The sequence below is a fragment of the Streptomyces sp. BV286 genome (assembly GCF_019090165.1).
GTDB lineage: Bacteria > Actinomycetota > Actinomycetes > Streptomycetales > Streptomycetaceae > Streptomyces.
In genome coordinates, this window is the sequence record NZ_JAHRIB010000204.1 from 1 (window position 1) to 115,343 (window position 115,343).

The following is a 115,343-nucleotide window of genomic DNA, read 5'->3' on the forward strand; positions in this document are numbered from 1 at the left end:
AATTCGGCAAGGGTGCGGTGATGCGCCTCGGCGAGCGGCCGAACGAGCCCATCGAGGTCATCCCCACCGGGTCGACCGCACTCGACGTCGCACTCGGCGTCGGCGGCCTGCCGCGCGGCCGAGTGGTGGAGGTGTACGGCCCGGAGTCGTCCGGCAAGACGACCCTGACCCTGCACGCGGTGGCGAACGCGCAGAAGGCCGGCGGCCAGGTGGCCTTCGTGGACGCGGAGCACGCCCTCGACCCCGAGTACGCGAAGAAGCTCGGCGTCGACATCGAGAACCTCATCCTGTCGCAGCCGGACAACGGCGAGCAGGCTCTGGAAATCGTGGACATGCTGATCCGCTCCGGCGCTCTCGACCTCATCGTCATCGACTCCGTCGCCGCCCTGGTGCCGCGCGCGGAGATCGAGGGCGAGATGGGCGACTCGCACGTGGGTCTGCAGGCCCGTCTGATGAGCCAGGCCCTGCGGAAGATCACCAGCGCGCTCAACCAGTCGAAGACCACCGCGATCTTCATCAACCAGCTCCGCGAGAAGATCGGCGTGATGTTCGGCTCGCCGGAGACCACGACCGGTGGCCGGGCCCTGAAGTTCTACGCCTCGGTGCGGCTCGACATCCGTCGTATCGAGACCCTGAAGGACGGCACCGACGCGGTCGGCAACCGCACCCGTGTCAAGGTCGTCAAGAACAAGGTCGCACCGCCCTTCAAGCAGGCCGAGTTCGACATCCTCTACGGGCAGGGCATCAGCCGCGAGGGCGGCCTGATCGACATGGGCGTGGAGAACGGCTTCGTCCGCAAGGCCGGCGCCTGGTACACGTACGAGGGCGACCAGCTCGGCCAGGGCAAGGAGAACGCGCGCAACTTCCTCAAGGACAACCCCGACCTCGCCAACGAGATCGAGAAGAAGATCCTGGAGAAGCTGGGCGTCGGTGTGAAGCCGGAGCAGCCCACTGCCGAGCCGGGCGCGGACGCGGCGGTGCCGGCCGCTGCGGGTGAGACCGCGAAGACGGTTCCCGCTCCCGCGGCCAAGGCCGTCAAGCCCAAGGCCGCGGCGGCCAAGAGCTAGTCCGTGACACGACGAACGGACTGGGCCGAGCACGTCTACCCCGTCGCCCCCGAGGGGCAGGGCTACGGGGAAGACATCGGTGTGGCCGGAGACAGGAACAGCGCGTACGAAGGCGGCGAACCGTACGGCGGTGACGAGCCGTACGGCCCCGCTGCCTCGGACATCGGTGGGGGATACGGCGATCACGGGGGCGACGGCCGACCGGTCGGCGCCGCACGCCGTGGCGTCGGCCCGTCCCGCGGTGACGATCCGCGAGACGGTGACGATCCGTGGGACGACAGCGGTTCACCGGGCGGTGGATCACGGGGTGGTGCCGACCGGGGCGGCGGCGGTGACTGGCCGTACGGGGGCGACGAAGCGCGGGACGGCGGCTCACGGGACGAGAGCGGCCGGAGCCGCGGAGGCCGCACCGGCCGGGCACGCGGTCGCCGGCGCGGCTTCGGAGAGGCTTCCGGCGGCCCACAGGACGGAGGCCCCCCTTCCTCGTCGAGGGCCGAGAAGGGGGAGCCCCCAGGGGACCCGGCTGAGCGGGCGCGGGCGATCTGCCTGCGCCTGCTCACCGGGACCCCGCGCACGCGAAAACAACTCGCGGACGCACTGCGCAAGCGTGAGATCCCGGACGACGTGGCGGACGAGGTGCTGTCCCGCTTCGAAGAGGTCGGACTGATCAACGACGGTGCCTTCGCGGACGCCTGGGTGGAGTCCCGCCACCACGGCCGGGGCCTCGCCCGGCGGGCCCTCGCCCAGGAGCTGCGGAACAAGGGTGTGGACGCCACACTGATCGACGAGGCGGTCGGGCAGCTCGACTCCGACCAGGAGGAGGCGACCGCACGCGACCTCGTGGCGCGCAAGCTGCGTTCCACCCGCGGCCTCGACCGCGACAAGCGCATACGACGTCTCGCGGGCATGCTCGCCCGCAAGGGCTACTCCCAGGGCACAGCCCTCCGCGTGGTCAGGCAGGCACTCGAAGAAGAGGGCGAGGACACGGAGTTCCTCGGCGACGAGGCGTTCTAGAGGGATCCCGGACCGGCCGTCGAGTGAGACGGGCACTGCCCGTCTCAGGGCCAGGCGGCCGACGCCCGCCGGCTCTGGGCCGCCCCTCTGCGGCCCGCCGACTCCGGGCCTGCGTACGGCGCTGGAGCTTGGGCACGGTGGACGCGCGGGGGCGCCCACCGCGTTCGGGTCCGGTGCCGTGGGGCGGGCCCGGAGTTGACGAGGCGGGTCCGGTGCCGTGGAGGGCCCGGAGCCGCCGGGACGCTTCGGGATGGTCCGATTGCGGGCAGGTGACAACGCCCGTACGCCGAGACGCTGTTGCCGTGGCAGGTGGTGGGGGTAGCCCCCCTTACAGGACGCCGGGCGACCGCAGTGCACAGACACCTGTGCACAGACGACTGTGTACGCATGGCACAGGAACCCGACGCCGCAGACCCCACGAACCCAGGTCATGCAACTCCCACTCCCGGTGGGACTGGCCACGCCCCGGGTGAGATCTCCGACCTGGGCGCACTCCGAGCGCTTGCCCACCCTCGCCGACAGAGCGTGCTGCAGCACCTCACCGTGCACGGCCCCGCCACCTCCGCGACGCTGGCCCGTGCACTCCAGCTCAACACCGGTGCCACCAGCTACCACCTGCGTGAACTCGCGCGCTACGGCTTCGTCGAGGAGACGGGTGCCAACGGACGGGGTCGGGAGCGTTGGTGGCGGGCCGTCCCCGGAGACCGCCGCTTCCCGCCGCGCAGCCGCCAGAGCCCCGAGATGCGGCTCGTCATGGACGAGTTGAACCACCACGCGTACGCCGCCGACCTCGAACTCTTCGAGCAACTCCAGCGGGCCGCGGGCGACGAGCCATGGGCCGACGCCTTCCCGTACTCCCGCGGCACGGTGCGGCTGACGCTCCCCGAACTCCGCGCGTTCTTCGAGGAGTACATCGCCCTCCTCAACCGGTACAAGCGCCCAGGGGCGGACACCCCGCCCGGCGCCCGCACGGTACTCACCCGCTTTCTCGCCTTCCCCGCTCAGGCGGACACCGCGGGCGACCTCACGCCCGGCGACCCACCCGACGACGAGGACAACGGCGTCGAAGGCCCCGGGAACCGAAACAGCGGGGACGGGGACAACGGGGACCAGGCCCACAGGGGCCACGGCGACAGGGCCGAAGCCAACAGGGCCGAAGCCAACAGGGCCGAAGCCAACAGGGCAGAAGCCAACAACGGAGAGGCCGGGACACCATGATGCTGCGCTACGCCCTGCAGACCGTCCGGCACCGCAAAGGCGGCTTCATCGGCGCCTTCCTCGCCCTGATGTGCGCGGCCGCCCTCATCGCCGCCTGCGGCACCCTCCTCGAAACCGGACTGCACGGCACCATCCGCACGGAGCGCTACGCCGCCACCCCCGTCCTGGTCTCCGCCGACCAGAACGTCCACCAGACCACCGTCAAGCACAAGAAGGGCAAGACCAAGACCAAGCACAAGGCCAAACCCATCGCCGAGCGGGCCTGGCTGCCGGAAACCCTCACCGCGAGACTCGCCGCGGTCCCCGGCGTCCAACGCGTCATCCCCGAGGTGACCTTCCTCGCCGAACCGTTGACCCCCGCCGGCACAGGCGGTCGCACGGCCTACGGCCACGCCTGGGACTCCGCGCCCCTCACCCCCTACACCCTTGCCGCCGGCGTGCCTCCCCGGGCGCCGGGCGATCTGGTCATCGACCGTCACCTCGCCGACCGGGCCCGGCTCGAGCCCGGTGACCGTCTCACCGTCCAGTCCACGCGCAGCCCGCGTACGTACCGCGTCACCGGCATCGCGGTGCCCGCCGGAGACGCCATACGCCACCAGACCTCCCTCTTCTTCTCGGCCGCCGAAGCCCGGCGCCTCGCCGCACACCCCGGCAAGGTCACGGCCTTCGGCGTCATCCCGGCCAAGGGGACCGACACCGCCACCCTCGAAACGGCCGTGACCAAGGCGCTGCACGGGACGACCGCACAGGTCGCCGCGGGTGAGGCGCGAGGCCCCGTCGAGTTCCTGGACGCGGCCGCCGCCCGGATCAAGCTCGTCAGCATGGGCGGCGCGATGGGCGGCACCTCCCTCCTCGTCGCAGTCCTCGTGGTCGTCGGAACCTTCGTGCTCTCCGTCCAGCAACGACACCGCGAACTCGCCCTGCTGCGCGCCATCGCCGCCACACCACAACAGATCCGCAAGCTCCTCGGCCGAGAGGCCCTGCTGGTCGGCGCGGCCGCAGGCGTCACCGGAGCCCTCGCCGGACTGCCACTCGGCGGCTGGCTGCACGGAAGGTTCGTCGCCCTGGGCGCCGTGCCCGCCACGCTTCAGCACACGGTCAGCGTGTTCCCGCTGTTCGCCGCCGTCGCCGCCACCCTCATCGGCGCCTGGGCCGCAGCGCGCGTCTCCTCACGCCGCATCTCCCGTATTCGCCCGGCAGAGGCGCTCGCCGAGGCCAGGACAGAGCGAGACCGCCCCGCCTGGGGCCGCATCCTCGCGGGGCTCGTGCTGCTCGCCGCAGGCGCCGTCCTCGTCGCCGTACTCAGCGTGCTGCGCACCGAACCGGCCTCGACTCCCGTGACCTTCCTGGCCGTCGTGGTGCTTGCCTCCGCCGTCGCCCTGCTCGGCCCGCTCCTGGTCAGAGCAGCCGTGGCGATCCTGGGCACTCCGCTGCGGCTCACCGGCCCGGGAAGCAGGCTCGCCACCGCCAATCTGCGCGGCAACGCCGCCCGGATGGCCTCCGTGGTCACCCCGCTCACCCTCCTCATCGGCATGACCTGCACCGTCCTCTTCGTCCAGCCGACTCTGGGGCACGCCGCCCGCACCCAGGCCCGCGAAGGCGTTCGCGCGGACTGGGTCCTCGCCGCCGAAGGTCCCGGCATCCCGGCACAGGCCGCACAGCAGCTGCGGACGAACCGCGACGTCGCCACCGAGGTCGTCCGCACGACCGTCCGTGTCGGACTCGACAAGTACGCGGCGCAGGGCATCACGCCCACCGGCCTGGCCCGCACCTGGGACCCCGACGTCACCGCCGGATCCCTCACCGAACTCACGAACGACACCGTCGCCGTCAGTGAACTCGCCGCGGACCAACTCGGCTTGAAGCCCGGCAGTCCCTTGAAACTCACCCTCGGTGACGGAACACCTGCCACCCTCACCGTCGCCGCCATCTACGCGAAAGGGCTCGGCTTCGGCGACCTCACCATGGCCCACGACCTGGTCACCCGGCACGTCGACAACCCGCTCGCGACCACGGTCCTCGTCTCCACCTCCCGTCCACAGAAAGAACTCGCCGCCGCCGTCCGGGAGTTCCCGGGAGTCCGGGTTCTCTCACCGGCCACCGCGGACTCGTTGCAGGCCCAGCGGCAGCAGGCGAACGCCGAGGTCAACCTCTTCGCCATGGGACTCGTCCTGGCCTTCACCGCCATCGCGGTCGTCAACACACTGGCCATGTCGGTCGCCGAACGGGTCCGTGAGTTCGCGCTCCTCCGACTTGCCGGGGCCACCCGGCGACAGGTGCTGCGCATGCTGCGGACCGAGGCGCTGTCGGTCCTGTTCCTCGCCACGGCCCTCGGCAGTGGCATCGCGCTCGCCGTTCTCACGGCCTTCAGCATCGGCATGACCGGCAGCGCGGCCCCGGCGATAACACCCCTGGTGTACGCAACGGTGGTGGCGTCCGCCGGACTGCTCGCCCTCGTCGCCACGGCGTTGCCCGGCCGAGTCGCCCTCAGGGTCCGTCCTGTTACGGCGGCGACGGCCAGGGAGTAAGGGGCGGTACGCAATGGTGGGGGCCCCTTACATGAAGGGGCCCCCACCGCTAGCTATGCCCAACGGGCGGGTGAAGTAAGCCCGGGAGAGGGACTTCGCTGCCGAGGGCCGAGGCTCTCAAGTAGCCGGAGCCGGAGCCGGAGCCGGAGCCGTGGGCGTAGCCGTGGGTGTGGGCGCACCCGCGCCGCCCGTCGGAGCGGCAGTCACCGGCAGTCCTGCCGTCCGCCAGGACTGGAAGCCTCCCACCAGGTCCGTGGCCCGGTGGAGTCCCAACTGCCGTAGGGACGCGGCCGCGAGGCTCGACGCGTAGCCCTCGTTGCAGACGACCACGACGCGCAGGTCGTGGCCCGTGGCTTCGGGAACGCGGTGGCTGCCCACCGGATCGAGCCGCCACTCCAGCTCGTTGCGCTCGACGACGAGTGCCCCGGGAATCAGACCGTCGCGCTCACGCAACGCCGCGTACCGGATGTCGACGAGGAGCGCCCCGTCGGCACGAGCGGCCTCGTACGCGGCCATGGCCTCCACACGATCCAGGCCCGCACGCACCCGCTCCAGCAACTCGTCGATCCCCACGGGGCCTTCGGCCGCCACGGGGCTTTCGGCCGCCACGGGTCGTTCGACCGTCACTGCCAGTCCTCGGGGCGCTCGACCTGCTCGAGGCGCAGGACCTGTCCGCTGCGGCTGTAGCGGCTGATCCGCGGCAGCGGAGGGTAGTAGGCGTGCACGGAGACGGCGTGCTCCTGCGTCGACTCGTTGAGCACCTCGTGCACGTGGTGGCGGCCGAAGGAACGCCCCTTGCCGGCCGACAGCCGCCGCTCACGGTCGATCCCCTCGGTGAGTTCGAGGGTTTTCCAGCCGTCGGTGGGAAGCCGGGCGACCAGCGAGTTCTCCTTGAGCTCACCCGACGCGGTGAGGAAGGCGCCCACCGACTCGGCGTGGTCGTGCCAGCCGGTGCCCGTGCCGGGCGGCCAGCCGATGAGCCAGGCCTCGCTGCCGCCGGGCCCCTCGAGCCGCACCCACGTACGGCCCTCGGGGTCGAGAGGCAGAGAGGCGATCAGCTCGGCGTCGGCGGCCGTGCGCCGCACGAAGTCCAGCAGCTCGGCCTGGGTGGGAGTACCGACCTGAGCGGAGGCCGCGGAGGAGGCGGATGCGGGAACAGAGGGTGACACAGACACAGGTACCGTCCTGAGAGGCGTTCGCGTGGGAGCGCCGCAGCACGGAGGCCGCAGGCGCAGGAGGAGAGATGCGAATTCAGCAGGACGGGCGACACACGCAGCCCGCATAGCGGACGAGGTCCATATGGACCCTCCGCCACAGGCGCACACAGGTGTCGGTCACGATCCGGAGTACACCATGACGGTGCGGACCGGTCAATTCAGTGTCACCGACTGGACAAACAGCCGGCAGAGGGTCGACAACAGGCTCTCAGGAGGTGCCCGCGGTGGCCTCCGCCGCGGCCCGCGGGCCACCCAGGGTCGCCTCCGCCGCCTCGTACAGATCCGCCGGGCGCACCCCGCTCAACGCCGTGACCAGGTGCCCGTCCGGGCGGATCAGCAGCACCGTGTGCGGGGCAGCGCCCGGGTAGCTCTCCGCCACCAGCAGCTCGGCCCGGTGCGGCAGTGCGGTCACCGCGGCGGCGAGACGCGGCATGATCCCGGCCGTCACCCAGTGCTTGCGCTCCCACACCACGGTCCCCGGCGCGATCAGCAGGACAAGAAGCGCCCCCCGGCCCAGCCGGTCCCGCAGCGACACGGACGAACCGTCCTCCGCCGTCACCTGCACGTCGGCGACCGGAGCCCCGAGGGCCGTGTCGACCTCGACCGAGGACTCGGCGTGCGGAGGCGCGAGCGGCGAATCGGCGTACGCCCCCGGCTCACCCAATGGACCGCGCCCCAGGTGGCCGTCGGTGAGCAGGGCGTCATGGCCGCGTGCCGACCCCGGCACCGCGGACCGCAGGCCCCCGGCACGCAGCACCGGCAACGCCTGGTCGGCGGCGCGCAGCCGGGCCGCGACGACCGAGCGACGCTCCACCTGGTAGCTGTCGAGCAGCGGCTCGTGCGGACCGTGGTGCCAGGCGAGAGCCAGTTTCCATGCGAGGTTGTCGGCGTCCCGCAGGCCCTCGTCGAGACCCTGAGTGCCGAGGGCGCCCAGCAGATGCGCCGCGTCCCCGGCGAGGAAGACACGGCCGGACCGCCACCGGCGCGCCAGCCGGTGATGGACCGTGTGGACTCCGGTGTCGAGCAGCTCGTACGGCGGCGTGGTGCCCCCGCTCCAGCCCGCCAGGGTCTCGCGGACCCGCGCCACCAGCAGGTCCGGTGTGACCAGGTCCTTCCCCGGCGGCAGCAGCCAGTCCAGACGCCAGACGTCCTCGGCGAGCGGTCGTGCGGTCACCTCTCCGGCCGAGGGGCCCGACATGCGCCACGGCGGCACACGGTGCAACAACGCCTCACCGGGCCACGGGAGTTCCACCCGCAGCGCCGCGACGGCGTGTCGTTCCACCGCGGTGCGGCCGGGGAAGCGGATGTCCTGGAGCTTGCGCACCGTCGATCGCGGTCCGTCGCAGCCGACCAGATAGCTGCCGCGCCACCACGTGCCCTGGGGGCCCCGCGTGTGCGCCGTCACGCCCGCGGTCTCCTGCTCGACCGAGTCGAGACGGCTCTCCACGGCGATCTTCACCAGGCGCTCGGCCTTGATCGCCTCCCGCAGGGCAGCGGTCAGTACGTGCTGGGGGATGTGCAGGAGGGCGGGCTCGTCCTCGCCGAACGTGATCCGACGCATCACCTGCTTGCGTCGCAGCGACCGCCATCCGGCCCAACGGAAACCGGCCTCGGTGACGGGGAAGCCCGTCAGCCGCTCGACCAGAGCAGCCGTGTCCTCGCGCAGAACGACCGTGCGCGCGAGCCGCTGTTCGTCCTTTCCGGGGCCCTCGTCCAGAACGACCGACGGAACCTCCTGACGCGCCAGCGCCAGGGCGAGCGTGAGTCCCACGGGCCCCGCTCCGACAATGATCACCGGGTCCACGGCGCGGTGCCCCCTGCCCGGAGCGGCGTCCTGAGTGTCCTACCGGGACTTGCAGGTGGAGCGGGGTACACGATCACAGAACGTATGCAACCCATTGCCGCTGCTTGCGTCAAGTGACGGAGGCAGTGGCGAACACGCCACTGCCTCCGGTTGCTCACATCTCGTCAGTTCTTCGGTGAGTGCGGGCTGTTCACGGGCCCTTCTTACCGCCGTCATGGGTGACGTCCACGTGGTCACCAGGTGCGCTGAGCTCGTCGACCGCGTCAGCTCCGAGAACCGCTCCGGTGGACCGCTTGCCGCGGCGCAGCCGGCCCTCCAGCCAGCTCGCGAAGCTGGTGAGAGCGAAGTTGAGCACGATGAAGATCACGGCGACGACGGTGAAGCTGGCGATGGGGTTGCCGTAGTAGCCGATCATCGAGCTGGCCGACGCGAGCAGCTCGGGGAAGGTGAGGACCGCGCCACCGAGCGCCGTGTCCTTCACGATCACCACGAGCTGGCTGACGATCGCCGGCAGCATCGCCGTGACCGCCTGCGGCAGCAGGATGAACCGCATCACCTGGTTCTTGCGCAGACCGACCGCCAGCGCGGCCTCGGCCTGTCCTCTGGGCAGCGACAGGATGCCTGCCCGGACGATCTCCGCGAGGACCGAGGAGTTGTAGAGCACCAGGCCGGTGACGACCGCGTACAGCGGACGGTCGTCCGTGTTGACGCTCGTGTACTCGGAGAACAGCGCCAGGCCGAAGATCATGAGCACCAGCACCGGGATGGCGCGGAAGAACTCCACCACGACACCGGCCGGCACACGCACCCAGGCATGCTCGGACAGCCGTGCGATACCCAGGACCGCGCCGAGAGGCAGTGCGATGACCATGGCGAGTGCCGCGGCCTTCAGCGTGTTCTGCAGGCCCGGCCAGAGGTACGTGTTCCAGGCCTCGGTGCCGGTGAAGAAGGGCTCCCACAGCACCCACTGGAGCTGGCCCTTCTCGTCGAGCATGGTGTACATCCACCACAGCACCCCGGCGAGAGCGGCGAGGAACAACACCGAGATCAGGATGTTCCGCCGCTTGGCCCGCGGGCCCTGCGAGTCGTAGAGGACCGAGCTCATCGCTTCACCGCCACCTTCTTGCTCAGCCAGCCGAAGAACAGACCGGTCGGCAGCGTCAGACACACGAATCCGAACGCGAAGACCGCGGAGATCGCGATGAGCTGCGCCTCGTTCTCGATCATCTCCTTCATCAGCAGCGACGCCTCGGCCACACCGATCGCGGCGGCCACCGTGGTGTTCTTCGTCAACGCGATCAGGACGTTCGCCAGCGGGCCGACGACCGAACGGAACGCCTGCGGCAGCACGATCAGCGTGAGGACCTGCCTGAAGTTCAGGCCGATGGCGCGCGCCGCCTCGGCCTGGCCGACGGGGACCGTGTTGATGCCGGACCGCAGCGCCTCACACACGAAGGCCGAGGTGTACATGATCAGACCGAGGACCGCGAGCCGGAAATTGGTGGTGTCGGTCTGATCCGAGCCGAGGGTGACCCCGAACGTCTGGTTGAGCCCGAGCGACGTGAACAGAATGATCACGGTGAGCGGGATGTTCCGCACGATGTTGACGTAAGCGGTACCGAAACCGCGCATCAGAGGCACCGGGCCGACGCGCATGGCGGCCAGCAGCGTTCCCCAGATCAGGGAGCCGACGGCGGAGAGGACGGTCAGCTGCACCGTCGTCCAGAAGGCTTCCCACAGGTCGTAACCTTCAAGAAAGTCGAACACGATCTCCCGCGCTTCCGCGTGTGGGGAGGGGCCCTCCTGACTGGTGCGCCGCCCCGGAGGACGGCGCACCAGTCAGGTCAGGTCCCGCTTCACTTGACGATGTTGCCGATCTTCGGGGCGGGCTCGTTCTTGTAGCCGGCCGGGCCGAAGTTGTCCTCCACGGCCTTGTCCCACGACTTGTCGGAGACCATCTCCTCCAGGGCCGTGTTGATCTTGGCCTTGAGGTCGCTGCCCTTCTTGACGCCGATGCCGTAGTTCTCGTTGGTCATCTTGAAGCCACCGAGCTTGAACTTGCCCTTGAAGTTCGCCTGCGAGGCGTAACCGGCAAGAATCGAGTCGTCCGTGGTCAGCGCGTCGATGGCGCCACTCTGCACACCGGTCAGGCACGCCGAGTACGTCGGGTACTGCTGCAGCTGGGCCTTGGGGGCGAGCTTGTCCTTGACGTTCTGCGCCGAGGTCGAGCCCGTCACCGAGCACAGCTTCTTGCTGTTGAGGTCCTTCGGCGACTTGATCGAGTCGTCGTCGGAGCGGATCAGGACGTCCTGGTGGGCCAGGAGGTACGGACCGGCGAAGTCGACCTTCGCGGCGCGCTCGTCGTTGATCGAGTAGGAGGCGGCGATGAAGTCGACGTCACCACGCTGGAGCATGGTCTCGCGGTCGGCGCTCTTCGCTTCCTTCCACTGGATCTGGTCCTCGTTGTAGCCGAGCTTCTTGGCGACGTACGTGGCGACGTCGACGTCGAAGCCCTCGTAGCCCTGCGGCGTCTTCTGGCCGATGCCGGGCTGGTCGAACTTGATGCCGATGGTGATCTTCTTGTTGCCACCGGAGGAGCCGGTGTCGGCGCTGTCGCTGTCCTTGTCGTCCGAGCCGCACGCGGTGGCCGTGAGGGCGAGTGCGAGGACGGCGGCCGAGGCGGCGGTGACCTTGCGGAGCTTCATGGTGAACATCCTTTGAGTGGTGAAGATGTGCGATCCGTCGGTGGCGGCTGACTCGGTCGTCAGTGGTGCAGGATCTTCGACAGGAAGTCCTTCGCCCGGTCGCTGCGCGGGTTGCTGAAGAACTGGTCCGGCACAGCCTCTTCGACGATGCGCCCGTCCGCCATGAAGACGACGCGGTTCGCGGCCGAACGGGCGAAACCCATCTCATGTGTGACTACGACCATCGTCATACCGTCACGCGCGAGCTGCTGCATGACTTCCAGGACCTCGTTGATCATCTCCGGGTCGAGAGCCGACGTCGGCTCGTCGAAGAGCATGACCTTGGGGTCCATCGCCAGCGCCCGTGCGATCGCGACACGCTGCTGCTGTCCGCCGGAGAGCTGCGCGGGGTACTTGTCCGCCTGGGCGGTGACGCCCACACGGTCGAGCAGCCCGCGCGCCTTCTCCTCGGCGGCCTTCTTGTCGGTCTTGCGGACCTTGAGCTGGCCCAGCACCACGTTCTCGAGCACCGTCTTGTGCGCGAACAGGTTGAAGGACTGGAAGACCATGCCGACGTCGGCACGCAGGCGGGCGAGTTCCTTGCCCTCCTCCGGCAGCGGCTTTCCGTCGATCGAGATGCTTCCCGACTCGATCGACTCCAGGCGGTTGATGGCGCGACACAGGGTGGACTTTCCGGACCCGGAGGGTCCGATGACCACGACGACTTCACCACGAGCGATGGTCAGGTCGATGTCCTGGAGCACGTGCAACGCGCCGAAGTGCTTGTTGACGTTCTTCAGCACGACCAGATCGTCGGCCGCGGGTACGGCGTCCTTGGTCACCGATACTTCGGTCATCGGCCTCTTGCTCCGTCCTCCTCGGTTGCGAGGACAGTAGTAACGCGGCACGACCAGCGTCATTACATCTGAGGGGAAATTGAGCATAACGATCCGGCAGCAAACGGACACTCTTCGTGAAGGCCGCTCCGGGCGCGTACCGGCTGCGTAACGGAACGGGGCCGCGCCCCGAACATGCTTGACGCCGTCCGCGTCCATCGGCCTGACTTCCAGGGTGCACGCGCGCGTGCCCACGCCTACCCGCCGAGAACGTACGACCGATGAACCGAAGGGGGCCAACATGAGACTGCTCCTCGTCGAGGACGACAACCACGTGGCCGCCGCTCTGTCCGCGGTCCTCGCACGTCACGGCTTCGACGTCACACACGCCCGCAGCGGCGAGGAGGCCCTCCAGGCGCTCGTCCCGGAAGGCGCCGGCTTCGGAGTGGTGCTCCTCGACCTCGGCCTGCCCGACCAGGACGGGTACGAGGTCTGCGGCAAGATCCGCAAGCGGACCAGCACGCCCGTGATCATGGTCACCGCGCGCGCGGACGTACGCTCCCGCATCCACGGCCTCAACCTCGGCGCCGACGACTACGTGGTGAAGCCGTACGACACCGGCGAACTCCTCGCCCGTATCCACGCCGTCGCCCGGCGCACCGTCGCCGACGACGCCGCGGCGTCGGGCGACACCGCGCTGCACCTCGGGCCCGTGCGCATCGAACTGCCCACACGGCAGGTCAGCGTCGACGGTGCCGTCGTCCAGCTGACCCGCAAGGAGTTCGACCTGCTGGCGCTCCTCGCGCAGCGCCCCGGAGTGGTGTTCCGGCGGGAGCAGATCATCAGCGAGGTCTGGCGCACCAGCTGGGAGGGGACCGGCCGCACCCTGGAGGTGCACGTCGCGTCGCTGCGCTCCAAACTGCGCATGCCGGCCCTCATCGAGACCGTGCGCGGCGTCGGCTACCGGCTCGTCGCGCCCGCCGCGTAGCGGGCCCAGGTGCGCACACGCCTTCTCCCGCTGCTCATCATCCTGATGGCGGCCATCCTGCTCGCCCTCGGCGTCCCCCTCGCCGTGAGCCTCGCGGCGGCCCAGCAACAGGAGGTTGTCGTCGACCGGATCGACGACACGGCGCGCTTCGCGTCCCTCGCCCAGTTCGTGGCCGACCGCCCCGAGGGGTCACGGGTCAGCCCCACGGAACCGCGCGGCAAGACGCTGCTGCAGGAACTCCACACCTACCAGGATCTGTACGACATCAACGCCGGCGTCTTCTACCGCGACAAGAAGGTCATGGCGAACGCGCCGCAGAACTGGTACCTCCCCGGGGCCGGTGAACTCCACGACTCCTTCGAGGAAGCCCTGCAGGGCCGCCGCAGCCACGACCCGGCGCAGGTCTGGCCGTGGCAGCGGGACCGTCTCGTCGTCGCGTCGCCCGTCGTCCGGGACGGTGACGTCGTCGCGGTGGTGGTCACCGACTCGCCCACCGGGCCCATGCGCTCGAGGATCCTGCACGGCTGGCTCGTCATCGGTGCCGGCGAGGCCGCCGCGATGCTTCTCGCGCTCGGCGCCGCGCTGCGCCTGACCGGCTGGGTGCTGAAGCCCGTACGCGTCCTCGACGCCACCACCCACGACATCGCGACCGGCCGCCTGAAGTCCCGGGTCGCCGCCGCCGGCGGACCACCGGAACTCAGGCGCCTGGCCCGGTCGTTCAACGAGATGGCCGACAACGTCGAGGACGTCCTGGAGCAGCAGCGCGCCTTCGTCGCCGACGCCTCGCACCAACTGCGCAACCCCCTGTCCGCCCTGCTGCTGCGCATCGAACTGCTCGCCCTGGAACTGCCCGAGGGCAACGAGGAGATCGCCTCCGTCCGTACGGAGGGCAAGCGCCTCGCCCACGTCCTGGACGACCTCCTGGACCTCGCCCTCGCCGAGCACGCCGAGGCGGACCTGCGGCTCACCGACATCGGCGAGCTCACCGCCGAACGCGTCGCCTCCTGGTCGCCGGTCGCCGACGACAAGGGCGTACGACTCGTCGGGACCTGCCCCGCCACGACCGCCTGGGCCGACCCCGTCGCCCTCTCCAGCGCCCTGGACGCGGTCATCGACAACGCGCTGAAGTTCACGCCCGAGGGCGAGTGCGTCGAGGTCGAGGTGACGTCGAACGGCGAGGTGTCCAGGATCGTCGTCACCGACCGCGGACCCGGTCTGAGCGACGAGGAGCTGACCCGTGTCGGCGACCGCTTCTGGCGCAGCGCCGGCCACCAGAACATCAAGGGCTCGGGCCTCGGCCTGTCGATCTCCCGGGCGCTGCTCTCCGCGGGCGGCGGCTCCATCACGTACGCCTCCCACGACCCGCACGGGCTGAAGGTGACGGTCACCGTGCCACGGACGGTCCCCGGGGCCTGACCAGGCGTACACGGGCCCTCAGTGGGCCCTCAGCGGGCGTACACGGGCCTGTCGGGGCCCTTTCGCCGTCCAGGTCGGGCCGGGCCCCGCGCCGCGGCCGGACCGCCTCACAGCTCGATCGCCGCTACGGCTTGACCGAGCGGTAGTAGCGGCGTGCGCCCTCGTGAAGTTGCAGAGGGTCGGTGTAGATGGCGGTCCGCAGGTCCACGCGCTGGGCGGCGTGCACCTTCTCACCGATGCGGTCGCGGCTGTCGATCACCGTGCGGGTGATCCCCTCGGCGAGCGTCGCGTCCGTACCGGCCCGCGTCACCAGAAGGTTCGCCACCGCCAGTGTCGGTACGCCGGCATCGTTCTCGGCCCCGTCGTTGTAGGTGTCGGCCGGCATGAGGGCGGCCCGGTAGAAACTGGACCTCCCGTCCGGCTTGTGCAGCTTCTGGACCAGGTCGGCCCCGATCGGGACCAGTTTGATGTCGAAGCGGTCCGAGAGTTTGCTGACGGCGCTGGTCGGGAGCCCGCCGGACCAGAAGAACGCGTCGATCTTCCCCGATTCGAGCAGCTTCGGCACTTCCTGGATGCCCTTGGACACCGGCTGGATGTCCTTACGCGGATCGAGGTCGGCCGCCGCCAGCACGTGGTCCGCGATCAGGCGCACACCGGAAGCCTCCTGCCCCACCCCCACCCGCTTGCCCTTCAGCTGCGCGATGGAGTGCACGGGGGACTTGCGGGGGACGACCACATGCACGTAGTCGTCGTACAGGCGCACGCAGCCACGCAACTGGTCCGCGCCGCGTCCGCCCTCGTCCTTGTACTTCTCCACCGCGTCGGACGCCGCAATGGTGAAGTCGGCCTTTCCTGTGGCCACCTTCTGCACGTTCTCCTGCGAACCGTCGCTCTGCTCCAGGTCCACGTCCAGACGCGGCATGCCCTTGGCGAGCGCCTCCTGCAGCAGCTCTCCGTACAGCTGGTACACGCCGCTCGGAGTCCCCGTGCTGAAGACCACCTTCCCGCCCGGAGAGCTCTCCTCCAGGGGCAGCAGCCACCACAGCAGCAGCCCGAAGGCCACGAAGGCGGCGGCCGAGCCCTGCAGGGCCCGGCGTCTGCCGATGGAGGGAATCGCCTGGAACATGCGCGCGATCCTGCCAGCTCACCGGCCCCGATGACCAGGCCTGGCTCTTCGGCCGCGTACACGGCCCCACAGCGGCGGCCGCGGGAAGCGCGGCAGCCTTCCACGAGCGGGCCCGCCGCTCCGGGGCGGGACGTACTCCGGGCACCACCTACCCTTGTCGCATGAGCAGCAGCGACCGGAGCCGGGCAGTGGACCTGACGAGAACGTATGAAGTGCGCACTTACGGATGTCAGATGAACGTCCACGACTCCGAGCGGCTCTCGGGCCTCCTGGAGGACGCCGGCTACGTACGCGCCGCCGAGGGCTCCGACGGTGACGCCGACGTCGTCGTCTTCAACACCTGCGCGGTGCGCGAGAACGCCGACAACCGTCTCTACGGGAACCTCGGCAGGCTCGCCCCGATGAAGACGAAGCGGCCCGGCATGCAGATCGCCGTCGGCGGCTGTCTCGCCCAGAAGGACCGCGACACCATCGTGAAGAAGGCGCCCTGGGTGGACGTCGTCTTCGGTACGCACAACATCGGCAAACTCCCCGTCCTCCTGGAGCGCGCCCGCGTCCAGGAAGAGGCGCAGGTCGAGATCGCCGAGTCGCTCGAAGCGTTCCCGTCGACGCTGCCGACCCGCCGCGAGAGCGCGTATGCCGCCTGGGTCTCCATCTCCGTCGGCTGCAACAACACGTGCACCTTCTGCATCGTCCCGGCGCTGCGCGGCAAGGAGAAGGACCGCAGGACCGGCGACATCCTCGCCGAGATCGAGGCCCTGGTCGGCGAGGGCGTCTCCGAGATCACCCTGCTCGGGCAGAACGTGAACGCCTACGGCTCCGACATCGGCGACCGCGAGGCCTTCAGCAAGCTGCTGCGGGCCTGCGGGAGGATCGAGGGCCTGGAGCGCGTCCGCTTCACCTCGCCGCACCCGCGCGACTTCACGGACGACGTCATCGCCGCGATGGCCGAGACACCGAACGTCATGCCGCAGCTGCACATGCCGATGCAGTCCGGCTCGGACACGGTCCTGAAGGCGATGCGCCGCTCGTATCGCCAGGAACGGTTCCTCGGAATCATCGACAAGGTGCGCGCCTCGATCCCGCACGCGGCGATCACCACCGACATCATCGTGGGCTTCCCCGGCGAGACCGAGGAGGATTTCGAGCAGACCCTGCACGCGGTCCGCGAGGCCCGCTTCGCCCAGGCCTTCACGTTCCAGTACTCCAAGCGCCCCGGCACCCCCGCGGCCACCATGGAGGGGCAGATCCCCAAGGAGGTCGTGCAGGAGCGCTACATGCGCCTGTCGGCCCTTCAGGAGGAGATCTCCTGGGACGAGAACAAGAAGCAGGTCGGCCGCACGCTGGAACTGATGGTCGCCGAGGGCGAGGGCCGCAAGGACGGCGCCACGCACCGCCTCTCCGGCCGCGCCCCCGACAACCGCCTGGTGCACTTCACCAAGCCCGACGCCGAGGTCCGTCCCGGCGACGTCGTCACCGTCGAGATCACGTACGCCGCCCCGCACCACCTCCTCGCCGAGGGGGCCACGCTGGACGTGCGCCGCACGCGCGCGGGGGACGCCTGGGAGAAGCGCAACACCGCCGAGGCCGCCAAGCCCGTCGGCGTCATGCTGGGGCTCCCGCAGGTCGGCGCACCCGAACCGCTGCCCGTCGCCGCGGGCGGCGGCTGCAGCCGCGACTGACCACGTCACGGGCCGGGAAGGGGTCCCTCATGCCGTACAGCGTGGAGTTCACCGAGCGCGCCGCCCGCGTGAGGGACAGCCTCCCCGTCGAACGCCGGGAGATCCTGGACCGCGGGCTGGCCATACTGGTGACCGACCCGAGGCACAAGCTGTCGCACTCCGTGGGCGGCGACGAGGCGACCCGCGAGATAGCCCTGTCCCGGAACCTGTTCGTCGAGTACGTGATCAGCGACGGCAAGCTCGTGGTGCTCCTCCTGACCGTCATCGACCTCACGGACGTCCTCATCGAGGAGTGACGCGCGGCCGTTGTACGGGGTTACGCTGCCGATCATGCTTGTCGCCGCCGCCGTGTGCCCCTGTCCGCCCCTGCTCGTGCCCGACGTCGCCGCGGGGGCCGCGCCTGAACTGGACGCCGCTCGTGCCGCGTGCACGGACGCCCTGGGGGTGCTGGCCGCCGCACGCCCGGACCGGCTGGTGGTCGTGGGGCCCGCCGAGCAGGACGGGCGCGGACCGCACCCCGAGGGCTCCCGCGGTTCGTTCCGCGGCTTCGGCGTGGATCTCGACGTGCGGCTCGGCGGGAACAGCGCGCGGCTCGGCGGGGACCGGGCCGGCGCGCCGGAGGACGCGGCCATGGCCACGCCCTCGCTCACGCCCGAGCGCGCCGGACGCGTACTGCCCCCCTCGCTGGCGGTCGCCGCGTGGCTGCTCGCTCGTACCGACTGGTCCGATGCCCCAGTGGAAGGCCTCGGCGTGGGGGAACCACTCGCCGCCGAGCGGTGTATCCAAGTCGGGAGGGACATCGCCGCGCAGGCCGGGCGGGTGGCCCTGCTGGTCATGGGCGACGCCAGCGCGTGCCGCACGCTGAAGGCGCCGGGCTACCTGGACGAGCGGGCGGCGGGTTTCGACGCGGAGGTCGCGCGTGCCCTGGGCGCGGCGGACGTGGCCGCTCTCAAGGCGCTGGACGCCGAGCTGGCCCACGAACTGCAGGCCTGCGGCCGGGCCCCCTGGCAGGTCCTCGCGGGCGCGGCGGAGGAGGCGGGGCTCGGGGGCGCCCTGTTGTACGAGGAGGCGCCCTACGGCGTGGGGTACATGGTGGCGGCCTGGTCGTAGCGTCCCCCGGGAGCCGGGAGCCGGGAGCCGGGAGCCGGGAGCCGGGAGCCGGGAGCCGGGAGCCGGGAGCCGGGAGGGTCGGTGCGGCTTTCAGCGCAGGGCCCTCTCGTCGCGTCCCTGAGCGGGCACGAAGGCCCTCGGGCAGTGACGTACCGCATGAACACGGCGGACGGCCCGGAGCTCGTACGTGCTCCGGGGCCGTCCGCCGATGTGGTGTCGCTCAGGATGCCGAGGGCGGTGCCGGCGGGGGCGACGGAGGCGTCGCGCCACCGTCCGGGCCGCCGTTCTCCCTGTGCGCCAGCCGGTCCAGGGCACCCCTGGCCTTGCCCGTGCCGGTCTGGATCTTGGCGCTGTACTTGCCCTTGGTCTTCTCGTCGGCCCTCTTCGCGGCCTTGTCGAGACCCTGTTCGATCTTGACGATCCTGCCCTCGTGCTGCTGCGCGAAGTCAGAGACCTTCTCCCTGGCCGGCGCGAGCCTGGCCTTCAAGCTGTCCAGGAGACTCATGGTTCACCTTCCCTCGCGGGAACAGTCACTTGCGGGCGCCCTCGCCGGCCTCGCTGTCGACCGCCTCCTCGGCGGACTGCTGCTTGGGAATGTCGACGGCCTCCGCCGCGGATTCCTCGGCCTCCGCAGTCACAGTCGCAGCTTCCGCTTCGGCTTCCGTCGCGGCCTCGGCGGGGGTCTCAGCACCCTCCGACCCCTTGGCCGCTTCCTCGGCCTCCGCCTCGGATCCGGCTGTCAGGGTGTCGCTCTGCGCCTCGGCGGTTGACGTTTCCTTCGATTCCTTGGACTTGGACCCATCCCTGCCAAGAAGCCGTGCAAAAACACCCATATCGTCTCCATACCCTACTCGTGTGGGCGAAATTCCGCGTCGCCCGGTGCGTCCCATTGCGTCGCCCGGGGTCACCGGCCCTCAAAACCGGCGGCTGGAACCTCGAACAGGCAACGACCCCGGACCCGTGCCGTCACGTAGCTCGTTCGAGAAGTGGTCCCGAGGTTTGCGAGACTGTTGCGGTGAGTAGTGCAGCCCCCGCTCCGCGGGTCATCGCCGTCGTGGGTCCCACCGCGGCAGGAAAGTCCGATCTCGGCGTCCACCTCGCCCAGCGCCTCGGCGGTGAGGTCGTCAACGCCGACTCGATGCAGCTCTACCGGGGGATGGACATCGGCACCGCCAAACTGACGCCCGAGGAACGCGGTGGCATCCCCCACCACCTCCTGGACATCTGGGACGTGACGGTGACGGCGAGCGTCGCCGAGTACCAGCGGCTCGCGCGCGCCCGCATCGACGCCCTGCTCGCGCAGGGCCGCTGGCCGGTCCTCGTCGGCGGCTCCGGTCTGTACGTCCGGGGGGCCGTCGACAACCTGGAGTTCCCCGGGACGGATCCCGACGTGCGGGCCCGCCTGGAGGAGGAGCTCATCCTGAGAGGTTCCGGCGCCCTGCACGCCCGGCTGGCCGTCGCCGACCCCGAGGCGGCCCACGCGATCCTGCCGAGCAACGGCCGCCGGATCGTCCGGGCCCTCGAGGTCATCGAGATCACCGGCAGGCCCTTCACCGCCAACCTCCCAGGACACGACTCCGTCTACGACACCCTGCAGATCGGCGTCGACGTGGCGCGCCCCGAGCTCGATGAGCGCATCGCCCGCCGCGTGGACCGCATGTGGGAGGGCGGTCTCGGCGAGGAAGTGCGCGCACTGGAGGCGCAGGGGCTGCGCGAGGGGCGTACGGCATCGCGCGCCCTCGGCTACCAGCAGATGCTCGCGGCGCTCGCCGGGGAGTGCACCGACGACGAGGCGCGCGCCGAGACGGTCCGTGCCACCAAGCGCTTCGCGCGCCGTCAGGATTCCTGGTTCAGACGCGACCCACGGGTGCATTGGCTCAGTGGGGCTGCGGCGGATCTCACAGAACTTCCGGAGCTCGCACTGGCGTTGGTCGAACGACCGGTCACAGCCTGATCACGTCATGGCATCGGGACGCTCTGGCCGTCATCCGGGCCTCCGGGGCCGTGCCATCATCGAGCTTCGATCGACCAAGTGGAGTCCGAGTTGGGAGGGCGCGTGGCGATGGAGGCCGGCCCCCGTGACACCACACAAGGCGCGGAACCGAGCACCGCTGGCGGCGGAGCGCACGACACCGCAATGGATCAGCAGGACCCCGACGGGGACCGGCTGAGCCCGGACGGGCCAGACGAGAGCACCGATGGTGTGACCGCCGACGGTCCCGAGCCCGACGAGATGTTCGCGGGTCCCGAGGTCGAGGTCGAACTGCGCCCGCAGCGCCGTATGCGGATCTGGCAGCTCGCGCCCATCGTGAGCCTCGCCGCGCTCGGCTCCCTGATGTTCGCCTTCCCGCTGGCCTTCGACTTCGGCGACAGCGGGGCCATGATCGCCATGCTCGGCCTGCTGATCTCGTCGTGCGCCGCCGGCTGGGGCATGATGGCCGCCCGCCGCGTGGGTTACACGTGGCCCGGCCTGCCGCAGCGCGGGTCCGGCCGCCGCCCGGACTGGCGCGTCGTGATCGCGTACGCCGTGGTCGTCGCCGCGGTCGTGGTCCTCGCCGTGTGGCGCGTGGCCCGCCTGCGCTGAGCGTCGCCGCCCGCCGGTCCGCCCGGGCGCGGTCCGCCTGCCGGACCGCCGGGCCCGGCTGTCGTACCGAGCCCTTACGATCGAGGAATGAGCACGCGGATCGCCTTCCTCAAGGGCCACGGGACCGAGAACGACTTCGTGATCATCCCGGACCCCGAGAACACCGTCGCCCTGCCTCAGGCCGCCGTCGCGGCTCTGTGCGACCGCCGCGCGGGCATCGGCGGTGACGGTCTCCTGCACGTCGTACGGTCCGCCGCGCACCCCGAGGCCCGGTCGATGGCGGCCGAAGCGGAATGGTTCATGGACTACCGCAACGGCGACGGCTCGATCGCGGAGATGTGCGGCAACGGAGTGCGTGTGTTCGCGCACTACCTCCAGCGTGCCGGCCATGTGACCGAAGGCGATATCGCGGTCGCCACGCGCGCGGGCGTGAAGAGCGTGCACATCGCCAAGGAAGGCGACATCACCGTCGCCATGGGCAAGGCGCGCCTGCCCGAGGGGGACGTCACCGTGTCCGTCGGCGAGCGCAGCTGGCCCGCACGCAACGTGAACATGGGCAACCCCCACGCGGTCGCCTTCGTGGAGGACCTCGACCACGCCGGGAATCTGTACGCCGCACCGCCCTTCACCCCGGCCTCCGCGTACCCGGACGGGGTGAACGTCGAGTTCGTCGTCGACCGTGGCCTTCATCACGTTGCTCTGCGTGTCCACGAGCGGGGTTCCGGCGAGACCCGGTCGTGCGGGACGGGCGCGTGTGCCGTGGCCGTGGCGGCGGCACGCAGGGACGGCGCCGACCCCGCCGTGACCGGTGTCCCGGCGACATACACCGTCGACGTGCCCGGTGGCCGGCTCGTGATCACCGAGCGGACCGACGGCGAGATCGAGATGACCGGGCCCGCGGTGATCGTCGCAGAGGGTGAGATCGACACCGGGTGGCTCGAAAACGCGACCCCCTGAACCTTCGCTCGAATGGGTGATCCGTTTCACGCTCGGCGAGAGGCGGTCGGTCGGGCGTGGTGGGCTCGGTAGCATCAAGGACCGGCCCGGACGGGGGAACGACGACATCCCCAGAGCCGCAAACGCCATGGGGCACCCCGTCCGCCGGTCGACGCAGCCGGAGGTGCCCATGAGTGCGGAGGCCACGAACCCCGCGACGCCCGGCCCCATCACGCCCGGGGCACAGCGCAGGCGGGGCCGCCCCCGGATCGATCTGCGACGCCTCGGCCGGGCCGCTCTCCTGGGGCCCGCGGCCCGCGACCGGCTGCCCGACGCGATCGGCCACGTGGTCGAGGCCCATCGGGCCCACCACCCCGACGCCGACCTGGACCCGCTGCGCCGCGCGTACGTGCTCGCCGAGTCCTCGCACCGCGGCCAGATGCGCAAGAGCGGTGAGCCGTACATCACGCACCCGCTCGCCGTGACCCTGATTCTGGCCGAACTCGGCGCGGAGACCACGACGTTGACCGCGTCCCTCCTCCACGACACCGTCGAGGACACGGACGTGACGCTCGATCAGGTGCGCGAGGAGTTCGGCGAGGAGGTCCGCTACCTCGTCGACGGCGTGACGAAGCTGGAGAAGGTCGACTACGGCGCGGCCGCCGAGCCCGAGACGTTCCGCAAGATGCTCGTCGCCACCGGCAGCGACGTGCGCGTGATGTCGATCAAGCTCGCCGACCGGCTGCACAACATGCGCACCCTCGGAGTCATGCGCCCCGAGAAGCAGGAGCGCATCGCCAAGGTGACGAAGGACGTCCTGATCCCGCTCGCCGAACGTCTCGGCGTCCAGGCGCTGAAGACCGAACTCGAGGACCTGGTCTTCGCGATCCTGCGGCCCGACGAGTACGCGTACACCCGCGAACTCATCGTCAAGAACGCCTCACGCACCGACGACCCCCTCGCCGAGATCGCCGAAGAGGTCCGCGGCGTCCTGCGCGAAGCCGGTCTGCAGGCCGAAGTCCTCATCAGGCCCCGGCACTTCGTCTCCGTGCACCGCGTCTCCCGCAAACGGGGCGAGCTGCGGGGCTCCGACTTCGGACGCCTGCTGGTGCTCGTGAACGAGGACGCCGACTGCTACGGGGTCCTCGGGGAGCTGCACACCTGTCTCACGCCGGTGGTCTCGGAGTTCAAGGACTTCATCGCGGTCCCCAAGTTCAACCTGTACCAGTCGCTCCACACCGCCGTCGCCCGCCCCGACGGGCAGGTCGCCGAAGTCCTCATCCGTACGCACCAGATGCACAAGGTCGCCGAGGCCGGGGTCATCGCGCTCGGCAACCCCTACGCGTCTCCCGCGGAGGAGCAGACCGACGGCGCCCGCCCCGCCGACGGTGAGCGCGCCGACCCCACCCGTCCCGGCTGGCTGTCCCGCCTCCTCGACTGGCAGGAGGCCGCGCCGGACCCCGACACGTTCTGGTCCACCCTGCGCGAGGACCTCGCCCAGGACCGGGAGATCACCGTGTTCCGCCCCGACGGGGGCACGCTCGGGCTGCCCGCGGGCGCCAGCTGCGTGGACGCCGCGTACGCCCAGTACGGCGAGGACGCGCACGCCTGTATCGGCGCCCGCGTCAACGGCCGCCTGGCGAGACTGAGCACGGTCCTGAGCGACGGCGACACCGTTCAGCTGCTCATGGGGCAGGACCCGTCCTCGGAGCCCTCCAGGGAGTGGCTGGAGCACGCGCACACTCCCGTCGCGCGGATCGCCATCACCCGCTGGCTGGCCGCGCACCCGTCACCGGCCACGCCGTCCGAAGCTCCTGCCGCGACGCGGCGCCCCGCCGCGGACGGGCCCGCCGCGCGTCCGGCCGCCGCGGACGTCGTCGTCGACCAGCCCGGCGCGACGGTACGCCTCGCGGGCTGCTGTACTCCGGTACCGCCCGACGCGATCACCGGGTTCTCCGTACGCGGGGGAGTGGTGACCGTGCACCGCGTCGAGTGCGCCGGGGTGGAGCGTATGAAGAGCGTGGGGCGTGCGGAGGTCGACGTGCGCTGGGGCGACACCACCGAGTGCCGTGTCACGCTCTTCGCCGAGTCCTTCGGCCGGCCCCACCTCCTCGCCGACCTCACCGAAGCCATCGCCCTGGAGGGCGTCGCCATCGTCTCGGCGACCGTCGAACCGCCCAGCCAGCAGCGCGTACGCCACACCTACACGCTGCAGCTCCCGGACGCGGCACACCTCCCCGCGCTCATGCGGGCGATGCGCGATGTGCCGGGCGTGTTCGACGTGAGCCGCGCCCAGCACCCGTCGACGACTCCGTAGAGGCTCCCAACGACGCCGACGGGGACGGCAAGAAGAACGACTGGGCCACGGCGGCCGTCGGCACCGCAGCCGTCGGACATCCGACGGCCCGCGCGTCGGCCCCGCGACTGCTCGCCCGCACATCCGTCCGACCCGCGGCCCTTCGGCCCGTTCGACCACCCCCTTGGCACTTCCGCCCGCGCGGTGTCGCCACCGGCATCCCGCCCCGTCCCCGGCCAAGACCTCCGAGGTCACGCCGAAGAGCCCGTTCGGGTGGGCCCGACGCGAGTCGTCACCGTGAGGCGGGCGGGCGCTGATAGCCGTGGTCCATGCTGCGCACCCTCACGACCCCCCGCACCGCGACGCCACACCAGCCGACTTCCCGACGGCTGAGGACGGCGTTCCTCGCCTCCGCCGTCTCCGTCTGCCTCGTCGCCGCGAGCGCCCCGGCCCCGGCACCGCTCGGTATCGGCGACCGCCTGTTCCCGCACCTGGGCAACCCCGGATACGACGTCATGGCGTACGACCTGGCCTTCACCTATCCCGGCAGCAACAGCAAGCCGCTGCCGGCCGTCACCACCATCGACGCGCGAACGACAGACCGGCTGGAGCACGTCAATCTTGACTACTCGCACGGGACAGTGCGATCCGTCGAGGTCGACGGCGAGCCCGCGGAGTTCCGCAGCGCGGGCGAGGACCTGGTCGTCACCCCCGCGGAACCCCTGCCGTCCGGCGTCCGGACGCGGATCACCGTGAGCCACGACAGCGACCCGGTGTCCACGAAGGACCAGCAGAGCGGCTGGGTGCGGACCGCGGACGGGCTGGCGATGGCCAACCAGGCCGACGCCGGACACCGCGTCTTCCCCGGCAACGACCACCCCTCGGACAAGGCGATGTTCACCATCCGGGTCACCACGCCCGAGGACTACACGGCCGTCGCCAACGGGCTGCCCGCCGGTGCGACCCGCCGCGGCACGGACACCACCTGGGTGTACCGTACCGAGCACCCCATGGCCACCGAACTGGCCCAGGTGTCCATCGGCCGGTCCTCCGTGCTGCGCCGAAGCGGCCCCGACGGTCTCCCCCTGCGGGACGTGGTACCCACCAAGGACCGCGAGCGGCTCGAGCCGTGGCTCAAGAAGACGCCTGCCCAGATCGCCTGGATGCAGGAGAAGGTCGGCGCCTACCCCTTCGAGACGTACGGGCTGCTGATCGCCGAGGCACGGACCGGATTCGAACTCGAGACGCAGACGCTCTCCCTCTTCGAGAGGGAACTCTTCACCCGGCCCGAGTACCCGAAGTGGTACGTCGAGTCGATCATGGTGCACGAGCTGGCCCACCAGTGGTTCGGCGACAGCGTCTCCCCGCGCACCTGGTCCGACCTCTGGCTCAACGAAGGGCACGCCACCTGGTACGAGGCCCTCTACGCCGAGGAGAAGGCGGACCGGCCCATGGAGGCGCGGATGCGGGCCGCGTACCGGTCGTCCGACACCTGGCGCGCGGCCGGTGGTCCGCCCGCCGCTCCCAAGGAGGCCGAGCCCGGCGCGAAACTGAGCATCTTCCGCCCGAACGTGTACGACGGCAGCGCCCTCGTCCTCTACGCGCTGCGCCAGGAGATCGGCCGCCCCGCCTTCGAGCGGTTGCAGCGCACCTGGGTGAGCACCCACCACGACGGCGTCGCCGACACCGCGGACTTCGAACACCTCGCCTCGGGCATCGCCGGCCGTGATCTGAGCGGCTTCTTCAAGGCGTGGCTCTACGGACAGAAGACCCCGCCCATGCCGGGACACCCCGACTGGCGCAGCACGGCGCCGGTGGAGAAGACCGGGAAGGGTGCCCGGTAACCCCGGGAAATACGAGTGACGAGACGGGGCGTGCCGTGCGAACATCTTCACGTCGACGACACCTCAGGTCGGCGGCACGGCGCTCCGGCCCCGGGCGGGAATCTCCCGGCGGCCCCGGACGTTCTGGACAGTGACGGACCACAAGTTCGTCGCCCCAGGTATCCCCATCGACGTAAGGACCCAATGACCTCCTCTTCTTCCCCTTCCCAGGACACACAGAGCTTCGCGCAGAACAACCCCGACGGTCTTCGGGCCGATGCCCTGATGGAAGAGGACGTCGCCTGGAGCCACGAGATCGACGGAGAGCGGGACGGCGACCAGCTCGACCGCTCCGAGCGTGCGGCCCTGCGCCGCGTCGCCGGACTCTCCACCGAGCTCGAGGACGTCACCGAGGTCGAGTACCGGCAGCTCCGCCTGGAGCGTGTGGTGCTCGTCGGCGTGTGGACCTCGGGGACCGCGACCGACGCGGACAACTCACTGGCCGAGCTGGCCGCCCTCGCGGAGACCGCGGGAGCGCTCGTGCTCGACGGAGTCATCCAGCGCAGGGACAAGCCCGACGCGGCCACGTACATCGGTTCCGGCAAGGCCAACGAGCTGCGGGACATCGTGCTGGAGACCGGCGCCGACACCGTCATCTGCGACGGTGAGCTCTCGCCGGGCCAGCTGATCCACCTCGAAGACGTCGTCAAGGTCAAGGTCATCGACCGTACGGCCCTGATTCTCGACATCTTCGCCCAGCACGCCAAGTCCCGGGAGGGCAAGGCGCAGGTAGCCCTCGCGCAGATGCAGTACATGCTGCCGAGGCTCCGGGGCTGGGGTCAGTCGCTGTCGCGTCAGATGGGCGGCGGCAAGGGCGGCGGCCTCGCCACCCGTGGTCCCGGTGAGACCAAGATCGAGACCGACCGGCGCCGTATTCGCGAGAAGATGGCGAAGATGCGCCGGGAGATCGGCGACATGAAGACCGGCCGCGAGATCAAGCGCCAGGAGCGCCGCCGCAACAAGGTGCCCTCGGTGGCGATCGCCGGCTACACGAACGCCGGCAAGTCCTCACTGCTCAACCGCCTCACGGGCGCGGGCGTCCTCGTACAGAACGAGCTGTTCGCCACCCTCGACCCGACCGTCCGTCGTGCCGAGACGCCCAGCGGGCGGATCTACACACTCGCGGACACCGTCGGCTTCGTACGGCACCTGCCGCACCACCTCGTCGAGGCGTTCCGCTCCACGATGGAGGAGGTCGGTGACTCCGACCTGATCCTGCACGTGGTCGACGGTTCGCACCCGGCGCCGGAGGAGCAGCTGGCCGCCGTGCGCGAGGTCATCCGTGACGTGGGCGCCACCAAGGTGCCCGAGATCGTGGTGATCAACAAGGCGGACGCGGCCGACCCGCTGGTGCTCCAGCGGCTCATGCGGAACGAGAAGCGCTCCATCGCGGTCTCGGCCCGTACCGGCCAGGGCATCGACGAGCTGCTCGCGCTCATCGACGTCGAACTGCCGCACCCCTCGGTCGAGATCGAGGCACTCGTGCCGTACACACTCGGCCGGCTGGTCGCGCGCGCCCACACCGACGGCGAGGTGATCTCCGAGGAGCACACCCCGGAGGGCACGCTGATGAAGGTACGGGTACACGAGGAACTGGCGGCGGAGCTCGCTCCGTACGTTCCCGTGCCCGCGGCCTGATCCACGGAGCGAAGGCCCGCCCCCTCTCGCAGGGGGCGGGCCTTCGTCGTACGCGCGACTCGGTCGTGTCGTACGGCGTCTACTTGGCGCCGTACTCCTCGCTCATGGTGTCGTAGATCGCCTCGGCGCCCTTGCCCAGCTGCGGTCCCGCCAGCCAGGTGTTGTCGGACGGGCCGATCGACGTGTTCGAGACGAGCACGGTCTTGCCGTCGACGACACGGAACCAGCCGCCGCCGGACGAACCACCGGTCATGGTGCACCCGATGCGGTACATCGTCGGCAGCCCCGGGCTGAGCGAGAGGCGGCCCGGCCGGTCGACACACTTGTGCATGATCAGACCGTCGTACGGCGCCGCGGCCGGGTAACCCCAGGCGCCCATCGAACCCGCGTCCGCGGCGGCGGGCGTCGAGAAGTCCACGTCCAGCGCGTTGCCGACCGTCTCCTCCAGGGACTTGGAACCGGACTCGGGCTTCACGTGCAGCACCGCGTAGTCGTACGCGGCACCCGCGCCGCCCGACTCCGAGCCGCCCTCGATCCACTCGTCCGAGGTCGAGGCCCAGTCCGCCCAGTACTGGCCGTACGGGGCGATCTCCTGCTGTGTGGCCCTGCCGAGCTGGGCCTCGGACTTGCCGAGGTCGTTGTAGGCGGGCACGAAGGCGATGTTGCGGTACCAGCCGCCGCCACCGCCCGCGTGCACGCAGTGGCCGGCGGTCCACACGAGGTTGGACCTGCCCGGGTTGCGCGGGTCCTTGACGACCGTGCCGGAGCAGACCATCGAACCCTCGGGGGAGTCGAAGAAGACCTTCCCGACCGGGGCGGCGTTCTCGTGGTACGGGGTCTTCTCGCGCGTCGCCGTGACGGGGGCGGGCGCCGGGTCGCTCACGCCCTGCTGTGCCGCGGCGTCCTTCGCGGAGATCGTCTTCTCCGGGTCCTCGGCGGACTTCATCCGCTCGGGCTTCCAGAGACCCGCGATCACCGGGTTGACGAAGTCCTCGGCCTCACTGAGCCACTTGTCCCGGTCCCAGTTCTTCCATTCGCCGTCCTTCCACTGGTCGACATCGATCCCGTGCTCCTTGAGCCGGTCGGCGATGTCGGCGGGAATCTCGATCTTGTCCGCGCCCGGGGCTCCGGAACCTGTGGCGGCCGACTTCTCGGCGGCGGCCTTGTCGTCACCCGAGTCACAGGCGGTGGCGGTGAGCGTCAGAGCCGCCGCGAGTCCGGCGGCTGCAAGGAAGCGGCGCCGCCCGCGGCTTCCCGCGAAGGACGGACGTGTGGAACGCATGGTGTTGTTACCCCCGATAGAACGTGCATCTCTCACCTGCGGGTCAGGCGCGGCGAGCTCGAACAGGGCTCTCCGCGGGGCCTGTGTCACCGCGACACCCCACTATGCCCGGGGAGTCGGGGACGAACGGCGGTCGGGTGGTGAAGGTTTCCGTGAGGCCCACCCTGCCGCCGTCCGTCCTCATGCCGCTACCGCTGCGCGGCGAACTTCTTGCTCACCGAGTCGTAGATGCCCTTGGCCTCCGTGCCCAGGTGCGGCCCCGCCAGCCAGCCGGCGGTCACCGGGCCGATGGAGGTGTTGGACACCAGGGCGGGACTGCCGTCCGAACCCGTCGCGACCCAGCCGCCCCCCGACGAACCGCCGGTCATGGTGCACCCGATGCGGTACATCGTCGGCTCGGACTTGGCGATCGAGAGCCGGCCAGGCTTGTCCGCGCACTGGTACATGGTCTCCCCGTCGAACGGCTTCGCCGCCGGGTAACCGGTCGCGGTGATGTCCCCGACCTGCGACACGGCCGGAGCGTCGAAGTCCACCGGGAGCGCCGAACCGACCGTCTCCTCCAGGGACTTGCCGCCGCTGCCCTTCTCCGGCGTCACATGAATGACGGCGAAGTCGTACGAGGCGCCGTCACCGCCCGTCTCGCCACCCCGCTCGATCCACTGGTCCGAGGTCTGCGCCCAGTCACCCCACCAGACGCCGTACGGAGCGACCTCCTCCTTCGTGGCACCCGTGATCTCCGTCGCCGACATGGCGTCGTTGTTGTACGAGGGCACGAAGGCGATGTTGCGGTACCAGCCGCCCTTCTTGCCGGCGTGCACGCAGTGGCCCGCGGTCCACACGAGGTTGGACTTGCCCGGGTGGGCCGGGTCCTCGACCACGGTCGCCGAACAGACCATCGTGCCCTCGGGGGAGTCGAAGAACACCTTGCCCGCCTCGGGCGCGTTCTCGTGGTACGCCGCCGGGACGGACTTCGCCTCCACGGGCGCCGGCTCCGGGTCGGTCACGCCCTGGTCACCCGAGAGGTCACTCTCGTCGACGCCCTTGCCCTGGTCCGGGTCCTCGGCCTCGCGCATGCGGTCCGGGTCCCACAGGTCCTTGATGATCGGGTTGATGTAGTCACCGGCCTCGCGCAGCCAGTCCTCCCGGTCCCAGTTCTTCCAGGCGCCGCCCTTCCACTGGTCGACATCGATCCCGTGCTCCTTGAGCCTGTCCTTGATGTCGTCCGGGATCTGGATCTTGCCGTCGCCGACCGCGGCGGCCGACGTCTCGGCGCTCGCGTCGGCGTTCTCACCCGAGCCGCAGGCGGTGGCGGTCAGCGCCAGTGCGGTGGCCAGGCCGACCGCGGCAAGCACGGGGGAGGTTCTGCGGCGCGGGCTCCTCCCTCGACGGGCGGTGAAGAGCGGGCGTATCGGTCGCATGGTGTGACTCCCCCTGGAGGTGAACGAACAACTCTGTGCTGTCGCACGGGACTTCGTACGGATCCGGGGACCCGGCCGTGCCCGACGTGGACCGTGGTGCTGATCAGCGAGGATCGCTGAGCGGCACACAGACTATGCCGTCGCTGTGGGGGACTTCCGACGGGCCCGCAACGGTTCCGTCACGGCAAGGATCTACGTTCCGCCGTTGCCCCGCGCGGTCCTCGTCGTTGGTACGTACGGGGGACGTTCCGGCTGCGTTCATCCCCCTGCCGCCTCCCACCGGGCGGACCGGCAACTCGCCTCTGGACAGCGGGAGGACCGACAGACGTGGCGGTGACGGAGTCTGCGCCCGAGGTGGCGCCCGCGACGCAGGAAGCGGTGGGCGCGCGCACGCTGCAGGAGGGCGCCGGGGCGCGCGCGGCGCACGAGGGGATCCTGCGGAGGCAGTCGGCGCGCGAGTCAGCGGCGCGCACCTATGCCCGCGCCCTGCCGATCGTCCCCGTACGAGCCCGTGGACTGACGATCGAGGGCGCCGACGGGAGCCGCTATCTCGACTGTCTCTCGGGGGCGGGCACCCTGGCGCTCGGCCACAACCACCCCGTCGTTCTGGAGGCCATCCGCAAGGTCCTCGACTCTGGGGCCCCGCTGCACGTCCTCGACCTGGCCACACCCGTCAAGGACGCCTTCACCACGGAACTGTTCCGTACGCTGCCGTCGGGTCTCGCCGACCGCGCGCGCGTGCAGTTCTGCGGCCCCGCCGGGACGGACGCCGTGGAGGCCGCGCTGAAACTGGTGCGCACCGCGACGGGGCGCAGCGGGATCCTCGCCTTCGCCGGCGCCTATCACGGGATGACCGCGGGGGCGCTCGAGGCATCCGGGGGCGCGCCCGACGTGCGGGTGGCGCGCCTGCCCTACCCGCACACCTACCGCTGCCCCTTCGGTGTCGGAGGCGAGCGTGGGGCGGAACTCGCCGCGCGCTGGACCGAATCCATCCTCGACGACCCCAAGTCCGGGGTGCCGGGCCCGGCGGCCATGATCCTCGAACCGGTGCAGGGCGAGGGCGGTGTGATTCCGGCCCGTGACGACTGGATGCGGCGGATGCGGGAGATCACGGCGGCGCGCTCCATCGCCCTGATCGCCGACGAGGTGCAGACGGGGGTGGGCCGGACCGGCACTTTCTGGGCGGTCGAGCACAGTGGCGTCACTCCCGACGTGATGGTCCTCTCCAAGGCCATCGGCGGCAGCCTGCCCCTGGCCGTGGTCGTCTACCGCGACGACCTCGACGTGTGGGAACCCGGCTCCCACGCCGGCACGTTCCGAGGCAACCAACTCGCCATGGCGGCCGGCGCCGCGACCCTCGCGTACGTCCGTGAGAACCGACTCGCCGAGCGGGCCGCCGCACTCGGCGCACACATGATCACCCAACTCCGCGGCCTGGAGACCGACTTCGCCTGCGTCGGCGACGTACGCGGCCGGGGACTCATGATCGGCGTCGAGTTCGTGGACCCCGACAGACCGCCCGCCGCTCCCGGCGGACCGCCTCCTGCCGCGCCCGAACTGGCGGCCGCCGTCCAGCGGGAGTGCCTGCGACGCGGACTGATCGTGGAACTCGGCGGCCGGCACTCCAGCGTGGTGCGGCTGCTGCCACCGCTCACGATCACCGACGAGCAGGCGACCGCCGTCCTCGACCGGCTCGCGGACGCGGTGGCTGAGGTCGCGAAGGAACCCACCGGCCCCCGTGTCGCGGAGGCCCGACGGCCGGTGTCCGGGCTCCCCGAACAGCCGGAACCCTCCGGATAAGGCGGCGATCCGGTGCACGACCGAGCCCCGGGCCCGGGAACGGGCGCCGCACGGTGATACCCGCCAGGTATCCCCAAGGCAGGTGGCTCCCCGCGCCCCGCGCCCCTCCGCCCTCTTCGGAACGGGTCGGCCCCGCGCCGACCAGGAAACGCACAGGTACCACCACGCCGGAACAGCCCCGGTTCGTCGCCGTACGAGCCTGAACCATCCCGAGGAACACTCTTGAACGCCACCCCCGCATCCGACGGCCGCCCCCACACCCATGAGCGAGGAGCCCACGGCACGCAACTCCCGCTGGGGATGGGGGCCGAATCGGTCCCCCGGCAGAAGGGAGGGTCAGAGAAGTCCGAAGGGTTGCACGGCGCCACCACCGACCTGCTGGAACACCCCGATCCGCACACCGCCGCCCAGGCCGCGGCCATCGAGAACCTGCTGCGCTGCTGGGTACGCGAGCACGACCTCGCCGCTCCCGCCGACGGCACCCTCCGCATCCCCCTCCCCGCCAGTGGCTCAGCCCTCCTCGTCCCGGTCCACTACTGGTCCCCCACGGGATGGCACCGCCTGGGCCCTCCCCATCTCTCCGACGCCTCGGACCAGGATCCGCCCACCGACGCCGTCACACTGGCGGCGCTGCTGGGACGTGAAACCCCGACGCACGGGGCGCCCACCCAGTCCGTCGCCTCCGCCACGCCGGGTGCGACGGCCGAGGTCCCTGCCTTCGCCGAAGGCGGTGACCTGATCGGCCGGGTCGCGGACTCCCTGCGCCGGACCGTCGTGTTCATCACGGACCGCAGGGAGAACCCCGCTGACGGCCCCGACCTCTTCCTCTCCGCCGAGCAGTCGCTGCTGCTCGGGCACCCGCTCCACCCCACTCCCAAGAGCCGCGAAGGACTCTCCGGGGCCGAAACCCGGCTCTACTCGCCGGAGCTGCGCGGCTCCTTCGCACTGCACTGGCTGGCCGTCGCCCCCTCCGCTCTCGCCACCGACTCGGCATGGACCGAGCGCGGCCGTCCCGTAGCCGCGGAACAGCTCACCTCCCGGCTCGCCGGCGCCGGACTGCACCTGCCTGACGGGTACGCCGCGCTGCCGATGCACCCATGGCAGCTCCAAGAAGTCCGCCACCGCCCCGAGACGGCGGAACTGCTCGACGCCGGACTGCTCCTCGAGCTCGGCCCCCACGGCTCCCCGTGGCACCCCACATCCTCCGTCCGCACCCTGTACCGCTCCGGCGCCCCCGCGATGCTGAAGCTGTCGCTGGGCCTGCGCATTACCAACTCCCGCCGGGAGAACCTCCGCAAGGAGTTCCACCGCGGGGTCGAGGTCCACCGCCTGCTGCGCGCCGGTCTCGCCGAACAGTGGCAGGCGGCCCACCCGGGCTTCGACATCGTCCGCGACCCGGCGTGGCTCGCAGTGAACGACCCGGACGGCGCCCCCGTGCCCGGTCTCGACGTGATGATCCGGCACAATCCGTTCACCCCGACGGACGACGTCTCCTGTATCGCCGGACTCGTCTCACCCAGGCCCCGGGCCGCGTCCACCGGACATCGGCATGGCGAGCAGAACAGGCCCACGACGCGATCCCGGCTCACCGATATCGTCACCCGTCTCGCCGGACGCACAGGCCGGCCGCGCGGCGCCGTCGCCACCGAGTGGTTCCTGCGCTACCTCGAACACGTCGTCCGCCCCGTGCTCTGGCTGGACAGCGAGGCCGGCATCGCACTGGAGGCACACCAGCAGAACACCCTGCTCCTGCTGGATCCGGAAGGCTGGCCAGGGGGCGGCCGCTACCGCGACAACCAGGGCTACTACTTCCGCGAGTCACGGCGCGCCGAACTGGACAAACGACTGCCGGGCATCGGCGAACACAGCGACACCTTCGTCTCCGACGAGGTCACCGACGAGCGGTTCGCCTACTACCTCGCCATCAACAACGTGCTCGGCCTCATCGGCGCCTTCGGCTCCCAGCGCCTGGCCGACGAACGGCTGCTGCTGGCCGCCTTCCGCCGCTTCCTCGTCAACGTCGCCTCCGGGCCCGCCCGGCTGCGCACCACCCTGCCCGCCCACCTGCTCGACTCGCCGGTGCTGCGCTGCAAGGCCAACCTGCTGACCCGGCTGCACGGACTCGACGAACTCGTCGGCCCCGTCGACACCCAGTCCGTCTACGTCACCATCGCCAACCCCCTTCATTCCTGAGGAACATGACCCACCCCGTCTCCTGAGAGGAGCGTCGCCGTGCCTCCCACCGATGCGAGCACCGACGCCGGAACCGCCCCCCGCACCGACGCCCGTAGCCGTACGAGTCCTGGTGCGGACAGCGAGGACACCCTCGACCTGCGCCTGCCCGACGAATTCCTCGCCCTCTTCGCCGAGAGGACCGGAGCAGCCGGAACGCTCGAAGGAGCGGGGGACGCCGGAGCGACCACGGAGCGGAGTGAGCAGAGCGGTGGGGAGCCGGGCCTCTGGGCCGGGGGCCCGGGGCGGTGCGAGACGAGGTACACCGCTGCCGCCCCGGCCCGTGACGACCTGCTCGACCGCGTCGGTGACTGGGGGCCGACGGCCACCGCCGCGGGCGTCTTCCAACTGGTCCCCGTACACATCGACCGTGATCTTCCGCTCATCGGCCGCTGGATGGACGACCCCGCCGTCGCTGCCTTCTGGGAGCTCTCCGGTCCCGGGACGGCGACCGAGGATCACCTGCGCGCCCAGCTCGGCGGCGACGGGCGCAGCGTCCCGTGCCTCGGCATGCTGGATGGCACACCCATGAGCTACTGGGAGATCTACCGCGCGGACCTCGACCCCTTGGCCCGCCACTACCCGGCGCGCCTCCACGACACCGGAATCCACCTCCTCATCGGCGGCGTCACCAACCGGGGGCGAGGGCTCGGCACGATCCTGCTCAGAGCTGTCTCCGACCTCGTCCTCGACCGGCGCCCCTCCTGCGCTCGCGTCGTCGCGGAGCCCGACCTTCGCAACACCCCTTCCGTGTCCGCCTTCCTCAGTGCCGGCTTCCGGTTCTCCGCCGAGGTCGATCTGCCCGACAAGAAGGCAGCCCTCATGGTCCGAGACCGGGCCCTGCGCGATCTGTTGTAGCGCCGTCACTTTTAGTACACCGCTCGCCCCGATCAGGTTCCCAGTCGAGGAGTCCCCGTGCCGAACCCGTCCGCCGCCCCGGCTCCCGGAGAGCCGTCGTGCCTCTACGACCCACCCGAACTGAACCCTCAACGGTGGGAGCGGGCGGGACGCCGCCTGCTCGCGAAGATGATCGGTGAATTCGCCCACGAGGAGATCCTGGTACCGGAGCCGGAGCCGGAGCCGGGACTGGGACCGGAACGCACTCTCGGGGTGGTGGACCGCTTTGGCGGAACGGCGGCAGCCACTCTTCCTTCCGACCCGCCCGGCGCCACGGCTCCGGTCGGATCCCGGAGATCCGGAAGAGACGATTCACCGCAGCCGCCCGGCGCGGACGTACTGAGACGACCGATCGCGCCGCCGACCCCCGGGCCCCCTTCCCCACAGCCTGACGAGACGGCCGAGGCCGCGCCCGACAGCGAACGCTCCTACACCCTCCGCCTCGACGCCGGGGGCATCCTCGCCTTCCGCGCCCGCCGCGGCGCGTACGACAGCTGGCAGGTGGACCCGTCGTCGCTCACCTTGACCGACCCGGCTGAAGCGGCCGGATTAGCCGGAGCCGCGACCGCGGCCGTCCCGGGCAGGAACGCAGGCGAATCCGAACACAGGACAGCAGCCGACCGGGGCGTCGAAGCCTCCGCCACCGGCGCGGCCGGACCCGGTGAAGCCGAAACCGTGCCGCACCCGCGCCCACGCCCCTACGCCGACCCCCTCGACTTCCTCTCCCGCGCCCGTGCCACCCTCGACCTCGACGGCGCCACCCTCGGGCACGTCATCCGCGAGCTGACCACGACCCTGGCCGCGGACGCCCGTCTCGACCACACCGCGCTCCCGGCCGCCCGCCTCGCCGACCTCGGATACGCGGAACTGGAAGGCCACCAGACCGGTCACCCCTGGATCGTCCTCAACAAGGGCCGCCTCGGCTTCTCCGCCGCGGACGCCGCCCAGTGGGCACCCGAGGGGCGCAGGGCGACAGCCCTGCCGTGGATCGCGGTACACACCTCGCTCGCCACCTACCGAGGCGTGCAGGGGCTGGACACCGCCGACCAGCTCTACGCGCGCGAGCTCGACCCCGCCGTCAGGGAGTCCTACGACACCGCACTGCGCGCGCGAGGGCTCACTCCGGGGGCGTACCTCTACCTGCCCGTGCATCCCTGGCAGTGGAACGACGTCGTGCTGCCGCTCTTCGCGCCCTCCGTCGCCAAGGGCGCGATCGTCCCGCTGCCCCCGGACGGCGACCTCCGCCTGCCCCAGCAGTCGATCCGTACGTTCCTCAACACCTCCCGCCCGGACCGGCACACCGTGAAACTGCCGCTGTCCGTCCTCAACACCCTCGTGTGGCGCGGTCTGCCCACGGAACGCACCCTCGCGGCCCCCGCAGTCACCGCCTGGATGCACGGCCTGCGCGACACCGACCCCTTCCTCCACGACACCTGCGGGGTGATTTTGCTGGGGGAGGTCGCGTCCGTGACGGTCGGGCACCCCGTGTACGACGCGCTGCCGGAAGTCCCGTACCAGTACAAGGAACTGCTGGGCGCGATCTGGCGCGAGCCGCTCTCCCGCCATCTCGCGTCCGGTGAACGCGCCCGCACTCTCGCCGCCCTCCTGCACACCGACCCGGAGGGCCGTGCCTTCGCCGCGGAGCTGGTCGAGCGCTCGGGCCTGGACCCGCGAAGCTGGCTGTGCCGCCTCTTCGCCGCGCTGCTGCCGCCCCTCCTGCACTTCCTCTACCGCTACGGCACTGTGTTCAGCCCCCATGGCGAGAACGCGATCGTTGTCTTCGACGACCATGACGTACCGGTCAGGCTCGCGGTCAAGGACTTCGTCGACGACGTGAACGTGAGCGCCGAGCGGCTTCCCGAGCACGCTTCCATGCCCGACGAGGTACGGGCTGTCCTGCTCACGGAGCCGGCCGCCTTCCTCACCCAGTTCATCCACTCCGGGCTCTTCGTCGGAGTGTTCCGCTACCTGGCCCCGCTGTGCCAGGAACAACTGGGCGTTCGAGAGGCCGAGTTCTGGTCACTCGTACGGGCCGAGATCCTCCGGCACCACAGGCTCTTCCCCGAGCTCAAGGAGCGCTACGAAACGTTCGACCTACTCACTCCACGTATCGAGAGGCTCTGTCTCAACCGCAACCGGCTGCATCTCGACGGCTACCGGGACCGGCCGCAGCGCCCGCACGCCGCCGTGCACGGCACCGTCCCCAACCCGCTGCACCAGCCGTGATCACCCACCACGTCACCGACGGCGCACTCGTCTTGATCACGTCCCTCCCCTCAGCCGTGATCGTCCGGTTGTCGGTGCCGACCCGTAGGGTGGGCGGGCTATGACAGAGCCCTCACTCCCCGAACTCCTGCATGCCGCCGTCGCAGCCGTCGGCGGTACGGAGCGCCCTGGCCAGGTGACCATGGCCGAATCCGTCGCGCAGGCCATCGACGACGGTTCCCATCTGCTCGTCCAGGCGGGCACCGGCACCGGTAAGTCGCTCGGCTACCTGGTTCCCGCGCTGGCGCACGGGGAGCGTGTCGTCGTGGCGACGGCCACCCTTGCCCTCCAGCGGCAGCTCGTGGAGCGGGACCTGCCGCGCACGGTGGACGCACTGCATCCGCTGCTGCGCCGCCGCCCCGAGTTCGCGATGCTCAAGGGCCGGTCGAACTATTTGTGTCTGCACCGTCTCCACGAGGGAGCGCCGCAGGACGAGGAGGAGGGCCTCTTCGACCAGTTCGAGGCGGCCGCGCCCACGAGCAAGCTGGGCCAGGACCTGCTGCGGCTGCGGGAGTGGTCGGACGAGACCGAGACGGGAGACCGCGACAATCTGACCCCGGGCGTCTCGGACCGCGCCTGGTCGCAGATCTCCGTCTCCTCCAGGGAGTGCCTCGGCGCCTCGAAGTGCGCCTACGGTGCGGAGTGCTTCGCCGAGGCGGCCCGTGAGCGCGCCAAGCTCGCCGATGTCGTCGTGACCAATCACGCGCTGCTGGCGATCGACGCCATCGAAGGTGCTCCGGTCCTCCCGCAGCACGAGGTGCTGATCGTCGACGAGGCCCACGAACTGGTTTCCCGGGTCACCGGCGTCGCGACCGGCGAGCTCACCCCCGGCCAGGTCAACCGCGCCGTGCGCAGAGCCTCGAAACTCGTCAACGAGAAGGCGGCCGACCAGCTCCAGACCGCCGCCGAGGGCTTCGAACGCCTGATGGAGCTGGCGCTGCCCGGCCGCCTGGAGGAGATCCCGGAGGACCTGGGCTACGCGCTGATGGCCCTGCGTGACGCCGCCCGCACGGTGATCTCGGGGATCGGAGCGACCCGCGACAAGTCCGTCACCGACGAGGACGCGGTCCGCAAGCAGGCCCTCGCCTCCGTGGAGAGCGTCCACGACGTGGCGGAGCGCATCACGAACGGCTCGGAGTGGGACGTCGTCTGGTACGAACGGCACGACCGCTTCGGGGCGTCCCTGCGGGTCGCGCCGATGTCCGTGTCGGGCCTGCTGCGCGAGAAGCTCTTCACGGACCGTTCCGTCGTCCTGGCCTCGGCCACCCTGAAGCTCGGCGGCGATTTCAACGGCGTGGGCGCCTCGCTGGGCCTGGCACCGGAAGGCACCCAGGGGGAGGACATCCCGCCCTGGAAGGGCATCGACGTCGGTTCGCCCTTCGACTACGGCAAGCAGGGCATCCTCTACGTCGCGAAGCACCTGGCCCGGCCCGCCCGGGACAGCGACCGCGGGGACATGCTCGACGAGCTCACGGAGCTGATCCAGGCGGCCGGTGGCCGCACGCTCGGCCTGTTCTCCTCGATGCGGGCCGCCCAGCTCGCCGCGGAGGAACTGCGCTCCCGCATCCCGGAGTTCCCCATCCTGCTCCAGGGCGAGGAGACACTCGGCGAGCTGATCAAGAACTTCGCGGCGGACCCGAAGACCTGCCTGTTCGGCACGCTCTCACTGTGGCAGGGCGTGGACGTGCCGGGCGCCAGCTGTCAGCTCGTCGTCATGGACAAGATCCCCTTCCCGCGTCCCGACGACCCGCTGATGAGTGCCCGGCAGAAGGCGGTCGAGGACGCCGGGGGGAACGGTTTCATGGCCGTGGCCGCCACCCACGCCGCCCTCCTCATGGCCCAGGGCGCCGGCCGCCTCGTACGGGCGACGGGGGACCGGGGTGTGGTAGCCGTGCTCGACCAGCGGCTTGCCACCGCGCGCTACGGAAACTACCTCAAGGCCTCACTGCCCGACTTCTGGTACACGACGGACCGTAACCAGGTGCGACGGTCTCTGGCCGCCATCGACGAGAAGGCGCGGAAGGCCGAAGAGACCCACGAGGAGGCCTAGACACCTGTGGGCTGCCCCGGCGGAATGTCGGGGGCAGCCCACAGGGGTGCGCGCGGCGGACAGCGCAGGGCCCCGGAACCGGCGCAGGGGTTCCGGGGCCCGGTCTGGGGCAGATGCTCAGATCCGCCGGAGGACCGCCACGACCTTGCCGAGGATGGTCGCCTCGTCGCCGGGGATCGGCTGGTACGCGCTGTTGTGCGGCAGCAGCCACACGTGGCCGTCCTCGCGCTTGAAGCGCTTCACCGTGGCCTCGCCGTCCAGCATGGCGGCCACGATGTCGCCGTTCTCCGCGACCGGCTGGCGGCGGACGGTCACCCAGTCGCCGTCGCAGATCGCGGCCTCGATCATCGAGTCGCCGACGACCTTGAGGACGAACAGCTCGCCGTCGCCGACCAGCTGCCGGGGCAGCGGGAAGACGTCCTCGACCGATTCCTCGGCGAGGATCGGACCACCGGCGGCGATCCGGCCGACCAGCGGGACGTACGACGCGGCCGGCTTGCCCGCCGTGTCGGTGGGCTGCGCGGTGGACTGGTCGGAACCGCGGACCTCGTAGGCCCTGGGGCGGTGAGGATCGCGACGCAGGAAGCCCTTGCGCTCCAGTGCCATCAGCTGATGCGCCACCGAGGACGTACTGGAAAGGCCGACGGCCTGCCCGATCTCCCGCATGGAAGGCGGGTATCCCCGGCGCTGCACCGAGTCCCTGATGACCTCGATGACCCGGCGCTGCCGGTCGGTGAGTCCCGAGCTGTCCGCCCGGATGCCCGGAGGTCGACCCGGCAGGGAGCGTGCAGGCTTGGGCCCCTCCTGGTTCGCGGTTTCATTCATGGCATGCACCGGCTCAAATCGGCCCTGGGAGCGGTCCTGGGCAGTGATGGTGGCACTGTCTGCGGTGGTGGTCACGTCGGCCCCTCTCGTTCGTCTCCCTGCTGGACAACGGTAGTTGCTTTCGAAAGGTTGCGCCAAACACACGTTCGAGTGAAAAAACGCGGATGGCCTGACGTGATCAAGCATTTGGGTGTATGGCTCATGCTGCGCGAGGCGGACGAACGTACTCGTCGCCGCGCTCTTCGCCGCCGATGCCGTCGCCTTGTGGGCCGGAGCGAGGCGTGGGTCAGTCTGCCACCAGGTGCCCGTCGGGTCGGGAACCGGCCCCCGTCGCCGTGGCGCCCACCGTATCCCCGTACGCTCCTGGCCGGAATGGCCGCGCGGCACATGCCAATGCGGAGGCGACACGCGCGCCGGGTGTGAATTTCCGGGCCAAGCCCCACATGTAGTGGTTGGATTGCTGCAGCAGCCCAGAAGTTGTGGTCCCCCGGTCCTCCAGGTCCTTGGTCATCGCCTATGCTTGGGGCTGCTTCGAGGGGTCCAAAGGGCCTGTCGAGGCTATCGAGTCGTGCTGTGAAGGAGGGATGGAGCCGATGCACTGCCCCTTCTGCAGGCACCCCGACAGCCGTGTCGTCGACAGCCGCACGACGGATGACGGTACGTCGATCCGCAGGCGCCGCCAGTGTCCTGACTGTTCCCGTCGGTTCACCACCGTGGAGACGTGCTCCCTCATGGTGGTCAAGCGGTCCGGGGTCACCGAACCGTTCAGCCGTACGAAGGTCATCAACGGCGTTCGGAAGGCATGCCAGGGGCGGCCCGTCACGGAGGACGCGCTCGCCCAGCTCGGTCAGCGGGTCGAGGAGGCGGTCCGGGCCACCGGAAGTGCCGAACTGACCACCCATGACGTGGGGCTGGCCATACTCGGCCCCTTGCAGGAACTCGACCTCGTCGCCTACCTGCGGTTCGCGTCCGTGTACCGGGCGTTCGGCTCGCTGGAGGACTTCGAGGCCGCCATCACGGAACTGAGGCAGGCGCAGCACCCCGCCGCGGACGACGAAGACGCGGGCGAGGGGTGCGAGGGAAGCGACCGCGGGTCCACAGGGGCTGTCGAAGTCCCCGTGCCCGCCAGCGCCGCCGACTGACGAGAGGGGCCGGCACCGGCCCCGCCGACCGGCGGCGACCACAGACCTGCTGCGAGCAGACGCTCATGCGCTGCGCGCAGTACAAGACACACACCGTGCCACGGGAAGAACGAGGCACTTCTGGGCGTTTTAGCCCGATACAGGGAGGCGGCATGACAGAGACGGCGAGCGGTCCGGCACGAGGTTCCCGCGCCAAGGGCACCAAGGCCAGCAAGGGGCTGCGCATCGAGCGCATCCACACCACCCCCGGCGTGCACCCGTACGACGAGGTGGAATGGGCGCGCCGTGACGTCGTCATGACCAACTGGCGCGACGGCTCGGTCAACTTCGAGCAGCGTGGCGTCGAGTTCCCCGACTCATGGTCGGTGAACGCGGTCAACATCGTCACCAGTAAGTACTTCCGCGGTGCCGTCGGCACCCCGCAGCGCGAGGTGAGCCTCAGGCAGCTCATCGACCGGATCGTGAAGACGTACCGGAAGGCCGGAGAGGACCACAAGTACTTCGCCTCGCCCGCCGACGCCGAGATCTTCGAGCACGAGCTGGCGTACGCCCTCCTGCACCAGATCTTCAGCTTCAACTCCCCGGTGTGGTTCAACGTCGGCACGCCCCAGCCGCAGCAGGTCTCCGCCTGCTTCATCCTCGCCGTCGACGACTCCATGGAGTCGATCCTCGACTGGTACAAGGAAGAGGGCATGATCTTCAAGGGCGGCTCGGGCGCCGGCCTGAACCTCTCCCGGATCCGCTCCTCCAAGGAACTGCTCTCCTCGGGCGGCAACGCCTCGGGCCCCGTCTCCTTCATGCGCGGTGCGGACGCCTCCGCAGGAACGATCAAGTCGGGCGGCGCCACCCGCCGCGCGGCCAAGATGGTCATCCTCGACGTGGACCACCCCGACATCGAGGACTTCATCCAGACGAAGGTCAAGGAAGAGGAGAAGATCCGCGCCCTGCGCGACGCGGGCTTCGACATGGACCTGGGCGGCGACGACATCACGTCCGTCCAGTACCAGAACGCCAACAACTCGGTCCGCGTGAACGACGAGTTCATGAAGGCCGTGGAGAACGGCGACAAGTTCGGCCTGCGCGCCCGTATGACCGGTGAGGTCATCGAGGAGGTCGACGCCAAGGAGCTCTTCCGCAAGATGGCGGAGGCGGCCTGGGCCTGCGCCGACCCGGGCATCCAGTACGACGACACGATCAACCGCTGGCACACGTGCCCGGAGTCCGGCCGCATCAACGGCTCGAACCCGTGCAGCGAGTACATGCACCTGGACAACACGTCCTGCAACCTCGCCTCGCTGAACCTGATGAAGTTCCTGAAGGACGACAACAAGGGCCGCCAGTCCTTCGACGTCGAGCGCTTCTCCCAGGTCGTCGAGCTCGTCATCACCGCGATGGACATCTCCATCTGCTTCGCGGACTTCCCGACCCAGAAGATCGGCGAGAACACCCGCGCCTTCCGTCAGCTGGGCATCGGCTACGCCAACCTCGGCGCCCTGCTGATGGCGACCGGGCACGCGTACGACTCCGACGGCGGCCGCGCCCTCGCGGGAGCCATCACCTCGCTGATGACCGGCACCTCGTACAAGCGCTCCGCGGAGCTCGCCGCGGTCGTCGGCGCGTACGACGGCTACGCCCGCAACGCGCAGCCGCACCAGCGGGTCATGAAGCAGCACTCCGACGCCAACGCCGTGGCCGTCCGTGTGGACGACCTGGACACGCCGATCTGGGCCGCCGCCACGGAGGCATGGCAGGACGTACTGCACCTCGGTGAGAAGAACGGCTTCCGCAACGCGCAGGCCTCGGTCATCGCCCCGACCGGCACCATCGGTCTCGCGATGTCCTGCGACACCACCGGCCTCGAGCCCGACCTCGCCCTGGTCAAGTTCAAGAAGCTCGTCGGCGGCGGCTCGATGCAGATCGTCAACGGCACCGTCCCGCAGGCCCTGCGCCGCCTGGGTTACCAGGAGGAGCAGATCGAGGCGATCGTCGCCCACATCGCCGACCACGGCAATGTGATCGACGCCCCCGGCCTCAAGAACGAGCACTACGAGGTCTTCGACTGCGCCATGGGCGAGCGTTCCATCTCCGCGATGGGCCACGTCCGCATGATGGCCGCGATCCAGCCGTGGATCTCCGGTGCGCTCTCCAAGACGGTCAACCTGCCGGAGACGGCGACCGTCGAGGACGTCGAAGAGGTCTACTTCGAGGCGTGGAAGATGGGCGTCAAGGCGCTCGCGATCTACCGCGACAACTGCAAGGTCGGCCAGCCCCTCTCCGCGAAGACCAAGGAGAAGGAGAAGGTCGAGGTAACCGCCAAGGCCGAGGAGACCATCCGTACCGCGGTCGAGAAGGTCGTCGAGTACCGCCCGGTGCGCAAGCGCCTTCCCAAGGGCCGTCCCGGCATCACGACGTCCTTCACGGTCGGTGGCGCCGAGGGGTACATGACCGCCAACTCCTACCCGGACGACGGTCTCGGCGAGGTCTTCCTGAAAATGTCGAAGCAGGGCTCGACCCTCGCCGGCATGATGGACGCCTTCTCGATCGCCGTCTCCGTGGGCCTGCAGTACGGCGTGCCGCTGGAGACGTACGTCTCGAAGTTCACCAACATGCGTTTCGAGCCGGCCGGTATGACGGACGACCCGGACGTGCGGATGGCGCAGTCGATCGTCGACTACATCTTCCGCCGCCTGGCGCTCGACTTCCTGCCCTTCGAGACGCGCTCCGCGCTCGGCATCCACTCCGCCGACGAGCGTCAGCGTCACCTGGAGACCGGTTCGTACGAGCCGACCGACGAGGAGTTGGACGTCGAGGGCCTCGCCCAGTCCGCTCCCCGTACGCAGGAGCTGAAGGCCGTCGTCACGCCCAAGGCCGAGGTCGAAGCGGTCAAGCCCGCTCCGCAGCAGGCCCACACCAGTGCCGAACTGGTGGAGATGCAGCTGGGCATCCAGGCGGACGCCCCTCTGTGCTTCTCCTGCGGTACAAAGATGCAGCGGGCCGGTTCCTGCTACATCTGCGAGGGCTGCGGCTCGACCAGCGGCTGCAGCTGATCCCGGGCACCGCTCGGGTGTGAACTGCCTGGTCAGGGCGGCGGCGTCGATCACTCGACGCCGCCGCCCCGGCGTTTTCCCCCACCCGGCTCCGGGGTGTGACGCGGCAGGGCCGGGTCCGCGAGGTCAGGGCACGCACGAGCAGGGGGCGTACGGCACAGGCCGCACCGCCCCCTGCCGCATGCGCCGGTCAGGACTCCTGGGCCTTGCCCATGGCCCTCGCGAAGGTCGCCGGGTCCGCGTCGAAGCCGCGGATGCCCGGATGGAAAGTCCACTCTCCGGAGTCGTCGCGTACGAACTCCGCGACCGTCGTGGCCGTCGCCCCGAGGACGCCGCCGAAGTCGTCCTCGGCCAGGACGGTGTAGCCCTCACGGATCCGCAGAGCCGGGTTGTGCACACCGACGAACGTGCGCCGTCCGGTGCGCTGCTGGATGGCGACACCGACCATCACGCGCGCGTAGCGCTTGTCGAGACGGGTCAGTTCCAGGGTCATCACCTCGTCCCAGCCGAAGCCCTTGCCGTCCTTGCTGTCCCGGTTGAGGTAGATGGTGCCGTCCGGGGAACGGCTGTCGAAGTGCACTACGTAGTCGGGGTTCTCCTGGGTGTCGGTCGCGAGATAGGTGGCGGCGACGATGTCCAGATCGATGGCCGGCTCACCGGCGGGACTGGGATCCCACTTCACCGAGACCTCGACCTTGCTGATGCCCTTGTTGAGGCCGTTCACCGCATCTCCCTCCTGGTCCCCTGCGTCGGCGCCCCAACTGACGGACAGTTGAGGCGTGTTGCCCATCGTGTCACGCGCGCGGGGCGCTCGTGCGGATGCAGTCCCCCCGAGCGTGACCGACGCCACGTTCCTGGGCCTTACGATGGCGCCGTGCTGGTCAAGTGGATTCGCTGCACCGTGGTGGACCGCCGCGGTTTCGAACGGGGGCAGCGGAAATGGGCGGGGCTTCTGGGGGAGCCGGGATTCCGGGGGCAGGGCGGGGGATGGAGCCGGGGAAGGTCCGGAGTCGCCCACATCTTCGCCTTCTGGGAGAGCCGTGCCTTCTACGACTCCTTCATGGCCCGTTCCCATGACCGGCTGGCCACCTCCCAGGCAGGCACCTTCAAGGATCCGCACGTCAAACTCTTCGATCACCGTTTCGACGTGAAGACGGGCTTCGAACCCCGCTTCACGGAGGCCGACCTCGTACGGGTGGCGCACTGTCGCGTCCACGAGGAGCGCGCCGAGCATTTCGCGCTGATGCAGGAGAAGGTCTGGAACCCCGCGATGGCCGGTTCGCCCGGCATGGTGCGAGGACTGTTCGGGGAGGCGCCCGGCCACGAGTTCCTGGTCCTGTCCATGTGGAAATCCGCCGCCGAGCACGGCAAATACCGGGTCGAGCGGGTGGAGCGGCTCGCCCTGCGGGCCCAGATCGAGGCGGACGTCGCGGCGCTCACGGGGGACATCGTCCAGTTGGAACCGGCCTGGACCGTCTGAAACGGTCGCGATTTGTGTGACCTGCGACGTATGCAGCCCGTACGAGTGCTCGATCGGCCGCGACCCGATCTAGGGTTTCGGTATGGCACGTCCACGGCGCATCGTCCTTGTCCGGCACGGCGAGTCGGTGGGCAATGCCGATGACTCCGTCTACGAGCGTGAACCCGACCACGCCCTGGCGCTCACCGAGAAGGGGTGGCGGCAGGCGGAGGAGACGGGCAAGCGGATCCGAGAGGTCTTCGGCAGCGAGCAGGTAAGCGTTTACGTCTCCCCGTACCGCCGCACCCACGAGACCTTCCGCGCCTTCCACCTGGATCCCGGCCAGGTACGCGTCCGGGAGGAGCCACGGCTGCGAGAGCAGGACTGGGGAAACTGGCAGGACCGGGACGACGTACGCCTCCAGAAGGCCTACCGGGACGCGTACGGGCACTTCTTCTACCGTTTCGCGCAGGGCGAGTCCGGTGCCGATGTGTACGACCGGGTCGGCAACTTCCTGGAGAGCCTGTTCCGGAGCTTCGAGGCGCCCGATCACCCGCCCAACGTGCTCCTGGTGACCCACGGTCTGGCCATGCGGCTGTTCTGCATGCGCTGGTTCCACTGGACGGTCGCCGAGTTCGAGTCGCTGTCGAACCCGGGGAACGCGGAGATGCGGATGCTCGTTCTGGGGGAGGACGGCAAGTACACGATCGACCGTCCCTTCGAGCGTTGGCGTGATCCGGAGCCGTACGGGGTCACCGGATAGAGTGGCAGGGCGATGACCGCTGACTCCTCTTCCGACGGGCGCCTCGATCGCGCCCTGGCCAGCCTGCGTGGACTCGCGGTGGGGGACGCGCTGGGCTCCCAGTTCTTCGTGCCCGCGAACTACCCGCTGCTCAAGGACCGCGTACTGCCGCCCGGGCCCTGGCAGTGGACCGACGACACGGAAATGGCCACCTCCGTAGTGGCCACTCTGGCCACCCACCACCGCATCGACCAGGACGCACTGGCCCGCTCCTTCGCCGAGCACCACGACTTCGACCGTGGGTACGGACCCGCGGTCAACCGACTGCTGCGGCTGGTCCGGGAGGGCGGTGACTGGCGCGAGCTGTCCTCGGCCCTCTTCAACGGCCAGGGCTCCTGGGGCAACGGAGCGGCGATGCGCATCGCCCCTCTGGGCGCCTGGTACGCGGACGATCCGGAGCAGGCCACGCACCAGGCCGAGATCTCGGCGTACCCCACGCATCAGCACCGCGAAGCGGTGGTCGGCGCCATGGCCGTGGCGGCCGCCGCCGCGCTGGCGGCGGCGCCGGGAGGCCCGCCCAGGCCCGACGCGCTGCTCGACGGAGTCATCGCCCTGGTGCCGCGCAGCGCCGTCGGCGCGGGCCTGCGGCGCGCCAGGGACATGCTCGACTACGCGGACACGGCCACCGTCGCCGCCGTCCTCGGCTGCGGGCGGCGTACGACCGCGCACGACACGGTGCCGTTCGCCCTCTGGTCGGCGGCACGGACGCTCGGGGACTACGAAGAGGGTTTCTGGGCGACCGCCCAGGTGGGTGGCGACATGGACACCACCTGCGCCATCGTCGGGGGCGTCGTGGCCGCCGGGAAGGCCGGGGCGCCGCCCGCCGAATGGGCGCGGCACACGGAGGCGCTGCCGGGCTGGCTGACGCCGGGGGACGGCGGATAGGGCCGGCGCGGGGTCGTCCGGCGCCCGTTCGGCAGGGCCATGCCCTCCGCCCCGCGCAGGGCTCGGTGTGACGCGGTCGGCCGTGCGCGCTGACGGCTTTCGTCGAGCGACCGAGATGAGAGCCGAGCGACCGAGGTGAGAAGCGACGGCATCGCTGCCCTCGGCGCCGCCGCTCGGCTCGCGTGACTGCCGCACGCGCGCGTGCCCCTGTTTCTCCTGGCCCAAGCGGCGACCACTGTCACAGCCCTGCCACAGAGAGCTCGTGACCCGCTGGGCCGACCGTCCCGCGGTTACCCTTTCCGCCACGCCGCCCGTTGATCATCACGGGCGTGCGCCGACGAGAAGCCGGTTTTCTGAGCTCCCCCGCAGCCGTTCCGGGCTGCGAGCTGCCCGGACCGGTCGGGAGGGGGTCCCGTGTCCGACACGCCGTCCGAGGCAGAGCCGAGCGGCTCGAAAGCGGAGGATCGAGCACTGAAGTCCGGCATCGAGGCCGAGGAGCCGGAGGGCACCCTTTCAGCGGCCCGTTCCGGGGACGACGCCGCAAGTGCGTCCCCGGGCAGGAGCAGGGCCGGAAGCCGATCCGGCGACTCCGACGACCGCGACGACTCCGACGACCGCGGCAGCTCGCAGAAGGACTCGCAGAAGGACTCGGAGGACGACCCGGAGGAGGATGAAGGCTGGGACGGCCCCGCCGTCGAGTCCTGGTTCGCGGACATCCAGGCGGGCACCCCGGCGCCGGTCCGCACCGAGACGCTCTGGGCCGCACTCGCCGCAGGCCTGCTCAGCATGCTCCTGCTCGGAGAAGGGCTGGCGCTCAACCTCCTGCTGGTGGCGATTCCGGTCACGCTCGGCGCGTACTTCGCCGCTGGGACGGCGGGCCGGCGCCCGCGCCCCTGGACGTTGGTGTGGGGCGTCGGAGGGCTTGCCCTGCTCATCGTTCCGGCTCTGAGGGACGCCGACTGGCCGTCGTTCCTCGCCGTCGTCGCCGCGGTGGCGGTGGGCTCGCTCGCCCTGCACGGCGGCCGTACCTGGCCAGGGATGCTGTTCGGCCCGATAGGCCTCTACACCTCGCTGATCACCGGCCCGGGCTGGGGCTGGCGCGGGCTGCGCGAGCGAACCGGCGGCGCCCGCGGCAACGTGGGCCCGGTGCTGCGGGCGCTCGTGGTGACCGCGGTTCTGCTGGTGGTCTTCGGCACGCTGTTCGCCGGGGCGGACGCGGCCTTCGCGGACCTCCTCGCGGGTCTCGTGCCGGACGCTTCGGTCTCCGGTGGTCCCTGGCACGTCGTTCTGTTCGTGCTCGGTGCCGTCGGCGCCCTCGCGGCGGCACACACGGCCGCGGCACCTGTCCAGTGGGACCGCGTCGAGGTGCCCCCGGGCCGTGCCCGTGGCCGCGTCGAGTGGGCGCTGCCCCTGATCGTGCTCGCCGTGCTCTTCGCGGTCTTCAACGCCGTCCAGCTGGCCGTCCTGTTCGGCGGATACGACGCCGTACTGGAGAAGACCGGCCAGACCTACGCCGAGTACGCGCGCCAGGGCTTCTGGCAGCTGCTCCTGGTCACACTCCTCACCCTTCTGGTCATCGTCTTCGCCCTGCGCTGGGCCCCGCGGGACGGTTCACGCGACTGGACCCTGGTGCGAGCCGTCCTCGGAACCCTCTGCGCCCTCGCCCTCGTCGTGGTGGCCGCGGCGGTGCGGCGTATGGACATGTACGTGGAGGCGTACGGACTGACCCGGCTGCGGATCTCGGTGGTGGGCGTCGAGCTCTGGCTCGGTCTGGTGATCGCGCTCATCATGGTGGCCGGTGTCCTGGGCGCCCGCTGGCTGCCGCGCGCCGTGATGGCCAGCGCCGCCGCGGGAGTGCTCGTCTTCGGAATCGTGTCACCGGACGGCCTGATCGCCGAGCGCAACGTCCAGCGGTACGAGGAGACGGGCACGTTCGACCTCGACTACGCGCGCGGGCTGTCCGCCGACGCCGTCCCGGCCCTCGACAGGCTGGAGGAGCCATTGCGGTCCTGCGCTCTGAAGTCCATGGCGGAGGACCTGCAGGCGGAGACCGAGCCGTGGTACGCGACGAGCTGGGGCGAGGCACGGGCCCGGGACATCCTCGACGGGCGGGGCCTGTCCTCCGAGGCCGACTGGCAGGAGTGCGGTCGGCTGAGCACCGAGCTGACGTTCCGCGGAGGCAGCTGAAGCGGCTGAAGCGGCTGAGGCAGGCGCGCGCCGACCACGTACGCGCCTGCCGGTGTTGAGGACGCGTTGCTACGGCCGCGCGTCCGAGGCGGGTACGGCCTCGGTCGGGCGACGGCAGGCACGGCTCGGACGTGGGGCAACTCGGGCGTGGGACTGGTCGGGCGTGGGGCAGGGAGCCGCGGCTTCGATCGCGTACGAACCGGGCAGGCCGGGCCACCGTCTCCCGTACGGTGGCCCGGCCCGCTGGTCAGCCCGCGGCGGGGCCGGCCGTGCCCGACAGCGCGTCGAGGTCGCTCTTGCGGACCTTGATCACCACCGTGGCGGTGACCAGGGCGAGCAGGGCCATCGCGACAGCCGGGATGAAGGCCGTGGAGATGCCCTGGGCGAGTACCTCGTGACTCCAGGGAGCGGGCAGCTGGTGCGTCTTCGCGAACTCGGCCTTCTGCTCGGCCGAGGCACTGGCCATGAAGTCCGTGACCTGCTTCTCCGCCTCTTCGCGGCTCGCCGTGCCGAAGACGGTGGTCAGGATGGAGAGGCCGAGCGAACCGCCCACCTGTTGCGTGACGTTGAGCAGGCCCGACGCGGCACCCGCCTCGTGTGCGGCGACCCCGGAGACCGCGGTCAGGGTCAGCGTCACGAAGTTCAGACCCATGCCGAAGGCGAACAGCAGCATCGGGCCGAGCACCCCGCCGAGATACGTACTCCCGGGGTCCATGAAGGTCAGCCAGCCGAGCCCGACCGCGACGAAGGCCGACCCGACCACCATGAACGGCTTCGGGCCGAGAACCGGCAGGAAACGCTGCGACAGGCCCGCGCCGACGATGATCGCGAACGTCACGGGGAGGAAGGCCAGGCCCGCCTCGATCGGGGTGTACCGCAGCACGTTCTGCACGAAGAGAACGATGAAGAAGAACATGCCGAACATCGCCGCGGCGAGGCTCAGCATGATCACGTACGTACCGGAGCGGTTGCGGTCGGCGAACATCCGCAGGGGCGTGATCGGTTCCTTGGCCCGGGACTCGATCAGGGCGAACGCCACCAGGAGGACGACCGCGGCGCAGAAGGACGCGATGGTGAGGCCGTCCCGCCATCCCTCCTCCGCGGCCCGGATGAAGCCGTAGACGAGCGAGGCCATACCGGCCGTCGACGTCAGCGCGCCCGCGATGTCGAAGCGCCCGGCATGCCGCTCGGACTCGCTGATGTAGAGCGGTGTGACCACGGCGATCAGCACGCCGATGGGTACGTTGACGAAGAGGACCCAGCGCCAGTCGAGCCACTCCGTGAGCATTCCGCCGGCCAGCAGGCCGATGGCGCCGCCACCGGCCGAGACGGCGGCGAAGACACCGAACGCGCGATTGCGCTCGGGCCCTTCGGGGAACGTCGTGGTGATGAGCGCCAGCGAGGTGGGCGAGGCGATCGCGCCACCGACGCCCTGCAGGGCGCGTGCGGCCAGCAGCTGCCAGGGTTCCTGGGCGAAGCCGCCGAGGAGCGAGGCGGCCGTGAAGAGCAGGATGCCGGTCATGAAGACCCGGCGGCGGCCGAGGATGTCCCCGGCCCGGCCGCCGAGCAGCAGCAGCCCGCCGAAGGTGAGTGTGTACGCGCTGACCACCCAGGTGAGATCGGTGGTCGAGAACTCGAGCGCGTTCTGGATGTGCGGGAGGGCGATGTTCACAATCGTCGCGTCGAGTACCACCATGAGTTGGCAGGCCGCGATGACGGTGAGCGCGATGCCGGGATGTCCCTCCCGGCGGGCCGCCCCTGGCTTTTGATCCTGGGTCAACGGAGAGGTTGTCACTATTGGGTCCCCCACAAGTACGTTAGTGAACGCTCGCGTTCACTGCCGCGTCAAACGGTAGTGAGTCCCCGACAGTGAACGCAAGCGTTCACTGAAGTCGCTGCCGCGTTGCGCTACTTGACCGTCAACGGACCCCCGGGTCCGGGGTGGCACGCGCGCGTGCCGCTCGCCCGCTCACACGGAGACACGCTCATGGTTACTTCGGGTTGGACGACCGCCCCCGCTCGGGCGGCCTCCCCGCGCCGCCGCGGCGCCGTACTCGAACGTGCGATCCTCGAAGCCGCGCTGGAACAGCTCAGCACGGTCGGCTGGAACGGCCTCACGATGGAGGGCGTCGCGGCCGGCGCCCAGACCGGCAAGGCCGCGGTCTACCGTCGCTGGCCGTCCAAGGAGGACCTCGTCGCCGACGCGCTCCAGGCGGGGCTGCCGCCCCTCGCGGACGTGCCCGATCTGGGAAGCGTGCGGGACGACCTGCTGGAGCTGTGCCGACGGGCGCGCGAGGCGATGTTCTCGCGCCCCGGTTTCGCGCTGCGCTCGGTGATTCACGAATGCGACTCGTCCCAGGCTCAGCGCTTCCAGGAGGTGATCATGGAGGGGGTCGTGGAGCCGACCGTCCGTCTGCTCGGAGAGGTCGTCGACCGGGGGATCCGTCGGGGGGAGGTGCGGCCCGACGCGGCGAACTCCTACGTTTTCGACGCCATTCCGGCCATGATGATGTACCGATCGAAGATGTGCGCGAGCGAATGGAGCGAGCGCGATCTCGAGGAGATGATCGACCAGTTCATGGTTCCGCTGCTGCGTCCGGCGCGTGTCTGACCGGCCTGTGGGCCGAAGGGCCGGAGATGCTCGGCGTGCTCCTGGGAACCGGGGTGTCGGGTGAGGTCGAGGGCGGCGTAGGCTGAGCACGCCATGCCGTACGAACCACCTACCCACACCGTCGAGCGCTCCCTGCGCGCCACGACCGGAGCGAAGGTCATCGCCGGCGTCGACGAGGTGGGGCGCGGCGCCTGGGCCGGCCCGGTCACCGTCTGCGCGGCGGTCACGGGCCTGCGTCGCCCGCCCGAAGGCCTCACCGACTCCAAACTGCTCACCGTCAAGAGGCGTACCGCGCTCGCCGAGATACTGGCGACGTGGGTGACCTCGTACGCCCTGGGGCACGCCTCTCCGGAGGAGATCGACCACATGGGCATGACGGCCGCACTGCGACTGGCGGCCGGCCGGGCCCTCGAAACCCTGCCGGTGCGTCCCGACGCGGTCATCCTCGACGGCAAGCACGACTACCTCGGGAACCCGTGGCGGGTCCGCACGGTGATCAAGGGCGACCAGTCCTGTATCGCCGTCGCGGCCGCATCGGTGATCGCGAAGGTCCAGCGCGACAAAATGATGGCCGAACTGGGTATGGACCATGCAGACTTCGGTTTTGCGGCCAACGCCGGGTATCCGTCACCGGTTCACAAGGCCGCGCTGGAGATGCGGGGCCCCACCCCGTACCACCGGTTGTCGTGGGCGTATCTTGATGCGCTGCCCCAGTGGCGGCACCTCAAGAAGGTCCGCAGTTGGGCGGACGGAAGCGTTCCGGAGATCGAAGGGCAACTCGGCTTCGATTTCTGACGATCCCGTTCGCACTCATGTGCCACCCGCCTTCGCGAGTCGCACCGGCGTTTGATAAAAATCAGCTCATGCCTCTCATTCCCGAGGAGCCTCAGATTCACGAGAGTGCCCAGGGTCCCCGCGTCAGTCCGGCCACAAACCGGACCGCGCCGACCCCCCGTCCCGTACCCGGCCCCCGTCCCGCGGCTCCGCCGCGTCCCGGCCGTCCGGGTCCTGTCCGGCCGACGCCGCCTGTGCAACGCACTGCGCGCGACACGGCCGTGGCCAAGCCGGGGCCGTCCGCCCCGGCGGCCCCCACCGCAGCCTCGACTCCGCAGATCCAGCTGATCCCGGCCTCGGCCGAGGGCGCGCTGGACGCCGCCGAGGAAGCGGTCGACCTGCTCCTTGACTCGGGCAGGGTCCCCGGTGAGGTGCTGGTGATCACCACCGGCGAACCGCACCCGTGGGCCGCGCACGAGCTCTCCTTCGGTGAGGCCGCGTACTGGGCCCAGCACGACGCGGGAGACGACGTGTTCTACGCCGACGCCTCCGCAGTCGGTCGTGCCGCGTCCCGGCCCGTGGTCGTCGTCGCCGTCAACGGTGGGCCCGACACCACTGCCGCCACCGCCCTGCCGCTGGCCCTCGGCCGAGCCGGCGCCCTGCTGATCGTCTGCGGGGACCCGCAGCAGATCAACTCGGTGCTGGGCGCGCGGGTCTGAGGTCCCCCGCTCTTCCAGGGGATCTCGCGACACAGAGGCCACTGCGGTGGCCTCTGCTCGGAGCGATGCACAGAGGACGGTCCGGCGTGTGCCGGAACGGGTCGCGTACCGCCCCCATCGTGATGAGGGCGGTACGCGACCCGTTCCGGCGACCCGGGCCAGGCCGTCGGCCGGGCGGGCTCGCTCTCGCCGGTGCGTGATCGTGTTCGCGGTCGTGCCGGCGGGGCGTCGATGCGCGTAGCGATGCGCTGAGTTGTGCCTGCCCGAACTGCGTGAGGTGCTGCCACTGTGCGGGCCCCGCCATACCTGTTCGTGGCGTGGCGGTGATGCCTGCCGGACCTGTGTGAGGCGTGGCACGTGAGGCGTGACAGTCGGGCCTGCCGAAGGGACGGGAGGTGCTGCGCCTGTGCCCGTCGGACCTGTTTGTGGCGTGGCGGTGATGCTTACCGGGCCTGCGTGAGGCGTGACAGTCGACGTGTTGCGCCCGTGCCCGCCGGACCCGTTGTGGCGTGGCGGTGCTGTCTGCCGGACCTGCGTGAGCCGTGACAGGTGAGGCGTGACAGTCGTGCTCGCCGGATGTGCGTGCGGCGGTGGCGCAGTGATCGCCGGACCTGTCCGAGGCCGCGCTGCTCACACCCGCGTGTTTCACGTCGCCGGGTGCGACCGGCCCCCGTGGTGCTCGCGAGAGGCGCTCCCCGCCCGTTTCCGTGCCTGCCGCAGCCGCAGCCGCAGCCGTCGACTCAGCGGGCGGCAGCGCGGCGCAGCATCTCCGAGGCGGCGCCACCCGTGCGTGGCTGCACGGTCTCGGCCGCCGCGAACGACTCCAGCGACTCCGGTGGTGAGTCCGCGCTGGGGCGGCGCCCTCCCCGTCCCTCACCGAGCACCTGCCAGCCGTCACGTGTCAGCGTGATGTACGCGCCACAGCGCAGTCCGTGCAGTGTGCAGGCGTCCCGCAGCCCCCACATCCACGCCCCGTCCTCCTCGGTCCAACGCGCGTCGCCCTCACGGCAGTAGAGCAACACCGCCGTACGCACCGGGGTGCGGCGCCGCAGGTCGTGCGGAATGACCCGGCGCAGCTGTGCGAGCAGCGCGTTCCGGAACACCCATCCGTCCGCCGGAGCCGGCCGCCGAGTGAAGGAGGCGCTCGCGTTCAGCCGTTCGTCGGGGTCGAGCACCGCCACGATCGCGGTCGTGGGCCCGGGCCGATGCCGCGCGTGCAGCCCACTGACGACCTCACGAGGATTGCGCAGCAGCGGAATCCCGGCGGCGGCCCATTCGGCGGGCTCGAGCATCCGAGCCAGTGGGTTGGCGGAGTTGGCGGACGTCGACATCGATGCCGCCGAGGACGGAGCGAATCCGAAGGTCACGGTCCTCCCTTCGGCTACGCGCCCACACTGCGGGCGGGGGTCGGACTGGGGGAGCGCGCCGCAGCACAGCCCGAACGGGCGGCCTCGGGAGGCCACGCGGGGCGCGTAGCCAATTCTTCCTGTCGAACTTGGTTGCGGCAACGAGCAATTGGGGCCACCGACCGTTATCTGACGATCCGCCGCATATATCCCTGCCCGGTGTCCACACGGCTACGCGTTGATCACCCTTGCACGGCGAGGACCAGCGGCAACACCCCCTGTGCGCCGGCTCGCCGGAGCAGGCGCGCGGCCACCGCGAGCGTCCAGCCGGTGTCGGTCGAGTCGTCCACGAGGAGGACGGGCCCTTCGGACTGGGCGAGGGCCGCGGTCAGGGCCGGCGGCACCACGAGAGCGCCGTCGAGGGCCTTCAGCCGCTGCGCGCTGTTGCTTCTGGAGACCTGCGCGCGATCGGCGCCCGGGGCGTATTCGATGGAGCCCAGCAGGGGCAGGCGGCCGACCTCCGCGATCCGTGCGCCCAGCGACTGGACCAGACGTGGCCGCCGGTGCGACGCCATGGTGACGACACCGACCGGGCGCGGCTGTGCGTCGGAACTGCCCGAGGCCCAGCCGCCCGGGCCCTTCGCCCAGTCCGCCAGCACGCCGACGACGGCCTGCGCCACATCGTCGGGAACGGGTTCGTCCGAGGCCTGTGGTCCGAGCATGGGCCGCAGCCGGTTGCCCCAGCCGATGTCCGACAGGCGTCCCAGCGCCCGACCGGTCGAGGCCTGTTCGCCGGCCGGGATGCGTCCCTTCAGGTCGACTCCCACGGCGGGCAGACCCGTCGGCCACATCTTCCGGGGCTCCACCTCGACACCCGCGCGGCCGAGCTCTCCACGGGCCGAGTCCAGGGCGGTCGAGGACACGGCGTCGGAGAACCGCGGCTTCGTGCAGGTGTCACAGCGACCGCACGGGGCCGCTCCCTCGTCGTCCAGCTGTCGGCGCAGGAACTCCATCCGGCAGCCCGTCGTCGTCACGTAGTCGCGCATGGCCTGCTGCTCGGCCGCGCGCTGCTTCGCGACCCACGCGTAGCGCTCGGTGTCGTACGCCCATGGTGTGCCCGTGGAGATCCAGCCGCCCTTGACGCGCTGAACGGCGCCGTCCACGTCAAGGACCTTGAGCATCGTCTCGAGCCGTGACCGGCGCAGCTCCACCAGTGGTTCGAGCGCGGGGAGCGAGAGGGGACGGCCCGCCTGGCCGAGAGCGTCCAGGGTGCGCCTGACCTGCTCCTCCGGAGGAAAGGCGATCGAGGCGAAGTACTGCCAGATCGCCTGATCCTCCTTGCCCGGCAGGAGCAGCACCTCGGCATGCTCCACGCCGCGGCCCGCACGCCCCACCTGCTGGTAGTACGCGATGGGGGAGGACGGCGACCCCAGGTGCACCACGAAGCCGAGGTCGGGCTTGTCGAAGCCCATGCCCAGCGCCGACGTGGCCACGAGGGCCTTGACCCGGTTGGCCAGCAGATCCTCCTCCGCCTGCTGGCGGTCCGCGTTCTCCGTCTTCCCCGTGTATGAGGTCACCGTGTGCCCGCTCTGCCGGAGGAAGGCGGTGACCTCCTCGGCGGCGGCCACGGTGAGCGTGTAGATGATTCCGGAGCCCGGCAGCTCGGCCAGGTGCTCGGCGAGCCAGGCCATCCGGTGGGCGGCGTCCGGCAACTGCAGTACACCGAGGCTCAGACTCTCCCGGTCCAGTGGGCCGCGCAGGACGAGGGCGTCCGTGCTGCCGCCGGTGCCCAGCTGCTCGGCCACGTCGGCCGTCACGCGCGCGTTCGCCGTGGCGGTGGTGGCGAGGACGGGGACGCCCGGGGGCAGATCGGCGAGCATCGTCCGCAGGCGGCGGTAGTCCGGCCGGAAGTCGTGGCCCCAGTCGGAGATGCAGTGCGCCTCGTCCACCACGAGCAGGCCGGTCGCCGCGGCGAGTTTGGGCAGTACCTGGTCACGGAAGTCCGGATTGTTGAGGCGCTCCGGGCTCACCAGAAGGACATCGACCTCACCCGCGGCCACCTCGTCCTGGATCGTGTCCCACTCCTCCGTGTTGGACGAGTTGATGGTCCGCGCCCGGATGCCGGCACGGGCGGCAGCCTCGACCTGGTTACGCATGAGAGCGAGGAGCGGGGAGACGATGACAGTGGGACCTGCCCCCTGCTCACGCAGCAGCGCGGTCGCGACGAAGTACACGGCGGACTTGCCCCAGCCGGTGCGCTGCACCACCAGGGCCCTGCGCTTGTCGGCCACCAGGGCCTCGATGGCGCGCCACTGGTCCTCGCGCAGCCGGGCGTCGCCCGCCGGCGCGCCGACGAGGCGGGCGAGGACGATGTCGGCCGCGGCGTGCAGCTCTTCGTTGCTCATGGCTCCATGCAACCCGATGGGTCGGACATCGCGCGAATGGGTCCGCCTGCTGTGGACAACTTCTGACGTGATCATGGCCGTGGTTATCCACAGGGCAAAGCGGAATTCCGGGATCCGCGGGATGGTCACGACATGACGAACCACAGCGAACCGGCCGGGAACCTCGGCGACGGTGACATCGACGGATGCGATGAGAACGGCGGGCTGGACGAGCAGGACGGATCGGGCGGGGAGACCGGACGTGGCATGCGAGGTGCGCAGAGCGGACCCGGCGTGCTGGGCAGGGAGAGCGAGGGCGGCCCGCACGGGGGAGCGGGCGGAAACCGTCGTGGAGACGGGCCGGCGCGCCGTGAAACCGGCTTCGGGCACGACGCCTCAGGGCACAGTGGCCAGGGCCAGGAGCGTGGTGGGCACGGGGAGGACCGGGACGGACACGGGGAGAGCCAGGACGGACACGGGGAGAGCCAGGACGAACACGGGGAGAGCCGGGACGGTACGGGTTCCGCCGATCTGGTCCATGGCCCGCCAGCCACCCCGTACCCCGAGCACCAGGTCACCCTCCGCACCCCCGCTGAACTGGCCGATGCCCTTCCCTACTTGCTCGGATACCGCCCTGAGGACAGCATCGTGCTCGTCGCTCTCCACGACAGGGACGGGCGCGGCCGTTTCGGTGGGCGGGCCCGGCTCGGTATCCCCGGCAACGCGGACGACTGGCCGTCCGTCGCGGAGCAACTGACCCACGGCCTGGTGAAGGGCAGCGAACGAAGGGGCGCGCTGCCCGAGAGCATGGTCGCCTTCCTCTGCCAGGATCCCAGGGAAGGCGAATCGGGCCGAGCGGTCATGGAACGCCTGCGTCCGCTCGCACAGTTGCTGCGTACGGCATGCGGAGTGCTCGACGTCCCGGTCATCGAAGCTCTCTGCATCTCGGACGGCCGCTTCTGGTCGTACTGCTGCCCCAGCGAGCACTGCTGCCCCACTGACGGCACGTCCATGGGATTGCCCGGTACCTCTGTGCTGGCCGCGGCCGCCACCTATGCCGGACTCCAGGTCCGGGGCACCCTGCGTGAGCTCAGGGCCAGGCTCACCCCGTGGGAGACCAGGGTGGCCGGGGAGCAGGAGTCCGCCCTCGACGCGGTGAGCATGGCGCTGATCCCCCGAATTCTGGACGACGAGAGCCGTGCCGTCGTGGCGGTCCAGACCCTGGAGCTGGCTCACCGGGTGATGCGCCGATTCGCCGACGCCACCCCTGCGGCCGGCAAGCCCGGCAGTCCGGCGGCGGATCTCCGGGACGACGAACTGCTGCGTCACGACGAGGCGGCCACGTTGATCCTCGGCCTTCAGGACCGCACGACTCGGGACCGGGCAGCCGAGTGGATGGAGGGCGACGAGGCCGGACCTGCCCTGCGGCTCTGGCGGGCACTGGCCCGCCGCTGCGTCGGACCGTACGGCGAACACGCCGCGGCGCCGCTCACGCTCGCCGGATGGGTGGCCTGGTCCTCCGGTGACGAGCTGGAAGCCCGCGAAGCCCTGGCCATGGCGCTGGGAGCGGATTCCGAGTACCTCTTCGCCCGTCTCCTCCACCAGGCGTGCAACGAGGGCCTGGACCCGGAGTCGATTCGCCGCTGCCTCCGCGGGGAGCGTACGGACCGGGTGGAGGGCAAGACGGTTGCCCCTTCACTCTCGCCGGGCGCTTCCGACGGAACGTCCGGGCATTCCCCGGCGCGGCCGTCACGGGTGCCTGCCCGTCGCCGACGCAGGTCGCGGACCACGGAGAGCGCCACCGACCGGCCCGGCTCCCGACCGTCCGGTACCGGGCACACGCGCCCGTCCCGATCCGCCGCTGCTGGTGCTCCCGGGACGGATGGACCGGCCAGGGACAGCGACAGTACGAGTGGCGCGGTCCGCCCCCGACGGGTCGCCGGGCGGCCTGGGACGAAGAAGGGAGACGTATGAGCGCAACTGCCACGGCCGATCGGTGGGGTTCGGCGAAACGGGGCGTGACCCGCGACAGGCCCGCCCCGTTCACCTGAGTGGCGCAGCTCTCGACCGGGCCGTGCCCTCGCAGGCCTCGCCCCGTCAAAGCCTCACACATCGTCGAGCCCTCACACATCGCCGAGCACCCACTCAGCGCACGGAGCACAGAAGAAGCCGCCCCATGCCCCTGCCCACCCAGTCCTCCATGGCCCCTGTTCCGAACAGTGGCTCCTCTGCCTTTCGCAGGTCCGCGCAGCCCTCCATAGGACGCGGCGGCGCCCCGGCCTCGCAGCCGGCACCGACCGCGCAACGCGGCCCGGCACACCTTCCGCCCGCACACACCGCCCTGATCTGCGTCGCCCTGCCAGGGCTCGCGATCTCCACGAAGGAGGGGCAGCTGACCGGCCACGGACTGGAGGGCTTCTACCGATCGGGCCGGCGCATGCTGTCCCGGTGCCGGTTGCGGGTGGCGGGGCGTGAGCCGCTCGCTGTCCAGGCCCGGATGATCGCCGCCGACCAGGCACGCTTCGTGGCCACGCTGAGCCTGTCGGCCGACGGCGGACCCGATCCGGATGTCATGGTCGAACGGACGCGGTACGCCGACGGCACGGAGCGGATCACCCTGCGCAGCGCCGCCCACCGCCCTCTGCGCCTTCCCGTCGAGCTGGCGCTCGGCACGGACCTGGCCGAACTGGGCGCGATCGCCGCGGGGAGAGCGGGCCCCGACCTGCCGGCCAGCGTCCACGACTCCGGCATGCGGTGGTCGTGTGCCACCGGGCACTCCGTCGTCACCGCGGACCCGCCGCCCATGGACGCGCTGGCCTCCGCCGGACTACTGCGATGGGAAATCGAACTGCCGCCCGGCGGCACCCGAAGTGTGGAGCTGAGAGTGGGCCCGGCCGGAGCGGGCCCCATCCGGGCCGTCGCCCGCGGTGCCCTGAGTCCGCTCGCCCCGGCACGGGCCGTGGGCGACGACCCCAGGGTCCCGGCGCTCCTGCGTACGAGCATCGAGGACCTCGAGGCACTCCTCCTGCGCGATCCCGTACAGCCGACCGACACGCACCTCGCGGCCGGGGCGCCCTGGCGTTGCGGCATGGCACCGGCCGAGTCGCTGGCGGCAGCACGCATGACCCTGCCCCTGGGCACGCGCCTGGCCGCTGGCACCCTGCGCACCCTCGCCCGTACCCAACTCGTGGGTGCGGGGCCACGGTCCGGTCTGATTCCCGGCCCGCGACGGCAGGCCGGTGCCCTGCTGCCCCCGAGCTGTACGGGCCAGGAGGCGACCCTGTTGTTTCCCGTGGTACTGGCGGAAGCCCGGCGATGGGGGCTTTCCGAGCCGGAGACGGAAGAGCTGTTGCCCACGGCCGAGCGTTGTCTGCACTGGCTGCGTACGGCTCTCGGTGACGGCACGTATCTGGCCGACCCGCACCCGGGCGGGCCGTGGCGCTGCGAGACCCAGGCACACGCTCACCGGGCCGCATTGCTTGGCGCCGACCTCCTCGACGCGTACGGCAGGGGAGGGGGCGCCGAGTTGCGGCAGCGGGCGGGGAAGATGCGGACCGCGTTCCAGGAGGACTTCTGGATCGAGGACAGAGGCGGCGGCAGACCGGCCGCGGCCCGCTTGCCGGGAGGACGGCTCGTGCCCCACTTCGGTGCCGGCAGTGTCCATCTGCTCGACACCGGCCTGCTCGGCGCCGGCACACCGGCCTCGGGGCTGCTCGACAAGGTGCAGACGGAACAGCTCGCGCGCCTGCTCGGCGGGCCCGCCATGGACTCGGGATGGGGTTTGCGCAGTCTCGGCGCGAAGGAGGCGGCGTACAACCCGTTCGGGCATCGGAGCGGGGCCGTGCGGGTCCATGAGACGGCCCTGGCCGTGGCAGGGCTGGCCGCCGCGGGCTACGAGAAGGAGGCCGGTTCACTGCTGCGGGGCCTGCTGGCGGCGGCCGAGGCCTTCGGCCACCGGCTGCCCGAGATGTATGCGGGGGAGCAGCGTGCCGAAGGCGGCGCCCCGGTACCGCATCCGACGGCCTGCAGACCATCGGCCACATCCGCGGCCGCCGGCGTCCTCCTGCTCACCTCCCTTGCCGGGATCCGCCCCGACGCCCCGGCGCGCACGGTCACACTGCGCCCGGTCCGCGGCGCTCCCCTGGGGGAGATCGGACTGACCGGCCTACGGGTCGCGGGTGCAGCCTTCTCCGTACGCGTCAGCAGGCTCGGCCTGGCCATGGTGGAGGAGGCGGCCGAAGGGCTGCAGCTGGGGGCCTGACGGCTGCTTGCCGTCGAGTCCGATCCTGCGGAGGGCGGCCGGTGTCCCGTCCGGGAAGCAGCGGATCAGCCACTGAAGCGACCGGCGAAGGGAGTGTTTATCGTCAGGCAGACGACTATGATCTCGGCATGCCCTACGACCCGTCAGCCTTCGCACCGTTCGCCGTCACCGTCGACCTGGTCGTGCTGACCGTGCGTCGTCACGCCCTGTGCGCGCTGGCGGTACGGAGGGGTGAGCCGCCCTTTCAGGGACGGTGGGCGCTGCCCGGCGGCTTCGTGAGGCCGGACGAGGACCTCTCGCAGGCCGCGGCTCGGGAATTGCTGGAGGAGACGGGTCTGCGCGCCCACGACCCCGATGCCCCGGTACAGGCGAACGGCGCGCACTTGGAACAGCTCGCGACCTACGGCGATCCCAAGCGCGACCCGCGGATGAGGGTCGTCAGCGTCGCCCACCTCGCTCTCGCACCCGATCTGCCCGCGCCGCGCCCGGGCGGAGACGCACACAGCGCACGCTGGGCTCCCGTCGAGGAGCTGCTCCAGCGGGGCGGTTACGGCCGTGACGGTGAACAGGCGGCACCGCTCGCCTTCGACCATGCCCAGATCCTCGCGGACGGGGTGGAGCGCGCCCGCTCCAAGATCGAGTACTCGTCGCTCGCCACCGCGTTCTGCCCGCCCGAGTTCACGGTCGGTGAGCTGCGCCGGGTGTACGAGGCGGTGTGGGGAGTGGCCCTCGACCCCCGCAACTTCCACCGCAAGGTGACCGGCACACCGGGCTTTCTCGTCCCCACGGGCGGAACGACGACCCGGCAGGGCGGCCGCCCCGCCCAGCTCTTCCGCGCGGGCGGTGCCACGCTGCTCAATCCGCCGATGCTCCGCCCCGAAGTCTGACACCGTCCGGGGCCGGCCGGTCTCGAGGCCCGCGGTCCGGCCAAGTGACCGGACCGGTAAGGAGTCTGCTCCGGAGCGCACGCACAGTTCCCGAAAAACGGTACATATCGCGCTATCTTGCTTTGGGTGATCCAGGCCATCGGACTGACCAGCAGCGCCCGCAAGGAACTTCCCCCCGCTGTCGACGACGTCTCCTTCGAGGCGCCCGCGGGCCGTGTCACGGCGCTCCTGGGAGCCCCGGACGCAGGCAAGACGACCGTACTCAAGCTCATGCTCGAACTCCAACAAGGTCGTGGAATCACCTACTTCAGAGGTCGCCCGCTGCACCGCATCGCCCATCCCTCGCGGGAGGTGGGCGTGCTCCTCGGCGAGGTCCCGGGTCATCCGGCGCGCACGGTCCGCGGTCAACTCCGCATGCTGTGCGCCGCGGCGGGCGTACCGGCTCGGAGAGCCGACGACGTCCTGGAGGTCGTGGGTCTGGTCAGCCTGCGCGACGAGCGTCTGGGCACCCTCTCGCGCGGCATGGACCGCCGCCTGGGCCTGGCCTGTGCCCTCCTGTCCGACCCGCACACACTGGTACTCGACGGCGCCACAGACGGGCTGTCCGCCCGCGAGGCGCGCTGGCTGCACGGGGTTCTGCGTGCCCACGCCGGCGCGGGCGGCACGGTGCTGTTCGCCACGGACGACCCCAAGGAGGCCGCGCGGGCCGCCGACCGGGTCGTCACGCTGGACAAGGGCAGGCTCGTCGCCGATCAGGACGTGGCCGACTTCTCGCGAACCCGGCTCCGGCCCCGTGTCGCCGTCCGCAGCCCGCACGCCGCGCGGCTCGGTGCCCTGCTCGCCACGGAGGCCCGCTCCGCCCAGCGCTCCGTGGAAGTCGTCCGGGAGGACGGCAATCGGCTTTCCGTGTACGGCAGCACCTGCGCCGACGTCGGCGAGGCCGCCTACCGCCACGGCATCCTCGTGCACCAACTCGCGGACGAGGTCGGTGACATGGGAGCGGTCCCCGGACGGGAGCCCGAGGAGGGCACTCGCGGGGCGGCGGCACCCGCACCGGCCGCGGAGGGGGAGAGAGCGCGCGAGCTGTCTCCCCTCCCGCCGCCCATCGCCGTCCGCCATGGCGCCGGCCCCTTGCGTCCGCTGCGCTACGAACTGCGCCGCGCTGCGGGGATCGGTACGGGATACCTGACCGCGGCCGCCGTACTCGTGGCCTCCGCCCTCATCTCCGTACTCCTGGCCAGAGCGGGACACACGCCGCAGTCACGGCTGCTCGCCGCATGGCCGCGGGACTTTCCCCTGCCGCCCGCGGCGCTCGGTGCGGGGCTGCTCGGCGCCTTCGCCTTCGGCGACGAGTTCCGTCACCCCGCCCTGGCCGTGGACCGCGGCACCGTCCCCCGCCGCCTGGGGCTGCTGGCCGCGAAACTCGTCGTCGCCGCAGCCACCGGGCTGACGCTGGCCCTCGTCACGGTGGGTGTGAACGCCGAACTGCTCCACATCGTCTACGGACGGGAACTGACAGGAGTTCCTCCGGACTGGGTCGTTCTGGGCGCGAGTTGGATCGGTCTCGTGGTCGGCTGTGCCTGGGCGGGTGTTCTGGCAGCGGGCATCTTCCGGTCGACGACCGCCGGGCTCGCGGCGGTCCTCGCCGTGCCGATCCTCGTCGTGCCGGTCGTACAAAAGGTCCTGGAGGGGCCATCGGTTCGAACGGCGGCAGGGTTCTCGACCCGGCTGCGTGAGCTCGTGCTGGTGCAGTGGCCGTTCGGGGGTGAGCACTATCTGGCGGCCGTTGCGGGTGTGATCGCCCAACCCGTCGGAGGTGCGCTGATGTTGTCGCTCACGGCTCTGCTCTGCGCGTATCTGCTCACGACTCTGCGGAGCAGGGTCCGATGACGACCGTCCGTGCACGCGTGTTCCCCTCATGTGCACAACTCCACGCAGAACGCGCATTTCTTTCCGATAAGGCGTCAATTGCGACGCGGTGAGCGATCACCCTTTCGTGTGCTTTTCACCAAAGACCTCAAGGGAGTTGGAGGCAACGCCGACAAAGGATCCGTGACTACCCTTGCGCACACCATGATGACCGCCGCCCGTTCCGCAGACTCCGGCCTCGCCGGCCCGGGCGAACTCGATCGCTACCCCTACGGGGAGGTTCCTGGCGCGGACCGCGTCAGCCCCTCCGTGTGGGACGCCACGGATCCGGAGCTGGGCCGCGTGGGCCGACGAGCCGCCGGCAGTCGCGGCCGCGGCCTGCATGGCCAACTGGTTCAGCAGCTGGGTCAGATGATCGTCTCGGGCGACCTGGGTGCCGACCGCCCGCTCGTGCCCGAGGAGATCGGGCAGCGGTTCGAGGTCTCCCGCACCGTCGTCCGTGAGTCGCTCCGCGTCCTTGAGGCGAAGGGGCTGGTCAGTGCCCGCCCCAACGTCGGCACGCGCGTACGGCCCGTCAGCGACTGGAACCTCCTGGACCCGGACATCATCGAGTGGCGGGCCTTCGGGCCGCAGCGTGACAACCAGCGGCGTGAGCTGAGCGAGCTGCGCTGGACGATCGAGCCGCTCGCCGCCCGCCTCGCCGCCGGACACGGGCGGCCCGAGGTCCAGCAGCGCCTCACCGACATGGTCGAGATCATGGGACACGCGATGAGCCAGGGCGACGCGCTCACCTTCTCGCGGGCCGACGCGGAGTTCCATTCCCTGCTGATCCAGGTCGCCGGCAACCGCATGCTGGAGCACCTCTCCGGGATCGTGTCGGCCGCGCTCCAGGTCTCCGGCAGTCCGGTCACGGGCTGCGACCGTCCGACCGAGGCGTCCCTCACGCACCACGCGCGCATCGCCGACGCCCTTGCGGCGGGGGACGGCTCGGGCGCCGAGACGGCCATGCGGCAACTGCTCACCGTCCACCCCGAGGTGGAGCGCGTCGTTCCCGCGCCGCGCGAGCACTGATCGCGTACCGCGGATGGCGCGGTCGGGGGCCGTTTCCCCGGCGTGGCATCGCTCGGCCGGCGGATCATCGGCCGCCGGGTCCCGCCCGACTCCAGGAGGATTCGGCGGGGCCCGGCGGTGTGATGAGACCCTGGAATGGTCGGCTGACCACCTCTGACCGTGTCTGGTTGCTTTTGATCGCTCACAAGATGTGACTCGGGCCACGCAGATTGGGCGTAACGCTCCTCGGGACAGCGCGATGACCTAAGAGGTGAACAGCCGAGTAGGGAATACGGGCGCCGCTCCAGGCGCTGTGACTCTTCCCGGCCCCCCGCCCGCGCCGTCGGCCCATACCCAAGCCGGCGGTCGTCGGTTCCTGTCCGTACCGGACGGGGCCGGAAGCCGTTTTCCAACGTTCCGAGAGGTTGTTCGTGTCGGCCAGCACATCCCGTACGCTCCCGCCGGAGATCGCCGAGTCCGTCTCTGTCATGGCGCTCATCGAGCGGGGAAAGGCTGAGGGGCAGATCGCCGGCGATGACGTGCGTCGGGCCTTCGAAGCTGACCAGATTCCGGCCACTCAGTGGAAGAACGTACTGCGCAGCCTCAACCAGATCCTCGAGGAAGAGGGTGTGACGCTGATGGTCAGTGCCGCGGAGCCCAAGCGCACCCGGAAGAGCGTCGCAGCGAAGAGTCCCGCCAAGCGCACCGCCACCAAGACCGTCGCGGCGAAGACGGCGACAGCCAAGAAGGCCACCGCCACCGCCACGCCGGTGATGCCTGACGCCGACGCTCCCGCCGAGGACGCGTCCGCCAAGAAGGCCGCTGCCAAGAAGACGACGGCCAAGAAGGCCGTCGCCAAGAAGACCGTCGCCAAGAAGACGACGGCCAAGAAGACCACCGGCAAGAAGGACGACGCCGAGGTGGGCGACGACGAGGCGGCCGAAGAGACCGTCGGCGCCGCCAAGCCCGGCGAAGAGGAAGAAGAGGGCGGGGAGAACAAGGGCTTCGTCCTGTCCGACGAGGACGAGGACGACGCCCCCGCGCAGCAGGTCGCCGTCGCCGGTGCCACTGCCGACCCCGTCAAGGACTACCTCAAGCAGATCGGCAAGGTCCCGCTGCTCAACGCCGAGCAGGAGGTCGAGCTCGCCAAGCGCATCGAGGCCGGCCTGTTCGCCGAGGACAAGCTCGCCAACGCCGACAAGCTGGCGCCGAAGCTCAAGCGCGAGCTGGAGATCATCGCCGAGGACGGGCGCCGCGCCAAGAACCACCTCCTGGAGGCCAACCTCCGCCTGGTGGTCTCGCTGGCCAAGCGTTACACCGGCCGCGGCATGCTCTTCCTGGACCTGATCCAGGAGGGCAACCTCGGTCTGATCCGCGCGGTCGAGAAGTTCGACTACACCAAGGGCTACAAGTTCTCCACGTACGCCACCTGGTGGATCCGTCAGGCGATCACCCGCGCCATGGCCGACCAGGCCCGCACCATCCGTATCCCGGTGCACATGGTCGAGGTCATCAACAAGCTCGCGCGCGTCCAGCGCCAGATGCTCCAGGACCTGGGCCGCGAGCCCACCCCGGAGGAGCTGGCCAAGGAACTCGACATGACCCCCGAGAAGGTCATCGAGGTCCAGAAGTACGGCCGTGAGCCGATCTCCCTCCACACCCCCCTCGGTGAGGACGGCGACAGCGAGTTCGGTGACCTCATCGAGGACTCCGAGGCCGTCGTCCCGGCCGACGCGGTGAGCTTCACGCTCCTCCAGGAGCAGCTGCACTCCGTCCTGGACACCCTGTCCGAGCGCGAGGCGGGTGTCGTCTCGATGCGCTTCGGGCTCACCGACGGTCAGCCGAAGACCCTCGACGAGATCGGCAAGGTGTACGGCGTGACGCGCGAGCGCATCCGCCAGATCGAGTCCAAGACGATGTCGAAGCTGCGTCACCCCTCGCGCTCGCAGGTCCTGCGCGACTACCTCGACTAGGTCTCGACCGCAGTAGTCACCGAGGGCCCGGCTTCCGACAGGAAGCCGGGCCCTCGGTACGTGCGGAGTGCGAGGTGCCTCACCCTGGATCACTCTGGGTTTCTCGTGACAACCGCAGAGTGAGGAGTGCGCATGAGTCGTCCCTTCGCCCGAGCGCTGGCCCTTGTGGCCGCGGCGGCCGTGATACCACTGGCGGCCCCTGCCCCAGCGACGGCCGATGTCGTCATCGGTGGCTACCCGGTCGAGATCTCCGCGGCCCCTTGGACGGTGGCCCTGTCCAGTCGTGACCGGTTCGGGGGTACACGCGCGGGGCAGTTCTGCGGGGGCGTGGTGATCGGGCCGTCCACGGTGCTGACCGCCGCCCACTGCCTCAGTGAGGACGTACTGGGTGCGCCTGCGCGTCAGGTCCGGGATCTGCGGATCGTCGCGGGCCGCGGGGACCTGCGGGCGGACGGGGGCAGCGAGATCGCCGTACGTGACATCTGGATCAACCCGCGCCACGACAGCTACACGAACGCCGGGGACTTCGCCGTGCTCACCCTCGCGGCGCCGCTCGCCGCCGAGGCGGTTCTTCGTATGGCGGGCGCCGGGGACGCGGCGTACCGGCCCGGTACGGGCGCCGTGGTCTACGGCTGGGGCGACACGACGGGAAGCGGCGACTACGCGAGCGCTCTGCGGGCCGGCCGTGTCCAGGTGCTGTCCGACGCCGTCTGCGAGAAGGCGTACCCGGGCAGCGCGGACGGAACGTACTTGGCCCGCTCCATGCTGTGTGCGGGGGAGGAGAGCGGAGGCCGCGACGCCTGCCAGGGGGACAGCGGTGGGCCCCTGGTCGCCGAGGGGCGGCTGATCGGCCTCGTGTCGTGGGGGAGCGGCTGCGGGCGGGCCGGCAGCCCAGGGGTGTACACGCGGGTCTCGGAGGTCGTCAGGACGCTCGGAGACGGCCGCTGAGGGCCGTCTGACGGCTTGGGCAGACACGAGCAGGGCGGCCGCCCCTGAAATCCAGGGGCGGCCGCCCTGTCACCGGCCTGTGCCGGAGATGGCTCGTCGTCTGCGCGAAGTGTCAGTGCTCTTCGTCGTTGGCGCTTGCCGGGGCGGCCGTGAGCCGCTCCGTCTCGTCCTGTATCTCAGCGGCGATCTTCTTGAGTTCCGGCTCGAACTTGCGCCCATGGTGGGCACAGAAGAGCAGTTCACCACCGCTGAGGAGGACGACGCGCAGATATGCCTGGGCGCCGCAACGGTCGCAGCGGTCAGCGGCCGTCAGCGGGCTCGCGGGGGTCAGAACAGTAGTCACGTCGCCTCTTCTCTAGCTCGACGAGCTGTCGTACCAGGGTCAACATCCAACCAGGCCGAAAACGTTCCCGCTCTGGCTCTTCCTCGAAAAAAATCTTTCCGAGTCGGCTGTCTGCTGCCGGTTGGCGGCGAATGAGCCGTATTGCGTGTCTTCGTGTCTTACGGGTTTCGCGCTCTGTCAGGTTCAGTCCTCCCGGCTGGCTTGCCGGTTGTTCTTGAGGACGTGCCCGGAGCCTAAATGGTTCATGCCTGGAAGGGAACGTGATATGTACTTCACTCCAACGAGGGATCGAACACGCATGCGACTCTGGACTAGTCTGAGTTTAGGACGAGGGTGGCGTTACAACGGCTCTACCAGGCCTCGGTACCCTCGGACCGGTGACCGAAGCCGGACCCTTACCCAAAAGGGCCCCAACTGAAATTCAGCGAGGAGCGAACCGCGTGACCGCCGAGACGTCCGTGCCGTCCACAGCCCTGCTGACCGGAGCAGATCGGGACGGTTCCAACTACACCGCGCGGCACCTGCTCGTCCTCGAGGGCCTCGAGGCCGTGCGGAAGCGCCCGGGCATGTACATCGGATCGACCGACAGCCGCGGTCTGATGCACTGCCTCTGGGAGATCATCGACAACTCCGTGGACGAGGCCCTCGGAGGCTACTGCGACCACATCGACGTGACCCTGCACGACGACGGCTCCGTCGAGGTGCGGGACAACGGCCGGGGCATCCCGGTCGATGTCGAGCCCAAAACAGGCCTTTCGGGCGTCGAGGTCGTGATGACCAAGCTGCACGCCGGAGGCAAGTTCGGCGGCGGCTCGTACGCGGCCTCCGGCGGTCTGCACGGCGTGGGCGCCTCCGTGGTGAACGCGCTCTCGGCCCGCCTGGACGTCGAGGTGGACCGCGGAGGCAACACCCACGCGGTGAGCTTCCGGCGGGGCACGCCGGGCGCCTTCAAGGGGGACGGCGCCGAGGCCACGTTCGACGCGTCGGCCGGGCTGCGCAAGCTCAAGAGGATCCCCAAGACCCGCACCGGCACGCGCGTGCGCTACTGGGCCGACCGTCAGATCTTCCTCAAGGACGCCAAGCTCTCCCTGGAGAACCTCCACCAGCGCGCCCGCCAGACCGCCTTCCTGGTTCCCGGCCTCACCATCGTCGTCCGTGACGAGTTCGGGCTCGGGGAGGGTGGCAGCAAGGGTGAGGAGTCCTTCCGCTTCGACGGCGGCATCAGCGAGTTCTGCGAGTACCTGGCCTCGGACAAGCCCGTCTGCGATGTACTCCGCTTCTCCGGCCAGGGCATCTTCAAGGAGACGGTCCCGGTCCTCGACGACCACGGCCAGATGACCCCGACCGAGGTCACCCGCGAGCTGGGCGTCGACGTGGCGATGCGCTGGGGCACGGGCTACGACACGACGCTCAAGTCGTTCGTGAACATCATCGCCACCCCCAAGGGCGGAACCCACGTCGCGGGCTACGAACAAGCCGTCATGAAGACGATCAACGAAGTGCTGCGGACCAAGAAGATGCTGCGCGTCGCCGAGGACGACGTCGTCAAGGACGACGCTCTGGAGGGGCTCACCGCCGTTGTCACCGTGCGCCTCGCCGAGCCCCAGTTCGAGGGCCAGACGAAGGAGGTGCTCGGCACCTCCGCAGCCCGTCGCATCGTGACGAACGTCGTCGCCAAGGAGCTCAAGGCGTTCCTGACCTCTACGAAGCGGGACGCGGCCGCACAGGCCCGTGTCGTCCTGGAGAAGGCGGTCGCCGCCGCGCGCACGAGAATCGCGGCCCGCCAGCACAAGGACGCGCAGCGGCGGAAGACGGCCCTGGAGTCCTCCTCGCTGCCCGCCAAGCTCGCCGACTGCCGCAGCGACGACGTGGAGCGCAGCGAGCTGTTCATCGTCGAGGGAGACTCGGCGCTCGGCACCGCCAAGCTCGCCCGGAACTCCGAGTTCCAGGCCCTGCTGCCGATTCGCGGAAAGATCCTCAACGTTCAGAAGTCGTCCGTGTCGGACATGCTGAAGAACGTCGAGTGCGGCGCGATCATCCAGGTCATAGGGGCTGGCTCGGGCCGTACGTTCGACATCGACGCCGCCCGGTACGGGAAGATCATCCTGCTGGTCGACGCAGATGTCGACGGCGCGCACATCCGCTGCCTGCTCCTGACGCTCTTCCAGCGCTACATGCGGCCCATGGTCGAGGCCGGCCGGGTGTTCGCGGCCGTGCCGCCGCTCCACCGGATCGAGCTGAGCCAGCCCAAGAAGGGCCAGGACAAGTACATCTACACGTACTCGGACCGCGAACTGCGGGACACCCTGCTCGAGCTCCAGCGCAAGAACGTGCGGTACAAGGACTCCATCCAGCGCTACAAGGGCCTGGGCGAGATGGACGCGGACCAGCTGGCCGAGACGACGATGGATCCGCGCCACCGCACGCTGCGCCGGATCAACATCTCCGACCTCGAGGCCTCCGAGCAGGTCTTCGACCTGTTGATGGGCAACGACGTCGCTCCGCGCAAGGAGTTCATCTCCAGCTCCGCGGCGACCCTGGACCGCTCACGCATCGACGCGTAGGCCGTCGGACGGGGCCGGTCGGAACGCAGACGGGCCCCGTTGCGATGCAGAGGCGGGAGCTGCCCGTGAGGGCGCGGCAGAGGCAGGAGCCGCCGCCCGTGAGGCGGCATGGGCAGGAGTCGCCCGTGATGACGCGGCAGATCGTCTCCACCCCCGGGTGGAGACGGGCCGGTCCAGGGATCCACCCATGATCCACCCTGGCGCCGATCTGCCGGCCGGTCCGTCTCCGTAGCGTCGAAGGTGTCGACAGCGCCCGCCGTCGGCACCCGCTTCTCCTCGCTCACGGAGGCCGCGATGTCCGGGCTTGTCGATGTCCTGGCGATTCTCGCCGTTGCCGTCCTGGTGGTCGCTCGCCAGTTCCGCCCCCGTCGGATCGAGACGGACCGGCGTTGGTGGGTCGTGCCCGGGGTGCTGGTCTTTCTCGCCCTGCGCGAGCCCGGCCTGTTCGACCCCCGCCATCAGACGGAATCAGTTCTCCTGCTCGGCGCCGAGCTCCTCATCGCCCTGGCCACAGGCGCCGGCTGGGCGTGGACGACACGGCTGTGGACGACATCCGACGGAGCGGTGTGGACCCGGAGCAGCAAGGCCAGTGCTCTCGTGTGGATCACCGGCATAGCCCTGCGGGCGGGCTTTTTCGGCCTCGGCGTCGTGCTCGGTCTTCGTCAGGACACCTCCGCCCTGCTCCTCGGGCTCGCGCTGACGCTGCTGGCTCGCTCGGGCATCCTGACCTGGCGGGCGCACGGTCTGCGCCCGGTGACCGAGCAGAGCACGGCCTACTGTGAAGACCTGCCTCGTCCCTTGCGCAAGGAGCGGGTGTGACGGAGAACGTCTGGCAGCGCTGGCCCTCCCGTGAGGCACTCTCCCGAGCGGGAGTCCCCAGGGCGCGGCGCGGGCTCGCCACAGCCGCGCGCGTCGTCGCCGTCGGTGTCCTCCTGGGCACGACCTTCACGGGCAGTGATCTGCATGGCTGGGGCGTCGCGGTAGCCGTTCCGGCTGTCCTCGTGTGCGGGGCCGGGCTCTGGGGCTTCCGGAGGACGACGCTCGAACACCGGCTCCTGCCCTCACTGGGACTGCTCGCACTGCTCCTCGGCGTCGGGCTGGCGGCACAAGGTGCGGGCGTACGGGTACCGGCCCTCGTCCTGTGGTGCGTGTGCGGCATCGCCGCGATGGAGCGGCTTCCCCTCGTGGCCGCGCTGCCCGCCACCTCCGCGGCACTGGGGGCGTACGCCGTGGTCAGTGACGACAGCTGGCCGGCCGTGATGGCCACGACCGGAGGGCTCGCCCTGCTCGGCTACGTGCTCCGGCTGGATGCCGAGGCCCGCGGCACCACCCAGCGGCTGCTCGTCCAGGAGCGGGCCGCGCGGGCGGCCGAGGCAAAGACGGCGGCGCTCGCGGAGCGGGCCAGGATCGCGCGGGAGATCCACGACGTACTGGCGCACAGCCTCTCGGCGCAGCTCGTGCACCTGGAGGCCGCCCGACTGCTGATCGAGAAGGGAGCGGAGAAGGGCCAGATCCTCGACCGGGTCGTCGCCGCACGGGGCATGGCCCGTGAAGGGCTGGCGGAGACCCGGCAGGCACTCTCGGCGCTGCGCGGAGAGCTGTCCCCCGTGGAGGAGTTCCTGACCGAGCTCGTAGCCCAGGCCGACGAAGCGGATGTCACTGTCACGGGTGAACGGCGGCCGCTTCCCGCCGAGGTGTCCCAGGCGGTCCGCAGAGTCGCCCAGGAAGCCCTGACGAACGTCCGCAAGCATGCGCCTGGCGCCAAGGTCCGCATACGGATGGACTACGGCCGGAGCGAGGTGATGCTGCACGTACGGGACTCGGGTGCGCCGCCGGGGGAGTTCACGCACTCCGGCGCCGGATACGGTCTGCTCGGAATGCGGGAACGGGCCGAGCTGCTGGGAGGCTCGCTGGAGGCCGGCCCGTACGAGGAGGGGTTCGCGGTGACGCTGAAGGTGCCCGTATGACGGAAGCGGACGGCACGCCGCCGGCCCGTGTCGTCGTGGCGGACGACCAGACCGTGGTGCGCGAGGGCATCGTGATGCTGCTCGGTCTGCTGCCGGGGATCGAGGTCGTCGGTGCGGCCGCCGACGGGAACGAGGCCGTGCGACTGGTGGCCGAGCTCGACCCGGACGTGGTGCTGATGGATCTGCGGATGCCCCGGTGCGACGGAGCCGAGGCAACTGGACGCATCAGGTCGGAGTACCCGAGAACGCAGGTCGTCGTGCTCACCACGTACGCGGACGACGCGTCGCTGTTTCCCGCGCTCAAGGCCGGGGCCCGTGGCTATCTCACGAAGGACGCCGGCGGCGACGAGATCGTACGAGCCGTGCACAGCGTGCTGTCCGGGGACGCCGGGCTCTCGCCGGGCATCCAGCGACGGCTGCTGGAGCGGCTGTCGGAACCGGAGCCCACCGGCCCCGCGCAGGAGACTCCGGACGGGCTCACCGCGCGGGAGACGGAGGTACTGGTGCTGATCGCCGACGGCCTGACCAACCAGGAGATCGCCCGCAAGCTGCATGTGTCCACCGCCACGGTGAAGACCCATATCAACAACCTCTTCGCCAAGACCGGGCTCAAGGACCGTGCACAGGCCGTCCGTTACGCCTTCGGGAAGGGACTTGTGCGGCCACCAGGGGGGTGAGTCACCTGATGGGGTGAAGTACGGGGAGAGAAGAGTCAGGGATCTTCCCATTCTGTCCATCCTTGGGCACGCGGCCGAAACGGGCGGCGGACAAGGAGAGTTCGGTGGAGAAGCACGACGGTCCCGACTCCGGAAAGGTCCGGTTCGACGACCCCTGGTACGACGCGCTCGCCTCCGGGTGGGGAGAGTTGGACAGCACGGGCGCGCCCGCCTCCGCTGTGCCGACCGCGCGCAGGGAGCAGGAGGACCGGAGCGCCCGCGCAGCCGATGTCTATCTGGAGGTGCAGCGCAGTGCGGCCTTTCAGGAGGTGCGCAGCCGGTACCGGCGGTTCGTGATCCCGGCCGTCGCGGTCTTCTTCACCTGGTATGTGGGGTATGTCGTGACGGCGACCACGGCACCGGCCTTCATGGCGCGGCCCGTCGCCGGAGCAGTGAACGTGGCCATGGTCGCGGGGCTCGGACAGTTCCTCACGACGTTCCTGTTCACGTGGGCGTACGCGCGGCACGCACGGTTGCGCAGAGACCGCGCCGCGCTCGATCTGCGCTGGGACACCCAGGAGCTGACGCGCAGCGTCGCGGGCGGTGAGAGGTGACCGGCAACCATCAGACGTTGGCCCTGCTGCTCTTCAGCGTGTTCGTGGCGATCACCCTGGGGATCACGACCTGGGTGAGCCGTCACCGGCATGGTTCGGCGGAGGAGTTCTACGCGGGCGGCCGGCTCTTCTCACCGATGGAGAATGGTTTTGCCATCGCGGGCGACTACATGTCCGCCGCCTCCTTCCTCGGTATCTCGGGGCTGATCGCGCTCTTCGGATACGACGGGCTGCTGTACTCGGTGGGTTTTCTCGTCGCCTGGCTCGTCGTGCTGTTCCTGGTCGCCGAACTGGTGCGCAACTGCGGACGGTTCACGCTCGCCGACGTCGTCGCCGCGCGCATGAGCGAGCGGCCGGTACGGATCGCGGCGGGAACTTCCTCGGTGACCGTGTCCGTTCTGTATCTGGTGGCGCAGATGGTGGGCGCGGGCAGCCTGGTCGCACTGCTGTTGGGAGGCACGAGCGAGGCGGCGCAGGCCTGGACGGTCATCGGTGTCGGCGCGCTCATGGTCGTCTACGTGTCGTTCGGAGGCATGCGGGCCACCACCTGGATCCAGATCGTCAAGGCTGTCCTGCTCATGGGCGGGGCGATCGCGCTGACCGTGCTCGTACTGATGCGGTTTCACGGGGACTTCGACCAGTTGCTGCGTACGGCGGCGGGGCGGAGCGGACACGGGGATTCGTTCCTCGCGCCGGGGCTGAAGTACGGCGGGGACTGGACGGCGCGTCTCGACTTCATCAGCCTGGGCCTCGCCCTGGTGCTCGGCACGGCCGGGCTGCCGCACATTCTGTCGCGCTTCTACACCGTGCCGACCGCGCGGGCCGCACGCCGTTCGGTCGTCTGGTCGATCGGCCTGATCGGCGCGTTCTACCTGATGACGATCGTGCTGGGGTTCGGAGCGGCGGCGATCGTCGGCCCCGACGCGGTACGCGGCTCGAACGCGGCCGGGAACACGGCGGTTCCGCTACTGGCGCTCGACCTGGGCGGCGGTCCGGCGTCCACAGGCGGAACGGTTCTTTTTGCGATCGTCGCGGCCATCGCCTTCGCCACGATCCTCGCGGTGGTCGCCGGGATCACGCTGGCCTCCTCCGCGTCCGTGGCCCACGACCTGTACGCGTCACTGCGGCGGCGGCGTTCGAAGCCGCGCAGCGAGGTCTCCGTCGCGCGGACGGCCGCGGTCGGGATCGGTGTCGTGGCCATCGCGCTGGGACTGCTGGCGCGCGATCTCAATGTGGCGTTCCTGGTGGGACTCGCCTTCGCGGTCGCGGCGTCGGCGAATCTGCCCGTGCTGCTGTACTCGCTGTTCTGGCGGAACTTCACTACGCGCGGCGCGGTGTGGTCCGTGTACGGGGGGCTGGTGCCGGCCCTGGTGCTGGTGGTGCTGTCGCCCGTGGTGTCGGGCAGTCCCGCCTCGCTGTTCCCCGGCGTCGATCTCCAGTACTTCCCGCTGGAGAATCCCGGTCTGGTGTCCATTCCGCTCGGTTTCCTGGCGGGTTGGCTCGGCACGGTCACTTCGGCGGAGCCGCCGGACGAGGCCAAGCACGCGGAGACCGAAGTACGGGCGCTCACGGGCGCGGGGGCGGTCTGAGGCCGTCCCCCACGGCTCTGTACGCAGAGGGGCACGGGGGGCGCCCCCGCGCCGTACCTCGCCGGTGTTTTCAGGCGCGGGTCGCCCAGACGTAGCGGTGTTCGGGGCGGCCCGCGTCTCCGTACTTCAGGCTCAGCGTGGCCCTGCCCGTGCGCTCCAGTAGCTTCAGATAGCGCTGGGCGGTCTGCCGGCTGAGGCCGGTCCGGTCGGCGATCTCCTGGGCGGACAGAGGGCTTTCAGCGGTCACCAGAGCCTGGCGTACGGCCTCCGCGGTGGTGGGGGAGTGCCCTTTGGGCAGATCCGGTTCGGAGCCCGCCGAGAGGGCGCCGAAGATCCGGTCGACCTCGGCCTGTTCGGCCTCACCGCCCCCGTCGAGGGTGCGGCGCAGTTCGGCGTACGCCTCCAGTTTCGCGCGCAGGCCGGCGAACGCGAAGGGTTTGACCAGGTACTGGAGGGCACCGTGCCGCATCGCCGCCTGGACCGTGGTGACGTCACGGGCGGCGGTCACCATGATCACGTCGGTCTGGTGGCCGCGCCGCCGCATCTCCTGCACCACCGCGATACCCGTCCCGTCGGGCAGATAGTGGTCGAGAAGCACCAGGTCCAGCCGAGGCAGCTCCTCCACCTGTTGCAGCGCCTCCGCCGCCGAATGGGCCTCGGCCGCGACATGGAAGCCCGCGACCTTCTCCACGTAGGCGGCGTTGACCCGGGCGACCCGGACGTCGTCGTCCACGACCAGTACCTCGATCATCGCGGCTCCTCCTTGGTGGTCGTGGCGGCTCTTGCGGGTGCGGGTGCGGGTGCGGGGCCGGATTCCGGACCGGAGGTGAGTCCTGCCTCCGCGAGTGCCTCCGGCAGCACGATCGTGAACTCCGCGCCCCCGCCCTCCGCCTCCGCGACGCGTGCGCTGCCACCCTGCCGCTCGGCGAGGCGACGCACCAGGGAGAGACCGATCCCGCGCTTGCGGTGGGCCGGTGGCTTCTTGGTGGACCAGCCGTCCGTGAAGATCAACTCACGCTGCTCGGCCGGGACCCCCGGCCCCGTGTCCCGCACCCTGAGCACAGCCGTACGCCCTTCCGCGCGCAATTCGACCTCCACGCGCGCGTGGAGGGTGCCCGCGACGGCGTCGAGCGCGTTGTCGACGAGGTTCCCGACGATCGTGACCAGTCCTCGGGCATCGATCAGCCGGTCGGGGAACAGTGTCCTGTCGGAGATCCGAAGCGCCACTGCGCGCTCCGCCGCGACGGTGGCCTTGCCCACCAGGAGAGCGGCGAGCAGTGGATCGTGGATCTTCTCGGTGACCTGTTCCGCGGTGGCCCTGTGGTCGCCCACGACCTCGCCGACGAACTCCACGGCGTCGTCGAACATCTCCAGTTCCAGCAGGCCGAGCAGGGTGTGCATGCGGTTGGCGTGCTCGTGGTCCTGGGCGCGCAGGGCGTCGATCAGGCCGCGGGTGGAGTCGAGTTCGCGGCCCAGCTGTTCCAGCTCTGTGCGGTCCCGCAGTGTGGCGACTGCGCCACCGTCGTCGGTCGGCATGCGGTTGGCGACCAGGACCCGCTGTCCGCGGACGGTGAGCAGGTCGGTTCCCGTGACGGTTCCGGCCAGCACGTCGGTCGTACGCCCCTCGCCGAGCGCCGTGCCGAGAGGCCGGCCCACGGCTTCGTCGCCGATGCCCAGCAGGCGCCGGGCCTCGTCGTTGAGCAGCCTGATCCTGCCCTCACGGTCCAGCGCGACGACGCCCTCCCGGATGCCGTGCAGCATGGCCTCACGTTCCGCCAGGAGCCCGGCGATGTCCGAGAAGGCCAGGTCGCGGGTCTGCCGGTGCACCCGTCGTGAGATCAGATAGGCAGCAAGCGCGCCGACGGCCATGGCCCCGCCCGCGTACGCGAAGAGTCCGGGGATCGCATGGATGAGACGGGCACGCACACTGTCGTACTCGATGCCGACGGAGACCGCGCCGACGATGTCGCCGTCGGCGTCGCGCAGAGGCACCTTGCCGCGCGCCGAGCGGCCCAGGGTGCCGTTGTCGATCTGCATGACGTCCCGGCCGGCCAGGGCCTGTGCGGGGTCGGTGGAGACGCGTCCCCCGATCTCGGCGGGGTTGGTGTGCGACCAGCGCACGCCGCGCATGTCCATCACCACGACGTACTCCGCTCCGCTTGCCTCGCGGATGCGCTCCGCCTCGGCCTGGACCGGCCCGTTCGCGGAGGGGCGCGTCGATGTCAGATCCTCGGCTAGCTGCGGCTGGGCGGCCGTGGTCTGGGCGATCGCGAGCGCGCGGCGCATCGCCTGGTCGTCCAGCTGGTCGCTGAGCGGCGCGAGGAACAGCCCCGTCGCGAGTACGGCAACTCCGGCGGCGATCGCCACCTGCATCAGCAGCACCTGCGAGAACATCCGTTTCGGCATGCCGAGGCGGAGTCGTCGGGCAGGGGGAGTGGGGCTCATGCCTATGACGGTACGGGGGCGGGCGCGCCGGGCCGTAGAGGGTGTGGCATGGATCTCGTTGTCGAACTCGTGGTCAGCGGGCCGGGAGGCTTGCTGCGCTCGTACGGGACTGCTCGCGCACCGCCGTCACGTCCATTCGCGCGGGGGAACCCAGAGCCGAACCGCAGCTCTCCGCCCGGGGCGGCGACGAGGGGCCCTCGGTGACCGTGACAAGCCAGAGACGGCCGTCGGTGTGGGCGACGGTCACCTCCCAGTGAGGTGCCTGCCCCTCGGTGCGGATCACGCGCACCGCGTCCACCCCGTCCTCACCCACCGCGGCGCGCACAGCCAGCTCGGCAGCCTGGCCGGGCCGCTCCCAGGCGGAGCTCCCTCGGCACCCCTCGGTGACGACACGCCCGTCCCGTACGCCCTGGAGTACCTCCTTGACGGCATGGGCCTCGGCGCGTCCGTACGCGTAGCCGGAGGGCAGCACGAGAAGGGTGGGCGAGAAGCGATGGCCTCCCAGATGGGTGACCTCCCACGCTCCCTCCACTCCGGAAGCTGCGAGTTCGGCGGCGAGGGGGCGGCCGAGCAGGGCACAGCACCGGTCGCGCTTGCCGTTGGTGCACACCAGGGCGAGCGGGTCACCGGTGTGAGGACTGCCGTCGAGTGTTGCCTCGAAGGTGCCGGACAGGCCTCTGCCGAGCTCCGCGAAGTCAAGTTTGAGCAGTTCCTCGGGGTCTGACGTGATGGCGTGGTGCAGCCATACGTTTCCCGGAAGTGTGTGGGCCGCGTACACGTGACGCCGGGCCACTGTGTGGCAGTCCGCGTGGCGCCCCGGGCGGCGGATCAGGGCGATGCGCACGCCGGTGCCTTCGACGGCCTGTTCCAGGGCGCGGCCCAGGACCGGATCCAGGTGGCTCGAAGTCAGCGCGTTGGCACCCCAGGGACCGGGCTGTTCGACCAGCAGCCACGTCCTCGCCGTCGCGGCGGTCCCCGCGAGGGGCTCCGCCAGGTCTCGGGAGACCTTCGCGCACGTACTCACACAGGTGAGCCTAACCTGACTTGGCTCCCGGTGACTCGTGGGGCCGGTGGTGTCACTGCTTCGGCAGGGGCAGGGGCAGGGGTTGTCGAGGGCCATGTATGGCCCGCTGGGACGCATCCGCAAGCGTCGGGGACCTTCACCTAGGAGGCCGAACAGCGCCCACGCGCGGGAGCCCTCGCCCGCGGGTACAGGCGTCGTTCCATTCGGGCGATGCTGGAGCGCCCACATCTTGGACCAGGCAGAAGGCCCGAAGAGCAGTCAGTCAGCCTGCCAGGCGGTTCGTGGGGGCCGATACCGCCGGTTGCAGTGCTTGCGGTGGCCTGAGGCTCACGCATCGGGCGTAGGCGTATGTCATGCGGTGAGTACGCGTGGAGTCCGACACCGTTCCGGTGTCGGACCTCCAGAAGGTCGGATCGAGTGGTCGGCTGGGTTGGCGCCGGCCTGCTCGGTTGGCCCCGGTCGTCACAGTGTGGCGCGAGGGGCGGTTGGTGTGTGGGTGTGGGCGGAGTGGAACCGTCTTCCGGAGGTGAGCCTCAACGGGGTGACCGGATGGATTGCCACGGTTGACAGGTTGATCCCTACGACAGCCCAGAGCTTGCTCTACGTGTCTGGAATGTCCGCCTTCGCGCGCACCAGTGTTTCTCTACTGACGATGACGATGCGTTCGTAGTCGGCCCGAGCTGCGTCAGAGGGAAGCTCTTTGTCGAGCGCCGCTGTAGCTTCTGTTCCGATGACGGCGAAGTTCCCATCGCTGAGTTCGAAGATGTCCGGGCATGAGTCACCGGACAAACTTCCTCGTTCGCGTGGGGACGCACCGATGCGGCGCACGATTTTCAAGTTCCCTGCCTCGTGTCTAGACGTGGAGACCCCGCGGGCCTCACGTCTCGACGGGTGCGGACAGAGTTGGGCGCGGGGTCTGTGGGGTTAGTACAGCCCGTTGAGGGGCGGGGAAAGATTAGCTCGTTTTTGTTGTCGGCGATGTTGCTTCGTCCTTATGTTGACGACGTGACAGGCCGACTGCTCCTCATGTTGGCGCCGAGGCAGATCGTCCATGGCCGATCAACTGGGCTTATTCCGCGGGTGGTTCTCCGACGACCCACCATTCTTCCGTATCCGACTCGTCCAGATCGCGGATCAGCACGTCCACCATTCGGCCCACCCTGGCTTCCTCGGAGTCCTCCTTGAGGCTGGCTCGATGCGGCCGGTGCGCGTCCCAGTAGTCGCGAAAGATGGGGTTGTGGCAGACCATGCGGAGGTGACCGTGCAGCTCCTCCCAGTTGACGACACCGACGCGGTAGGCGAGCAGGGCGTTGGTGTAGAGGGCGTTCGCGAACAGGTACTGACGCCGCTGGGTGGGGGAGTCGACTTGGACGTTGCTGTACACGGCGGCCAGATCGGGATCCTCCATCGCCCTGCTCAGCAGGTAGAACTGGAGGCGCTGCTGCTCGGTCAGCATGGCCTGCCGCTCGCTCCGCTCGACTTCCGCGACTCGGAGCCGCAGATCCTCGTACCGGCGCTGCTGGGCGGCCAGTGCCGCGAGTGCCCCCGCCGCGAAGGCGAGCCCCGCTGCGGCCGCGGAGCCCAGCTGTCGCTTCCCAGAGTTCTGTGTGGCCATGTCAACCCCCGAATCAGGCGGCCGTCCGCCGGTCGTCGGTTGCGGGTCGACTGATGGGGACCGGCGAGCGTTGGGCGGCGCTTGCCGTCTCCCAGGGTGCCCGAGCGGCTCTGATCGGCTGGGAGGCGGAGAGGAGGCGCACGGAGGGAAACGCGGGTCGCGCAACTCGGCGCCATGCCTGACGTGTGCCCCGCGAGCGCCGCTAACAATCGTTCACTCCGAGGGCTTTCCACCGGCTCGTATCCTGGATGAGCATTCGTTCCCCGTCGTGAGAGCCGGTCCGTGAGCCGGTGTACGCAGAGGTGAGAGAGGTCGCGCGTTGAGTCAGGCGAGCCCCCAGCAGATCCCGGTCCTCGTCCTCGCCGGCTTCCTGGGCTCCGGGAAGACCACCCTGCTCAATCACCTCCTGCACCGCGGCGGAGGCAGTCGCATCGGTGCCATCGTCAACGACTTCGGTGCCATCGAGATCGACGCCATGGCCGTGGCCGGTGCGCTCGGCGACTCCACGGTCTCGTTGGGCAACGGGTGTCTGTGCTGCGCCGTGGACGCCAGTGAACTCGACCTGTATTTGGACCGGCTAGCCCGGCCCTCCACCGGCATCGACGTGATCGTCATCGAGGCGAGCGGTCTCGCCGAGCCGCAGGAGCTGGTGAAGATGCTCCTCGCCAGCGAGAACCCGCACATCGTCTACGGCGGTCTGGTGGAGGTCGTCGACGCCGCCGAGTTCGACGCCACCCGTGAGAAGCATCCCGAGATCGACCGGCACCTCGCCATCGCCGACCTCGTCGTCGTCAACAAGGCGGACCGCGTGACGGACCCCGACGGCGTGATCCGGCTCGTGCGGACGCTCGCCGACGGTGCCGCCGTCGTACCCGCCATGTACGGGCGGGTCGACCCCGAGTTCCTCTTCGACTGCCGGCCGTCCGAGGAGCGGATCGGTCAGCTGTCCTTCGACGACCTCCACCGGCACGAGGAGGACGAGCCGGGTGACCCCGACGCACACGGCGGCCATCTGCACTCCGCCTACGAGTCCGTCTCCTTCACCTCCGAAGTGCCTCTCGGCCCGCGGCAGTTGATGGAGTTCCTCGACAGCCGGCCCGTGGGCCTGTACCGCATCAAGGGATACGTCGACTTCGGCGCCGCCGATCCGCGCAACCGGTACGCCGTGCACGCCGTGGGGCGGTTCCTGCGCTTCTATCCGCAGCCGTGGGGTGCGGGCGAGCGGCTCACCCAGCTGGTGCTCATCGGGTCCGGCATCGACGCGCTCGCGCTCGACAAGGAACTGGAGGCGTGCAAGGACGATGCCCCACACGCCGACGAGCGCAGCATGTGGGGCGTCCTGCGTTACGTACAGGAGCAGGAGCAGGAGCCGAGCTAGGAGTTGGGCACTGGGGCCTGGCTCGGGTACGGACGGCCGGGCGGTGGGCCCGACCGTCCGTACCGTCTCTAGACCGGTCCTGCCACCACCGAGACCGTCTTCGCCAGTGAGACCCCCGAGCCGTCCCGCCGCGGGTCCATCTCCGGCAGGTCCGCGGGCGTCCCGTCCTTCTGCGCGGCGCGCGCCGGGGCGGGACCGGCCCATGCCAGGCTCAGGCAGTCCTCCCCCTTGAGGAACCGCTGGCAGCGCACGCCGCCTGTGGCGCGGCCCTTGCGCGGATACTGGTCGAAGGGCGTGAGTTTTGCGGTCGTCTGGACCGAGTCGTCCAGCGTGCCGCGCGAACCCGCCACCGTGAACACCACGGCGTCCACGGCCGGGTCGACCGCCGTGAACGAGATCACCTTGGCGCCGTCCGTGAGCTTCATGCCAGTCATACCGCCCGCGGGCCGGCCCTGCGGGCGGACCTGGGACGCCTGATACCGCAGCAACTGCGCGTCGTCGGTGATGAAGATCAGGTCTTCCTCTCCCGTGCGCAACTCGGCCCCGCCGATGATCCGGTCACCGTCCTTGAGCGTGATGACCTCCAGCTCCCCCTTGTTGGAGGGGTAGTCGGGGACCACGCGCTTCACCACACCCTGCTGGGTGCCGAGGGCCAGGCCCGGCGACGACTCGTCGAGTGTCGTCAGACAGACCACCTGCTCGTCGTCCTCGAGGGTCAGGAACTCCGAAATCGGCGCGCCCCCCGAAAGGTTGGGCGCGGCCGCGGTCTCCGGGAGCCGCGGGAGATCGATGACGTTGATCCGCAGGAGCCGTCCGGCGGACGTGACCGCGCCGATCTCGCCCAGTGCCGTCGCCGGGACGGCGGAGACGATCAGGTCGTGCTTGACGCGCCTGCCCTCGCTCTCCCCGAAGGGATCGCCGTTGGCCGTACGGGCGAGCAGTGCCGTCGACGACAGGAGGACCCGGCACGGGTCGTCCGCCACCTGCAGCGGGACGGCCGCAGCGGTCGAACCGGCGGACTCCAGCAGCACCGTGCGCCGGTCGGTGCCGAACTTCTTGGCCACCGCGGCCAGCTCGCTCGACACCAGCTTGCGCAGCTCGGCGTCCGAATCGAGGATGCCGGTCAGCTCGTCGATCTCGCCGTTGAGCCGGTCGCGCTCGGTCTCCAGCTCGATGCGGTCGAACTTGGTCAGGCGGCGCAGCGGCGTGTCCAGGATGTACTGCGTCTGGATCTCGCTCAGTGAGAAGTGCTCGATCAGGCGCTGCTTCGCCTGGGCGGAGTTCTCGCTGGAGCGGATGAGGCGGATGACCTCGTCGATGTCCAGCAGGGCGACGAGCAGACCCTCGACCAGGTGCAGCCGGTCGCGCTTCTTGGTGCGACGGAACTCGCTGCGGCGGCGCACGACCTCGAAGCGGTGGTCGAGGTACACCTCCAGCAGTTCCTTGAGGCCGAGGGTGAGCGGCTGGCCGTCCACCAGGGCCACGTTGTTGATGCCGAAGGACTCCTCCATCGGCGTCAGTTTGTAGAGCTGCTCCAGGACGGCCTCCGGTACGAAGCCGTTCTTGACCTCGATGACCAGCCGCAGGCCGTGCGCACGGTCGGTGAGGTCCTTGACGTCGGCGATGCCCTGCAGTTTCTTCGAGCCGACCAGGTCCTTGATCTTCGCGATCACCTTCTCCGGGCCGACGGTGAAGGGCAGTTCGGTGACGACGAGGCCCTTGCGGCGCGCTGTCACGTTCTCCACGGACACCGTGGCGCGGATCTTGAAGGTGCCGCGGCCCGACTCGTACGCGTCCCTGATGCCGGAGAGGCCGACGATCCGGCCGCCCGTGGGCAGGTCGGGGCCCGGGACGTGCTTCATGAGCGTCTCGAGGTCGGCGCCCGGGTGGCGGATCAGGTGCCGGGCGGCGGCGATGACCTCGCCGAGGTTGTGCGGCGCCATGTTCGTCGCCATGCCGACCGCGATGCCCGACGCGCCGTTGACCAGGAGGTTCGGATACGCCGCCGGGAGGACCGACGGCTCCTGCTCCTGGCCGTCGTAGTTCGGGCCGAAGTCGACCGTGTTCTCGTCGATCGACTCCGTCATGAGGGAGGTGGCGTCGGCCATCCTCGCCTCGGTGTACCGCATGGCGGCCGGTGGGTCGTCGTTGCCCAGGGAGCCGAAGTTGCCGTGGCCGTCGACCAGGGGCAGGCGCATGGAGAAGGGCTGGGCCAGGCGCACCAGGGCGTCGTAGATCGATGCGTCGCCGTGCGGGTGGAGCTTACCCATCACCTCGCCGACGACGCGGGCGCACTTCACGTAGCCGCGGTCGGGGCGCAGCCCCATCTCGTTCATCTGGTAGACGATGCGGCGGTGCACGGGCTTGAGGCCGTCGCGGGCGTCCGGCAGGGCTCGGGAGTAGATGACCGAGTACGCGTACTCGAGGAAGGAGCCCTGCATCTCGTCGACGACGTCGATGTCGAGGATGCGCTCCTCGAAGTCAGCGCCGTCGTCGGGTCGCGGGGTCTTCGTGCTGCGGCGGGCCATCGCTGCGGCGACTCCTTCACAGTCTCTGCCGGGGCATGAACGGGTTCTGACGGGCTCCATTGTGGACCGGCCCACTGACAGCGCGGACCACGACCCGTCCGGACGGGCCTGTCGGACCTCGTGCCCGACCTGCCCGGCCTGCCTCGTGGGAAGTGTCGCCGACGCCGCCCACGGGACCCGGAAGGTGTGAGCCGAGTGTCCGAACAGGTGGGGGAGAGCGCGAGCCCACCCGCCCGCACACGACTTCGGGAGCCGTGTGATCGCACGACCGTACAGGCTCCCGACGGCGGACGCGTGCTCGCTCTCGGCGTACGCGACGCGGGAACTTCGCCAGCTGTCCGCGCGCTTGCATACAGTGGCACGACTAGCAGGAATTGAGCAGTTTTCCGCGATCGAAGGGACGTACATGCCCATGGGTCACACGGCCACAGCTGAGGCCGGCTCCGGCGGCCTGACAGCGACCGAGCACCGCCTGGCCAACGGCCTGCGTGTGGTGCTCTCCGAGGACCACCTGACCCCGGTCGCGGCGGTGTGCCTCTGGTACGACGTCGGCTCGCGTCACGAGGTCAAGGGCCGCACCGGGCTCGCCCACCTCTTCGAGCACCTGATGTTCCAGGGGTCCGGCCAGGTCAAGGGCAACGGCCACTTCGAACTGGTGCAGGGCGCCGGCGGTTCGCTCAACGGGACGACCAGTTTCGAGCGGACCAACTACTTCGAGACCATGCCGACGCACCAGCTGGAGCTCGCCCTCTGGCTGGAGGCCGACCGGATGGGCTCGCTGCTCGCCGCGCTCGACGAGGAGTCGATGGAGAACCAGCGGGACGTCGTCAAGAACGAACGCCGTCAGCGCTACGACAACGTCCCCTACGGCACCGCTTTCGAGAAGCTGACCGCCCTCGCCTACCCGGAGGGCCACCCTTACCACCACACCCCGATCGGGTCGATGGCCGACCTGGACGCGGCCACGCTTGAGGACGCGCGCGCCTTTTTCCGCACCTACTACGCACCCAACAACGCCGTGTTGTCGGTCGTCGGCGACATCGACCCCGAGCAGACGCTCGCCTGGGTCGAGAAGTACTTCGGCTCCATCGCCGGCCACGACGGCAAGCCCGCCCCGCGCGACGGCTCGCTGCCGGAGAACATCGGTGAGCAGCTGCGCGAGGTCGTCGAGGAGGAGGTCCCGGCCCGCGCGCTGATGGCCGCCTACCGGCTGCCGGAGGACGGCACGCGCGCGTGCGACGCGGCCGACCTGGCCCTGACCGTCCTCGGCGGCGGCGAGTCGTCCCGGCTCTACAACCGGCTCGTACGCCGTGACCGCACCGCCGTGGCGGCCGGGTTCGGCCTGCTGCGCCTCGCCGGAGCGCCCTCCCTGGGGTGGCTCGACGTGAAGACGTCGGGCGATGTCGAGGTCCCGGTGATCGAGTCCGCGGTCGACGAGGAGCTCGCCCGGTTCGCCGAGGAGGGCCCCACGGCCGAGGAGATGGAGCGCGCCCAGGCCCAGTTGGAGCGCGAGTGGCTGGACCGTCTCGGTACGGTCGCGGGCCGCGCCGACGAACTGTGCCGGTACGCGGTCCTGTTCGGTGACCCCCAGCTCGCCCTGACCGCCGTCCAGCGCGTCCTGGACGTCACCGCCGACGAGGTCCGGGAGGTCGCCAAGGCCCGCCTGCGCCCCGACAACCGCGCGGTGCTGGTCTACGAGCCGGTCGCCCCCGAAGAGGCCGAGGCCGCCGACGGCACCGACGCCGCCGCTGAAGACACCGACGAGGAGGCGGCCAAGTGACCGAGCTCGCCACGATGGACTTCCACCCGCAGCCGCAGGCCGGCGAGGCCAGGCCCTGGGCCTTCCCGGCACCCGAGCGCGGCGCGCTCGGCAACGGCCTGACGGTGCTGCGCTGTCACCGCCCCGGCCAGCAGGTCGTCGCCGTCGAGATCCTCCTGGCGGCCCCTCTGGAGGCCGAGCCCAAGGGCCTGGACGGCATCGCCACGATCATGGCGAGGGCCTTCTCGGAGGGCACCGACAAGCACTCCGCCGAGGAGTTCGCCGCCGAGCTGGAGCGCTGCGGCGCCACGCTCGACGCCCACGCCGACCACCCGGGCGTGCGGCTCAGCCTCGAAGTCCCCGTCTCCCGGCTGCCCAAGGCGCTCGGCCTCCTCGCCGACGCGCTCAGGGCGCCCGCGTTCGACGACGGCGAGATCGAGCGGCTGGTGCGCAACCGGCTCGACGAGATCCCGCACGAGACCGCCAACCCGGCCCGCAGGGCCGCCAAGGAGCTCTCCCGGCAGCTCTTCCCGGCGACCTCGCGCATGTCGCGACCCCGCCAGGGCAGCGAGGAGACGGTCACCGCGATCGACTCCGCGGCCGTGCGCGCCTTCTACGAGAAGCACGTACGTCCCGCCACGGCCACCGCGGTCGTCGTCGGTGACCTCACCGGTGTCGACCTCGACGCGCTGCTCGCGGACACGCTCGGTGCCTGGACCGGAGCACAGGCCGATGCGCGCCCCGTACCGCCGGTGACCGCCGACGACACCGGCCGGGTGATCATCGTCGACCGCCCCGGGGCCGTCCAGACGCAGTTGCTGATCGGCCGCGTCGGCGCCGACCGGCACGACCGGGTGTGGCCCGCCCAGGTGCTCGGCACGTACTGCCTCGGTGGCACCCTCACCTCCCGCCTGGACCGCGTCCTGCGCGAGGAGAAGGGATACACCTACGGTGTGCGGGCGTTCGGCCAGGTGCTGCGCTCCGCCCCGGACGGGACAGGCATCTCGATGCTCGCCATCAGCGGCTCCGTGGACACCCCGAACACCGGCCCGGCGCTCGACGACCTGTGGAAGGTGCTGCGCACCCTCGCCGCCGAAGGACTGACGGACGCCGAGCGCGACGTCGCCGTGCAGAACCTGGTGGGTGTGGCGCCCCTGAAGTACGAGACCGCGGGTGCCGTCGCGGGCACGCTCGCCGACCAGGTCGAGCAGCACCTGCCGGACGACTTCCAGGCGACGCTCTACCAGCAGCTCGCCGCGACGGGCACCGTGGAGGCCACGGCGGCCGCGGTGAACGCCTTCCCGGTGGACCGTCTGGTGACCGTCCTCGTCGGAGACGCCGCGCAGATCGAGGAGCCCGTCAGGGCCCTCGGAATCGGTGAAGTCAGCGTCGTGACAGCGGAGTAGGGACCGGCAGCCGCAGCAAGGACCGGCGGCCGGCCGGGGCCCGGGTGACTCAGGAGTCGCCCGGGCCTCTTCTTGCGCCGAGTCGCCCACGGTTTGTCCGTATTGGTAGAGAGGTTGCCTGTCTGCCCTGTGGCATGCGCTACAAAACCCGTGATCCGTTTGTCTATTGAAAGTGGCGACGTTTAGCTTCAGTCCGGCTGTTCGTCAGGCAGTGCGCCGCGCCCGCGGCACCGGACAGTCATCGCCGAGTCCCCGTACGGCGCGAGCCAGGGGAGCCGGGGACCCATATGTAGTCCCTGGGGTGAATCGGACGCCCTTCCCGAAGGGGGTCCGTAGGAGACCTTCCTGCTCCGAACCCGTCAGCTAACCCGGTAGGCGAGAAGGAAGGAAAGGACCAGCCACTTCATGGCGTTCACCCGCGCCACCGGGAAGCACCGTCGTCCCAGCAGCATGAAGCGCGCGACCCGCAGGACGGTGGGCGTCGCCGCACTCGCCACCACCGGTGTCGTAGGCACTCTGGCCGTCCCGGCGCTCGCCGCCGAGAGCGCGGTCGAGCAGACCGGCCTCACCAAGGCCGTCACCATCGGCGACTCGGTCGCCGAGGAGATCGACGCGCAGGCCGCCGCCCAGCAGCAGGCCGCCGACGAGGCCGCCGCCCGCGAGAAGGCCGAGGCCGACGCGAAGAAGCGCGCCGAGGAGGCCGCGGCGAAGGCCAAGAAGGAGCGCGAGGTCAAGGCCCGTGCCGCCCGTGAGGCCGAGCGCAAGCGCCTGAACGCGTACGTCTCGCCGATCACCGGCTCGTACGTCTCGACCGCCTACAAGGCCGGCGGCGCCGTCTGGTCCTCCGGCAGCCACACCGGCATCGACTTCCACGCCGCCAGCGGCACCGCCGTGCACGCGGTCGGCTCCGGCACCGTGGTGGAGGCCGGCTGGGGCGGCGCGTACGGCAACCAGGTCGTCATCAAGATGACCGACGGCACCTTCACCCAGTACGGGCACCTCTCGTCCATCGGCGTCTCCGTCGGCCAGACGGTCACTCCGGGACAGCAGATAGCCCTCTCCGGGGCGACCGGCAACGTCACCGGAGCGCACCTGCACTTCGAGGCGCGCGCGACCGCGGAGTACGGGTCCGACATGGACCCGGTCGGATACCTCCGCTCGCACGGCGTGAACGTCTGACGGCACGACGCGTCGGCGCACCTCCGTCGAAGGCCCCGGCTCACCGAGCCGGGGCCTTCGCGTGCTCCGCGGCCTTCCGGGCTTCTTCCCGACCGTTCCTGGTCTCTTTCGCACCGGACGACTGCCTGTTCAGAGACGCGATGTGTCCAAAAAATAGCCATGGATTCCGGGCTGCCATCGGAATTTCCCGCTCACTGCAATAGAGTCACCGAACAAGCGTCGATCGACCGCGTTTCGCGGGGATTAAGGCGGAGGTCCGGTCATGCGTATTCCCGCGCGCTCGGTATGCACGGCGATTCGTGACGACATCGTCGCGGGTGTCTACGAGCGCGGCAGCCGGCTCACCGAAGAACTTCTCGCGCGTCGTTACGGCGTCTCGCGGGTCCCCGTGCGTGAGGCGCTGCGCACGCTGGAGGCGGAGGGCTTCGTGGTCACCCGCAGACACGCGGGCGCGTGCGTGGCGGAGCCCACGGAGCAGGAGGCCGCGGACCTCCTGGAGATGCGCATGCTGCTGGAGCCGCTGGGTGCCGCCCGTGCCGCGCAGCGCCGCACGGAGGCGCACCTCAAGGTGCTGCGTGGCCTGGTCAGACTGGGCCAGGAACGGGCCAGGAGGGGCAACAGCGAGGATCTGCGCTCGCTGGGGGGCTGGTTCCACGAGACGCTCGCGCAGGCCTCGGGCAGCCCGCAGCTGACCTCGACGCTCGCCCAGCTGCGGCACAAGATCGCCTGGATGTACGCGGTCGAGGCGCCCGCGCATCCCGCCGAGTCCTGGACCGAGCACGGGGCCATCGTGGACGCCGTGGCCCGGGGGGACAGCGACCGCGCCCGGGCGGTCACGGCGCTGCACACCGAGCGGGCGACGACCGCGCACCGGCTGCGCTTTCCGGGCCGGGACCGCGTCGAGCGTGTGAGAACTTCGCAACATCCCGTAAACACGGCGGGCCTGCGGCATTAACAGTGGCACCGTATACAAAGAGGGATATCCGGCAGAGGCGTATTTCTGATGCCCGTTTTCCCCGCGTGCCCGGAATTGCCGAGCGCGGGATTTCCGCATGCACGGAAATCGAGTCCCGGCCGGCCTGCGAATAGCGCCGACGGGCAGATCTGTGACGAATACCGACGGCAGGTTCAGGGCCGGACGTCGTGCGCAGCCGGGGGCCGGTCGTCTCCGCACGGGCCGGGGCCGGATCGTGGTGCGGAAACGGCGGAGCCGCGTCGCCCGGGGTGGGGGGACGCGGCTCCGCCGCACGTGACGCGTGGGGTCAGACCGTCTCGGGGAGCTCGTCGAGACCCTCGGCGACCAGCTTCGCCAGGCGGTCGAGCGCGGCGTCCGCGCCCTCGGCGTCGGACGCGAGGACGATCTCCTCGCCGCCCTGGGCGCCCAGGCCGAGGACCGCGAGCATGGAGGCGGCGTTGACGGGGTTGCCGTCCGCCTTGGCGATCGTCACGGGGACGCCGGAGGCCGTGGCCGCCCGGACGAAGATGGAGGCGGGACGGGCGTGAAGGCCCTCGGCCCAACCGACGTTGACGCGGCGCTCAGCCATGTGATGCTGCCCTTCAGGTGTCTCACGGTTGTCTAGACCATTGTTTCATACGGTGGAGCCTGCTTGAAGCGACCGGGAGCCCGGCCCGGTTCGGCCCCGGCCCGGCGTGGTCCCGGTCCTTGGCCCGAGCGGCTCCGATGCCCAAGACTGCCCGGTGCCCTGCCCGGACGCGAGCCCGCCCGCGCGGGGCGAGGACCCTGGGAATCCCGGGGACGCGAGCCCGCCGTTGTCGGACCCGAGCCGTACTCTGGGCCCCATGCAGACCTCGTCGGACCGGCACGAGTACCCCGCTCACTGGGAGGCCGACGTCGTCCTGCGCGACGGCGGCACCGCGCGCATCCGGCCCATCGCGGCTGACGACGCCGACCGCCTCGTCAGCTTCTACGAGCAGGTGTCCGCCGAGTCGAAGTACTACCGCTTCTTCGCGCCGTACCCGCGCCTGTCCGCCAAGGACGTCCACCGCTTCACCCACCACGACTTTGTGGACCGGGTGGGACTCGCGGCCACCGTCGGCGGCGAGTTCATCGCCACCGTACGCTACGACCGCATCAACGCCGACGGCCTGCCCGCGTCCGCCCCCGCGGACGAGGCGGAGGTCGCCTTCCTCGTCCAGGACGCCCACCAGGGCCGCGGTGTGGCGTCCGCTTTGCTGGAGCATGTCGCGGCCGTCGCCCGTGAGCGCGGCATCCGCCGTTTCGCCGCCGAGGTGCTGCCCGCCAACAGCAAGATGATCAAGGTGTTCACGGACGCCGGGTACCAGCAGAAGCGCAGCTTCGAGGACGGCGTCGTACGCCTGGAGTTCGACCTGGAGCCCACCGACCGCTCCCTCGCGGTGCAGCGCGCGCGGGAACAGCGAGCGGAGGGACGCTCCGTCGCCCGGCTCCTCGCGCCCGGCTCGGTCGCCGTCATCGGCGCGGGCCGCGCGCCCGGGGGAGTGGGTCGCAGCGTCCTGGACAACCTCCGCGAGGCGGGGTTCACCGGGCGCCTGTACGCGGTGAACGGGGCGCTTCAGGAGAAGGAGCTCGACGGCGTCCCGGCGTACCGCTCCGTGCGTGACATTCCCGAGCCCGTCGACCTCGCCGTCGTCGCCGTTCCGGCCGAGCGCGTTCCCGCGGTCGTCGCCGAGTGCGGTGAACACGGCGTGCAGGGGCTCGTCGTGGTCTCCGCGGGGTACGCCGAGAGCGGCCCCGAAGGCAGGGAGCGCCAGCGCGAACTCGTGCGCGAGGCGCGTACGTACGGGATGCGCATCATCGGACCGAACGCCTTCGGCGTCATCAACACCTCCCCCCGGGTACGGCTCAACGCCTCGCTCGCGCCCGAGATGCCGCGCACCGGACGCATCGGGCTGTTCGCCCAGTCCGGCGCCATCGGGATCGCGCTGCTGTCCCGTCTGCACCGGCGCGGCGGCGGGGTCACCGGCGTGACGGGCGTGTCCACCTTCGTGTCCTCGGGCAACCGCGCCGACGTGTCCGGCAACGACGTCCTTCAGTACTGGTACGAGGACCCGGACACCGATGTCGCGCTCATGTACCTCGAATCGATCGGGAACCCGCGGAAGTTCACCCGGCTCGCGCGACGCACGGCGGCGGCGAAGCCCCTGGTCGTCGTGCAGGGCGCGCGCCACGGAGGAGCAGCGCCCCAGGGGCATGCCGTACGGGCGACGCGCCTGCCCCACGCGACGGTGTCCGCCCTGCTGCGGCAGGCCGGCGTCATCCGGGTGGACACGATCACGGAACTGGTCGACGCGGGGCTGCTGCTCGCCCGCCAGCCGCTCCCCGCGGGGCCGCGCGTGGCGATCCTCGGAAACTCCGAATCGCTCGGGCTGCTCACGTACGACGCCTGTCTGGCCGAAGGGCTGCGCCCGCTGCCCCCGGCCGACCTGACCACGGCCGCCTCCGCGGAGGACTTCCACGCCGCGCTGTCGCACGCGCTGGCCGACGACGCCTGTGACGCCGTGGTGGTCACCGCGATCCCGGCCGTGGGGGAGGCCTCGACAGCCGACGCCACCCTGGCGGAGGCCCTGCGTTCCGCCTCGGCGGCGGCTCCGGCCAAGCCGGTGCTCGTGGTGCACGTGGAACTCGGCGGCCTGGCGGAGGCCTTGTCCGCAGCCGCCAGCACCGCTCCACAGCCTGGAGAGCACTCAGGCGATCAGCCGACCGTCCAGTCAGCCGTTCAGCCGGCCGGCCGGTCGGGCGAACAGCCGGCCGGGACGGGACCGGACGCAGGGGGCGGCCCCCACCCGTTCCGCTCCCCGGAGCGCCCGTCCGCACAGGGCGAGCGACGGACGCCCGACGAGGTGGCCCCCGAAGCGGAATCCCGTCTCATCCCCGCCTACCCGGCTGCCGAGCGGGCCGTCCGCGCCCTCGCGGAAGCCGTGAAGTACGGCCAGTGGCGGCGCGAGACCACCGATCCCGGGCGCGTGCCCGAGTACGAGGACATCGACGAGAAGGGCGCGGCCGAACAGATCGACCGGCTCCTCGGCGGCGGTGGCGAAGGAGCCGCGGCGGAGCCCGCGGTGGGGGAGGCCGGGCTCACACTCGGCCCCGAGGACACCTGCGCGCTGCTCGGCCGGTACGGCATCGATGTGCGGCGCGCCCTGTCCGCGCCCACGCCCGGAGAAGCGGTGGCCGCGGCGGAGCGCCTCGGCTACCCCGTGGCGCTGAAGACCACCGCCCCGCACCTGCGGCACCGCGCCGACCTGGGCGGCGTACGACTGGATTTGGCGGACGAGGAGCAACTGCGGCGGGCGTACGCGGAGTTGACCAGCCTCTTCGGGAAGCCCGAGGAGCTGCGCCCGGTGGTGCAGGGGATGGCGCCGCGCGGTGTCGACACGGTCGTACGCGCGGTCATCGACCCGGCGGCCGGAGCGGTGCTCTCCTTCGGGCTCGCCGGAGCGGCGTCGGAACTGCTCGGGGACACCGCGCACCGGCTGATTCCGGTCACCGACCGCGACGCGGCCTCCCTGGTCCGATCCATCCGGACCGCACCGCTCCTCTTCGGCTGGCGGGGCTCGGCCCCCGCGGACGTCGCGGCACTGGAGGAGCTGCTGTTGCGCCTGTCACGCCTTGTGGACGACCACCCGGAGGTGGTTTCCGTGTCCCTGGAGCCCGTCGTCGTCGCCCCGCGCGGGCTGAGCGTGCTCGGCGCCTCCGTGCGGCTCGCGCCGCCGCCGGCCCGTGACGACCTCGGTCCACGGACCCTTCCTGTGTACTGAGCGGTGCCACGCAGTCAGTGCGCCCCCGTAGGATGGACGTCATGGCCAAGACCAGTACGACGACCCAGGGGCTGCGAGCGGCGATCGAGCGCAGCGGCTACTACCCGGCCCTCGTGGCCGAGGCGGTGGAGGCCGCTGTGGGCGGCGAGCCCATCCGGTCGTATCTGGTCCATCAGGAGACGACGTTCGACGCCAACGAGGTGCGTCGGCACGTCACGGTGCTCGTCCTCACGGGTAACCGTTTCATCGTGAGCCACACGGACGAGCAGGCGGCGGACAGCACGTCGCCGACGCCGTACGCGACCACGTCCACCGAGTCCGTGAAGCTCGGCCGGATCTCGTCGGTCGTGCTCAGCCGCGTCGTGGCGAATCCGGAGAAGTACGTCGTGGGGACGCTGCCGCGCGAGGTCGTCCTCACCATCGGCTGGGGCGCGGTCGCCCGCATCGACCTGGAGCCCGCGGCCTGCGGCGACCCCAACTGCGAGGCGGACCACGGTTACACGGGCAGCTCGACGGCCGACGACCTGAGCCTGCGCGTCAGCGAGGCGGGTGACGGTCCGGACGCCGTGCGGCAGACGCTGGCCTTCGCGCAGGCGCTCTCCGAGGCGACCGCGGACGTCACCCGCTGATGTCCCAGCAAGTCTGGGACCACCCGGAACCACTCACCGTCGGCTCCGCGCCCGCGCCCGAGTACGGGGCCGGTTCGCTCGCCGACCTGCTGCCCACGCTGGCCGCGGGCATGGACGTACCGGACATGACCGCCTCGCTCGCGGAGCTGAGCCCGGCCGACCGGAACTGCGTCTTTTTGATCGACGGGCTCGGCTGGGAGCAGCTGAAGGCGCACCCGGACGAGGCCCCCTTCATGAGCTCCCTGCTGGGCAGCTCGCGTGGCGGCACCGGCCGGCCGATCACGGCGGGCTATCCCGCGACCACCGCGACCTCGCTGGCCTCGGTCGGCACCGGGCTGCCGCCGGGCGCCCACGGACTGCCCGGCTACACCGCCCGCAACCCGGAGACCGGCGAGCTGATGAACCAGCTCCGCTGGAATCCGTGGACGCAGCCCCGCACATGGCAGCCCTACCCCACGGTCTTCCAGCTGGCGGACGCGGCGGGCGTGCACACGGCCCAGGTGACGGCCCCGCACTTCCAGAACACCCCGCTGACCAAGATCGCCCTCAGCGGCGGGACGTTCCACGGGCGGCTGACCGGCGAGGACCGTATGGACCTGGCGGCCGAGCAACTGGCCGCCGGGGACCGCTCGTTGGTCTACACGTACTACGCGGAGGTGGACGGCAAGGGCCACGGCTTCGGCGTCGACTCCGACCCCTGGCGCGGACAGCTCATGTACGTGGACCGCCTGGTCCAGCGCCTGGCCGAGCAACTGCCGCCGCGTACGGCCCTGTACGTCACGGCCGACCACGGCATGATCGACATCCCCTTCGGTGAGCAGCACCGCATCGACTTCGACGAGGACTGGGAGCTGCGCGCGGGAGTCGCCCTCCTCGGCGGAGAGGGCCGGGCCCGGCACGTCTACGCGGTCCCGGGCGCCGAGTCGGACGTCCTGACCTGCTGGCGCGAGGTGCTCGGCGAGCAGTTCTGGGTGGCCTCCCGCGACGAGGCGATCGCGGCGGGATGGTTCGGACCGCGGATCGACGAGCGGGTGTACGAGCGGATCGGCGACGTGGTCGCGGCCGCCCGTGACGACGTGCTGATCGTCGCGTCCGAGCGGGAGCCGAAGGAGTCGGTGATGGTCGGCAACCACGGCTCGATGACTCCGGCGGAACAACACGTCCCGCTCCTCGAAGTACGTTCCTGACCCCTCCCAGCCCGCCCGTCACTCTTGCCGAAAGGTGCTCAACCTCCCATGCCCGAGCTGGTGTTCTTCTCCGGAACCATGGACTGCGGGAAGTCGACGCTGGCTCTGCAGATCGAGCACAACCGCTCGGCGCGCGGTCTGCAGGGCATGATCTTCACGCGGGACGACCGGGCGGGCGAGGGCAAGCTGTCGTCCCGCCTCGGCCTGGTCACGGACGCGGTGGAGGTCGAGGACGACCAGGACGTGTACGCGTACCTCGTCGACCACCTCTCGCAGGGCGGCCGTGCGGACTACGTCATCGCCGACGAGGCGCAGTTCCTCGCCCCCGTACAGATCGACCAGCTCGCCCGGGTGGTGGACGACCTGGACATCGACGTCTTCGCCTTCGGCATCACCACAGACTTCCGCTCCAAGCTCTTCCCGGGCTCCCAGCGCCTCGTCGAACTGGCCGACCGGGTCGAGGTCCTCCAGGTCGAGGCGCTCTGCTGGTGCGGCGCCCGCGCCACCCACAACGCCCGCACCATAGGCGGTCAGATGGTCGTCGAGGGCGCCCAGGTCGTCGTCGGAGACGTCAACCAGCCGGAGGACATCGGCTACGAGGTGCTGTGCCGTCGTCACCACAGCCGCCGGATGACCGCGGCCAGCGCCCGGGCGGGCGCACTGTCCCCGGACGTGCTCCCGGTGGACGCGGTGGCGCGGCGCTGACGTGTGAGCGCCCGGCCGAGCGGCATGCGTGTGCCGTGGTGTCGCGGTGCGGCCCGTTCGCCCCGGCCGGTTCAGTGACCCGTGCGTACCACGGAGAACACCGCGCCCTCGGGATCCGCCACCGTGGCGACGCGACCGTGCGAGGCCTCGTGGGCCGGCCGGAGCACATGACCGCCCAGGTCGAGGACCTGGAGCACGGCCGAGTCCACGTCGGTGACCTCGAAGTACGTCATCCAGTGGGCCCCGCGGTCGCGGGGAAGGGCGTTGCCGACGCCGTGGATCCCGGCCACCGGGCGGCCCTCGATGTGGAGGGTGAGGTAGTCGAAGTCGGCGGAGACGACGGGCTCCTCCTCGAAGCCGAAGACCGTCTCGTAGAACTTGGCGACGCCCGCGGAGTCACGGGTGATGAGCTCGTTCCACGTGGGTGTCCCGGGAACGCCGGTGATCCCCGTACCGAGGTGGGCCGCCGCCTGCCAGACGCCGAACACGGCCCCGGAGGGGTCCGAGGCGATCGCCAGACGACCGGCGTCGTCGGCGACCAGCGGACCGACGCCGACCGTGCCACCGCAGTGCCGGACCGTCTCCGCCGTCAGGTCCACGTCGTCCGAGGCGAGGTAGGGCGTCCACGCGACGGGCAGATGACGGTCCGGCGGAAGCTGGCCGATACCCGCCACCTCCTGCCCGTCAAGCTGCGCCCGCACATAGGCGCCCAGCTGCTGTGGACCGGGCTGGAACTCCCAGCCGAACAGTTCCCCGTAGAACTCCTGGGTCGCGGCCATCCCGTGCACCATCAGACTCACCCAGCAGGGTGTGCCGGGCGCGTACGCAGTGCCGTTCAGGCCGGCCGACCCCCGTGCCTCGGTCATCGTCACCCTCTCCTCGGCGCCTCGTGGGGCCGCTTCGCTTCCGCTTCCGAACCGGGCGTGCCGTCGCCGCGGACTCGAGTGCCCGATGCCGATGGTCGCACCACCCGGGGCATGCCGCGCCCCGGTCGAACGGCCCATGGCGGGAGAATGCCCGAAAACCCGTTGCCCATCCGCTTCCCCGCGACGGCCCGGCCATGCCTGCCGGCCCGTACAGCGTGTGTCCGGTCCTGCACGCCGTGTGGTCGGTCCTGTCCGGCCGAGCAGAGTAGCCGGACCCGGGCGATGTGGCCACTCCGTACGCGAGGATGGTGACCATGAACGACATCATCTCCGCATCCCGGCTCGCCGGTGACCTGGCGGGCCCCAACCCCCCGGTCGTGCTGGACGTCCGCTGGCAGCTCGGCGGCCCGAACCTGCGCCACGCCTACGAGGAGGCGCACATTCCGGGGGCGGTCTACGTGGACCTCGACACCGAACTCGCCGCTCCCGCCGGCGCGGGAGGCCGGCATCCGCTGCCGGATCCGAAGGCCTTCGGAGAGGTCATGCGCGCGGCCGGGGTGTCCGAGGACCGTGATGTCGTGGTGTACGACGGTGGCCTCGGCTGGGCCGCCGCGCGGGCCTGGTGGCTGTTGCGCTGGACGGGTCACCCGTCGGTGCGCGTCCTTGACGGCGGCCTCGCCGCCTGGAGCGGTCCGGTCGAGGGCGGCCACCCGGCCCCGGCCGCCGGCACCTTCGTACCGGCTCCCGGGGCGCTGCCCCTGCTGGACGCCGACGGCGCCGCGGGGCTGGCCCGCAGCGGTGTCCTCCTCGACGCCCGGGCTGCCGAGCGCTACCGCGGCGACGTCGAGCCGATCGACCGTGTCGGCGGACACATCCCCGGCGCGGTCTCGGCGCCGACCACCGGGAATGTGGCCGAATCCGGCTGCTTCCTGACGGCGGGCGAACTCGCCGACCGCTTCAAGTCCCTGGGCGCCGACGGCACTTCCGCGGTGGGTGTCTACTGCGGTTCCGGTGTCTCCGGCGCGCACGAGGTGCTCGCTCTGGCGGTCGCGGGCATCCCCGCCGCGCTGTACGCGGGCTCCTGGTCGGAGTGGTCCCGGGACGAAGCGCGCCCGGTGGCGACGGGGCCCGACCCGCAGTAGCTCCCCGGCAGCGGCCGGCCGCCGCCAGACGGGCACGGCGGCGCGGGGCGGCGAACTGCGGACGGCAGCACAAAGGGCTCGCACCGAGATGGTGCGAGCCCTTTGCGGCATGTCCTCAGTCCTGCTTCTTCCGGCGGGTCCCGAAAACGATCTCGTCCCAGCTCGGCACGGCCGCTCTGCGTCCGGGACGGACCCCGTCCGCCTCCGCCTGCCGGTCGGTGGCACCGACCAGGCGTTCGCGGTGGCTGGCCACCGAACGCGGCATGAGCACGTCGGCGTAGGCGGATCCGGCCGAGGCGGCGGGAGCCGGGGGCTCCTCCACCTCGGGCTCGGCGTCGAGTGGTTCCTCCGTCTCGGCGGGGCGCTCCGTGGTGGAGGTGGTCGAGGCGGCGGGAGCGGTCGAGGGACGCTCGGGCACCACCATGTCGCCGCGGAAGCTGGGAACCGCCTCCAGGAGACTGGTGAGCGAGTCGCGCTCGCGCTCGCCGGTGCTCTCGTCCAGGTCGGGCTCGGGCGACGGCGAGGGCAGGCTCGGTCGCTCGATCTGCCGGTCCAGGGCACGGTCCAGCGGGCGATCGCGCGGCAGGCGGGCGATGCGCGGAACGAACGGGAAGCTCGGCTCGGCAGCGGCGAGGTCCTCGGACTCACCGATCAGCGAGCGCGCCTCGTCGTCGACGGCCTGGACGAGCCGCCGGGGCGGGTCGTACGTCCAGCTCGCCGCGTGCGGCTCGCTCGCCACCCGGTAGACCAGCAGGACCTCCCAGGTGCCGTCGTCCCGGCGCCAGGAGTCCCACTGGACGGTCTCCTTGTCGGCGCCGCGCATCAGGAGACGTTCCTGCACCGCCTCACCGAGCTGGGGACCGGTCGTTTCTCCGGGGCGGCGGACCGGGGTCTTACGGGCCCGCTCCGCCATGAAGGCACGCTCGGCGAGTACGGGTCCCTCGAAGCGGCGCACACGGTCGACGGGGATGCCGGCGAGCTGGGCCACCTCTTCGGCGGATGCTCCGGCACGTATACGCGCCTGGATGTCTCGGGGGCGGAGATGGCTCTCCACCTCGATCTCGATCTGGCCGAGGCGGGGACGGTCGCCGCGTACGGCGGCGCGTAGACGCTCGTCAATCGGAAGCGTGTACTCCGTGCTGTCCGCAGCCTTCAGCACCAGCCGTGTGCCGTCGTTGGAGACGGCCACGACACGCAGTTCGGGCATGGGGACCTCCCGGGTGGTGCCTGCCGACGTCACGTGCGTCGCTGCTTCCGCTAGTCGAGTGTGGCCTGCCCGGGTGCAGCCTGCCACAACCTTGCCGAGTTGCCCGGCGTGTCGGGCGTGGGCCCTGGATCGCCGTTATGGCACGGTTACCTATTCGCAACGCTAAGTGACGAACCTCATCACCCTGTGCAACGAGCCCCCTCCCGGCGGTCCTGGAAGGCCCCGGACGCCCTGGCGAGTGTCCGGACCCAGGGCTCGCAACAGTACTCCATTCGGGCCACTTGCGTGGATCGGCACGCCACCGAACTTCTGTCCGGAAGCGGGAGTTGACCGCTCCGCGTGACGCTCCGTCGACCATGGCCCGCCTCGTGCTTCACATGCCCGGCGAAAACGGAAACAATCGTTTCGCCCGCATGTCCTGTGCTCGGGCAACCGGTCGGAGCGAACGGCTACTCGCCCAGGATCCGGCGCAAGTAGTCGTTCCCGAACCGCCGTTCCGGGTCGAGCCGGTCCCGCAGTTCGGTGAACTCGCCGAACCGCGGATAGACGCCGGCGAAGTACTCCGCGTCGCGGGTGTGCACCTTGCCCCAGTGCGGCCGCCCCTCGTGCGCGGTGAAGATGCGCTCGGCGGCGCTGAAGTACGCCTGGTACGGCGTGCCCCGGAACATGTGGACCGCGATGTACGCGCTCTCCCGGCCGGACGCGGTGGAGAGCGTGATGTCGTCCGCGGGGGCCGTGCGCACCTCCACCGGGAAGCTGATGCGCAGCGGCGAACGGTCGATCATGGCCTTCAGTTCGCGCAGCGTCTCGACCAGGGCGGCGCGCGGAACGGCGTATTCCATCTCCGTGAACTTCACCCGGCGTGGGGAAGTGAAGACCTTGTAGGGAATGTCGGTGTAGGTGCGTGCGGAGAGTGCGCGGCTGGAGATCCTCGCGATCGAGGGGATCGTGGCGGGCACGGCCCGGCCCACGTAGTTGGCCGCGTGGAAGACGCCGTTGGAGAGGAACTCGTCCTCGAAGAGACCGCGGACGGTGCCGACCGGGTTCTCCGGGCCAGCGCTGCGGTTGTTGCGCTTGGTGCTGCAGTTGCCGGTGTGCGGGAACCAGTAGAACTCGAAGTGCTCGTTCTCCGTGAACAGTTCGTCGAAGGAGCGCGTCACCTCGTCGAAACTCATCGGCTCCTCACGGGCGGTGAGCAGGAAGACGGGCTCCACGGAGAACGTGATCGCGGTGATGACGCCCAGGGCGCCTATTCCGACCCGGGCGGCCGCGAAGACCTCGGGGTTCTCCTTCTCGGAGCAGGTGAGGACCGAGCCGTCGGCGGTCACCAGTTCAAGGCCCTTGATCTGGGCGGCGATCGAGGCGGAGTCGCGGCCGGTGCCGTGCGTGCCCGTGCTGGTCGCGCCGGACACCGTCTGCTCCATGATGTCGCCCATGTTCGTGAGCGACAGCCCCTCCCGGGCCAGGGCCAGGTTGAGGCGCTTGAGGGGCGTGCCGGCCTCCACCGTGACGGTGCCCGCCTCGCGGTCGATCCGGCGGATGCCGGTCAGCAGCTGAGGACGGATCAGCACGCCGTCGGTCGCGGCGGCCGCGGTGAAGGAGTGGCCGGCGCCCACGGCCTTGACCCTGAGCCCGTCCTCCGCGGCCTCGCGCACGGCGGCGGAGAGTTCCTCCACGGAAGCCGGAGTGACCTCCCGCGCAGGCCGGGCGGTGACGTTCCCCGCCCAGTTACGCCAGGTGCCGCTCTTCCCGCTCACTGTGCTCCTCATGGGTCCCTCCCCGCTGCGGAACCGGCCTGCTCAGCCGGCGATACCCCAGAAAACCCACCGCGACCGCGACGGCCCCGGCCGCGACCGGAACCCCGTACCCGGCCCGCGCCCCGGCCGTGTCGATCACCCAGCCGGACAGGGAGGAACCGAGCGCGACCCCGACCGCGAGCCCGGTGCTCACCCAGGTCATGCCCTCGGTCAGTTTCGCGCGTGGTACGTGCAGTTCGACGAGGGCCATCGTCGTGATCATCGTCGGCGCGATGGACAGGCCCGCAACGAACAGCGCCACGGCCAGGAACGGCAAGTTTCCGACCAGTAGGAGGGGGATCATACTCACGGCCATGGCGCATATGCCCAGCACCCACCTGCGGGCGGGCGCCCCGGCGAAGCGCAGCAGCCCGAAGACCGCCCCCGCCGCGCAGGACCCCGCCGCGTACACGGCGAGGACGACGCTCGCGGCTCCCTTGTGCCCTTCCTCGTCGGCGAAGGCCACGGTGACCACGTCGACCGCGCCGAAGATCGCGCCGGTCGCCACGAACGTGGCCACCAGGACCTGCAGTCCGGCCGAGCGCAGGGCCGAGCCTCCCGTGTGGTGCTCACGCGGATGCGGCGGGGGCTCGGTGGCGCGCTGGGACGTCAGCCAGAAGACACCGGCCGCCAGGAAACAGGCCGCGAGCAGCGGCCCCGCCTCCGGGAACCACACGGTGGACAGGCCGATGGAGATGATCGGCCCGAAGATGAAACAGATCTCGTCGACGACGGACTCGAAGGCGTACGCGGTGTGGAGCTCGGGCCTGCCCCGGTAGAGCAGCGCCCAGCGAGCCCTGGTCATCGCGCCGACGCTCGGTACGCAGCCGATGCCCGCCGAGCAGACGAACAGCACCCAGTCCGGTCCCTCGAAGCGGACCGTCAGCAGGAGTCCGGCGGACGCGGCGAGCGCGCACATCGTGGCGGGCCGCAGCACCCGCCGTTGCCCGTACCGGTCGACCAGCCGGGACACCTGCGGACCGAGCGCCGCCGCGGCCAGCGCCATCGTCGCCGAGAGCGCGCCCGCGAGCCCGTACCGTCCGGTGACCTGGGAGATCATCGTGACCACGCCGATGCCCATCATCGACAGCGGCATCCGACCGAGGAGGCCCGCGGTGGTGAAGCCCTTCGAGCCTGGAGCTGCGAACAGGGCGCGGTAGGGGCTGGGCACGGGTGGTCTCCGGTGACGGTCCGGTAAGGCGTGAATCTGGCCGATACAGCTTACGAGTCAGGTGACCCTAACGCATATGCGTATTTCCTCGGTCACCGTGTCCCTGCGCTGTCCGCCCGCTGTCCGTCTGCCGTACGGCCCCCGCCGTCGCCCGGCTGTCAGCGGCGGATGGCAGGATCGAGGCATGCGAGACGCGCTCGATGCCACCCCCTACGACGCCCTGCTCCTGCTCTCGTTCGGCGGCCCCGAGGGCCCCGACGACGTGGTCCCGTTCCTGGAGAACGTGACGCGGGGTCGGGGCATCCCCAAGGAACGCCTCAAGGAAGTCGGACAGCACTACTTCCTGTTCGGCGGGGTCAGCCCGATCAACGACCAGAACCGCGCCCTGCTGGACGCCCTCCGCAAGGACTTCGCGGACCACGGCCTGGACCTGCCCGTGTACTGGGGCAACCGCAACTGGGGCCCGTACCTCACCGACACCCTGCGCGAGATGGCCGCCGACGGCCGCCGTCGCGTCCTGGTCCTCGCCACGAGCGCGTACGCCTCGTACTCGGGCTGCCGGCAGTACCGCGAGGACCTCGCCGGGGCCCTGGCGACCCTGGAGGGCGAGGGCCTGGAGCTGCCGCGCGTCGACAAGCTCCGGCACTACTTCAACCACCCGGGCTTCCTGGAGCCGATGGTCGAGGGCGTCCTGAAGTCCCTCGCCGAGCTCCCCGAGGACGTCCGCGCGGGCGCGCACCTCGCCTTCACGACGCACTCGATCCCGGACGCCTCGGCGGACACCTCCGGACCCGTCGAGGCGCACGGCGACGGCGGGGCGTACGTGAAGCAGCACCTGGACGTCGCCCGGCTCGTCGCCGACGCCGTGCGTGAGCGGACCGGGACCGACCATCCCTGGCAGCTCGTCTACCAGTCGCGTTCGGGAGCCCCGCACATCCCGTGGCTGGAGCCGGACATCTGCGACCACCTGGAGGAGCTGCACGGCGCCGGCGTCCCGGCCGTCGTCATGGCACCCATCGGGTTCGTCTCGGACCACATGGAGGTCCTGTACGACCTCGACACGGAGGCCACGGCCAAGGCCGGGGAGCTGGGACTGCCGGTGCGCCGGTCGGCCACCGTGGGCGCCGACCCGCGGTTCGCCGCCGCGATCCGCGACCTCGTCCTGGAGCGGGCCGCCACCGAGAGCGGCAGGGACGTGACGCCCTGCGCCCTCGGCGCCCTGGGCCCCAGCCACCACCTCTGCCCGGTGGGCTGCTGCCCGGCCCGCGCACCCAAGCCCGCCGCCGCGGGCGCCGACAGCCCGTACGCGTGATGAGGAGCCCCGTGACCGCCACAGCGGACGACGAGTTGAAGGCCGAGCTCCTGGAGATCGCGCTCGACGCGGCCCGTCGGGCCGGCGCCTTCCTGCGGGACGGCCGCCCCGACGACCTGGGTGTGGCCGCGACCAAGTCCAGTGCCGTCGACGTCGTCACCGAGATGGACATCGCCTCCGAGAAGATGATCACCGCTCTGCTGGCCGACCGCAGGCCCGACGACGGTGTACTCGGCGAGGAGGGCGCCGACATCGAGGGCACCAGCGGTGTCCAGTGGGTGATCGACCCGATCGACGGGACCGTGAACTACCTGTACGGGCTGCCCAGCTGGGCGGTGTCCATCGCGGCCCGCAAGGACGGTGAGACGCTCGTCGGAGTCGTGCACGCCCCGATGCGCGCGGAGACCTGCCGGGCAGTCCTGGGCGAGGGTGCCTTCCTGAACGACCGTCCCGCGCGCGTGCGGCCCGCTCCCGACTTCGGGCTGGCGCTCGTCGGCACCGGCTTCGGCTATCTCGCGGACCGCAGGGCCCGCCAGGCGGAGGTCGTCGGGCACCTGATTCCCCAGGTCCGGGACATCCGCCGGGGCGGCTCGGCCGCGATCGACCTGTGCGACGTGGCGACGGGCCGCCTGGACGCCTACTACGAGCGCGGGCTGAACCCCTGGGACTACGCCGCCGGCGACCTGATCGCCCGGGAGGCGGGCGCGCTGACCGGTGGGCGCCCAGGACAGCCCTGCTCGACGGACCTGACGATCGCGGCCCCGCCCGGCCTCTTCGAGCCGCTCCAGTCCCGCCTCGAAGAACTGGGCGCCTGGCACGACTGACAGCGCGCGACCGGCTCCCACCCACAGTGCGTACGCCACGCGACGGACAGCGCGTACGCCGTCGTCCGGGGCATCCCGGGTGGCAACGACGAAGCGGGACCCCGGACTGGATCCGCCGGGGCCCCGCTGTCGTGACGAGCTGGATCAGACGTGTGACACGCCGACCTGAACCCCGTGCTCGGCGGCAAGGCGGTGCAGGTCGTCGAGCTCGGCCTGCTCGACCTCGGCGAGGAAGTCGTCGCCGGTCTCGCGAGCCATCGTCAGGTCGGTCTCGGTCGCCCTTATGCGCTGCAGAAGTCCTGCGGTGAAAGCGTCCATGCTGCGCCCCCTCGTCCTGGGTCGTGGGTCGGTGGCACGGGGGTGTGCCGATCGGGAGGGGCGATCACGTCTCCAAGGTGCCCAGCGCAGCCCCGCTGGGCGGCGACGGTGCCGGACACCCACGCCCGCCCTGCGGAAGCGGACCATGACATACCGCATGGTGGTGCGGCACAAGCAGAGCGTGATCGCGGGGTGTAAAGCCGTCCTCCCCCCGCTCCCTTCCACGGAAACCTCAACCGCACGAGAAAATCTGGCATTCCCGGCCCCCGCACCCGCCTTACAGCCGACTTATGGCCGAAAAGGGCAGGATGGAGGCCAACCAGCGGCAGACCCTGCCCGTGTGCGCCGAAAAGGCGCCGCGCGGGCGGACAGAGGAAGGACAAGCGACGTGCGCGTACTCGTCGTCGAGGACGAGCAGCTGCTCGCCGATGCGGTGGCCACCGGACTGCGCCGGGAGGCCATGGCCGTCGACGTCGTGTACGACGGCGCGGCCGCCCTGGAGCGCATCGGCGTCAACGACTACGACGTGGTGGTCCTCGACCGCGACCTCCCCCTGGTGCACGGCGACGACGTCTGCCGCAAGATCGTCGAGCTGGGCATGCCCACCCGCGTGCTGATGCTCACGGCCTCCGGAGACGTCAGCGACCGGGTCGAGGGTCTGGAGATCGGCGCCGACGACTACCTCCCCAAGCCCTTCGCGTTCAGTGAACTGACGGCACGCGTGCGTGCCCTCGGCCGGCGTACGAGCATGCCGCTGCCGCCCGTCCTCGAGCGAGCCGGGATCAAGCTCGACCCCAACCGCCGTGAGGTCTTCCGCGACGGCAAGGAGGTCCAGCTCGCGCCCAAGGAGTTCGCCGTCCTGGAGGTGCTGTTGCGCAGCGAGGGTGCGGTCGTCTCCGCCGAGCAGCTGCTGGAGAAGGCATGGGACGAGAACACCGACCCGTTCACCAACGTCGTGCGCGTCACGGTGATGACCCTGCGCCGCAAGCTCGGCGAGCCGCCGGTGATCGTCACCGTGCCCGGCTCCGGCTACCGGATCTGATCGTGGTGGCCACGACGCCCGCGCCGCCGACGGCGCCTCCGAAACCGACCTGGGACCCGCGCAAGCCCCAGCCTCCCCTGCCCTGGCTGCGGCCCACCATCCGGATACGGCTCACGCTGCTGTACGGCGGGATGTTCCTGATCGCCGGCATTCTGCTGCTCTCGATCATCTATCTGCTCGCCGCCCAGGCTCTGAACGTGGGCAGTGATCTGCCCTTCCGGATCATCTCCGGCGGGGTGACCAGCCCCACCTGCAATTTCCCGTCCAAGCCGTCGGCGACCGAACTCAACGACGCGATGAACGCCTGCGTCAACGAGCAGCGGCAGCACGCCCTGGACAATCTGCTCAGCCGCTCGCTCCTCGCTCTCCTCGGTCTCGCCGTGATCGCTTTCGCCTTCGGTTACGCGATGGCCGGGCGGGTTCTCGCGCCGCTGGGCCGCATCACCCGTACCGCTCGCGCGGTGGCGGGCTCAGATCTGTCCCGGCGGATCGAGCTGGACGGTCCCGACGACGAGCTCAAGGAGCTGGCCGACACCTTCGACGACATGCTGGAGCGGCTGCAGCGGGCCTTCACGGCCCAGCAGAGATTCGTCGGCAACGCCTCGCACGAACTGCGGACGCCTCTCGCGATCAACCGCACGCTCCTGGAGGTGCACCTGTCCGATCCGGGCGCCCCCACGGAGCTGCAGCAACTCGGCAAGACCCTGCTCGCCACGAACGAGCGCAGCGAGCAGCTCGTCGAGGGTCTGCTCCTGCTCGCCCGCAGCGACAACCAGATCATCGAGCGCAAGCCGGTCGACCTCGCCGAGGTCGCCTCGCAGGCGGTCGACCAGGTGCGGGGCGAGGCGGACGTCAAGGGCGTGGAGATCCGCGGAGAGCAGGCCGCCGCGGTCGTGCAGGGAAACGGGGTCCTGCTGGAACGGATCGCCCTGAACCTCGTCCAGAACGCCGTGCGGTACAACGTGGCGGACGGGGGCTGGGTCGAGGTCGTCACCGAGGTGCGGCACGGCCAGGCGGTCCTGACGGTGTCCAACACCGGGCCCGTGGTCCCCGCGTACGAGATCGACAATCTTTTCGAGCCGTTCCGACGGCTGCGCACCGAGCGGACGGGTAGTGACAAGGGCGTGGGACTGGGACTGTCGATCGCGCGGTCGGTGGCCCGTGCCCACGGCGGCCACATCGTCGCTGAGCCGCGTGAGGGAGGTGGCCTGGTGATGCGAGTCGCCCTACCTATCTGAGATCATGTCGCCGACACACGAGGATGTTCGCTTTGCGCGGAATTTTCTGGGCATGAGAAAGGCACACTCGTGTGTGATCGATCACAAGGGCGAATTTCCGGCCATCTACCCTCCGTGATCAATGCGCCTGCCGAAAGCCGGGATAATCCGGGTTTTCGGGGGTCGAGATCACGGGAAGTACACGGTGAGACGCCTTTGAAGTGCGGCATTCGGACCGTGTACGGTCCCGTTCGCCATCCAAGCCGATCACTCTCGAGGGGTCCGGTTGGGTGTCGATTGAGTAACAGACCTTGATGTGAGGCAAAATCTCCGCCTCAGGTCGGGCACAAGTCCGGCCTCTCACGCGTTACGTGCGCTGAGACACTGCAGACACCCAGAGGGGGAGAGCGACATGGCAACGGATTACGACACCCCACGCAAGACCGACGACGACGTCGACTCGGACAGCCTTGAAGAACTGAAGGCTCGCCGGAACGACAAGTCGACTTCGGCGGTCGACGTGGACGAGTTCGAGGCCGCCGAAGGCCTGGAACTGCCCGGAGCGGACCTCTCGAACGAGGAGCTGGCCGTCCGGGTCCTGCCGAAGCAGCAGGACGAGTTCACCTGCATGAGCTGCTTCCTGGTCCACCACCGCAGCCAGCTGGCCCGGGAGAAGAACGGCCAGCCGATCTGCCGCGACTGCGACTGAGGCAGGGTCGGCCGTGACAGGCTCGACCCCGCCCTGGAAGCGCCGCTTCCGTGACCGGGGAGCGGCCGGTCCGTCTCAGGACGGCTTGCAAGACGACGAGCGGGGCCGCCCGGCCTCGCTCGAATCGGAGGACGCGACAGGCGCCTCCGGCGCCCTGGAGGTGCCGGATCGGAAGGCGCCTGTCGCCAGGCGCCGGGCGGCCGCCGTCGGCCACGGGGTCAAGGAGGGCGTCCGTAAGGGCGGCAGCCGGGCCAGAGCGGGCCTGGCGTACGTCACCGACCGGATCATCGAGATCGCCCCGCGGATCCCCGTACGCGACCTCGCGGCGCTCCGGAAGCAGTTCCCGGGCCTCGGACCCGAACAGCTCGCGGACAAGATCGTCGCGGGCGCGTGCAACGCGACGTCCACCGTGGGCGCAGGCGTCGGCGCCGCCGCGATGATGCCCATACCGCCCGCGATGCCCACCGAGCTGGCCGCCGAGATCACCGGCGTCGCCGCGATCGAGCTGAAGCTGATCGCCGAGCTGTACGAGGTCTACGGCCTGCGGCCGCCGGGAACCCTGAAACAGCGCACCACCACGTATCTGAGCTCGTGGTCGGAGGAGCGCGGCATCGACGTGACCAAACCGTCGACGCTCAACGCGGCCCTCGGGGGCCACATGAAGCGCGAGCTGCGCCAGCAGATCATGAAGCGCACGGTCAGGAACCTGCCGAACCTGATGCCGTTCATGGTGGGCGCGGCCGTCGGGGCGGTCATGAACCGCCGCGACACGAGAAAACTCGCGGACCGGGTCCGCAAGGACCTCCGCAAGGTGCAGGTGCCCTGGGACGCACTTCCGGCGCTGCCGCCCCTGGAGAAGCCGGCCGATCCGCTCAGCATGGGTGACCTCCCCAGAGAGCTGGGGCGCTGATCCCGCCCGTACCGTGCCTTCCGCCCGTACCGTGCCCGCTGCCGGTGCGAGTCCGGCGGCTTCGTGATGCGTTGTCGCCGCCGCGTGGTGTCGTGCGGCGGGCAAAGTTCTGACCTGCGGCAGGGAAAGTTTCCGTGCGGGGGTCGGACGCGAACACAAATGCGAGGGCGGGGGCCGGGCTGTCACCGTCGCCCCCGCCGGAGGCGGGACTACGCGGGCGTCCGTGCCGCGGCCAGTGCCGCCGCCAGCCGCTCCGGCTCACGGGTCGACAGGTACACGTACGGGGTCGGGTCCGTCGGGTCGGTGACCTCCACGCGCAGGGCCGTGGGGATGTAGGCACGCAGGAGCATGAAGGCGCGGGCGTCCGCCTTGAAGGAGCGCCAGGCGCGGGCCTCTTCGGGGTCGAGGACATGGGCCTCGCCCAGCGCGGAGACCGGGATCCGGGCGTCGCCCGCGATCAGGGAGCCGGCCACCACACGGATCCGTACGGAGCCGTACGAACTCGCCGCCACCGCCGCCACCGCCGTGCCACCGACGAACCCGCCCAGCAGGGGCAGCGTGCCGAACGGCAGCACGATCAGGGCCATCGACAGACCCACCAGGAGGGAGATGAACCACCAGGAGCGGGGTGCGGTGAGACGTTCTTCGTACGACGAGGCGGAGGGCTGCATACGGCCAAGCCTGCCACGGTGCGTGCGGCGCGCTGACGCGGAGGTAAGGTCTGCGCCTGTGAGTGGTACATCTTCGGCCCTGCGGCCCCCGGCCGACGCGGTGGCACCGGTACGGCATCCCGACGCGCCAGCCCCGGGCGAGCTGCTCGGCGCGCACTACGACCAGTGTTTCGGCTGCGGTGGCGGCCAGCCGCACGGGCTGCACCTGGAGGCCCGGGCGGGTGAAGGGGTGAGGATCACCGCCGAGTTCACCGTGCAGCCCGCGCACCAGGGTGCTCCCGGCCTCGCGCACGGCGGAGTCCTCGCGAGTGCCCTCGACGAGACCCTCGGCTCGCTGAACTGGCTGCTGCGCACCATCGCCGTGACCGGGCGGCTGGAGACCGACTTCGTACGGCCCGTGCCGGTGGACACCGTGCTGTACCTGGAGGCCGAGGTCACGGCGGTGGCGGGACGCAAGATCTACTCGTCCGCCACGGGACGCATCGGAGGCCCCGGCGGGCCCGTAGCCGTCCGCGCGGACGCCCTCTTCATCGAGGTGAAGGTCGACCACTTCGTCGACAACGGCCGCCAGGAGGAGATCCGGGCGGCCATGGACGACCCCGACCAGGTCCGCCGTGCCCGCGCTTTCGAGGTGAACCCGTGACCCCGTCCCCGGCCCCCGTGGGCGTACTGATCAAGCGCGTCGACCCGGACGTACCGCTTCCGGAATACGCGCACCCCGGTGACGCCGGCGCGGATCTGCGGACCACGGAGAGCCGCGTACTGGAACCCGGTGAACGTGCCGTGCTCCCCACCGGGGTGTGCATCGCGCTTCCCGAGGGGTACGCGGCCTTCGTGCACCCGCGTTCCGGGCTGGCCGCCCGCTGCGGTGTGGCTCTCGTGAATGCCCCGGGGACGGTTGATGCCGGGTACCGTGGGGAGATCAAGGTGATCGTGGTGAATCTCGACCCGCGCGAGTGCGTGCGGTTCGAGCGCTTCGACCGGATTGCTCAACTGGTCGTCCAGCAGGTCGAGAAGGTGCGCTTCCGGGAGGTGGCGGAGCTTCCCGACTCGGCGCGGGCCGCAGGGGGCTTCGGTTCCACCGGCGGCCATGCCGCGGTGGGCGGCACAACGGGTGGGAATCGATACGCTTCGGTCGTATCCGACCGGGAAGGACAGTGACGTGTTCGGACGTCGCAAGAAGGGCAGTGCCGCCGAGGACGCGGCGGGCGAGGCCGAGCAGGTCGTCGACGGTGTCGACACTGAGGCGGAGCGCGAGCGCGTGAGGCTCGAGCCGGAGCCGCGTCCCGACGGTCCCTGGGACAGCGCCGAGGTGCGCGATCCGGCCGAGGGCCGGGTCGACCTGGGCGGCCTCTTCGTGCCCGGGGTCGACGGCATGGAGCTCCGGGTGGAGGTCGCGGGCGACGCGATCGTCGCGGCCACGGTGGTGCTGAAGGACAGCGCCGTCCAGCTGCAGGCTTTCGCCGCTCCCAAGCGCGAGGGCATCTGGGGCGAGGTGCGCGAGGAGATCGCCACCGGCATCACCCAGCAGGGCGGTGTCATCGACGAGGTCGAGGGCCCGCTGGGCTGGGAGCTGCGCGCGCAGGTGCCGGTGCAGCTGCCCGACGGCACGGGCGGCTTCCAGGTCGTCCGGTTCATCGGTGTGGACGGTCCCCGCTGGTTCCTGCGCGGAGTGATCTCCGGCCAGGGCGCGGTGCAGCCGCAGGCCGCCGGTCTGCTGGAGCAGATCTTCCGGGACACCGTGGTGGTCCGCGGCGAGGGCCCGATGGCCCCGCGCGACCCGATCGTCCTGAAGCTGCCGGACGACGCGCAGATGGTCGCCGAGGGTGTGCAGCAGGAGGAGCAGGCCGGGTCCCGTTTCTCCGGCGGCATGGGGCAGCTGCAGCGCGGACCGGAGACCACCGAGGTCCGGTAGCTCCACAGCCGGAGACAGGGCCGCGTACACGCACGTGCGCGATGGGCCGCATTCCCTTCGGGGAGTGCGGCCCGTCGTCGTTTCCGGCGGATCGGTGCCGGGCGGCGTCCGGGCCCCACGCCTGGACCGTCGCCGCGTACCGGAGCGTGGGCCGAACGAGTGAAGAAGGGCCCGAGTCGCTCCCCGGCAGCGGAACAGCTGGTCACCCTGGGTCTGGTGGCAGAGGGACGGATCGGTCAACTCCCTTGCACCGCACATGACTTACCGATCAAGGAAGACCATGGGGCCCGGGCATGAGCACCAACTGGATCGAGAAGGCGCAGCGGTTGGGCGACGGGAGCATCGGAGGCGCGATGGATCATCCGACGGTTCCGGGCCGCGTCGTCTGGCACACCACGGAGAGCGGCACCGGCGATGACGCGTTCCGTGCCGTGGCGGCACATCTGATCCGGGTCGCCGCCGAACCGCATCTGCTGTACGACCCGGTGACCGACCGGCTCGGCCAGTTCGGCCCGCTGAACCACAGCGCCCGCGCGCTGCGCAACGACGGGTCGACGAGGACGAACCGCGTCGGGAAGGTCTGCATCCAGATCGAGGTGCTCGGGCGGGCCGGCAAGCCGTTCACCGACACCTGGAGGCCCGGCCCCAACTACAGGGCTGTGATGGCCGCGATCAGGTCGTGGAGGATTCCGGACGCCTTTCCGGCAGGACGTATCGCGACCTCGGGCGCCGACGCGACCAACCGGCCCCGCGCGGTGTGGATGAGCAAGGGCGGGCACTACGGCCACGCGAACATCCCTGGCAACGACCACTGGGACCCGGGCGACATCGACAGGGCCGCCCTGTTCGCCGCGGCCCCGGTCGCCGAGGCGGCGCCGGGCGTCGTGGCCGCCCCGCCGGACGCGTCGCCGGCCTCGGCGAACTGATCGCCGTCACCCGTCGAAGTCCGGCAGGGGTACGACTCACGGCCGAGGTCTCACCGCGGTCCGCCGGAGTTCCGGGTGCTGAACCGCCCCGATGCGCGGCCTGCGGGCTCCGGAAGCCGTTCGGAGCCCGCAGGCCGTTCCGCGCCCGACGGCTGCCGTTTCTCTTGACGTGAACTTGGTCTGTACCTATGGTCACCGGCCAACGCCTGTGTTCATAAAGGCATTCCGCGTTCACATACTGGAACGGACGGCCCCCATGATGCCGAACAGCCCGGTTCCCCCAGTCCCCTCACACCGCCGCGGGAGATCACGCTTCGCGCTGCTCGCCACCGTCGCGGCTCTGCTGGCCGGCGCCCTGGCCTGGCCCGCCACGGAGCGCGCGGAGGCGGCGCCCGCCACCTTCGCGCACCCCGGAGTCACCGTCTCCCGCGGCCAGTTGGACTTCGCCCGGCAGCAGGTCAACGCGGGCGCCCAGCCCTGGAAGAGCGCCTACGACCAGATGATGTCGAGCAGGTACGCCTCGCTCACACGCACCGCCAAGCCCCGCGCGGTCGTGGAGTGCGGCTCGTACTCCAACCCGAACAACGGCTGCACGGACGAGCGCGAGGACGCGATCGCCGCGTACACCCAGGCCCTGGCCTGGTACGTCACGCGGGACGCCCGCCACGCGAAGAAGGCGATCGAGCTGATGGACGCCTGGTCGGCGACCGTCCGGGACCACACCAACAGCAACGCCCCGCTGCAGACCGGCTGGGCGGGCTCGTCCTGGCCCAAGGCCGCCGAGATCATCAAGCACACGTACGACGGCGGCTGGCCGAACTCCGGTCGCTTCGCGACCATGCTGCGCGGCGTCTACCTGCCCGAGGTCATCAACGGCTCGAACTCCAACGGCAACTGGGAACTGTCGATGATGGAGGCGGCCGTCGGCATCTCCGTCTTCCTGGAGGACAAGGCCTCCTACGACAAGGCCATGGCGAGGTTCCGCACCCGTACGGCTGCGTTCGTGTACCTGTCCTCCGACGGCGCCCTGCCGAAGACCGTGCCGAGCCAGAACCTCGACACCAGGCAGAAGATCGTCAACTACTGGCAGGGCCAGTCCACCTTCGTCACCGGGCTCACCCAGGAGACCTGCCGCGACCTCACCCACACCGGGTACGGCCTCTCCGCGATCTCGCACATCGCCGAGACCAGCCGCATCCAGGGCCAGGACCTGTACGGCACGGACGTCGGCGAGCGGCTGCGGCACGCGCTGGGCTTCCAGGCCAGGTACCAGCTGGGCGAGGCGCCCCCGAGCTGGCTGTGCGGCGGGTCGCTGCACCTCGGCCTCGGCCCGGTGACCGAGGTCGGCCACAACGCCCTGCACAACCGCCTCGGCCACGGCATGACCAACACCGAGCGGCTGACGGCACAGAACCGGCCCGCGGGGAGCAACAACCTCTTCGTGGCCTGGGAGACCCTCACGCACGGCGACAACCCCGGCTGAACCGTTGCCGGTCCGGGCGTCGGACGGTGATACTGGCGCCCGGTCCACGGGGGAGGGGCATGAGTACTCAGGTCGTCACGGACACCATGGTGCGGGTGGAGAACGTCCACCGCTCGTACGGGAGCGGCACCACCGCCGTACACGCGCTGCGCGGGGTGTCGTTCGACATTCCGCGCGGTGAACTCGTCGCGCTCAAGGGGCGTTCGGGCTCGGGCAAGACCACACTGCTCAACCTCGTCGGCGGGCTCGACGAGCCGGACGACGGGCGGATCACCGTCGACGGGCTCGACCTCTCCGGCCTCGGGGAGAACGGACTGCTGGAGCTGCGCCGGGACCGCATCGGCTTCG

General features: G+C 70.6%; 96 protein-coding genes and 1 riboswitch (1 of these 97 running past the window's edge). Of the genes, 64 read left to right on the forward strand and 32 right to left on the reverse strand.

What is annotated here, in order from left to right; all coding sequences use genetic code 11:
* The 4 genes from recA to KUF83_RS37805 form a co-directional block, all read left to right on the forward strand.
* The coding region (recA, locus tag KUF83_RS37790) for a recombinase RecA (RefSeq protein ID WP_217459578.1) at positions 1-1,067 on the forward strand (1,067 nt) is incomplete at its 5' end.
* 3 nt (positions 1,068-1,070) lie between these two features.
* A complete protein-coding gene (gene recX / locus KUF83_RS37795; RefSeq protein ID WP_217459579.1) occupies positions 1,071-2,081 on the forward strand; it encodes a recombination regulator RecX in 1,011 nt (336 codons plus the stop codon).
* Between the two features lie 387 nt (positions 2,082-2,468).
* Positions 2,469-3,299 (forward strand): helix-turn-helix domain-containing protein, encoded by an 831-nt coding sequence (locus KUF83_RS37800; protein ID WP_302828598.1) that lies wholly within the window; start codon positions 2,469-2,471, stop codon positions 3,297-3,299.
* On the forward strand, positions 3,296-5,827 hold the full coding sequence (locus KUF83_RS37805) for an FtsX-like permease family protein (protein ID WP_217459580.1): 2,532 nt from the start codon (positions 3,296-3,298) through the stop codon (positions 5,825-5,827). Before KUF83_RS37800 ends, KUF83_RS37805 begins: the two co-directional genes overlap by 4 nt.
* Before the next feature lie 117 nt (positions 5,828-5,944).
* Here the strand turns inward: KUF83_RS37805 and KUF83_RS37810 are convergent, their stop codons facing one another.
* From KUF83_RS37810 to KUF83_RS37840, 8 genes are all read right to left on the reverse strand, one after another.
* A complete protein-coding gene (locus KUF83_RS37810; RefSeq protein ID WP_374106242.1) occupies positions 5,945-6,394 on the reverse strand; it encodes a rhodanese-like domain-containing protein in 450 nt (149 codons plus the stop codon).
* Between the two features lie 56 nt (positions 6,395-6,450).
* Entirely contained in the window at positions 6,451-7,002 is a 552-nt protein-coding gene (locus KUF83_RS37815) for a cysteine dioxygenase family protein (protein ID WP_217459581.1), read from the reverse strand.
* A gap of 76 nt (positions 7,003-7,078) precedes the next feature.
* A complete protein-coding gene (locus KUF83_RS43140) occupies positions 7,079-7,165 on the reverse strand; it encodes a putative leader peptide (RefSeq protein ID WP_313960178.1) in 87 nt (28 codons plus the stop codon).
* An 87-nt stretch (positions 7,166-7,252) separates the two neighbouring features.
* Complete coding sequence (locus KUF83_RS37820) at positions 7,253-8,848, reverse strand: FAD-dependent monooxygenase (protein ID WP_217459582.1); 1,596 nt, start codon at positions 8,846-8,848, stop codon at positions 7,253-7,255.
* Positions 8,849-9,038: 190 nt separating this feature from the next.
* Positions 9,039-9,953, reverse strand: a complete 915-nt coding sequence (locus KUF83_RS37825) for an amino acid ABC transporter permease (RefSeq protein ID WP_217459583.1) — start codon at positions 9,951-9,953, stop codon at positions 9,039-9,041.
* A complete protein-coding gene (locus KUF83_RS37830; protein ID WP_217459584.1) occupies positions 9,950-10,615 on the reverse strand; it encodes an amino acid ABC transporter permease in 666 nt (221 codons plus the stop codon). Before KUF83_RS37830 ends, KUF83_RS37825 begins: the two co-directional genes overlap by 4 nt.
* A gap of 89 nt (positions 10,616-10,704) precedes the next feature.
* On the reverse strand, positions 10,705-11,553 hold the full coding sequence (locus KUF83_RS37835; RefSeq protein WP_217459585.1) for a glutamate ABC transporter substrate-binding protein: 849 nt from the start codon (positions 11,551-11,553) through the stop codon (positions 10,705-10,707).
* Positions 11,554-11,612: 59 nt separating this feature from the next.
* Positions 11,613-12,389, reverse strand: a complete 777-nt coding sequence (locus tag KUF83_RS37840) for an amino acid ABC transporter ATP-binding protein (protein WP_217459586.1) — start codon at positions 12,387-12,389, stop codon at positions 11,613-11,615.
* A 280-nt stretch (positions 12,390-12,669) separates the two neighbouring features.
* Between KUF83_RS37840 and KUF83_RS37845 the strand changes: the two genes are divergently transcribed.
* Together KUF83_RS37845 and KUF83_RS37850 are read left to right on the forward strand one after the other, a co-directional pair.
* The gene (locus tag KUF83_RS37845; RefSeq protein WP_217459587.1) at positions 12,670-13,356 is read left to right on the forward strand and encodes a response regulator transcription factor; all 687 of its coding nucleotides are present in this window, start codon (positions 12,670-12,672) and stop codon (positions 13,354-13,356) included.
* A 9-nt stretch (positions 13,357-13,365) separates the two neighbouring features.
* The gene (locus tag KUF83_RS37850; protein ID WP_217459588.1) at positions 13,366-14,772 is read left to right on the forward strand and encodes a HAMP domain-containing sensor histidine kinase; all 1,407 of its coding nucleotides are present in this window, start codon (positions 13,366-13,368) and stop codon (positions 14,770-14,772) included.
* Positions 14,773-14,896: 124 nt separating this feature from the next.
* Here the strand turns inward: KUF83_RS37850 and KUF83_RS37855 are convergent, their stop codons facing one another.
* Positions 14,897-15,898: a TAXI family TRAP transporter solute-binding subunit gene (locus KUF83_RS37855; protein WP_217459589.1), complete on the reverse strand. Its 1,002-nt coding sequence runs from the start codon at positions 15,896-15,898 to the stop codon at positions 14,897-14,899.
* A gap of 161 nt (positions 15,899-16,059) precedes the next feature.
* Between KUF83_RS37855 and miaB the strand changes: the two genes are divergently transcribed.
* The 3 genes from miaB to KUF83_RS37870 are packed head-to-tail and all read left to right on the forward strand — an operon-like array spanning position 16,060 to position 18,690.
* Positions 16,060-17,580, forward strand: coding sequence for a tRNA (N6-isopentenyl adenosine(37)-C2)-methylthiotransferase MiaB (gene miaB / locus KUF83_RS37860; protein WP_217459590.1), 1,521 nt, complete (start codon positions 16,060-16,062; stop codon positions 17,578-17,580).
* Between the two features lie 29 nt (positions 17,581-17,609).
* On the forward strand, positions 17,610-17,876 hold the full coding sequence (locus tag KUF83_RS37865) for a hypothetical protein (RefSeq protein ID WP_217459591.1): 267 nt from the start codon (positions 17,610-17,612) through the stop codon (positions 17,874-17,876).
* A 34-nt stretch (positions 17,877-17,910) separates the two neighbouring features.
* Positions 17,911-18,690: a class III extradiol dioxygenase subunit B-like domain-containing protein gene (locus KUF83_RS37870; RefSeq protein WP_217459592.1), complete on the forward strand. Its 780-nt coding sequence runs from the start codon at positions 17,911-17,913 to the stop codon at positions 18,688-18,690.
* A 220-nt stretch (positions 18,691-18,910) separates the two neighbouring features.
* Here KUF83_RS37870 and KUF83_RS37875 read toward each other — a convergent pair whose 3' ends face one another.
* Both KUF83_RS37875 and KUF83_RS37880 read right to left on the reverse strand, forming a co-directional pair.
* Positions 18,911-19,195: an antitoxin gene (locus KUF83_RS37875; RefSeq protein WP_217459593.1), complete on the reverse strand. Its 285-nt coding sequence runs from the start codon at positions 19,193-19,195 to the stop codon at positions 18,911-18,913.
* 25 nt (positions 19,196-19,220) lie between these two features.
* The gene (locus tag KUF83_RS37880) at positions 19,221-19,523 is read right to left on the reverse strand and encodes a hypothetical protein (protein WP_217459594.1); all 303 of its coding nucleotides are present in this window, start codon (positions 19,521-19,523) and stop codon (positions 19,221-19,223) included.
* A gap of 182 nt (positions 19,524-19,705) precedes the next feature.
* Here KUF83_RS37880 and miaA point away from each other — a divergent pair, with 182 nt between their 5' ends.
* From miaA to hflX, 6 genes are all read left to right on the forward strand, one after another.
* Complete coding sequence (gene miaA, locus KUF83_RS37885) at positions 19,706-20,644, forward strand: tRNA (adenosine(37)-N6)-dimethylallyltransferase MiaA (RefSeq protein ID WP_217459595.1); 939 nt, start codon at positions 19,706-19,708, stop codon at positions 20,642-20,644.
* 108 nt (positions 20,645-20,752) lie between these two features.
* Positions 20,753-21,274: a hypothetical protein gene (locus tag KUF83_RS37890; RefSeq protein WP_217459656.1), complete on the forward strand. Its 522-nt coding sequence runs from the start codon at positions 20,753-20,755 to the stop codon at positions 21,272-21,274.
* A gap of 87 nt (positions 21,275-21,361) precedes the next feature.
* Positions 21,362-22,231: a diaminopimelate epimerase gene (dapF, locus tag KUF83_RS37895; protein WP_217459596.1), complete on the forward strand. Its 870-nt coding sequence runs from the start codon at positions 21,362-21,364 to the stop codon at positions 22,229-22,231.
* Between the two features lie 169 nt (positions 22,232-22,400).
* Positions 22,401-24,527, forward strand: coding sequence for a bifunctional (p)ppGpp synthetase/guanosine-3',5'-bis(diphosphate) 3'-pyrophosphohydrolase (locus KUF83_RS37900; protein ID WP_217459597.1), 2,127 nt, complete (start codon positions 22,401-22,403; stop codon positions 24,525-24,527).
* Between the two features lie 308 nt (positions 24,528-24,835).
* The gene (locus KUF83_RS37905; protein ID WP_217459598.1) at positions 24,836-26,350 is read left to right on the forward strand and encodes a M1 family metallopeptidase; all 1,515 of its coding nucleotides are present in this window, start codon (positions 24,836-24,838) and stop codon (positions 26,348-26,350) included.
* Between the two features lie 183 nt (positions 26,351-26,533).
* Entirely contained in the window at positions 26,534-28,027 is a 1,494-nt protein-coding gene (gene hflX / locus KUF83_RS37910) for a GTPase HflX (RefSeq protein ID WP_217459599.1), read from the forward strand.
* Positions 28,028-28,106: 79 nt separating this feature from the next.
* Here hflX and KUF83_RS37915 read toward each other — a convergent pair whose 3' ends face one another.
* Positions 28,107-29,309 (reverse strand): serine protease, encoded by a 1,203-nt coding sequence (locus tag KUF83_RS37915; RefSeq protein ID WP_217459600.1) that lies wholly within the window; start codon positions 29,307-29,309, stop codon positions 28,107-28,109.
* 188 nt (positions 29,310-29,497) lie between these two features.
* Positions 29,498-30,727 (reverse strand): serine protease, encoded by a 1,230-nt coding sequence (locus KUF83_RS37920; protein ID WP_217459601.1) that lies wholly within the window; start codon positions 30,725-30,727, stop codon positions 29,498-29,500.
* Positions 30,728-31,054: 327 nt separating this feature from the next.
* Here KUF83_RS37920 and KUF83_RS37925 point away from each other — a divergent pair, with 327 nt between their 5' ends.
* The 5 genes from KUF83_RS37925 to KUF83_RS37945 all read left to right on the forward strand — a co-directional run bounded on the left by KUF83_RS37925 (position 31,055) and on the right by KUF83_RS37945 (position 39,971).
* Positions 31,055-32,527: a diaminobutyrate--2-oxoglutarate transaminase family protein gene (locus tag KUF83_RS37925; RefSeq protein WP_374106238.1), complete on the forward strand. Its 1,473-nt coding sequence runs from the start codon at positions 31,055-31,057 to the stop codon at positions 32,525-32,527.
* Positions 32,528-32,749: 222 nt separating this feature from the next.
* A complete protein-coding gene (locus KUF83_RS37930) occupies positions 32,750-34,720 on the forward strand; it encodes an IucA/IucC family siderophore biosynthesis protein (protein WP_374106239.1) in 1,971 nt (656 codons plus the stop codon).
* A 39-nt stretch (positions 34,721-34,759) separates the two neighbouring features.
* Positions 34,760-35,617: a GNAT family N-acetyltransferase gene (locus tag KUF83_RS37935; RefSeq protein ID WP_217459602.1), complete on the forward strand. Its 858-nt coding sequence runs from the start codon at positions 34,760-34,762 to the stop codon at positions 35,615-35,617.
* Positions 35,618-35,674: 57 nt separating this feature from the next.
* Positions 35,675-37,882 (forward strand): IucA/IucC family protein, encoded by a 2,208-nt coding sequence (locus tag KUF83_RS37940; protein ID WP_308403319.1) that lies wholly within the window; start codon positions 35,675-35,677, stop codon positions 37,880-37,882.
* A gap of 100 nt (positions 37,883-37,982) precedes the next feature.
* Entirely contained in the window at positions 37,983-39,971 is a 1,989-nt protein-coding gene (locus KUF83_RS37945) for an ATP-dependent DNA helicase (RefSeq protein ID WP_217459603.1), read from the forward strand.
* Positions 39,972-40,088: 117 nt separating this feature from the next.
* Here the strand turns inward: KUF83_RS37945 and lexA are convergent, their stop codons facing one another.
* On the reverse strand, positions 40,089-40,871 hold the full coding sequence (lexA, locus tag KUF83_RS37950) for a transcriptional repressor LexA (protein ID WP_217459604.1): 783 nt from the start codon (positions 40,869-40,871) through the stop codon (positions 40,089-40,091).
* Positions 40,872-41,389: 518 nt separating this feature from the next.
* Here lexA and nrdR point away from each other — a divergent pair.
* Together nrdR and KUF83_RS37960 are read left to right on the forward strand one after the other, a co-directional pair.
* Positions 41,390-41,938, forward strand: coding sequence for a transcriptional regulator NrdR (gene nrdR / locus KUF83_RS37955; protein WP_217459660.1), 549 nt, complete (start codon positions 41,390-41,392; stop codon positions 41,936-41,938).
* Between the two features lie 152 nt (positions 41,939-42,090).
* On the forward strand, positions 42,091-44,985 hold the full coding sequence (locus tag KUF83_RS37960) for a vitamin B12-dependent ribonucleotide reductase (RefSeq protein WP_217459605.1): 2,895 nt from the start codon (positions 42,091-42,093) through the stop codon (positions 44,983-44,985).
* A gap of 190 nt (positions 44,986-45,175) precedes the next feature.
* Here the strand turns inward: KUF83_RS37960 and KUF83_RS37965 are convergent, their stop codons facing one another.
* Positions 45,176-45,709 carry a TerD family protein gene (locus KUF83_RS37965; protein ID WP_217459606.1) on the reverse strand — a complete coding sequence of 178 codons (534 nt, stop codon included), beginning with the start codon at positions 45,707-45,709 and terminating at the stop codon, positions 45,176-45,178.
* A gap of 150 nt (positions 45,710-45,859) precedes the next feature.
* Between KUF83_RS37965 and KUF83_RS37970 the strand changes: the two genes are divergently transcribed.
* The 4 genes from KUF83_RS37970 to KUF83_RS37985 all read left to right on the forward strand — a co-directional run bounded on the left by KUF83_RS37970 (position 45,860) and on the right by KUF83_RS37985 (position 50,318).
* Complete coding sequence (locus tag KUF83_RS37970; protein ID WP_217459607.1) at positions 45,860-46,465, forward strand: DUF4937 domain-containing protein; 606 nt, start codon at positions 45,860-45,862, stop codon at positions 46,463-46,465.
* 82 nt (positions 46,466-46,547) lie between these two features.
* A complete protein-coding gene (locus KUF83_RS37975; RefSeq protein WP_217459608.1) occupies positions 46,548-47,207 on the forward strand; it encodes a histidine phosphatase family protein in 660 nt (219 codons plus the stop codon).
* A gap of 12 nt (positions 47,208-47,219) precedes the next feature.
* Positions 47,220-48,131 (forward strand): ADP-ribosylglycohydrolase family protein, encoded by a 912-nt coding sequence (locus KUF83_RS37980; protein WP_217459609.1) that lies wholly within the window; start codon positions 47,220-47,222, stop codon positions 48,129-48,131.
* 714 nt (positions 48,132-48,845) lie between these two features.
* Positions 48,846-50,318, forward strand: coding sequence for a DUF4173 domain-containing protein (locus KUF83_RS37985; protein WP_308403329.1), 1,473 nt, complete (start codon positions 48,846-48,848; stop codon positions 50,316-50,318).
* Between the two features lie 247 nt (positions 50,319-50,565).
* On the opposite strand, the gene KUF83_RS37990 is transcribed toward KUF83_RS37985, so the two are convergent.
* Entirely contained in the window at positions 50,566-52,113 is a 1,548-nt protein-coding gene (locus KUF83_RS37990) for an MFS transporter (RefSeq protein ID WP_217459610.1), read from the reverse strand.
* A gap of 192 nt (positions 52,114-52,305) precedes the next feature.
* Between KUF83_RS37990 and KUF83_RS37995 the strand changes: the two genes are divergently transcribed.
* The 3 genes from KUF83_RS37995 (at position 52,306) to KUF83_RS38005 (ending at position 54,422) form a co-directional block, all read left to right on the forward strand.
* Positions 52,306-52,929 carry a TetR/AcrR family transcriptional regulator gene (locus tag KUF83_RS37995; protein ID WP_217459611.1) on the forward strand — a complete coding sequence of 208 codons (624 nt, stop codon included), beginning with the start codon at positions 52,306-52,308 and terminating at the stop codon, positions 52,927-52,929.
* 93 nt (positions 52,930-53,022) lie between these two features.
* Positions 53,023-53,724, forward strand: coding sequence for a ribonuclease HII (locus KUF83_RS38000; RefSeq protein ID WP_217459612.1), 702 nt, complete (start codon positions 53,023-53,025; stop codon positions 53,722-53,724).
* 68 nt (positions 53,725-53,792) lie between these two features.
* The gene (locus KUF83_RS38005; RefSeq protein ID WP_217459613.1) at positions 53,793-54,422 is read left to right on the forward strand and encodes a hypothetical protein; all 630 of its coding nucleotides are present in this window, start codon (positions 53,793-53,795) and stop codon (positions 54,420-54,422) included.
* Between the two features lie 740 nt (positions 54,423-55,162).
* Here KUF83_RS38005 and KUF83_RS38010 read toward each other — a convergent pair.
* The gene (locus KUF83_RS38010) at positions 55,163-55,789 is read right to left on the reverse strand and encodes a hypothetical protein (protein ID WP_217459614.1); all 627 of its coding nucleotides are present in this window, start codon (positions 55,787-55,789) and stop codon (positions 55,163-55,165) included.
* Between the two features lie 221 nt (positions 55,790-56,010).
* A complete protein-coding gene (locus tag KUF83_RS38015) occupies positions 56,011-58,173 on the reverse strand; it encodes a RecQ family ATP-dependent DNA helicase (protein WP_217459615.1) in 2,163 nt (720 codons plus the stop codon).
* A gap of 132 nt (positions 58,174-58,305) precedes the next feature.
* Between KUF83_RS38015 and KUF83_RS38020 the strand changes: the two genes are divergently transcribed.
* The 7 genes from KUF83_RS38020 to KUF83_RS38050 all read left to right on the forward strand — a co-directional run bounded on the left by KUF83_RS38020 (position 58,306) and on the right by KUF83_RS38050 (position 69,140).
* Positions 58,306-60,126 (forward strand): DUF4192 domain-containing protein, encoded by a 1,821-nt coding sequence (locus KUF83_RS38020; RefSeq protein ID WP_254644962.1) that lies wholly within the window; start codon positions 58,306-58,308, stop codon positions 60,124-60,126.
* Between the two features lie 202 nt (positions 60,127-60,328).
* Positions 60,329-62,413 carry a glycogen debranching N-terminal domain-containing protein gene (locus KUF83_RS38025; RefSeq protein ID WP_254644963.1) on the forward strand — a complete coding sequence of 695 codons (2,085 nt, stop codon included), beginning with the start codon at positions 60,329-60,331 and terminating at the stop codon, positions 62,411-62,413.
* A 128-nt stretch (positions 62,414-62,541) separates the two neighbouring features.
* Complete coding sequence (locus tag KUF83_RS38030) at positions 62,542-63,300, forward strand: NUDIX domain-containing protein (protein WP_217459616.1); 759 nt, start codon at positions 62,542-62,544, stop codon at positions 63,298-63,300.
* 126 nt (positions 63,301-63,426) lie between these two features.
* Positions 63,427-65,190: an ATP-binding cassette domain-containing protein gene (locus KUF83_RS38035; protein ID WP_217459617.1), complete on the forward strand. Its 1,764-nt coding sequence runs from the start codon at positions 63,427-63,429 to the stop codon at positions 65,188-65,190.
* A 162-nt stretch (positions 65,191-65,352) separates the two neighbouring features.
* Positions 65,353-66,240 (forward strand): FadR/GntR family transcriptional regulator, encoded by an 888-nt coding sequence (locus KUF83_RS38040; RefSeq protein WP_217459618.1) that lies wholly within the window; start codon positions 65,353-65,355, stop codon positions 66,238-66,240.
* Positions 66,241-66,650: 410 nt separating this feature from the next.
* On the forward strand, positions 66,651-68,192 hold the full coding sequence (locus KUF83_RS38045; RefSeq protein WP_217459619.1) for an RNA polymerase sigma factor: 1,542 nt from the start codon (positions 66,651-66,653) through the stop codon (positions 68,190-68,192).
* Positions 68,193-68,324: 132 nt separating this feature from the next.
* Entirely contained in the window at positions 68,325-69,140 is an 816-nt protein-coding gene (locus KUF83_RS38050) for a serine protease (protein ID WP_217459620.1), read from the forward strand.
* A gap of 112 nt (positions 69,141-69,252) precedes the next feature.
* Here the strand turns inward: KUF83_RS38050 and KUF83_RS38055 are convergent, their stop codons facing one another.
* A complete protein-coding gene (locus KUF83_RS38055) occupies positions 69,253-69,483 on the reverse strand; it encodes a hypothetical protein (RefSeq protein WP_055513118.1) in 231 nt (76 codons plus the stop codon).
* Positions 69,484-69,923: 440 nt separating this feature from the next.
* On the opposite strand from KUF83_RS38055, the gene KUF83_RS38060 reads away from it, so the two are divergent.
* From KUF83_RS38060 to KUF83_RS38085, 6 genes are all read left to right on the forward strand, one after another.
* Positions 69,924-72,047 carry a type IIA DNA topoisomerase subunit B gene (locus KUF83_RS38060; RefSeq protein ID WP_217459621.1) on the forward strand — a complete coding sequence of 708 codons (2,124 nt, stop codon included), beginning with the start codon at positions 69,924-69,926 and terminating at the stop codon, positions 72,045-72,047.
* Between the two features lie 294 nt (positions 72,048-72,341).
* The gene (locus KUF83_RS38065) at positions 72,342-72,866 is read left to right on the forward strand and encodes a DUF1453 family protein (RefSeq protein ID WP_217459664.1); all 525 of its coding nucleotides are present in this window, start codon (positions 72,342-72,344) and stop codon (positions 72,864-72,866) included.
* Complete coding sequence (locus KUF83_RS38070; RefSeq protein WP_217459622.1) at positions 72,863-74,014, forward strand: histidine kinase; 1,152 nt, start codon at positions 72,863-72,865, stop codon at positions 74,012-74,014. Before KUF83_RS38065 ends, KUF83_RS38070 begins: the two co-directional genes overlap by 4 nt.
* Positions 74,011-74,691 carry a response regulator transcription factor gene (locus KUF83_RS38075; protein ID WP_217459623.1) on the forward strand — a complete coding sequence of 227 codons (681 nt, stop codon included), beginning with the start codon at positions 74,011-74,013 and terminating at the stop codon, positions 74,689-74,691. The genes KUF83_RS38070 and KUF83_RS38075 overlap by 4 nt, the downstream gene beginning before the upstream one ends.
* Before the next feature lie 104 nt (positions 74,692-74,795).
* Positions 74,796-75,284: a DUF485 domain-containing protein gene (locus tag KUF83_RS38080; protein ID WP_308403324.1), complete on the forward strand. Its 489-nt coding sequence runs from the start codon at positions 74,796-74,798 to the stop codon at positions 75,282-75,284.
* Positions 75,281-76,873, forward strand: a complete 1,593-nt coding sequence (locus tag KUF83_RS38085) for a cation acetate symporter (RefSeq protein ID WP_217459625.1) — start codon at positions 75,281-75,283, stop codon at positions 76,871-76,873. The genes KUF83_RS38080 and KUF83_RS38085 overlap by 4 nt, the downstream gene beginning before the upstream one ends.
* Positions 76,874-76,943: 70 nt before the next feature.
* Here the strand turns inward: KUF83_RS38085 and KUF83_RS38090 are convergent, their stop codons facing one another.
* The 5 genes from KUF83_RS38090 to KUF83_RS38110 form a co-directional block, all read right to left on the reverse strand.
* Complete coding sequence (locus KUF83_RS38090; protein WP_217459626.1) at positions 76,944-77,624, reverse strand: response regulator; 681 nt, start codon at positions 77,622-77,624, stop codon at positions 76,944-76,946.
* Entirely contained in the window at positions 77,621-79,318 is a 1,698-nt protein-coding gene (locus KUF83_RS38095; RefSeq protein ID WP_217459627.1) for a sensor histidine kinase, read from the reverse strand. The genes KUF83_RS38090 and KUF83_RS38095 overlap by 4 nt, the downstream gene beginning before the upstream one ends.
* Positions 79,319-79,391: 73 nt before the next feature.
* Positions 79,392-80,342, reverse strand: a complete 951-nt coding sequence (locus KUF83_RS38100; protein WP_217459628.1) for a sucrase ferredoxin — start codon at positions 80,340-80,342, stop codon at positions 79,392-79,394.
* Between the two features lie 600 nt (positions 80,343-80,942).
* Positions 80,943-81,179 (reverse strand): hypothetical protein, encoded by a 237-nt coding sequence (locus KUF83_RS38105; protein ID WP_217459629.1) that lies wholly within the window; start codon positions 81,177-81,179, stop codon positions 80,943-80,945.
* 232 nt (positions 81,180-81,411) lie between these two features.
* The gene (locus tag KUF83_RS38110; protein ID WP_217459630.1) at positions 81,412-81,957 is read right to left on the reverse strand and encodes a DUF6082 family protein; all 546 of its coding nucleotides are present in this window, start codon (positions 81,955-81,957) and stop codon (positions 81,412-81,414) included.
* 319 nt (positions 81,958-82,276) lie between these two features.
* On the opposite strand from KUF83_RS38110, the gene KUF83_RS38115 reads away from it, so the two are divergent.
* On the forward strand, positions 82,277-83,335 hold the full coding sequence (locus tag KUF83_RS38115; protein ID WP_217459631.1) for a GTP-binding protein: 1,059 nt from the start codon (positions 82,277-82,279) through the stop codon (positions 83,333-83,335).
* A gap of 68 nt (positions 83,336-83,403) precedes the next feature.
* Here the strand turns inward: KUF83_RS38115 and KUF83_RS38120 are convergent, their stop codons facing one another.
* A complete protein-coding gene (locus tag KUF83_RS38120) occupies positions 83,404-85,863 on the reverse strand; it encodes a DNA topoisomerase (ATP-hydrolyzing) subunit A (RefSeq protein ID WP_217459632.1) in 2,460 nt (819 codons plus the stop codon).
* 406 nt (positions 85,864-86,269) lie between these two features.
* Between KUF83_RS38120 and KUF83_RS38125 the strand changes: the two genes are divergently transcribed.
* From KUF83_RS38125 to KUF83_RS38140, 4 genes are all read left to right on the forward strand, one after another.
* Positions 86,270-87,643 carry a M16 family metallopeptidase gene (locus KUF83_RS38125; RefSeq protein WP_374106240.1) on the forward strand — a complete coding sequence of 458 codons (1,374 nt, stop codon included), beginning with the start codon at positions 86,270-86,272 and terminating at the stop codon, positions 87,641-87,643.
* Positions 87,640-89,028 (forward strand): pitrilysin family protein, encoded by a 1,389-nt coding sequence (locus KUF83_RS38130; RefSeq protein WP_217459633.1) that lies wholly within the window; start codon positions 87,640-87,642, stop codon positions 89,026-89,028. The genes KUF83_RS38125 and KUF83_RS38130 overlap by 4 nt, the downstream gene beginning before the upstream one ends.
* A 232-nt stretch (positions 89,029-89,260) precedes the next feature.
* Positions 89,261-89,421: riboswitch (cyclic di-AMP (ydaO/yuaA leader) on the forward strand.
* A gap of 12 nt (positions 89,422-89,433) precedes the next feature.
* Complete coding sequence (locus KUF83_RS38135) at positions 89,434-90,207, forward strand: M23 family metallopeptidase (protein ID WP_217459634.1); 774 nt, start codon at positions 89,434-89,436, stop codon at positions 90,205-90,207.
* A 262-nt stretch (positions 90,208-90,469) separates the two neighbouring features.
* On the forward strand, positions 90,470-91,162 hold the full coding sequence (locus KUF83_RS38140; RefSeq protein ID WP_217459635.1) for a GntR family transcriptional regulator: 693 nt from the start codon (positions 90,470-90,472) through the stop codon (positions 91,160-91,162).
* A 307-nt stretch (positions 91,163-91,469) separates the two neighbouring features.
* Here KUF83_RS38140 and KUF83_RS38145 read toward each other — a convergent pair whose 3' ends face one another.
* The gene (locus KUF83_RS38145; protein ID WP_121406547.1) at positions 91,470-91,751 is read right to left on the reverse strand and encodes an HPr family phosphocarrier protein; all 282 of its coding nucleotides are present in this window, start codon (positions 91,749-91,751) and stop codon (positions 91,470-91,472) included.
* Between the two features lie 256 nt (positions 91,752-92,007).
* Here KUF83_RS38145 and KUF83_RS38150 point away from each other — a divergent pair, with 256 nt between their 5' ends.
* Genes KUF83_RS38150 through KUF83_RS38165 form a run of 4 tightly spaced genes read left to right on the forward strand, consistent with a single transcriptional unit; the run spans position 92,008 to position 97,486 of the window.
* Positions 92,008-94,965 (forward strand): bifunctional GNAT family N-acetyltransferase/acetate--CoA ligase family protein, encoded by a 2,958-nt coding sequence (locus KUF83_RS38150; RefSeq protein WP_217459636.1) that lies wholly within the window; start codon positions 92,008-92,010, stop codon positions 94,963-94,965.
* 41 nt (positions 94,966-95,006) lie between these two features.
* A complete protein-coding gene (locus tag KUF83_RS38155) occupies positions 95,007-95,594 on the forward strand; it encodes a DUF5998 family protein (protein ID WP_217459637.1) in 588 nt (195 codons plus the stop codon).
* A complete protein-coding gene (locus tag KUF83_RS38160; protein WP_217459638.1) occupies positions 95,594-96,781 on the forward strand; it encodes an alkaline phosphatase family protein in 1,188 nt (395 codons plus the stop codon). The genes KUF83_RS38155 and KUF83_RS38160 overlap by 1 nt, the downstream gene beginning before the upstream one ends.
* A 48-nt stretch (positions 96,782-96,829) precedes the next feature.
* Positions 96,830-97,486 (forward strand): thymidine kinase, encoded by a 657-nt coding sequence (locus KUF83_RS38165; protein WP_217459639.1) that lies wholly within the window; start codon positions 96,830-96,832, stop codon positions 97,484-97,486.
* Between the two features lie 71 nt (positions 97,487-97,557).
* On the opposite strand, the gene KUF83_RS38170 is transcribed toward KUF83_RS38165, so the two are convergent.
* A complete protein-coding gene (locus tag KUF83_RS38170) occupies positions 97,558-98,352 on the reverse strand; it encodes a VOC family protein (protein WP_217459640.1) in 795 nt (264 codons plus the stop codon).
* Positions 98,353-98,666: 314 nt separating this feature from the next.
* Here KUF83_RS38170 and KUF83_RS38175 point away from each other — a divergent pair, with 314 nt between their 5' ends.
* On the forward strand, positions 98,667-99,494 hold the full coding sequence (locus KUF83_RS38175) for a sulfurtransferase (RefSeq protein ID WP_217459641.1): 828 nt from the start codon (positions 98,667-98,669) through the stop codon (positions 99,492-99,494).
* Between the two features lie 115 nt (positions 99,495-99,609).
* Here KUF83_RS38175 and sepH read toward each other — a convergent pair whose 3' ends face one another.
* The 3 genes from sepH to KUF83_RS38190 all read right to left on the reverse strand — a co-directional run bounded on the left by sepH (position 99,610) and on the right by KUF83_RS38190 (position 103,668).
* Positions 99,610-100,701 (reverse strand): septation protein SepH, encoded by a 1,092-nt coding sequence (gene sepH / locus KUF83_RS38180; protein ID WP_217459642.1) that lies wholly within the window; start codon positions 100,699-100,701, stop codon positions 99,610-99,612.
* Positions 100,702-101,150: 449 nt separating this feature from the next.
* Entirely contained in the window at positions 101,151-102,470 is a 1,320-nt protein-coding gene (locus KUF83_RS38185) for a D-arabinono-1,4-lactone oxidase (RefSeq protein WP_217459643.1), read from the reverse strand.
* Complete coding sequence (locus KUF83_RS38190) at positions 102,430-103,668, reverse strand: MFS transporter (protein WP_217459644.1); 1,239 nt, start codon at positions 103,666-103,668, stop codon at positions 102,430-102,432. Before KUF83_RS38190 ends, KUF83_RS38185 begins: the two co-directional genes overlap by 41 nt.
* 184 nt (positions 103,669-103,852) lie before the next feature.
* Here KUF83_RS38190 and KUF83_RS38195 point away from each other — a divergent pair, with 184 nt between their 5' ends.
* Positions 103,853-104,980, forward strand: a complete 1,128-nt coding sequence (locus KUF83_RS38195; protein ID WP_217459645.1) for a ferrochelatase — start codon at positions 103,853-103,855, stop codon at positions 104,978-104,980.
* On the forward strand, positions 104,980-105,804 hold the full coding sequence (locus tag KUF83_RS38200) for an inositol monophosphatase family protein (protein WP_217459646.1): 825 nt from the start codon (positions 104,980-104,982) through the stop codon (positions 105,802-105,804). Before KUF83_RS38195 ends, KUF83_RS38200 begins: the two co-directional genes overlap by 1 nt.
* Positions 105,805-105,948: 144 nt before the next feature.
* On the opposite strand, the gene KUF83_RS38205 is transcribed toward KUF83_RS38200, so the two are convergent.
* Positions 105,949-106,122: a hypothetical protein gene (locus KUF83_RS38205; protein ID WP_217459647.1), complete on the reverse strand. Its 174-nt coding sequence runs from the start codon at positions 106,120-106,122 to the stop codon at positions 105,949-105,951.
* A 388-nt stretch (positions 106,123-106,510) separates the two neighbouring features.
* Here KUF83_RS38205 and KUF83_RS38210 point away from each other — a divergent pair, with 388 nt between their 5' ends.
* From KUF83_RS38210 to KUF83_RS38225, 4 genes are all read left to right on the forward strand, one after another.
* Positions 106,511-107,164, forward strand: a complete 654-nt coding sequence (locus KUF83_RS38210; protein ID WP_055615445.1) for a response regulator transcription factor — start codon at positions 106,511-106,513, stop codon at positions 107,162-107,164.
* Positions 107,165-107,169: 5 nt separating this feature from the next.
* A complete protein-coding gene (locus KUF83_RS38215) occupies positions 107,170-108,402 on the forward strand; it encodes a HAMP domain-containing sensor histidine kinase (protein WP_217459672.1) in 1,233 nt (410 codons plus the stop codon).
* Positions 108,403-108,793: 391 nt separating this feature from the next.
* On the forward strand, positions 108,794-109,090 hold the full coding sequence (locus KUF83_RS38220; protein ID WP_005481602.1) for a DUF4193 domain-containing protein: 297 nt from the start codon (positions 108,794-108,796) through the stop codon (positions 109,088-109,090).
* 13 nt (positions 109,091-109,103) lie between these two features.
* Positions 109,104-110,000: an EcsC family protein gene (locus tag KUF83_RS38225; protein WP_217459648.1), complete on the forward strand. Its 897-nt coding sequence runs from the start codon at positions 109,104-109,106 to the stop codon at positions 109,998-110,000.
* A 209-nt stretch (positions 110,001-110,209) separates the two neighbouring features.
* Here KUF83_RS38225 and KUF83_RS38230 read toward each other — a convergent pair whose 3' ends face one another.
* Positions 110,210-110,671, reverse strand: coding sequence for a DUF3093 domain-containing protein (locus KUF83_RS38230; protein ID WP_217459649.1), 462 nt, complete (start codon positions 110,669-110,671; stop codon positions 110,210-110,212).
* 58 nt (positions 110,672-110,729) lie between these two features.
* Here KUF83_RS38230 and KUF83_RS38235 point away from each other — a divergent pair, with 58 nt between their 5' ends.
* The 6 genes from KUF83_RS38235 to KUF83_RS38260 form a co-directional block, all read left to right on the forward strand.
* Positions 110,730-111,314, forward strand: a complete 585-nt coding sequence (locus tag KUF83_RS38235; protein WP_217459650.1) for a PaaI family thioesterase — start codon at positions 110,730-110,732, stop codon at positions 111,312-111,314.
* A complete protein-coding gene (gene dut / locus KUF83_RS38240; RefSeq protein ID WP_217459651.1) occupies positions 111,311-111,832 on the forward strand; it encodes a dUTP diphosphatase in 522 nt (173 codons plus the stop codon). The genes KUF83_RS38235 and dut overlap by 4 nt, the downstream gene beginning before the upstream one ends.
* A 1-nt stretch (position 111,833) precedes the next feature.
* A complete protein-coding gene (locus KUF83_RS38245; RefSeq protein ID WP_217459652.1) occupies positions 111,834-112,586 on the forward strand; it encodes a DUF3710 domain-containing protein in 753 nt (250 codons plus the stop codon).
* 293 nt (positions 112,587-112,879) lie between these two features.
* Entirely contained in the window at positions 112,880-113,512 is a 633-nt protein-coding gene (locus tag KUF83_RS38250; RefSeq protein WP_217459653.1) for a hypothetical protein, read from the forward strand.
* Positions 113,513-113,768: 256 nt separating this feature from the next.
* A complete protein-coding gene (locus KUF83_RS38255; RefSeq protein ID WP_374106241.1) occupies positions 113,769-114,995 on the forward strand; it encodes an alginate lyase family protein in 1,227 nt (408 codons plus the stop codon).
* A gap of 59 nt (positions 114,996-115,054) precedes the next feature.
* Positions 115,055-115,343: the 5' portion of an ABC transporter ATP-binding protein gene (locus tag KUF83_RS38260; protein ID WP_217459654.1), read on the forward strand. Its footprint extends 407 nt past the window's final position; the window shows 289 of its 696 coding nt (coding positions 1-289); it begins with the start codon at positions 115,055-115,057; its stop codon lies beyond the right edge, outside the window.

What these genes read in the sequence shown, in the direction of transcription:
- KUF83_RS37905 (WP_217459598.1), top strand. Translation starts at nt 24,836, where the DNA reads ATGCTGCGCACCCTCACGACCCCCCGCACCGCGACGCCACACCAGCCG.
- nrdR (WP_217459660.1), top strand. Translation starts at nt 41,390, where the DNA reads ATGCACTGCCCCTTCTGCAGGCACCCCGACAGCCGTGTCGTCGACAGC.
- KUF83_RS38230 (WP_217459649.1), bottom strand. Translation starts at nt 110,671, where the DNA reads ATGCAGCCCTCCGCCTCGTCGTACGAAGAACGTCTCACCGCACCCCGC.
- KUF83_RS38075 (WP_217459623.1), top strand. Translation starts at nt 74,011, where the DNA reads ATGACGGAAGCGGACGGCACGCCGCCGGCCCGTGTCGTCGTGGCGGAC.
- KUF83_RS38000 (WP_217459612.1), top strand. Translation starts at nt 53,023, where the DNA reads ATGCCGTACGAACCACCTACCCACACCGTCGAGCGCTCCCTGCGCGCC.
- KUF83_RS38050 (WP_217459620.1), top strand. Translation starts at nt 68,325, where the DNA reads ATGAGTCGTCCCTTCGCCCGAGCGCTGGCCCTTGTGGCCGCGGCGGCC.
- KUF83_RS37870 (WP_217459592.1), top strand. Translation starts at nt 17,911, where the DNA reads ATGCTTGTCGCCGCCGCCGTGTGCCCCTGTCCGCCCCTGCTCGTGCCC.
- KUF83_RS37995 (WP_217459611.1), top strand. Translation starts at nt 52,306, where the DNA reads ATGGTTACTTCGGGTTGGACGACCGCCCCCGCTCGGGCGGCCTCCCCG.
- KUF83_RS38005 (WP_217459613.1), top strand. Translation starts at nt 53,793, where the DNA reads ATGCCTCTCATTCCCGAGGAGCCTCAGATTCACGAGAGTGCCCAGGGT.
- KUF83_RS38255 (WP_374106241.1), top strand. Translation starts at nt 113,769, where the DNA reads ATGATGCCGAACAGCCCGGTTCCCCCAGTCCCCTCACACCGCCGCGGG.
- hflX (WP_217459599.1), top strand. Translation starts at nt 26,534, where the DNA reads ATGACCTCCTCTTCTTCCCCTTCCCAGGACACACAGAGCTTCGCGCAG.
- KUF83_RS38170 (WP_217459640.1), bottom strand. Translation starts at nt 98,352, where the DNA reads ATGACCGAGGCACGGGGGTCGGCCGGCCTGAACGGCACTGCGTACGCG.
- KUF83_RS38120 (WP_217459632.1), bottom strand. Translation starts at nt 85,863, where the DNA reads ATGGCCCGCCGCAGCACGAAGACCCCGCGACCCGACGACGGCGCTGAC.
- KUF83_RS37980 (WP_217459609.1), top strand. Translation starts at nt 47,220, where the DNA reads ATGACCGCTGACTCCTCTTCCGACGGGCGCCTCGATCGCGCCCTGGCC.
- KUF83_RS37825 (WP_217459583.1), bottom strand. Translation starts at nt 9,953, where the DNA reads ATGAGCTCGGTCCTCTACGACTCGCAGGGCCCGCGGGCCAAGCGGCGG.
- KUF83_RS37975 (WP_217459608.1), top strand. Translation starts at nt 46,548, where the DNA reads ATGGCACGTCCACGGCGCATCGTCCTTGTCCGGCACGGCGAGTCGGTG.
- KUF83_RS37960 (WP_217459605.1), top strand. Translation starts at nt 42,091, where the DNA reads ATGACAGAGACGGCGAGCGGTCCGGCACGAGGTTCCCGCGCCAAGGGC.
- KUF83_RS37915 (WP_217459600.1), bottom strand. Translation starts at nt 29,309, where the DNA reads ATGCGTTCCACACGTCCGTCCTTCGCGGGAAGCCGCGGGCGGCGCCGC.
- KUF83_RS38160 (WP_217459638.1), top strand. Translation starts at nt 95,594, where the DNA reads ATGTCCCAGCAAGTCTGGGACCACCCGGAACCACTCACCGTCGGCTCC.
- dapF (WP_217459596.1), top strand. Translation starts at nt 21,362, where the DNA reads ATGAGCACGCGGATCGCCTTCCTCAAGGGCCACGGGACCGAGAACGAC.
- KUF83_RS38195 (WP_217459645.1), top strand. Translation starts at nt 103,853, where the DNA reads ATGCGAGACGCGCTCGATGCCACCCCCTACGACGCCCTGCTCCTGCTC.
- KUF83_RS37865 (WP_217459591.1), top strand. Translation starts at nt 17,610, where the DNA reads ATGCCGTACAGCGTGGAGTTCACCGAGCGCGCCGCCCGCGTGAGGGAC.
- KUF83_RS37805 (WP_217459580.1), top strand. Translation starts at nt 3,296, where the DNA reads ATGATGCTGCGCTACGCCCTGCAGACCGTCCGGCACCGCAAAGGCGGC.
- KUF83_RS38175 (WP_217459641.1), top strand. Translation starts at nt 98,667, where the DNA reads ATGAACGACATCATCTCCGCATCCCGGCTCGCCGGTGACCTGGCGGGC.
- sepH (WP_217459642.1), bottom strand. Translation starts at nt 100,701, where the DNA reads ATGCCCGAACTGCGTGTCGTGGCCGTCTCCAACGACGGCACACGGCTG.
- KUF83_RS37835 (WP_217459585.1), bottom strand. Translation starts at nt 11,553, where the DNA reads ATGAAGCTCCGCAAGGTCACCGCCGCCTCGGCCGCCGTCCTCGCACTC.
- KUF83_RS38020 (WP_254644962.1), top strand. Translation starts at nt 58,306, where the DNA reads ATGACGAACCACAGCGAACCGGCCGGGAACCTCGGCGACGGTGACATC.
- KUF83_RS38145 (WP_121406547.1), bottom strand. Translation starts at nt 91,751, where the DNA reads ATGGCTGAGCGCCGCGTCAACGTCGGTTGGGCCGAGGGCCTTCACGCC.
- KUF83_RS38125 (WP_374106240.1), top strand. Translation starts at nt 86,270, where the DNA reads ATGCCCATGGGTCACACGGCCACAGCTGAGGCCGGCTCCGGCGGCCTG.
- KUF83_RS37945 (WP_217459603.1), top strand. Translation starts at nt 37,983, where the DNA reads ATGACAGAGCCCTCACTCCCCGAACTCCTGCATGCCGCCGTCGCAGCC.
- KUF83_RS37800 (WP_302828598.1), top strand. Translation starts at nt 2,469, where the DNA reads ATGGCACAGGAACCCGACGCCGCAGACCCCACGAACCCAGGTCATGCA.
- KUF83_RS38025 (WP_254644963.1), top strand. Translation starts at nt 60,329, where the DNA reads ATGCCCCTGCCCACCCAGTCCTCCATGGCCCCTGTTCCGAACAGTGGC.
- KUF83_RS38030 (WP_217459616.1), top strand. Translation starts at nt 62,542, where the DNA reads ATGCCCTACGACCCGTCAGCCTTCGCACCGTTCGCCGTCACCGTCGAC.
- KUF83_RS37845 (WP_217459587.1), top strand. Translation starts at nt 12,670, where the DNA reads ATGAGACTGCTCCTCGTCGAGGACGACAACCACGTGGCCGCCGCTCTG.
- KUF83_RS38015 (WP_217459615.1), bottom strand. Translation starts at nt 58,173, where the DNA reads ATGAGCAACGAAGAGCTGCACGCCGCGGCCGACATCGTCCTCGCCCGC.
- KUF83_RS37840 (WP_217459586.1), bottom strand. Translation starts at nt 12,389, where the DNA reads ATGACCGAAGTATCGGTGACCAAGGACGCCGTACCCGCGGCCGACGAT.
- KUF83_RS37920 (WP_217459601.1), bottom strand. Translation starts at nt 30,727, where the DNA reads ATGCGACCGATACGCCCGCTCTTCACCGCCCGTCGAGGGAGGAGCCCG.
- KUF83_RS38200 (WP_217459646.1), top strand. Translation starts at nt 104,980, where the DNA reads ATGAGGAGCCCCGTGACCGCCACAGCGGACGACGAGTTGAAGGCCGAG.
- KUF83_RS37900 (WP_217459597.1), top strand. Translation starts at nt 22,401, where the DNA reads ATGAGTGCGGAGGCCACGAACCCCGCGACGCCCGGCCCCATCACGCCC.
- KUF83_RS37855 (WP_217459589.1), bottom strand. Translation starts at nt 15,898, where the DNA reads ATGTTCCAGGCGATTCCCTCCATCGGCAGACGCCGGGCCCTGCAGGGC.
- KUF83_RS38250 (WP_217459653.1), top strand. Translation starts at nt 112,880, where the DNA reads ATGAGCACCAACTGGATCGAGAAGGCGCAGCGGTTGGGCGACGGGAGC.
- KUF83_RS38140 (WP_217459635.1), top strand. Translation starts at nt 90,470, where the DNA reads ATGCGTATTCCCGCGCGCTCGGTATGCACGGCGATTCGTGACGACATC.
- KUF83_RS37890 (WP_217459656.1), top strand. Translation starts at nt 20,753, where the DNA reads ATGGAGGCCGGCCCCCGTGACACCACACAAGGCGCGGAACCGAGCACC.
- KUF83_RS38110 (WP_217459630.1), bottom strand. Translation starts at nt 81,957, where the DNA reads ATGGCCACACAGAACTCTGGGAAGCGACAGCTGGGCTCCGCGGCCGCA.
- KUF83_RS37875 (WP_217459593.1), bottom strand. Translation starts at nt 19,195, where the DNA reads ATGAGTCTCCTGGACAGCTTGAAGGCCAGGCTCGCGCCGGCCAGGGAG.
- KUF83_RS38135 (WP_217459634.1), top strand. Translation starts at nt 89,434, where the DNA reads ATGGCGTTCACCCGCGCCACCGGGAAGCACCGTCGTCCCAGCAGCATG.
- KUF83_RS38095 (WP_217459627.1), bottom strand. Translation starts at nt 79,318, where the DNA reads ATGAGCCCCACTCCCCCTGCCCGACGACTCCGCCTCGGCATGCCGAAA.
- KUF83_RS37880 (WP_217459594.1), bottom strand. Translation starts at nt 19,523, where the DNA reads ATGGGTGTTTTTGCACGGCTTCTTGGCAGGGATGGGTCCAAGTCCAAG.
- KUF83_RS38150 (WP_217459636.1), top strand. Translation starts at nt 92,008, where the DNA reads ATGCAGACCTCGTCGGACCGGCACGAGTACCCCGCTCACTGGGAGGCC.
- KUF83_RS38185 (WP_217459643.1), bottom strand. Translation starts at nt 102,470, where the DNA reads ATGAGGAGCACAGTGAGCGGGAAGAGCGGCACCTGGCGTAACTGGGCG.
- miaB (WP_217459590.1), top strand. Translation starts at nt 16,060, where the DNA reads ATGAGCAGCAGCGACCGGAGCCGGGCAGTGGACCTGACGAGAACGTAT.
- KUF83_RS38165 (WP_217459639.1), top strand. Translation starts at nt 96,830, where the DNA reads ATGCCCGAGCTGGTGTTCTTCTCCGGAACCATGGACTGCGGGAAGTCG.
- KUF83_RS38205 (WP_217459647.1), bottom strand. Translation starts at nt 106,122, where the DNA reads ATGGACGCTTTCACCGCAGGACTTCTGCAGCGCATAAGGGCGACCGAG.
- KUF83_RS38155 (WP_217459637.1), top strand. Translation starts at nt 95,007, where the DNA reads ATGGCCAAGACCAGTACGACGACCCAGGGGCTGCGAGCGGCGATCGAG.
- KUF83_RS38090 (WP_217459626.1), bottom strand. Translation starts at nt 77,624, where the DNA reads ATGATCGAGGTACTGGTCGTGGACGACGACGTCCGGGTCGCCCGGGTC.
- KUF83_RS38065 (WP_217459664.1), top strand. Translation starts at nt 72,342, where the DNA reads ATGTCCGGGCTTGTCGATGTCCTGGCGATTCTCGCCGTTGCCGTCCTG.
- KUF83_RS38220 (WP_005481602.1), top strand. Translation starts at nt 108,794, where the DNA reads ATGGCAACGGATTACGACACCCCACGCAAGACCGACGACGACGTCGAC.